Annotated in this window: 109 protein-coding genes, 2 tRNA genes, 1 pseudogene and 1 riboswitch (1 of these 113 cut by a window edge); of the genes and pseudogenes, 57 read left to right on the top strand and 55 right to left on the bottom strand. The window is 67.0% G+C overall.

Going from position 1 to position 113,155, the window contains the following annotated elements; genetic code table 11:
* Positions 1-546 (top strand): annotated as a pseudogene (locus sphst_RS20865) (HWE histidine kinase domain-containing protein); the annotation flags it as partial.
* A gap of 198 nt (positions 547-744) precedes the next feature.
* Here sphst_RS20865 and sphst_RS06250 read toward each other — a convergent pair.
* From sphst_RS06250 to sphst_RS06265, 3 genes are all read right to left on the bottom strand, one after another.
* Positions 745-3,633, bottom strand: coding sequence for a PAS domain S-box protein (locus sphst_RS06250; RefSeq protein ID WP_043156642.1), 2,889 nt, complete (start codon positions 3,631-3,633; stop codon positions 745-747).
* 497 nt (positions 3,634-4,130) lie between these two features.
* Complete coding sequence (locus sphst_RS20415) at positions 4,131-4,424, bottom strand: hypothetical protein (protein ID WP_031393608.1); 294 nt, start codon at positions 4,422-4,424, stop codon at positions 4,131-4,133.
* A gap of 22 nt (positions 4,425-4,446) precedes the next feature.
* Positions 4,447-5,421 (bottom strand): glutathione S-transferase family protein, encoded by a 975-nt coding sequence (locus sphst_RS06265; protein ID WP_031393607.1) that lies wholly within the window; start codon positions 5,419-5,421, stop codon positions 4,447-4,449.
* 226 nt (positions 5,422-5,647) lie between these two features.
* On the opposite strand from sphst_RS06265, the gene sphst_RS06270 reads away from it, so the two are divergent.
* Together sphst_RS06270 and sphst_RS06275 are read left to right on the top strand one after the other, a co-directional pair.
* Complete coding sequence (locus sphst_RS06270) at positions 5,648-6,766, top strand: SGNH/GDSL hydrolase family protein (protein ID WP_234387496.1); 1,119 nt, start codon at positions 5,648-5,650, stop codon at positions 6,764-6,766.
* A 72-nt stretch (positions 6,767-6,838) separates the two neighbouring features.
* The gene (locus sphst_RS06275) at positions 6,839-7,879 is read left to right on the top strand and encodes a cupin-like domain-containing protein (RefSeq protein ID WP_107045315.1); all 1,041 of its coding nucleotides are present in this window, start codon (positions 6,839-6,841) and stop codon (positions 7,877-7,879) included.
* 3 nt (positions 7,880-7,882) lie between these two features.
* Here the strand turns inward: sphst_RS06275 and sphst_RS06280 are convergent, their stop codons facing one another.
* From sphst_RS06280 to sphst_RS06300, 5 genes are read right to left on the bottom strand one after another with little or no spacing between them, the layout of a single operon-like run.
* Entirely contained in the window at positions 7,883-9,634 is a 1,752-nt protein-coding gene (locus tag sphst_RS06280) for a glycoside hydrolase family 9 protein (RefSeq protein WP_107045316.1), read from the bottom strand.
* Positions 9,634-11,136, bottom strand: a complete 1,503-nt coding sequence (locus sphst_RS06285; RefSeq protein WP_107045403.1) for a tryptophan halogenase family protein — start codon at positions 11,134-11,136, stop codon at positions 9,634-9,636. The genes sphst_RS06280 and sphst_RS06285 overlap by 1 nt, the downstream gene beginning before the upstream one ends.
* A complete protein-coding gene (locus sphst_RS06290; RefSeq protein WP_031393029.1) occupies positions 11,133-12,650 on the bottom strand; it encodes a tryptophan halogenase family protein in 1,518 nt (505 codons plus the stop codon). Before sphst_RS06290 ends, sphst_RS06285 begins: the two co-directional genes overlap by 4 nt.
* Positions 12,647-14,050: a tryptophan 7-halogenase gene (locus tag sphst_RS06295; protein ID WP_159043541.1), complete on the bottom strand. Its 1,404-nt coding sequence runs from the start codon at positions 14,048-14,050 to the stop codon at positions 12,647-12,649. The genes sphst_RS06290 and sphst_RS06295 overlap by 4 nt, the downstream gene beginning before the upstream one ends.
* A complete protein-coding gene (locus sphst_RS06300) occupies positions 14,047-15,567 on the bottom strand; it encodes a tryptophan halogenase family protein (RefSeq protein WP_031393586.1) in 1,521 nt (506 codons plus the stop codon). Before sphst_RS06300 ends, sphst_RS06295 begins: the two co-directional genes overlap by 4 nt.
* A gap of 163 nt (positions 15,568-15,730) precedes the next feature.
* Between sphst_RS06300 and sphst_RS06305 the strand changes: the two genes are divergently transcribed.
* Positions 15,731-19,120 (top strand): TonB-dependent receptor, encoded by a 3,390-nt coding sequence (locus sphst_RS06305; protein WP_051916298.1) that lies wholly within the window; start codon positions 15,731-15,733, stop codon positions 19,118-19,120.
* A 101-nt stretch (positions 19,121-19,221) separates the two neighbouring features.
* Here sphst_RS06305 and sphst_RS06310 read toward each other — a convergent pair whose 3' ends face one another.
* The 5 genes from sphst_RS06310 to sphst_RS06330 all read right to left on the bottom strand — a co-directional run bounded on the left by sphst_RS06310 (position 19,222) and on the right by sphst_RS06330 (position 24,508).
* A complete protein-coding gene (locus sphst_RS06310) occupies positions 19,222-20,364 on the bottom strand; it encodes an endo-1,4-beta-xylanase (RefSeq protein ID WP_031393584.1) in 1,143 nt (380 codons plus the stop codon).
* Between the two features lie 137 nt (positions 20,365-20,501).
* Positions 20,502-21,977, bottom strand: coding sequence for a DUF2779 domain-containing protein (locus sphst_RS20870; protein WP_234387497.1), 1,476 nt, complete (start codon positions 21,975-21,977; stop codon positions 20,502-20,504).
* Positions 21,967-22,338 carry a hypothetical protein gene (locus tag sphst_RS06320; RefSeq protein WP_051916297.1) on the bottom strand — a complete coding sequence of 124 codons (372 nt, stop codon included), beginning with the start codon at positions 22,336-22,338 and terminating at the stop codon, positions 21,967-21,969. The genes sphst_RS20870 and sphst_RS06320 overlap by 11 nt, the downstream gene beginning before the upstream one ends.
* A gap of 23 nt (positions 22,339-22,361) precedes the next feature.
* Positions 22,362-22,958, bottom strand: a complete 597-nt coding sequence (locus sphst_RS06325; protein ID WP_031393582.1) for a response regulator transcription factor — start codon at positions 22,956-22,958, stop codon at positions 22,362-22,364.
* Positions 22,955-24,508 (bottom strand): ATP-binding protein, encoded by a 1,554-nt coding sequence (locus tag sphst_RS06330; RefSeq protein ID WP_166746192.1) that lies wholly within the window; start codon positions 24,506-24,508, stop codon positions 22,955-22,957. The genes sphst_RS06325 and sphst_RS06330 overlap by 4 nt, the downstream gene beginning before the upstream one ends.
* 230 nt (positions 24,509-24,738) lie before the next feature.
* Here sphst_RS06330 and sphst_RS06335 point away from each other — a divergent pair, with 230 nt between their 5' ends.
* Positions 24,739-25,023, top strand: coding sequence for a hypothetical protein (locus sphst_RS06335; protein WP_031395767.1), 285 nt, complete (start codon positions 24,739-24,741; stop codon positions 25,021-25,023).
* 113 nt (positions 25,024-25,136) lie between these two features.
* Here the strand turns inward: sphst_RS06335 and sphst_RS06340 are convergent, their stop codons facing one another.
* Together sphst_RS06340 and sphst_RS06345 are read right to left on the bottom strand one after the other, a co-directional pair.
* Positions 25,137-26,270 (bottom strand): hypothetical protein, encoded by a 1,134-nt coding sequence (locus sphst_RS06340; protein WP_107045319.1) that lies wholly within the window; start codon positions 26,268-26,270, stop codon positions 25,137-25,139.
* A gap of 127 nt (positions 26,271-26,397) precedes the next feature.
* Positions 26,398-28,569, bottom strand: coding sequence for a TonB-dependent receptor (locus tag sphst_RS06345; RefSeq protein ID WP_043156331.1), 2,172 nt, complete (start codon positions 28,567-28,569; stop codon positions 26,398-26,400).
* A gap of 168 nt (positions 28,570-28,737) precedes the next feature.
* Positions 28,738-28,976: riboswitch (cobalamin riboswitch) on the bottom strand.
* Positions 28,977-29,196: 220 nt separating this feature from the next.
* Between sphst_RS06345 and sphst_RS06350 the strand changes: the two genes are divergently transcribed.
* The 9 genes from sphst_RS06350 to sphst_RS06385 all read left to right on the top strand — a co-directional run bounded on the left by sphst_RS06350 (position 29,197) and on the right by sphst_RS06385 (position 38,613).
* Positions 29,197-30,897, top strand: a complete 1,701-nt coding sequence (locus tag sphst_RS06350) for a catalase (protein ID WP_043157617.1) — start codon at positions 29,197-29,199, stop codon at positions 30,895-30,897.
* 70 nt (positions 30,898-30,967) lie between these two features.
* The gene (locus sphst_RS06355; RefSeq protein WP_031395270.1) at positions 30,968-31,540 is read left to right on the top strand and encodes an ankyrin repeat domain-containing protein; all 573 of its coding nucleotides are present in this window, start codon (positions 30,968-30,970) and stop codon (positions 31,538-31,540) included.
* A gap of 93 nt (positions 31,541-31,633) precedes the next feature.
* A complete protein-coding gene (locus sphst_RS06360) occupies positions 31,634-31,843 on the top strand; it encodes a hypothetical protein (RefSeq protein WP_037527415.1) in 210 nt (69 codons plus the stop codon).
* A gap of 141 nt (positions 31,844-31,984) precedes the next feature.
* Positions 31,985-34,297 carry a glycoside hydrolase family 127 protein gene (locus tag sphst_RS06365; protein WP_031395269.1) on the top strand — a complete coding sequence of 771 codons (2,313 nt, stop codon included), beginning with the start codon at positions 31,985-31,987 and terminating at the stop codon, positions 34,295-34,297.
* 109 nt (positions 34,298-34,406) lie between these two features.
* Positions 34,407-35,339: an NAD(P)/FAD-dependent oxidoreductase gene (locus sphst_RS06370; RefSeq protein ID WP_031395268.1), complete on the top strand. Its 933-nt coding sequence runs from the start codon at positions 34,407-34,409 to the stop codon at positions 35,337-35,339.
* Positions 35,340-35,464: 125 nt separating this feature from the next.
* A complete protein-coding gene (leuC, locus tag sphst_RS06375) occupies positions 35,465-36,904 on the top strand; it encodes a 3-isopropylmalate dehydratase large subunit (protein ID WP_107045320.1) in 1,440 nt (479 codons plus the stop codon).
* A complete protein-coding gene (locus tag sphst_RS21480) occupies positions 36,901-37,026 on the top strand; it encodes a hypothetical protein (protein WP_260171550.1) in 126 nt (41 codons plus the stop codon). Before leuC ends, sphst_RS21480 begins: the two co-directional genes overlap by 4 nt.
* Complete coding sequence (leuD, locus tag sphst_RS06380; RefSeq protein ID WP_031395265.1) at positions 37,023-37,652, top strand: 3-isopropylmalate dehydratase small subunit; 630 nt, start codon at positions 37,023-37,025, stop codon at positions 37,650-37,652. Before sphst_RS21480 ends, leuD begins: the two co-directional genes overlap by 4 nt.
* Complete coding sequence (locus tag sphst_RS06385) at positions 37,615-38,613, top strand: NADPH:quinone oxidoreductase family protein (protein WP_031395264.1); 999 nt, start codon at positions 37,615-37,617, stop codon at positions 38,611-38,613. The genes leuD and sphst_RS06385 overlap by 38 nt, the downstream gene beginning before the upstream one ends.
* 24 nt (positions 38,614-38,637) lie before the next feature.
* Here the strand turns inward: sphst_RS06385 and sphst_RS06390 are convergent, their stop codons facing one another.
* Positions 38,638-38,835, bottom strand: a complete 198-nt coding sequence (locus sphst_RS06390; RefSeq protein ID WP_031395263.1) for a hypothetical protein — start codon at positions 38,833-38,835, stop codon at positions 38,638-38,640.
* 150 nt (positions 38,836-38,985) lie between these two features.
* On the opposite strand from sphst_RS06390, the gene sphst_RS06395 reads away from it, so the two are divergent.
* The 11 genes from sphst_RS06395 to sphst_RS06445 all read left to right on the top strand — a co-directional run bounded on the left by sphst_RS06395 (position 38,986) and on the right by sphst_RS06445 (position 47,020).
* Positions 38,986-39,309 carry a DUF1476 domain-containing protein gene (locus sphst_RS06395; RefSeq protein WP_031395262.1) on the top strand — a complete coding sequence of 108 codons (324 nt, stop codon included), beginning with the start codon at positions 38,986-38,988 and terminating at the stop codon, positions 39,307-39,309.
* A 4-nt stretch (positions 39,310-39,313) separates the two neighbouring features.
* Positions 39,314-39,544 (top strand): BolA family protein, encoded by a 231-nt coding sequence (locus tag sphst_RS06400; protein WP_031395261.1) that lies wholly within the window; start codon positions 39,314-39,316, stop codon positions 39,542-39,544.
* 10 nt (positions 39,545-39,554) lie between these two features.
* The gene (gene grxD, locus sphst_RS06405; protein WP_031395260.1) at positions 39,555-39,881 is read left to right on the top strand and encodes a Grx4 family monothiol glutaredoxin; all 327 of its coding nucleotides are present in this window, start codon (positions 39,555-39,557) and stop codon (positions 39,879-39,881) included.
* Positions 39,882-40,232: 351 nt separating this feature from the next.
* Positions 40,233-40,601, top strand: a complete 369-nt coding sequence (locus sphst_RS06410) for a BlaI/MecI/CopY family transcriptional regulator (protein ID WP_031395259.1) — start codon at positions 40,233-40,235, stop codon at positions 40,599-40,601.
* Entirely contained in the window at positions 40,598-42,220 is a 1,623-nt protein-coding gene (locus sphst_RS21485; protein WP_107045321.1) for a M56 family metallopeptidase, read from the top strand. The genes sphst_RS06410 and sphst_RS21485 overlap by 4 nt, the downstream gene beginning before the upstream one ends.
* A gap of 148 nt (positions 42,221-42,368) precedes the next feature.
* Positions 42,369-43,220 carry an MBL fold metallo-hydrolase gene (locus sphst_RS06420; RefSeq protein ID WP_031395957.1) on the top strand — a complete coding sequence of 284 codons (852 nt, stop codon included), beginning with the start codon at positions 42,369-42,371 and terminating at the stop codon, positions 43,218-43,220.
* A complete protein-coding gene (locus sphst_RS06425) occupies positions 43,205-43,945 on the top strand; it encodes a DUF4230 domain-containing protein (RefSeq protein ID WP_056406027.1) in 741 nt (246 codons plus the stop codon). Before sphst_RS06420 ends, sphst_RS06425 begins: the two co-directional genes overlap by 16 nt.
* A 14-nt stretch (positions 43,946-43,959) precedes the next feature.
* Entirely contained in the window at positions 43,960-44,964 is a 1,005-nt protein-coding gene (gene nadA, locus sphst_RS06430) for a quinolinate synthase NadA (protein ID WP_031395954.1), read from the top strand.
* On the top strand, positions 44,961-45,806 hold the full coding sequence (nadC, locus tag sphst_RS06435; RefSeq protein ID WP_031395953.1) for a carboxylating nicotinate-nucleotide diphosphorylase: 846 nt from the start codon (positions 44,961-44,963) through the stop codon (positions 45,804-45,806). The genes nadA and nadC overlap by 4 nt, the downstream gene beginning before the upstream one ends.
* Positions 45,807-45,872: 66 nt before the next feature.
* Positions 45,873-46,295: a hypothetical protein gene (locus tag sphst_RS06440; RefSeq protein ID WP_031395952.1), complete on the top strand. Its 423-nt coding sequence runs from the start codon at positions 45,873-45,875 to the stop codon at positions 46,293-46,295.
* Between the two features lie 5 nt (positions 46,296-46,300).
* Positions 46,301-47,020, top strand: a complete 720-nt coding sequence (locus tag sphst_RS06445; protein WP_031395951.1) for a ribonuclease T2 family protein — start codon at positions 46,301-46,303, stop codon at positions 47,018-47,020.
* Between the two features lie 7 nt (positions 47,021-47,027).
* Here sphst_RS06445 and sphst_RS06450 read toward each other — a convergent pair whose 3' ends face one another.
* The 5 genes from sphst_RS06450 to rpsA form a co-directional block, all read right to left on the bottom strand.
* Complete coding sequence (locus sphst_RS06450) at positions 47,028-47,453, bottom strand: DUF4112 domain-containing protein (RefSeq protein WP_031395950.1); 426 nt, start codon at positions 47,451-47,453, stop codon at positions 47,028-47,030.
* Between the two features lie 5 nt (positions 47,454-47,458).
* Positions 47,459-48,817 carry an ABC transporter substrate-binding protein gene (locus sphst_RS06455; RefSeq protein WP_234387498.1) on the bottom strand — a complete coding sequence of 453 codons (1,359 nt, stop codon included), beginning with the start codon at positions 48,815-48,817 and terminating at the stop codon, positions 47,459-47,461.
* 95 nt (positions 48,818-48,912) lie between these two features.
* Positions 48,913-48,996: transfer RNA gene (locus tag sphst_RS06460), tRNA-Leu, on the bottom strand.
* Between the two features lie 64 nt (positions 48,997-49,060).
* A complete protein-coding gene (locus tag sphst_RS06465; RefSeq protein WP_031393082.1) occupies positions 49,061-49,342 on the bottom strand; it encodes an integration host factor subunit beta in 282 nt (93 codons plus the stop codon).
* 128 nt (positions 49,343-49,470) lie between these two features.
* On the bottom strand, positions 49,471-51,189 hold the full coding sequence (rpsA, locus tag sphst_RS06470) for a 30S ribosomal protein S1 (protein ID WP_031393081.1): 1,719 nt from the start codon (positions 51,187-51,189) through the stop codon (positions 49,471-49,473).
* Positions 51,190-51,464: 275 nt separating this feature from the next.
* Here rpsA and sphst_RS06475 point away from each other — a divergent pair, with 275 nt between their 5' ends.
* A complete protein-coding gene (locus sphst_RS06475) occupies positions 51,465-51,722 on the top strand; it encodes a SemiSWEET family transporter (protein WP_031393080.1) in 258 nt (85 codons plus the stop codon).
* Between the two features lie 242 nt (positions 51,723-51,964).
* Here sphst_RS06475 and cmk read toward each other — a convergent pair whose 3' ends face one another.
* Positions 51,965-52,597, bottom strand: coding sequence for a (d)CMP kinase (gene cmk / locus sphst_RS06480; RefSeq protein ID WP_056406029.1), 633 nt, complete (start codon positions 52,595-52,597; stop codon positions 51,965-51,967).
* 1 nt (position 52,598) lies between these two features.
* Positions 52,599-53,945: a 3-phosphoshikimate 1-carboxyvinyltransferase gene (gene aroA / locus sphst_RS06485; protein WP_107045323.1), complete on the bottom strand. Its 1,347-nt coding sequence runs from the start codon at positions 53,943-53,945 to the stop codon at positions 52,599-52,601.
* 98 nt (positions 53,946-54,043) lie between these two features.
* On the opposite strand from aroA, the gene sphst_RS06490 reads away from it, so the two are divergent.
* Together sphst_RS06490 and sphst_RS06495 are read left to right on the top strand one after the other, a co-directional pair.
* Complete coding sequence (locus sphst_RS06490) at positions 54,044-54,370, top strand: TIGR02300 family protein (protein WP_031395784.1); 327 nt, start codon at positions 54,044-54,046, stop codon at positions 54,368-54,370.
* An 82-nt stretch (positions 54,371-54,452) separates the two neighbouring features.
* Positions 54,453-54,528: transfer RNA gene (locus sphst_RS06495), tRNA-Ala, on the top strand.
* An 88-nt stretch (positions 54,529-54,616) separates the two neighbouring features.
* Here sphst_RS06495 and sphst_RS21550 read toward each other — a convergent pair.
* Together sphst_RS21550 and sphst_RS06505 are read right to left on the bottom strand one after the other, a co-directional pair.
* Positions 54,617-55,831, bottom strand: a complete 1,215-nt coding sequence (locus sphst_RS21550) for a methyl-accepting chemotaxis protein (RefSeq protein ID WP_107045324.1) — start codon at positions 55,829-55,831, stop codon at positions 54,617-54,619.
* Positions 55,832-55,969: 138 nt separating this feature from the next.
* Entirely contained in the window at positions 55,970-56,653 is a 684-nt protein-coding gene (locus sphst_RS06505; RefSeq protein ID WP_107045325.1) for a peptidylprolyl isomerase, read from the bottom strand.
* 96 nt (positions 56,654-56,749) lie between these two features.
* On the opposite strand from sphst_RS06505, the gene sphst_RS20875 reads away from it, so the two are divergent.
* Positions 56,750-56,917, top strand: coding sequence for a hypothetical protein (locus sphst_RS20875; RefSeq protein WP_199848931.1), 168 nt, complete (start codon positions 56,750-56,752; stop codon positions 56,915-56,917).
* Here the strand turns inward: sphst_RS20875 and sphst_RS06510 are convergent.
* Positions 56,907-58,238 (bottom strand): MFS transporter, encoded by a 1,332-nt coding sequence (locus tag sphst_RS06510; RefSeq protein WP_052148897.1) that lies wholly within the window; start codon positions 58,236-58,238, stop codon positions 56,907-56,909. The genes sphst_RS20875 and sphst_RS06510 overlap by 11 nt on opposite strands.
* Before the next feature lie 223 nt (positions 58,239-58,461).
* Between sphst_RS06510 and pgsA the strand changes: the two genes are divergently transcribed.
* The 3 genes from pgsA to sphst_RS06525 are packed head-to-tail and all read left to right on the top strand — an operon-like array spanning position 58,462 to position 59,721.
* A complete protein-coding gene (gene pgsA / locus sphst_RS06515; RefSeq protein WP_031395843.1) occupies positions 58,462-59,013 on the top strand; it encodes a CDP-diacylglycerol--glycerol-3-phosphate 3-phosphatidyltransferase in 552 nt (183 codons plus the stop codon).
* Positions 59,014-59,017: 4 nt separating this feature from the next.
* Entirely contained in the window at positions 59,018-59,275 is a 258-nt protein-coding gene (gene moaD, locus sphst_RS06520) for a molybdopterin converting factor subunit 1 (RefSeq protein ID WP_031395844.1), read from the top strand.
* The gene (locus sphst_RS06525) at positions 59,272-59,721 is read left to right on the top strand and encodes a molybdenum cofactor biosynthesis protein MoaE (RefSeq protein WP_031395845.1); all 450 of its coding nucleotides are present in this window, start codon (positions 59,272-59,274) and stop codon (positions 59,719-59,721) included. Before moaD ends, sphst_RS06525 begins: the two co-directional genes overlap by 4 nt.
* A gap of 6 nt (positions 59,722-59,727) precedes the next feature.
* Here sphst_RS06525 and sphst_RS06530 read toward each other — a convergent pair whose 3' ends face one another.
* The 3 genes from sphst_RS06530 to sphst_RS06540 all read right to left on the bottom strand — a co-directional run bounded on the left by sphst_RS06530 (position 59,728) and on the right by sphst_RS06540 (position 62,194).
* Positions 59,728-60,396 carry a fasciclin domain-containing protein gene (locus sphst_RS06530; protein ID WP_031395846.1) on the bottom strand — a complete coding sequence of 223 codons (669 nt, stop codon included), beginning with the start codon at positions 60,394-60,396 and terminating at the stop codon, positions 59,728-59,730.
* A gap of 146 nt (positions 60,397-60,542) precedes the next feature.
* Positions 60,543-61,190, bottom strand: coding sequence for a fasciclin domain-containing protein (locus sphst_RS06535; RefSeq protein ID WP_031395847.1), 648 nt, complete (start codon positions 61,188-61,190; stop codon positions 60,543-60,545).
* Positions 61,191-61,276: 86 nt separating this feature from the next.
* Positions 61,277-62,194, bottom strand: a complete 918-nt coding sequence (locus tag sphst_RS06540; protein WP_031395848.1) for a LysR substrate-binding domain-containing protein — start codon at positions 62,192-62,194, stop codon at positions 61,277-61,279.
* Between the two features lie 151 nt (positions 62,195-62,345).
* Here sphst_RS06540 and epsC point away from each other — a divergent pair, with 151 nt between their 5' ends.
* Positions 62,346-63,077: a serine O-acetyltransferase EpsC gene (gene epsC, locus sphst_RS06545; protein WP_043158123.1), complete on the top strand. Its 732-nt coding sequence runs from the start codon at positions 62,346-62,348 to the stop codon at positions 63,075-63,077.
* A 9-nt stretch (positions 63,078-63,086) separates the two neighbouring features.
* The gene (locus sphst_RS06550) at positions 63,087-63,431 is read left to right on the top strand and encodes a DUF2794 domain-containing protein (protein WP_031395850.1); all 345 of its coding nucleotides are present in this window, start codon (positions 63,087-63,089) and stop codon (positions 63,429-63,431) included.
* A gap of 17 nt (positions 63,432-63,448) precedes the next feature.
* Here sphst_RS06550 and sphst_RS06555 read toward each other — a convergent pair whose 3' ends face one another.
* From sphst_RS06555 to sphst_RS06595, 9 genes are all read right to left on the bottom strand, one after another.
* Positions 63,449-64,363: an SDR family NAD(P)-dependent oxidoreductase gene (locus sphst_RS06555; RefSeq protein WP_031395851.1), complete on the bottom strand. Its 915-nt coding sequence runs from the start codon at positions 64,361-64,363 to the stop codon at positions 63,449-63,451.
* A gap of 102 nt (positions 64,364-64,465) precedes the next feature.
* Positions 64,466-64,834, bottom strand: a complete 369-nt coding sequence (locus sphst_RS06560; protein ID WP_031395852.1) for a hypothetical protein — start codon at positions 64,832-64,834, stop codon at positions 64,466-64,468.
* A gap of 156 nt (positions 64,835-64,990) precedes the next feature.
* Entirely contained in the window at positions 64,991-65,683 is a 693-nt protein-coding gene (gene phoB / locus sphst_RS06565) for a phosphate regulon transcriptional regulator PhoB (protein WP_031395853.1), read from the bottom strand.
* Between the two features lie 5 nt (positions 65,684-65,688).
* The gene (gene phoU, locus sphst_RS06570) at positions 65,689-66,372 is read right to left on the bottom strand and encodes a phosphate signaling complex protein PhoU (protein WP_031395854.1); all 684 of its coding nucleotides are present in this window, start codon (positions 66,370-66,372) and stop codon (positions 65,689-65,691) included.
* Positions 66,373-66,386: 14 nt separating this feature from the next.
* A complete protein-coding gene (pstB, locus tag sphst_RS06575) occupies positions 66,387-67,148 on the bottom strand; it encodes a phosphate ABC transporter ATP-binding protein PstB (protein WP_031395855.1) in 762 nt (253 codons plus the stop codon).
* Positions 67,148-68,362 (bottom strand): phosphate ABC transporter permease PstA, encoded by a 1,215-nt coding sequence (gene pstA, locus sphst_RS06580; RefSeq protein ID WP_031395856.1) that lies wholly within the window; start codon positions 68,360-68,362, stop codon positions 67,148-67,150. The genes pstB and pstA overlap by 1 nt, the downstream gene beginning before the upstream one ends.
* Before the next feature lie 88 nt (positions 68,363-68,450).
* Positions 68,451-69,827 carry a phosphate ABC transporter permease subunit PstC gene (pstC, locus tag sphst_RS06585; protein WP_031395857.1) on the bottom strand — a complete coding sequence of 459 codons (1,377 nt, stop codon included), beginning with the start codon at positions 69,825-69,827 and terminating at the stop codon, positions 68,451-68,453.
* Positions 69,828-69,876: 49 nt separating this feature from the next.
* The gene (locus sphst_RS06590) at positions 69,877-70,944 is read right to left on the bottom strand and encodes a substrate-binding domain-containing protein (RefSeq protein ID WP_031395858.1); all 1,068 of its coding nucleotides are present in this window, start codon (positions 70,942-70,944) and stop codon (positions 69,877-69,879) included.
* A 61-nt stretch (positions 70,945-71,005) separates the two neighbouring features.
* The gene (locus sphst_RS06595) at positions 71,006-72,238 is read right to left on the bottom strand and encodes an ATP-binding protein (RefSeq protein ID WP_056406039.1); all 1,233 of its coding nucleotides are present in this window, start codon (positions 72,236-72,238) and stop codon (positions 71,006-71,008) included.
* 142 nt (positions 72,239-72,380) lie between these two features.
* Here sphst_RS06595 and sphst_RS06600 point away from each other — a divergent pair, with 142 nt between their 5' ends.
* From sphst_RS06600 to sphst_RS06615, 4 genes are all read left to right on the top strand, one after another.
* Positions 72,381-72,791, top strand: coding sequence for a hypothetical protein (locus tag sphst_RS06600; protein WP_031395580.1), 411 nt, complete (start codon positions 72,381-72,383; stop codon positions 72,789-72,791).
* A 4-nt stretch (positions 72,792-72,795) separates the two neighbouring features.
* On the top strand, positions 72,796-73,083 hold the full coding sequence (locus sphst_RS06605; protein ID WP_043157915.1) for an HPr-rel-A system PqqD family peptide chaperone: 288 nt from the start codon (positions 72,796-72,798) through the stop codon (positions 73,081-73,083).
* Positions 73,080-73,940: an HprK-related kinase A gene (locus tag sphst_RS06610; RefSeq protein ID WP_031395578.1), complete on the top strand. Its 861-nt coding sequence runs from the start codon at positions 73,080-73,082 to the stop codon at positions 73,938-73,940. The genes sphst_RS06605 and sphst_RS06610 overlap by 4 nt, the downstream gene beginning before the upstream one ends.
* Before the next feature lie 71 nt (positions 73,941-74,011).
* Positions 74,012-74,938 carry a nucleotidyltransferase domain-containing protein gene (locus tag sphst_RS06615; RefSeq protein ID WP_234387520.1) on the top strand — a complete coding sequence of 309 codons (927 nt, stop codon included), beginning with the start codon at positions 74,012-74,014 and terminating at the stop codon, positions 74,936-74,938.
* 16 nt (positions 74,939-74,954) lie between these two features.
* Here sphst_RS06615 and sphst_RS06620 read toward each other — a convergent pair whose 3' ends face one another.
* Together sphst_RS06620 and sphst_RS06625 are read right to left on the bottom strand one after the other, a co-directional pair.
* Positions 74,955-75,338, bottom strand: coding sequence for a hypothetical protein (locus sphst_RS06620; RefSeq protein ID WP_051916633.1), 384 nt, complete (start codon positions 75,336-75,338; stop codon positions 74,955-74,957).
* Positions 75,335-76,054: an HAD hydrolase-like protein gene (locus sphst_RS06625; RefSeq protein ID WP_031396148.1), complete on the bottom strand. Its 720-nt coding sequence runs from the start codon at positions 76,052-76,054 to the stop codon at positions 75,335-75,337. The genes sphst_RS06620 and sphst_RS06625 overlap by 4 nt, the downstream gene beginning before the upstream one ends.
* Positions 76,055-76,128: 74 nt before the next feature.
* Between sphst_RS06625 and glmU the strand changes: the two genes are divergently transcribed.
* Both glmU and glmS read left to right on the top strand, forming a co-directional pair.
* Complete coding sequence (gene glmU, locus sphst_RS06630) at positions 76,129-77,487, top strand: bifunctional UDP-N-acetylglucosamine diphosphorylase/glucosamine-1-phosphate N-acetyltransferase GlmU (RefSeq protein WP_107045404.1); 1,359 nt, start codon at positions 76,129-76,131, stop codon at positions 77,485-77,487.
* A gap of 96 nt (positions 77,488-77,583) precedes the next feature.
* Positions 77,584-79,407 carry a glutamine--fructose-6-phosphate transaminase (isomerizing) gene (gene glmS, locus sphst_RS06635; RefSeq protein WP_031395776.1) on the top strand — a complete coding sequence of 608 codons (1,824 nt, stop codon included), beginning with the start codon at positions 77,584-77,586 and terminating at the stop codon, positions 79,405-79,407.
* 12 nt (positions 79,408-79,419) lie between these two features.
* Here glmS and sphst_RS06640 read toward each other — a convergent pair whose 3' ends face one another.
* Entirely contained in the window at positions 79,420-81,213 is a 1,794-nt protein-coding gene (locus sphst_RS06640; protein WP_051916594.1) for a putative bifunctional diguanylate cyclase/phosphodiesterase, read from the bottom strand.
* Between the two features lie 147 nt (positions 81,214-81,360).
* Here sphst_RS06640 and sphst_RS06645 point away from each other — a divergent pair, with 147 nt between their 5' ends.
* Positions 81,361-82,287, top strand: coding sequence for an ROK family protein (locus sphst_RS06645; protein ID WP_107045328.1), 927 nt, complete (start codon positions 81,361-81,363; stop codon positions 82,285-82,287).
* Between the two features lie 88 nt (positions 82,288-82,375).
* A complete protein-coding gene (locus sphst_RS06650) occupies positions 82,376-84,211 on the top strand; it encodes a putative bifunctional diguanylate cyclase/phosphodiesterase (protein WP_107045329.1) in 1,836 nt (611 codons plus the stop codon).
* Between the two features lie 27 nt (positions 84,212-84,238).
* Here sphst_RS06650 and dinB read toward each other — a convergent pair whose 3' ends face one another.
* The gene (gene dinB, locus sphst_RS06655; protein ID WP_031395771.1) at positions 84,239-85,327 is read right to left on the bottom strand and encodes a DNA polymerase IV; all 1,089 of its coding nucleotides are present in this window, start codon (positions 85,325-85,327) and stop codon (positions 84,239-84,241) included.
* A gap of 147 nt (positions 85,328-85,474) precedes the next feature.
* Here dinB and sphst_RS06660 point away from each other — a divergent pair, with 147 nt between their 5' ends.
* The gene (locus sphst_RS06660; RefSeq protein ID WP_107045405.1) at positions 85,475-86,869 is read left to right on the top strand and encodes a phospholipase D-like domain-containing protein; all 1,395 of its coding nucleotides are present in this window, start codon (positions 85,475-85,477) and stop codon (positions 86,867-86,869) included.
* A 36-nt stretch (positions 86,870-86,905) separates the two neighbouring features.
* On the opposite strand, the gene sphst_RS06665 is transcribed toward sphst_RS06660, so the two are convergent.
* Both sphst_RS06665 and sphst_RS06670 read right to left on the bottom strand, forming a co-directional pair.
* Positions 86,906-88,585 (bottom strand): formate--tetrahydrofolate ligase, encoded by a 1,680-nt coding sequence (locus sphst_RS06665; RefSeq protein WP_031395770.1) that lies wholly within the window; start codon positions 88,583-88,585, stop codon positions 86,906-86,908.
* 4 nt (positions 88,586-88,589) lie between these two features.
* Positions 88,590-89,444: an ABC transporter permease gene (locus tag sphst_RS06670; protein ID WP_031395769.1), complete on the bottom strand. Its 855-nt coding sequence runs from the start codon at positions 89,442-89,444 to the stop codon at positions 88,590-88,592.
* Between the two features lie 86 nt (positions 89,445-89,530).
* On the opposite strand from sphst_RS06670, the gene sphst_RS06675 reads away from it, so the two are divergent.
* Positions 89,531-90,313, top strand: a complete 783-nt coding sequence (locus sphst_RS06675; protein WP_056406053.1) for a GcrA family cell cycle regulator — start codon at positions 89,531-89,533, stop codon at positions 90,311-90,313.
* A gap of 339 nt (positions 90,314-90,652) precedes the next feature.
* Here sphst_RS06675 and sphst_RS06680 read toward each other — a convergent pair whose 3' ends face one another.
* A complete protein-coding gene (locus sphst_RS06680) occupies positions 90,653-91,504 on the bottom strand; it encodes an outer membrane protein (protein ID WP_031394659.1) in 852 nt (283 codons plus the stop codon).
* Between the two features lie 162 nt (positions 91,505-91,666).
* Here sphst_RS06680 and parE point away from each other — a divergent pair, with 162 nt between their 5' ends.
* A complete protein-coding gene (parE, locus tag sphst_RS06685) occupies positions 91,667-93,670 on the top strand; it encodes a DNA topoisomerase IV subunit B (RefSeq protein WP_043157211.1) in 2,004 nt (667 codons plus the stop codon).
* A gap of 52 nt (positions 93,671-93,722) precedes the next feature.
* Here the strand turns inward: parE and sphst_RS06690 are convergent, their stop codons facing one another.
* The gene (locus tag sphst_RS06690) at positions 93,723-94,520 is read right to left on the bottom strand and encodes a hypothetical protein (RefSeq protein WP_056406055.1); all 798 of its coding nucleotides are present in this window, start codon (positions 94,518-94,520) and stop codon (positions 93,723-93,725) included.
* Between the two features lie 247 nt (positions 94,521-94,767).
* Here sphst_RS06690 and sphst_RS06695 point away from each other — a divergent pair, with 247 nt between their 5' ends.
* The 5 genes from sphst_RS06695 to queE all read left to right on the top strand — a co-directional run bounded on the left by sphst_RS06695 (position 94,768) and on the right by queE (position 99,655).
* Positions 94,768-95,958 carry an aspartate aminotransferase family protein gene (locus tag sphst_RS06695; RefSeq protein ID WP_031396001.1) on the top strand — a complete coding sequence of 397 codons (1,191 nt, stop codon included), beginning with the start codon at positions 94,768-94,770 and terminating at the stop codon, positions 95,956-95,958.
* 168 nt (positions 95,959-96,126) lie between these two features.
* A complete protein-coding gene (argF, locus tag sphst_RS06700) occupies positions 96,127-97,050 on the top strand; it encodes an ornithine carbamoyltransferase (protein WP_031396002.1) in 924 nt (307 codons plus the stop codon).
* A 164-nt stretch (positions 97,051-97,214) separates the two neighbouring features.
* Positions 97,215-98,120 carry an Hsp33 family molecular chaperone HslO gene (hslO, locus tag sphst_RS06705; protein ID WP_031396003.1) on the top strand — a complete coding sequence of 302 codons (906 nt, stop codon included), beginning with the start codon at positions 97,215-97,217 and terminating at the stop codon, positions 98,118-98,120.
* A 196-nt stretch (positions 98,121-98,316) separates the two neighbouring features.
* Positions 98,317-99,021, top strand: a complete 705-nt coding sequence (gene queC, locus sphst_RS06710) for a 7-cyano-7-deazaguanine synthase QueC (protein ID WP_056406059.1) — start codon at positions 98,317-98,319, stop codon at positions 99,019-99,021.
* Between the two features lies 1 nt (position 99,022).
* Entirely contained in the window at positions 99,023-99,655 is a 633-nt protein-coding gene (queE, locus tag sphst_RS06715) for a 7-carboxy-7-deazaguanine synthase (protein WP_107045330.1), read from the top strand.
* A gap of 55 nt (positions 99,656-99,710) precedes the next feature.
* On the opposite strand, the gene sphst_RS06720 is transcribed toward queE, so the two are convergent.
* The 3 genes from sphst_RS06720 to lipB all read right to left on the bottom strand — a co-directional run bounded on the left by sphst_RS06720 (position 99,711) and on the right by lipB (position 101,709).
* Positions 99,711-100,418 carry a hypothetical protein gene (locus sphst_RS06720; RefSeq protein ID WP_107045331.1) on the bottom strand — a complete coding sequence of 236 codons (708 nt, stop codon included), beginning with the start codon at positions 100,416-100,418 and terminating at the stop codon, positions 99,711-99,713.
* Positions 100,419-100,697: 279 nt separating this feature from the next.
* Positions 100,698-100,946: a hypothetical protein gene (locus sphst_RS06725; RefSeq protein WP_031396007.1), complete on the bottom strand. Its 249-nt coding sequence runs from the start codon at positions 100,944-100,946 to the stop codon at positions 100,698-100,700.
* 91 nt (positions 100,947-101,037) lie between these two features.
* On the bottom strand, positions 101,038-101,709 hold the full coding sequence (lipB, locus tag sphst_RS06730; protein ID WP_031396008.1) for a lipoyl(octanoyl) transferase LipB: 672 nt from the start codon (positions 101,707-101,709) through the stop codon (positions 101,038-101,040).
* Between the two features lie 220 nt (positions 101,710-101,929).
* Between lipB and sphst_RS06735 the strand changes: the two genes are divergently transcribed.
* The gene (locus sphst_RS06735; protein WP_107045332.1) at positions 101,930-102,763 is read left to right on the top strand and encodes a hypothetical protein; all 834 of its coding nucleotides are present in this window, start codon (positions 101,930-101,932) and stop codon (positions 102,761-102,763) included.
* On the top strand, positions 102,760-103,500 hold the full coding sequence (locus tag sphst_RS06740) for a hypothetical protein (protein WP_056406063.1): 741 nt from the start codon (positions 102,760-102,762) through the stop codon (positions 103,498-103,500). The genes sphst_RS06735 and sphst_RS06740 overlap by 4 nt, the downstream gene beginning before the upstream one ends.
* Before the next feature lie 33 nt (positions 103,501-103,533).
* On the opposite strand, the gene sphst_RS06745 is transcribed toward sphst_RS06740, so the two are convergent.
* The 3 genes from sphst_RS06745 to sphst_RS06755 form a co-directional block, all read right to left on the bottom strand.
* On the bottom strand, positions 103,534-104,127 hold the full coding sequence (locus sphst_RS06745) for a GNAT family N-acetyltransferase (RefSeq protein ID WP_031393569.1): 594 nt from the start codon (positions 104,125-104,127) through the stop codon (positions 103,534-103,536).
* Between the two features lie 10 nt (positions 104,128-104,137).
* Complete coding sequence (gene hemF / locus sphst_RS06750) at positions 104,138-104,980, bottom strand: oxygen-dependent coproporphyrinogen oxidase (protein ID WP_056406064.1); 843 nt, start codon at positions 104,978-104,980, stop codon at positions 104,138-104,140.
* A gap of 68 nt (positions 104,981-105,048) precedes the next feature.
* Positions 105,049-105,498, bottom strand: coding sequence for a tRNA (cytidine(34)-2'-O)-methyltransferase (locus sphst_RS06755; RefSeq protein WP_031393567.1), 450 nt, complete (start codon positions 105,496-105,498; stop codon positions 105,049-105,051).
* 195 nt (positions 105,499-105,693) lie between these two features.
* On the opposite strand from sphst_RS06755, the gene petA reads away from it, so the two are divergent.
* The 4 genes from petA to sphst_RS06775 all read left to right on the top strand — a co-directional run bounded on the left by petA (position 105,694) and on the right by sphst_RS06775 (position 109,331).
* Positions 105,694-106,260: a ubiquinol-cytochrome c reductase iron-sulfur subunit gene (gene petA / locus sphst_RS06760; RefSeq protein ID WP_051916295.1), complete on the top strand. Its 567-nt coding sequence runs from the start codon at positions 105,694-105,696 to the stop codon at positions 106,258-106,260.
* Positions 106,261-106,270: 10 nt separating this feature from the next.
* Positions 106,271-107,569, top strand: coding sequence for a cytochrome b (locus sphst_RS06765; RefSeq protein ID WP_031393565.1), 1,299 nt, complete (start codon positions 106,271-106,273; stop codon positions 107,567-107,569).
* 21 nt (positions 107,570-107,590) lie between these two features.
* Positions 107,591-108,433 carry a cytochrome c1 gene (locus sphst_RS06770; protein ID WP_031393564.1) on the top strand — a complete coding sequence of 281 codons (843 nt, stop codon included), beginning with the start codon at positions 107,591-107,593 and terminating at the stop codon, positions 108,431-108,433.
* A gap of 250 nt (positions 108,434-108,683) precedes the next feature.
* Positions 108,684-109,331 carry a hypothetical protein gene (locus tag sphst_RS06775; RefSeq protein ID WP_107045333.1) on the top strand — a complete coding sequence of 216 codons (648 nt, stop codon included), beginning with the start codon at positions 108,684-108,686 and terminating at the stop codon, positions 109,329-109,331.
* A 4-nt stretch (positions 109,332-109,335) separates the two neighbouring features.
* Here sphst_RS06775 and sphst_RS06780 read toward each other — a convergent pair whose 3' ends face one another.
* The 3 genes from sphst_RS06780 to ychF form a co-directional block, all read right to left on the bottom strand.
* Positions 109,336-109,797, bottom strand: coding sequence for a MaoC family dehydratase (locus sphst_RS06780; protein ID WP_107045334.1), 462 nt, complete (start codon positions 109,795-109,797; stop codon positions 109,336-109,338).
* A gap of 14 nt (positions 109,798-109,811) precedes the next feature.
* Positions 109,812-111,122, bottom strand: coding sequence for an alkaline phosphatase family protein (locus sphst_RS06785; RefSeq protein ID WP_031393699.1), 1,311 nt, complete (start codon positions 111,120-111,122; stop codon positions 109,812-109,814).
* Positions 111,123-111,194: 72 nt separating this feature from the next.
* Entirely contained in the window at positions 111,195-112,292 is a 1,098-nt protein-coding gene (gene ychF / locus sphst_RS06790) for a redox-regulated ATPase YchF (RefSeq protein ID WP_031393698.1), read from the bottom strand.
* A 339-nt stretch (positions 112,293-112,631) separates the two neighbouring features.
* On the opposite strand from ychF, the gene sphst_RS06795 reads away from it, so the two are divergent.
* Positions 112,632-113,155, top strand: the 5' end (the start) of a protein-coding gene (locus tag sphst_RS06795; protein ID WP_031393697.1) for an NAD(P)-dependent alcohol dehydrogenase. The gene runs 541 nt beyond the window's last position; the window shows 524 of its 1,065 coding nt (coding positions 1-524); it begins with the start codon at positions 112,632-112,634; its stop codon lies beyond the right edge, outside the window.

Consider the following 113,155-nt stretch of genomic DNA (forward strand, 5'->3'; position numbering starts at 1 on the left):
TTCGGATCGACCTTGATCGAGCGGGCCTTGGCGCTGGAAACGAGCGGATCTTCGACCCTGACGTTCGACCCAGGCGGGGTGGCGTGCGCGATCGTCATGCCCGCGTCGGTGGCGCAGTCTGGCGGCACCGCCTCCCACGCCTCTATCGCCCATGATGCCCCTGCGAAAGTCACAGACATTCCTACCGACAATCCGCCGCGGATCCTGATCGTTGAAGATTCAGCCATGGTGCTGATGCTCATCGAGGATGTGGTCATCGATCTGGGCTGGGACATTGTCGGTCCGGCGATGCGGTTGCCGGAAGCTTTCAAGCTTGCGTGCGAGGCGGCGATCGATGCCGCTCTCGTCGACGTCAATCTCGATGGCGAAATGTCATGGGATGCTGCTGCCATCCTCCAAGATCGCAAGATCCCGTTCGTTTTCACCACCGGCTACGACAGCGCCACCGTCCTGCCGGAGCGGTTCGCCGGCCATCCCGTGCTCAACAAGCCGTTCTCGGCCGAAGACGTTGGACGCACGTTGCAAACCTTGTTGAGCCGGCACTAAGCGTGCCGCGGGTGAATGCCGGGCAGCATAGACTGATCGACCATGCCTGGCCGCGACCGGTTGCGGACGTTCGTTCATGCTTGGCGACACCGTTAAAAAATGGCTGGCATCCAACGATGATCAACTGCGGTTCCTGCGATTGCTCTCTTTGCAGCAAGCGTAATGTCACAACCGTCCGGTTGCGACACCGCTTACGCTTCATCGACGGCGTGACACCTTCTTGAGGGCTCGCGACAATGTGTCGATCGAATAGGGCTTATGCACCAGTTCGAACCCGTGCGTACCGCTCTGCGCCAGAACCTCGCTGTACCCGCTGGTCAACACGACCGGCAGCTTAGGATACAGCCGGCCGATCTCCTGACCTAGCTCGATACCGGACATGCCGGGCATCATCACGTCGGAGAAGACGATGTCGAACCTGCCTGCATCTGTCGCCAGTTCGGCGAGTGCCTTGGAGGCGTCCATCGCCAAGACCGTATGATAGCCCAACTCTCCCAACGCCTCGGTCGCGAACATGCCAACCTCGGCATTGTCCTCGACGACCAGCACACAGGCGCCTTCGCCGAGCGGCAGGGAGTTGTCGCCTTCTTCGGCCGCTCCGCCGTCCAGCCCGTCAACCCGGGGCAGGAACATGGTGAACGTTGCGCCTTCGCCTTCGTCGCTTGTGACGACGACGCCCCCGCCGGACTGCTTCGTGAAACCGAAGACTTGGCTGAGGCCAAGGCCTGTCCCTTCGCCTACCCCCTTGGTGGTGAAGAACGGTTCGAAGATCCGTTCAATGTTGTCGGCTGGAATACCAGGGCCGCTGTCGGTCAAGGAGACCGTCACGAACTCGCCCGGCGTGGCCGGATGGGACCGTATGGCGGGCATGCCGGATGCTGCCGCAACCACGATGGACAGCTCGCCCGCGCCGTTCATGGCATCGCGCGCATTGACCGCCATGTTGACGATCGCGGTGTCGAACTGGCTGCGGTCCGCGTCGATGTAGCAAGGCTCCGTCGGCAACCGATGCGATACCTTTATGCGTGCGCCCGTCAGCGTCCGCACCATGTCGCTGACCGTCCGCACGCTTTCCGAGACATCGAAGACTTCGGGCTTGAGCGACTGGCGGCGCGCGAATGCGAGCAGCTGGTTGGTCAGTTTGGTCGCGCGTTCGGCTGTGTCGGAGATCGCGTCGATATAGCGCTGCCGGCGTTCGTCGGAGAGACCGGGCCGGCGCAATAGGTCGATAGAACCCCGGATGACCGTCAGCAGATTGTTGAAGTCGTGCGCCACCCCACCGGTGAGTTGCCCGATCGCCTCCACCTTCTGCGATTGGCGCAACGCGTCCTCGGCTTGGCCAAGGTCGGCGGTTCGCTCGGCGACGCGCTGCTCCAGCGTCTCAGCGAGCGCGCGGAGATCGGCGACAGCACGGTCGCGCTCCGCTGCGATGCTCCGCCGTTCCTCGACGTCGATCAGTACCCCGGGAAAGCTCAGCGGCGTTCCGTCGGGTGCATGGTCAACCCGACCGTTCGCTTCGATCCAGTAATATCGACCGTCAGCGCGGCGGACCCGGTATTGATGCGCATAGGATCCACTGCGGGCAATTACCGCGTTGATGGCCTCAGTCAGCCCTGCCTGATCGTCGGGATGCACCGTTGCTGTAATCTGCGCGAGCGGAATGCCGGATCGGCCGAGCGCCGGATCAAGGCCGAAGGCACGCGCGAATGCTTCGTCTACGGTGAACTGATCGCTCGGCAGGTCCCAGTGCCAGGTGCCGATGATGGCGCCGGCTTCCAGCGCGAGTTTCACCCGCTCGACGTTCTGACGTGCGACGGCTTCACTGACACGCAGGCGTTCCTCCGCTTCTCGGCGGGCGGTCACGTCGTTGAAAATAATTGCGATCTGTCGATCTGCGGGATCGCCAACCCTTACTGCGCGTACGTCGAACCAGCGCTGGAATGCCTCGGCATAATTCTCGAAATTGGTTGCTTCACCGGTCTTGGCAACATGCCCGTAGGTCTCGAACCAGAACTGCTCGAGGTCAGGTGCGAATTCCGTGACCCACTTGCCGCGCAAGTTGACGCCGGACTGGCGTTCAAAAGCGGGGTTGGCTTCGACAAACCGGTAATCGACGGCTTTGTCATCCTCGTCGAACTTGACCTCGACGATGGCGAAAGCCGCATCGACCGTGTCGAAGATTGTCTGGAAGCGCTGCTGCGCTTTCCGGAGCGCTTCGCCGGCAAGATGCTCTTCGGTACGATCACGAAGAACCTTGACGTAACCGGTATGGCGGCCGGCCGAATCCCGGAGCAGGGATAACTCACCGCTGGCCCAAAAAGGCTCGTCCCCCTTGCGCACGTGCCACCGCTCATCAGTGGCCCGCCCCGTCTCACGGGCGCAGGCCATCTCCTGTACCGGCACCCCGGCCGCGCGGTCTTCATCCGTGAAGAACAGGAAGACGCTTCGACCGATCACCTCGTCTTCCGACCAGCCCAGCACCCGTTCCGCGCCATAGCTCCATTCGATGATACGGCCTTCGAGATCGCAGGCTACGATGGCGAAGTCCTGTGCGCTATCGACGATCGCCCGCTGGCGCGCTTCGGCTGCAATCAGGCGTCCCGTTGCAACACGCTGCTCAAACTGCACCATGACCTGTCGCGCCATGACGCGGATCGTCTGCTTCTGAACCTCGGTCAGGTCGCGGGGGCGATAGTCCAGAACGCAGAGCGTGCCGATCGGAAAGCCATCAGGGGACTTCAACAGGGCGCCAGCATAGAAGCGCAGGTGCGGCTCACCCGTGACCAGGGGATTGCAGTCGAACCGTGGGTCGTCTGTCGCATCGGGGACGAGCAGGAATTCATCCTCGAGGATTGCACGCCCGCAGAAAGACGTCTCCAACGGCGTCTCACGAACGCCAAGCCCGACTTCCGCCTTGAAGAACTGGCGGCCGTCCCCGATCAGATTCACGATCGCGATTGGCGCCTCGCAGATCGCCGCCACCAGTTCGGCGATTTCGTCGAACGCCGCCTCGCGGGGAGTGTCCATCAGGTCATATTCTGCGAGTGCAGCCAATCTTTGCTTCTCGCGCGCGGGCAGATCGGTCATCGGACTCCAAAGGTTTAGCGGGTCACAGAGCTGTAGCATCGTCACCGCCAAGCTCAACGTTGGTCGTTCTTAAACTGTCGAAACTGGCCGGTTGTGATCCCCGCAGCGGCGCATGCTCTTTCCCGTTCCTCGGCGATGGCTCCATGATCTGAAATTCCTGCATCGCGACCGCTGTGATCACGGAAAGATCCGATGACAGGGAACCTCGGCATGCCTCTCACGTATGTTGGTTAACGAATATATTGTGGGATTGGGACGAGGGGTCGATGACTGAGACTGGAAGAGTTGCCTATCATCGCGACCGGGCTGAGCAAGAACGAAGGCGCGCGAGCGAAGCAATCGATGACCGCAGCAAGAATGTTCATATCGAACTGGCCCTGGCCCATGGAAAAGCGGTCGTTCTTGGCGGGCATCGTCTTCGCGCAGCGCATGATCGGTGATGCGGGCCGAAGAGGCTTGACGGTATTACTCTCGGGCGCTTGCGCAAAGAGCGCTGATCATGCGGCGACTGAGGGTAGGAACGGGATGCCGGTGTCTGTCCAGGTTCCACCGTCCGACCAAAAGCGATTGTAACACGAGATCAGGTAGTGAATGCTGTCCAGCCCATCGCATCGGAATAGATGTCGATCCGACGCGGCATGAACGATCGGCGACGCTGCAGCCGCGACAATGGATTCGAAGCTGGACAAGATGGCGATGTTCGCCAGAACGTTGTCGGGCAAGGTCGCCGTGTTTATCGGCCCGGTCGCCATCTTCGTCGCCGCGGGCTTCGAGCATTCCATCGCCAACATGTCCCTGCTGCCAATCGGCTGGTCAGGTGAGCGTCTGATCGCCTCCCGCGGTGAGGTGAGCCCAAGGGAGGGCAGGACCGACGGGCACGATTCCGCAAGGGTTGAGGTCGCGGTGGCTGGCGTAGTAATGCGCCTTGATGTGATCGAGATGCACCGTCGCGGCGATGCGCGGATCTGCCAGCATCCGTGCGACGTAAGCGTCCAACGCCGGATAGTCGGAGATGCGGCGCACGTTGCACTTGAAATGGAAGTGATAGACCGCATCGAAGCGGACCAGCGTGGTGAAGAGCCGGATATCGGCCTCCGTCATCGCCTCGCCCACCAGCCAGTCGCTGCCGGACAGCCTCTCTTCCAGCCAGTCGAGCGATTCGAACAGCGGGCGCACTGCCGCCTCGTACGCGTCCTGCGTCGTGGCGAAGCCGGCCTTGTACACGCCGTTGTTCACCGTGTCGTAGACGCGGGCATTGACCTCATCGATCTGCTGGCGCTGGGCCTGAGGATAGAGGTCCGGTCCGGATCCGGCGAACGCCGCGAGCATCCGGATGATGTCCGCCGATTCGTTCGACACGATCGTGTCGGTCTCGCGATCCCACAGGACGGGTACGGTGACCTTGCCGGAATAGTCCGGCCTGGCGCGGGCGTACAACTGCCACAGGAACTCGGCGTCGTGCAGCGGGTCGCCACTACCGCCGCGGCTCGTGCCGAAGGTCCAGCCATTGTCCAGCATGACAGGATCGACCACCGAGACGCCGATCGCATCCTCCAGTCCGTGCAGCGCGCGCACGATCAGCGTCCGGTGTGCCCAGGGGCAGGCATAGCTGACATAGAGGTGATACCGACCGGGCGTCGCCGGATGGCCGGGCTGTCCGTCTTGGCCGGGGCTCCCCACCGGGGTCAGCCAGTCGCGAAAGCCCGCATCCTGCCGTTCGAACGCGCCGCCCTTGCTGTCTTCCGTCACCTTGCCCGCGTGCCACGCGCCGTCGATCATTCTACCCATGTCATCCCTCCGTCGAAAACGGACCTCAAGCAAGATCCGCCACCGTTTCCCCTCACGAACGACCAACGGCTCTTTTCGTCCCATGCGATGGCTTTGGCGCCGGGTTCGGGATCGGTCGCCCCGATCAAGCAAACAGCGGCCGCAGGCGGACGGTCGCGTCCACCACGCCGGTCGCCGGGTCGTCGCGAAAGGGATAGGAGGTGCAGGAGCGGTAGGAGGTTTTCGAATGGCAAAGCATGGTCGGATGGTAGGGATGGCGGCTGGGTTGATGATCCTCGCGGCGACGGTCGAGGCTGCCGCACAGCCTCGCGTCGAGCGCCTGACAGAGAGGCCTGTCGCGCTGACGCTGTTGCCGGCCGCGATGCACGGCCGTTTCGAGCGCAAAGGCGCGGGCTTTGTCCGCCAATGGCCGGGCAGTTATGCCGAGACGGCGTTTCGGGGCTCGGCGGTATCGTTCGACGTGGGGCCGGGCGAGGTGGCACTTCACGTGCTCGTCGATGGACGCAGGATCACGACGCTCGTCAAGCCCGTCCCCGGCCTGTACCGCGTCGCCGGGATGCCCGCCGGCCGCCACGTGTTGCGCATCGAGGTCGCTTCGGAAAGCCAGTCCGGTCCGACCGGCATCGGGCCGTTCTTCGCCGAGCGGGGGACTGTCGGAGCGAGGTTGAAGCAGCGCGCGCGGCAGATCGAGTTCGTCGGCGACTCGCATAGCGTCGGCTATGGTGTGACGTCGTCCAAACGCGAATGTACCCAGGACGAGGTCTGGGCGACGACAGATACGTCGCGCGGCTTTGGCGCGCTGCTCGCCCGCCGCTACGGCGCGGATTACGCGGTCAATGCGATCTCCGGGCGCGGGGTTGTGCGCAACTATAGCGGGTTCGCGGCAGACACGCTGCCGGAAGCCTATCCCTTCACCCTGTTCGATCATCGATCCCGTGCCAACGCGCCCGGCTGGCATCCGCAGGTGATTATCGTCTCGCTGGGCACCAACGATTTCACCACACCGCTTCACGCCGGCGAAACATGGGCGAGCCGCGACGTGCTCCACGACGATTACGAACGACGCTATGTGCGCTTCGTGCAGGAGCTCCACGCACGCGATCCACGCGCACAGATCGTGCTGTGGGCCACGGACATGGCCAATGGCGAGATCCAGGCGGAGGTGGCCAAGGTTGCTGCGACCTTGCGCAAATCCGGCGCGCCGTGGCTCACCTATGTCCCGGTCAACGGCCTTTCCTTCAGCGGGTGCCACTCGCACCCCTCGCTCGCGGATCAAACCGTGATTGCCGACCGGATCGCGGCGGTGATCGACGCGCGCGTTGTGGGATGGGCGCGGCGACCCTGATCGACGGACGGCCGGTTCGTCGGGCCGGCAAACGCAATATGGCGCGGCGCATTATCCTGCTATCGCAGGAGGATGACGATATCGCATCCTGCCCCCACCGATGCCCGTGTCGAGGAACATGCCGCGGTCGACGCCGCCACCTTTGCCGCCGAGATCGCCCTGCGGGACGCGCCGATCGTGTTGCGCGGTCAGGTCGCGCACTGGGCCAGCGTCCGGGCTGCGGCGGGTGGCGATCGCGCGACGGCGGCGTATCTGACCGGGCTCGGCGATGGCGGCAAGCCGATGGAGGTGCTGATCGGCGGCCCGGCGTTCGGCGGCAAGTTCTTCTATCGCGGCGATAATCTGGAAGGGTTCAACTTTCACCGCGAAAAGGCGCCGCTCGGCGTGTTGCTGAGCGAATTGCTGCGCCTGTCGGACGTTCCCGAAGCCGAACGGCACATCCTCTATGCGAACGCAGCGACCGCGCCCGAGCATCTGCCGGGATGGGCGGCGGCGAACCCGCTCGACCTGCCGATGGGCGGGGCGACGCCGCGGTTGTGGATCGGCAACGGATCGCAGACCGCCACGCATTATGACGGGTCGACGAATCTCGCCTGCGTGGTCGCGGGCGAGCGGCGGTTCACGCTGTTTCCCCCCGATCAGGTCGGCAATCTCTATCTGGGGCCGCTCGACCGGACGCTGGCGGGGCCGCCTTCGAGCATGGTCGATCCGCTCGCGCCCGATCTGGAGCGGTATCCGCGCTATGCCGAGGCGCTCGGTCACGCGGTGGTGGCCGATCTGGGGCCGGGCGATGCGATCTTCATCCCGGCGATCTGGTGGCATCACGTCCAGGCGTTCGGGACGCTCAACGTGCTGTGCAACTATTGGCGCGCCTATGATTCGAGCGTGTCCGCGTTCCATGCGGTGGTGCACGCGATGATGGCGGTGCGCGACCTGCCCGCGGCGGAGAAGGCGGGGTGGCGCGCGTGGTTCGAGCATTATGTGTTCGCCGACGAGGCGGCGGCGGCGGGCGATCATCTGCCCGCGCCCGCGCGCGGCGTGCTCGGGCCGGCCAGCCAGGACCGGACCGAGCGGATGCGCGGCTATCTGCTCAAATCGCTCCAGCGCCGCTGAGCGTCAGTCGCTATCGAGATAGGCGGCGACCCAGACGAGCGGCGCGTTCCAGTTGATCGCCACCTCGTTCAGCGCATAGGCGTTGATGTCGTCCGTCCAGCAGCGTTGCGGCGCGCACCGGCCTTTCAGTTTCACGGCGACCGGATCGACCATCGCGCTGTTGTTGGGGCCGCCCGACACCACCCCCGGCGGCGGCGGTGGCGAAGATGCCGACAGCTGATGCGCCCAGAACCGGTGATGCGGGTTGGTCAGCGGCTTCCAGCCGGTCCCCGAGACATAGGATTGGCCCAGCGGATTGCGGCCGAGGATATAATCGGCCGCATCGACGACGCCGGCGCGGTAGCGCGCATCGCCGGTGAAACGCTGTGCGAGGCCGAGCAGCATCGCGCGGTTGAGGATGCTGGAATTCGACCCCCAATTATAGGTCTGCGACGCGTAGGGGATGCGGTAGCCGGTGCGCGTGGTTTCGGCGAGGAAGCCGTCGGCGGCCGCGACGATCGCTGCACGCGCTCCATCGCGGATCGTCGCGGGCACGCCGCTTGCGGTCGCAAGCGTGATCATGCCGAGTGGTGCGACGCTGGCCCAGCCGGGTTCGCCGGTCGCGCCGGTCGCGCCGGTCGGCAGCGCTTCGCGGTAGGCGGCATCGCCGGTCGTCGCGAACAGTTCGGCCGCAGCCCAGGCGCGTTCGTCGTCGAGCGTCTCGTCGCCATAGCCGCCACTGCCGGTGAAGCCCTGCGCCGCGAAGATCGCGGGGTTGCGCTGCGCGGCGGTCCAGGCGGCGCGCGCGGCGGCAAGGCACCGCGCTGCGAAGGCGGGATCGATCGGCTGCCACAGCCGCGCGGCCTGGGCTGCAACCGCGGCAAGATTCAGCGTTGCCGCGGTCGAGGGCGGGTAGAGGAGCCGCGGTTCCTTGTCGTCGGCGGGTGCAGTCGGCAATGTCGTCCAGCGCGCGTCGGCAACCTTGTGATGCGCCATGCCGCCCGCGTCGACCGGCGTCAGCGCAAGCCTGCCCGAGCGATCATGCGGCCCGATGGGGAGTGCGACGCGGGTGCCTGTGGGGACCTGCATCCGCAGCATCCACTCGATTTCCCACCGCGCTTCGTCGAGCAGGTCGTCGCGGCGGTTGCCGGCTTCCGGCAGCCGCGCCTGACCATCGGCGAACACACGACGCGCAAGCCCGGTCTCGTAGAGATTCTGCAGCGTCCATACCGCGATGCCGCCGTTGACGACATATTTGCCGTGGTCGCCCGCGTCGTACCAGCCGCCGGTGACGTCGAGGGTGTAGGGGCAGCCGGACCAGACATTGCTCTTCTCGTCCGCGCCCGAAAAACAGGCGGCGACCTCGCGCGGGTGTCCGGCCGCGCGCGCCCAGCGCTTGCCCGCCCAGCGCGCCTCGATCGGCGTGCCGGCGCGCTGCTGGTAGAAGAAGTTGAGCGCGTCCAGCGCGAGCGGGGCGTAGACGTCCTGGCCGACGCGGAAGCGGCCGCTTTCGGTCCCGTCGACGCGCAGCCGGTAGTTGCCCGGGCGGGTGAGCGCGGTGAAGCGCGCGACATGGACATGATCGCCCGACGCCGCGTCGTCACCGCCGACGCTGGTGCGTCCCGTCAGCACGGTCTTGCCAGCGTCGTCGACCACGACCCAGTCGAGCGGCCGCGTCGCGTGATCGGCGACGATCGCAAGCTTGGGGTCTTCGGGACGGAAGCCGAGCTGGTTGATGTTGATGACGGCGGCGGCGAGCAAGAGGGCGATGGGCATCAGATTGTCCTGTCCTGGCCCAACCGTGCCAGCGCGTCGGCATGGGGGGGCATGTGCGTCAGCGAGGTGGCGACGACGCGCTCGATCTGGGCGAGCCGCTTTGCCGCGTTGGCGAGCGGCAACGCGTCGCAGATGGGATCGTGGCCCGCCACGGGTGCGTCCTGTCCGGTCAGCAGCGCGAGCCAGCTGACCTCGTTGAACAATTCGTCCGCTTCGCGGAAGATGCGTCCGCCGGCGCGGAACAGCGCGAGCTTTTCGGTGAGGCCATCCGGGATCGGCGCCGCCGCGCGCTCGCGCCAGAAGGGTTCGGTACGGGCATTGAGGTGGTAATGCGCGACGAGGAAGTCGCGGATCCGGACGAACTCGCCGGTCATAGTGCGGTTGTACCGGTCGACGATCGCCGGGGCAGGGGGAACGCCTGTCGGAAGCATCCGCAACAGATGCTGAAGCCCGCTCTGCACCAGATGAATGCTGGTCGATTCCAGTGGCTCCATGAACCCCGCCGCCAGGCCGAGCGCGATGCAGTTTCCGCTCCAGAACCGGGTGCGGTGCCCGGTGGCGAAGCGGATCACGCGCGGGTCGGCCAGTGCCTCACCGTCCAGCCCGGCGAGCAGCGTCGCGGTCGCTTCGTCCTCGCTGGTGTGGCGGCTGGAGAAGACATGCCCGTTGCCGGTGCGATGCTGCAGCGGGATACGCCAGCGCCAGCCGGCGGGTTCCGCGATCGCCCGCGTGAGCACGAGCGGCGCGGCGTCGGCGGCCGAAGGGACCGCGACCGCGCGGTCGCACGGCAACCACTGCGACCAATCGGTCCAGCCGGCCCGCAGCGCGCCCTCGATCAGCAGCGCGCGAAACCCGGTGCAGTCGAGGAACAGGTCGCCCTCGATACGGCTGCCATCGGCGAGATGGATTGCGGCAATTCCGGCGGGGCCACGCTCGACGCGGTCGACTTGGCCCTCGCGCCGGACGACGCCGTGTGCCTCGGCCTGCGCGCGCAGGAACGCGGCGTAGCGGCCTGCGTCGAAATGATAGGCATAGCCGATCCGCGACAGCGGTGAATCGCCGTTCGCGATCGGGCGCGAGAAGCGGCCGGCTTCGGCGGCGCGGGCCTCGAGCGAATAGGCGCCGAGCGCTTCGGCGGCCCCCGCCTGGCGGGCGCGCAGCCACTGCGCGGCGAACGGCACGCCGGCGATGTCGGTCCCGATCTGGCCGAACGGATGGACGTAGGAGTCACCCGGGCGCGTCCAGCCCTCGAAGCGGATCCCGAGCTTGTAGCTGCCGCCGGTCGCGCGGAGGAAGGCGTCCTCGTCGATCCCGAGCATCGCGTGAAAGGTGCGGATCGGCGGGATCGTCGCCTCGCCGACGCCGATCGTGGCGATGTCGTCCGATTCCACGAGCGTCACGCGCGTCCCGGCCGCGCCCAGCAGGCGGCCGAACGCGACCGCAGCCATCCAGCCCGCGGTACCACCGCCAACGATCACGACCGATCCGAGTGTGCCGGTCATGCGCGCACCCGCGTCGGGCAAATGCGGGCGAGATAGTCCTCGTGCCGGGGCATTCGCGATGCGGCATCGGCGAACATCGCGCGCAGCCGGTCGAACCGTGCATCGACCTCGCGCGTGTCGACCGCGTCGGCCAGCCGGTCCCAGCCGTCGGGAACGATGCCCTGGCCCAGCAGCACCGCGACCCAGCTCGCCTCCGCGAACAGATCGTCCTCCCACCGGAACAGCCGTCCGCGGCGACGCCACAAGGCGAGTTTCTCGCTCAGGCTGTCGGGGATCGCCCGCGCACGCGTCTCGCGCCAGAATGGCGAATCCTCGCGGCGCGTCGCATGGTAATGGAGGATGAGGAAGTCGCGGACCTGGTCGAACTGAGTCGCTGCCAGCCGATTATAGGTGTCGATCTCGACCGGCGAGAAGCCCTGGTCGGGAAACAGGGCGAGCAGTTTTGAGATGCCGGTCTGGACCATGTGGATGCTGGTCGATTCGAGCGGTTCGGTAAAACCGGAGGCAAGGCCCAACGCGACGACGTTGCCGATCCACTGCTTGCGCCGCCGTCCCGCGGTGAAGCGCAGCAGGCGTGGTTCGGCGAGCGGGGTGCCGTCGACCCCGGCGCGCAGCGTCGCCGCGGCCTCATCGTCCGAACAATGCGCGCTGCTATAGACATAGCCGTTGCCGGTGCGGTGCTGCAGCGGGATGCGCCATTGCCAGCCGGCCGCGCGCGCGGTCGAACGGGTATAGGGGGTGATCGCCGCGCCGGCGTTCGCGGCCGGCATCGCGACGGCCCGGTCGCAGGGCAGCCAGTGCGTCCAGTCCTCATAGCCCGCGCCCAGCGTCTGCTCGATCAGCAGGCCGCGGAACCCCGAACAGTCGAGGAACAGGTCCCCTTCGATGACGCGGTCGCCGGCCAGCGTGACGTGGCGGACATGGCCGGTCTCGCCGTCGAGCGCGACATCGACGACATCGCCTTCGACGCGCACGACACCGTCGCGCTCGGCGCGGCCGCGCAGGAAGCGTGCATAAAGGCCCGCGTCGAAATGATAGGCGTGCGCCATCTGCGACAGCACCGACGCCGGGTCGGGCGAGGGGGGCATGAACCGTCCCGCGCGCGCGGCGACCGCGCACAGTGAATAGGCCTCGATATCCTCGACGATCCCGGCCGCGCGGCGGCGACGCCAATATTGGTGGAAGCGCACACCCTCGATATCAAAACCGAACCCGCCAAAGGGATGCAGATAGCGTTCGCCGAGCGCACCCCAGTCGACGAATTCGATCCCGAGCTTGAAGCTCCCCGCGGTCGCGGCGAGGAATTCGGCCTCGTCGATTCCCAGCATCGCGTTGAAGCCGCGGATCGGCGGGATCGTCGCTTCGCCGACGCCGACGGTGCCGATCGCGTCGGATTCGATCAGGGTGATGCTTGCTCCGGTCGGGATCAGCCGGGCAAGCGCGGCCGCCGCCATCCAGCCGGCCGTACCGCCGCCGACGATGACGATGCGGCGGACGGGGGCGCCGATCGTCATGCCCGCGTCCGCAACGCGGCCATCGCCTGCGCATAAGGGGGGAGCGCGCGGACCTGCGCGATGACCCGCGCGCGCTGCTCGGCCAGATGCCGCTCGATCGCCGCCAGCGGCACTATGTCCGCGCGCGCATCGTAACGGCGCGGCATGAGGCCCATCGCGTCGAACATCACCGCCCAATCCTCTTCCTCGAACACTTCGTCGTCATACATCGGCAACCGCCCGCGCGCCGCAAACAGATCGTATTTGGCGGCGAGTGGTCCGGGTAGCGATGCCGCGCGGCGGTCGTCCCACAGCGCGCCGGCGCGACCGGCCACGGCATAATGCGCGATCAGGAAGTCGCGCGCGCCCTGCAGCGCCCCGGCCACGGTGCGGTTGAAGGCGGCGGCTTCGACGGGTGCCTCCGGTCCGGCGGGCCAGAGCTGGATCAACTGCGCGAGCGACCGCAGCAGTAGCGTCAGTGCGGTCGGGTGCAGCGGTTCGAGCAGGCCCGCGGCGGCGCCCAGTGCGACGCAATTGCCGCGCCATGCCTCGACACGCCGCGCCGCGCGGAATGGCTTGCCGGTGCCGCCCATGCTGCACGTCAGCCGCACATCCGCGCCGTCGAGCGGCCAGGTCGCCGTCCAGCCCGCGTCCTGCGCATCGACCTGCGTATAGGGCGGGGGGGCGCCCTGCGCGGGCACTGTCTCGGCATGCGTGCGGTTGCAGGGCAACCAGCGGGACCAGTCCTCGGATGCGGGGCTGGTACGGCTGGCGATGCGCGCGTCGGTTCCCGAACAGTCGAGGACGAGCCAGGGTTCGATCCCGGTGCCGTCCGCGAGGGTCAGCCTCTCGACGATGCCGTTCGCTGCGATCTCGGCATCGACGAAGTCCGCGGAGGCGCGTTCCGCCCCCGCCCGCAGCGCCGCCCCGCGCAACAGCGCTTCATAGGGCGCGACGGGCAGATGCAGCGCATGCGCGATCGGCGCCCCGGGTGCGAACCGGCCCGCCTGCGCGGCGACCGCGGACAGCGCATGATCGGCCAGCCGGACCGGGTGCCCCGCCGCGCGCAGCCGTCCGGCGAGCTGGTGAAACGCGATGCCCTCGAGCGGCGCACCGGTCTCGCCATAGGACAGGAACGCCGCCGCGCCGTCGGCCCGCCAGCCGCCGAACGCGACGCCCAGCGCATGACCACCGCCCGTCATCCGGACCAGCGTCGCCGCATCAAGACCGAGATCGGCATGGAAGCTCGCGAGTGCCGGCGGCACCGCGATCACCGGCGCGAAATCGCCCAGGCCATCGCCGCCGGTGCCGTCGTCGATCACCACCACGCGGTAGGACGTGCGTGGCAAGCGCTGCGCCAGCGCCGCCGCGGCGATCCAGCCGCACAGGTTCGCCCCCAGCACCGCGACCGTAGCCGTCACGCGGCAGCCCCGATCCGCGCAAGATAGTCCGCATGCGTCGGCATCCCCTCGGCGGTGCGGCGGCAGGCGTCGGCGACCGCCGCGACACGCGCGCGCGACTCCGCGACGGGCAGTGCGGCGACGAGGGGGTGGATGCGTTCGGGCATGATTCGCTGGCCATAATAGACCGCGAGCCAGCTCGCCGGCAGGAACATGCCCTCGCGATATTGTTCGACGATGCCGCGATCGCGAAAGGCGGCGATCTTCCCGGCCAGCGAGGGGGGCAGGTCCATCGTCCGCATGTGGCGCCAGAACGGCGTGTCGTCGCGCTCGGTCGCGCAATAATGAAGAACCAGGAAGTCGCGGACGCGGTCATATTCCAGCGCCATCGCGCGGTTGAATTCCGCGGCATCCGCAGGGTCGAGCACGGCGTCGTTCGGGAACAGCTCGATCAGCTTGCCGATGGCCAGCTGGATCAGGTGGATGCTGGTCGATTCGAGCGGCTCGAGGAACCCGGCGGAAAGGCCGATCGCCACGCAATTGTCGATCCATTGGCGGTGCCGACGCCCGGTACGGAATCGCAGCATCCGCGGCTCGGCCAGCACCTCGCCCTCGAGAGTGTCGAGCAGCACCGCGCGCGCGCGGTCCGGATCGGTGAAGCGGGTCGAGAAGACATGACCGTTCCCGGTGCGATGCTGCAGCGGGATCCGCCATTGCCAGCCGGCGTCGCGTGCGGTGGCGCGGGTATAGGGGACGAGGGGGCCGGCGTTCGTCGTCGGGACCGCCCAGGCCGCGTCGCAGGGCAGCCAGTGCGCCCAATCCTCGTGTCCCGCCTTCAGGGCGCCTTCGATCAGCAAGGCGCGGAACCCCGAACAGTCGACGAACAGATCGCCCTCGATCCGCTGCCCGTCCGCCAGGCGAAGGGCCGCGATACCGCTCGGGCCCCGTTCGACGTGCTCGACGCGACCCTCGATCCGCGTCACGCCGCGGGCTTCGGCATAGTCGCGCAGATACGCGGCATAGAGCCCGGCATCGAACTGATACGCATAGGAATAGGTCGACCCGACCGATCGCGGATCGTCGAGCGGCGGCGTGAACCGCCCGGCACGCGCGGCGACGATCGGGAGCGAGCAGGCGGCGAGCGCGGGCGTCTCATCCGGCTTGCCCCGGGTCGCGTGGAGCCAATGCTGATGGAATGGCAGTCCGTCGATGTCATGGCCGAAATCGCCGAACGGATGGATGTAGCTGTCGCCGATCCGACCCCAATCGCAGAACTCGATGCCCAGCTTGAACGTCGCCTTGGTACGCCGGACGAAATCGGCTTCGTCGATACCCAGTCTTTGATTGAAGAACCGGATGTGTGGCACCGTGGCCTCACCGACACCGACGGTGCCGATCTCCTCGGACTCGACCAGCGTGATATCGGCCAGCCGTGCCGCGGACGGCGTACCGGTCGTGAGACCGAGCGTCGCCGCGGTCATCCAGCCTGCGGTACCGCCACCAACGATAACGATGCGTAGCCGAGCACGTTCGTCCAATTCCACCCCCCGACTATGTTGCAATCATGCAACAAGCCTAGCAATTCACTAAAAAACCGTCCGATTCAGTCTAGGCCGAACTCATCCCTCTCGCTACCAAACATTGTAAGAAAAAAGCGCTTACAAATGATAGCGCTAACACAATGAGGGGGTGCCGGGAGTCATGGCCAAGTTCGAGATCACACGCGCCGCGCGTCGCGGGAACCTCCTCAAAGGTGGTGCCTCCTTGCTTGCGCTGTGCCTGGCCACCGCGCCAAACGGCGCTCTGGCTCAGCAAGCCGATGCCGCCGCCGGCCAGACCACGCTGACGCCGAACGCGGCCGGGCGTACCGCATCTTCTGATCGCACTGCGGCGACGGTGGCCGGGGCGCCCCAGGCGGGCGCGGCACAGCCCTCCGCCAACGGGCAGGTGCCCTCGGGCGGTGCCGAGGTGACGCAGGCCGAGCAGTCGACCGCAACGCCGCAGGACGAAGCCGCCGATCAGGACATCGTCGTCACCGGCATCCGCCAGAGCCTGAAGAGTGCGCAGGCGATCAAGCGCAATTCCGAAGTCGTGGGCGATTCGATCTCGTCCGAAGACATCGGCGCGCTGCCCGATCGTTCGGTCACCGAAGCGCTGCAGCGCGTGCCTGGCGTGTCGATCAGCCGCTTCTCGGCCGGTGCCGATCCCGATCACTTCGCGACCGAAGGGTCGGGCGTCACCGTCCGCGGCCTCAGCTACACGCGCTCCGAGATCAACGGCCGCGATTCGTTCAGCGCGAACAACGGCCGCGGCCTGTCCTTCGCCGACGTGCCCGCCGAACTGCTTGGCGGCGTCGACGTGTTCAAGAGCCCGTCCGCCGACATGATCGAAGGCGGCATCGGCGGCTCGGTCAATCTGCGCACGCGCCTGCCGTTCGATTCCACCGGACTGGTGCTGGGTGGGACGCTCGAGAACAACTACGGCGATTTCGTCAAGAAGTCGGCACCGACGGTCTCGGTGCTCGGCAGCAACCGCTGGGAAACCGGCATCGGCGACTTCGGGGTCCTCGCCAGCTTCGTGCGCTCGCAGGTCCGCAGCCGCGCCGACAGCGTCCAGATCTCGAACTGGGGCGAGCGCGTGATCGGCGCCGACGGGTCGCTGTTGCAGCCGGTCGACGCGACCACCGGCGTGGTCAACACCGGCCGCACCGTCTACGTGCCCCGCGGCGCGGCGATCCGCAGCCAGGAATTCAACCGCACGCGCTACGGCTATTCGGCCGCCGGCCAGTGGCGCAGCCCCGACAAGTCGATGACCGCGACCGCGCAGTTCCTGCGGACCGACTCGCGCGAGGCGTGGACCGAGAATTCGATCGAGGTCGCGACCGACAACGTGCTGGCGGCAGGCGACACGCAGCCCTTCCCCGGCACCAGCTTTGCCTATGACGACGATAACGTCTTCACCAGCGGGATCATCACCGGCCCGAACGGCTATCGCGCCGATCAGGATCCGGCGAACGGCGGCGACCAGCGCACGCCGAGCAACGGCCTGCAGAGCAACAACATCTCGCGCGGCAACCAGTCGCGCTTCCGCACCAACGACGCCAGCTTCAACCTGAAGTGGCAGGCGACGAACCGGCTCGGCATCAACCTGGACTACCAGCATGTCTGGTCGCAGGTGAAGGTCACCGACCTGACGGTCTGGGGCACGACCTTCCAGAATGCCGATATCCGGCTCGACGGGACCAACCCGGCCTATGTGAACTTCATCCCCGTGACGAACACGCCGAACAATTACCAGAACGCCGCGCACCCGAGCTATCTCGACGCCTATAACAACTTCTACCGTTCGGCGATGGACCATATCGAGGACAGCGAAGGCAACGAGGATGCTGCGCGCATCGACCTCGATTATTCCTTCCCGGAGGATAGCTGGCTGACCTCGGTCCGCGTCGGCTATCGCTTCGCCGATCGCCAGAATGAAGCGCGTTCGACCGGCTATAACTGGGGCGTGCTCAGCGAGATCTGGGGCGGCGGCAACAACCAGGACAATGCAGCGGCGCCGACCGGCCCAGGTGGCCCGGTCTGGTTCGATCGCCCGATCGATGGCAATCCCGTCACGCGTAATACGGGCAATCTCGGCCCGCAGCAGGCCTTCCTCTACGACAACTTCTTCCGCGGCAAGGCGAACGATTCGTCGAACGGCGGGCGCGTGTTCGTGCCAGGGTCGTTCCTCCAGGATTATGGCGCGGCGACGCAGGCGATCAGCCAGATCGCGCAGGAATGGCGCAACTTCACGAGCAACCTGTCGGGTGCCAATGGCTGGGTGCCGCTGGCAAGCCGTGCCGGTGTCGTCGCCGGGACGCCGTTCCTGCCCGGTGAGATCAACCCGGTCAGCGAGCGCAACAACGCGGTCTATGCGATGGCGCGATTTGGCAACGACCTGTCGAACGGCTGGAACCTGAGCGGCAATATCGGTGTGCGGTACACCAAGACGGATCGCGTCTCGTCGGGCTTCTTCGCCTTCCCGCAACAGTCGTTCAGCTGCGTCGCGCCGACCAACGGGCAGCCGGTCTCGCGGTTCTGCGCGTTGCCGCAAGCCGTACGCGACGCCGCGGCGGCGTTCCAGAACGGCAGCACGACGCCCAACGACGCCAAGCTGAGCTACGACTATTTCCTGCCGAGCTTCAACGTGAAGCTGGCGATGGGCGGCGGTCTTCAATTCCGCGCGGCGTTCACCAAGAGCGTCGCTCCGCCGGATTTCGGGCTGACCCGGTCCTATTACAACATCAATCTGAACACGAGCGACCAGACGATCCTGTTCAATGGTGCGCCGGTCGCGACCTTCCAGGTCGGCAACCCGTTTCTGAAGCCGGTCCGTGCGGACAATTACGATGTGACCGCGGAATGGTATTTCTCGAATGTCGGCCAGCTCACGCTGTCGCTGTTCAAGAAGGACCTGTACGGCGTGCAGACCAACAGCCTGCAGCGTCAGAGCTTCACCAACAACGGCGCGACATTCGACGGGATCATCACGACCCCGCTGAACTCGACCGAGACGGGTCGCGTAAAGGGGTTCGAGGTCGGCTATCAGCAGACCTATGATTTCCTGCCGGGGTTCCTGAGCGGGTTCGGTCTCGCGGCCAATTTCACCTACGTGAAATCGTCGGGCGTGTCGCAGCAGAATCTCGACTCCGACGATCCCAACGTCACAGCGGGGATCATCTCCAACGTCGACACCAGCGGGCTGCCGTTGCAGGGGCTGTCGAAATACCAGTTCAACTTCGCGCCCTTCTATCAGCGTAACGGGCTGGAGGTACGCGCCGCGTATAACTGGCGGTCCAAGAACCTGCTGACGATCCGCGACGTGATCGTGCCGAACTCGCCGGTCTACGCGGAGAAATACGGGCAGCTCGACGCCTCGATCTTCTACGCGGTGACGCCAGCGATCAAGATGGGGTTCCAGGGCGTCAACCTGACCAACTCGATCACGCGCACGTCATATGTGATCAACGATGATCTGCTGACGCGGCCGCGCAACTGGTTCATCGCGGATCGCCGCTTCACCTTCTCGATCCGCGCATCGTTCAGATAAGCGCGAAAGGGTCGGGCGGTTCGGCCGACGCTCCCGATTTTCTTCCCGTTCTCCCCCCTGGGCGCCGCGCGACAATCGCGGCGCCCTTTTTTGTCTGGGCGTCAGGTGCGGGGCGGGGCGGCAGCAAGCGCGGCGGCGATCGCTGTGTACATCGGTTTGGGCTTGAACGCGGCGTCATAGGGGCAGGGGCGGCGGCGGGCCTTGTCCTTGCGCGGCTCGAACCCCTCGATCCAGCTATAGCGGTCGGTCATTCCCCACAGCAGCACGTCGCGAAGCTGCGGATAGGCGAGCATCACGTCGAGATAGCCGCGCGTGAAATCGGCCACCGCCTGGTCGCGGACCGTGAAGTCGGCAGGGAGTGCGTTGTCGCGGACGTCGAGCTCGGTGATCACCAGGCCATAGCCCATCGCGGTGACCGCATCGAGGAAGCGACGCCACTCGCCCTCGAGCCCTGCGATCGTCGCGCGCGCGTCGATCCCCTGGGTGACGAGGTGAGACTGTACGCCCAGCGCATCGACCGGCACGCCGCGCGCCTTGAACCCTTCGAGCAGCTTGAGCACGCCGGCGCGGTGCGTGGCGTTGCCGTGTTCCCAGCTCATATAGTCGTTATAGACCAGCTGCGCGTGCGGCGCGACGCGGCGCGCGGTGTGGAAGGCGAGGTCCAGCGTTGCCTCGGGGCTGCCCAGCGCGCGCGACAAAGCGGTCTGGTACAGGCTCGCATCCTTGGGATCGACCGCCTCGTTGACCACGTCATAGCTGCGGATCCGCGTGCCATAGCGGCGGCATACCGTGGTGATATGATCGACCAGCAGATGTTCGGCGGCGCGCGCGGGGGTCGCGCCGAAATCATGCGCTTCTTCCCAGCGCGGCATCCATTTGGGCTGATGCCACAGCAGATTATGCCCGCGCACCGGCAGTGCGTTGGCGTCCGCCCATGCCATCATCGCATCGAAGCGGGCAAAGTCGAAGGCGGTCGCGCTCGGCCGCAACGCCTGCCACTTCATCTCGTTTTCGGCCACGAGCAGACCACAGTCGCGCTTGAGCAGGTTGGCGTAGGCTGGGTTCGCGAACGAGCCGCGATCGGCACCCGGGGCACCCCATGCGAAACTCGATCCCACCCGCATCCCCTTGGCCGCGGCGATGCCGTGCAGGCCGGTCGGCGCGGGTGCGGCCGTCCCACGGGCGCCGGCCGATACGGCAAGACCCGTCAGCATCGCCAGCCCGGTGCGTCGCGTAATTTCCACAGCACATCCTCTCTTTTATGATAGCGCTAACGCTGGCGGTTTCTCCGCAACAGGTCAATCCCGAAGCCTCTGGTTTGATACGCAAACTGGATGGCCGAAGACGCAACGGTTCGGTGGCAAGCGGGCCCTGGACGTGTCTATGCAACGGGGGAAGGCGGGCCCGGTTCAATCAGCCGTTCTGCAACGACCCGCATCGCCTCAACATCCCGGCCGCAATAGAGGCGCAGGGCGGCATCGAGTTCGGCGCGGCGCTCTGGCGTAGATGCGACGTCGACCGCTTCGCGATACGCCGCGACCGCGTCGCCGCCGTCCCGTACGGCCAGCGTGGCATAATCAAGATGCGGTGCGATCGTCGGCAGGACCGCCTTGATCGACCAGCTTCCGCGCTGGTCCCGGTGGTACCAATGGTCGCGGGTGACGGGCAGCAGGTCGACGATGCGCGCGGCGAGATTGTCGAGCACGGCGGCGAGATCGGGGTAGGCACGCGCGAGGCGCAGCACGACGTCGCGTTCGAAACGGGCGTGCCAGGCAATGACCGCGCCGGTCCATGGCAGTGCGGCAAGCGCCTCGGCACAGGCGCGACGCGGATCATCGCCGCTCAGATCGAGAAACTCGCGCCGTACGATGCCGTGGTCAGCGGCTTCGACATCCGCGACGAATTGAAACGGCCTTTGCTCATAGGGCGAGCAGCCGGGCCAGACCGGCACCGCGTCGCTGACGGTTTCGAAGTCCAGCCAGATGCGCGGATACGACCAGCCGGCCATCGCCTGCGCAGCGCCCGCGGGATCATGCTCGACCTGCCCAGTCATCGTGGCGCGGTGGACGCGGCGGTCGGTGTCGGAGCGCAGATCCTCGACTGGGACGAGCGTCAGGTCGTCGATGCCGCGGCGCAGGAACGCTTTGCCTGCGCCGCGCGGCAGGATCGTCACGGGCCAGTACGGACCTGCGGGCAAGTTTTCATGGCAGTGGTCGACGAAGGCGCAAGCGTACGGCGCGTGGCAGTGATCGCCGACGATCGCCGCAGGTTCGCTTTGTGTAAGCAAGGCCTTGGCCGCACCGATGCGCGCGCCTTGTGTCGCCACGATCGGCGCAACCACCGCGGTCACGTCGGTATCGACGAACAGCCCGCCGCGGTCCCCCGAGCGGTCCAGTGTGAAGTCCCGATCGAGGTGGCGGACGTGAACCGATGTGATGCGGAGGCCGTTGGCGGCGGCGACCCAGGCCTGAGTCGCGAGTGCGGCGAGATGGTCCGGCTTTGCCTTGGTCGAACCGCGAACGGCAATGATGCGCCAGCCGTCGCCATCCGGTTCGAGGATATCGACGATCGCCTGAACGCCGTCGTGCAGGAACTGCGCGCCCGCGATGGTCTGGCGCGTCGCAATCGCTGCGCCCGTCGCTGCTGACGCTGCCGATCGACCGGAGGCGGGGTCGATCATGACCATGTCAGGCATTTGCCGCCGCGCCTCGGCAGCAATCACATGCGCGGTCGCCCGACGATCGGCGGCATCGTCCGCCAGGCCTGCGCTGTCGGGCCGAAACGTCATTAGCCACAATTGCCGCGGGCACCGCTCGAACGCGGCGAGGCGCGATGGCGAGAGCGTGTCAGGCGGCAAAATCACACCCCTCCATCGACCATCCGTCCCAGCGCATCACGAGGTCCCGCGCGTCGCGCGACGTTGCGGGATCGACCGCGACCGCGTCGATCCGTTCGGCCTGGCGTTCGATCAGGCCGAGCCATTTGGCGCGGACCGGCTCGACGTCCGCCGGGAGCATGTAGCGATGCCATAATCGCGCGACGCGTCGTTCGATGAAAAGGCGCTCGAGCACGTCGCGCGTGCGGTCCAACGGCAGTCCCGCATGGCTGCGCCGCAATTCGCCGACGATATGCGACGGATAGATCTCGCGGCGGGTCTTGAGCAAATCGAGAATGGCCCGTTCGATCATCGTCTCGTCGATCGCCGTGGTGGTCGGCATGAAACCTCCGTCAAAGGGTGCGGTCACCGCGCGAGCGCGATCAATTGGGCAAGACCGTTGGTGCCGGTCTTGGCGACGATGGCGGCGCGGTGATCTTCGACCGTCTTGGGGCTGAGCCCGAGGATGTCGGCAACGGCCTTGTTGCTATGTCCCTGCACGAGCAGGTCGAACACCTGACGTTCGCGCGCCGACAGGGCTGCGGTTCGTGCGCGGATGCTGCGTTGGCGCCGGGACCATGCGACCCCCTCGTCGACCGCGCTGAGGAGGCGTGTCTCGTCGAGCGGCTTTTCCAGATAATCGAGGCCGCCATAGCGCCGCACCGAATCCACGGCATTCGCGGTTGTCGGCCACGCGGTCATGAAGACGATCGCAACCGCGGGGTCGATCATCCGCACGCGGTCGGCAAAGCCGAAGCCGTCGAGGTCGCCCATCATGATGTCGGTGACGATGCACAGCGCCGGTGCTTCAGCGTAGACCGACAGCAGCATGACCGGGTCGAGAAAGGGTTCGGCGGCATGACCGTGACGGCAGAGCAGTCGTGCGACGGCCGCGCCGAGGTCATGGTCGTCATCGACGACATAGACGGCGGCACGATCCGGCTGATTGGCGGGGAGTGTCATGGCTCGGCTCCGGGGCGCGGGAGGGATAGCGTCGCGCAGATGGTGCCGTCGGCGTGCGTGACACGCTCCACCGTGCCGCCATGGGCTTCGACGATCGCCCGCGCCACGAGCGCCCCGACGCCCATGCCGGGGCGTGCTTCCCGCCGATCGGGGCAGCGGTTCACGACCATGACCACGACCCGGTCATCGTTCTGATGGGCGGAGAGTGCGACACGACCGTCGCACGCCTGCACCGCATTGCGGACCAGATTGACCACCGCCTGCGCGAGCTCGATCTCCTGGCCGAAGACGACCAGGTCGGGATCGATCGGCGACACCTCCACCACGACCCGCGCCGCCCTGGCTTCGGCACGGGTCAATGCCGTGACGGTCTCGACCAGCGCGGACAGGGGCAGGGCGCTCGGTTCGTCGACCGATCGACCGCCGAAACGACGCAGCCGGCGGACCAGCGTGGACAGCGCCGCCGCCTTGCGGTCGATCAGCGCGGCGGTCTGGGCGATGTCCGGATCGGCGGCGACGGTGATCTCGTGCAGGTGCTTGGCCTCGATCGCCAGCGTCGAAAGCGGCTGGCTGATCTCGTGGATCACCGCCACCGACATCGCGCGCAGCGTCTTCAGCCGTTCCGCCTGGAACAGCATGCGGTCGCGGCGCGACAGGTCGCTCTGCGCCCGCGCCTGCGCATCGGCAAAGCTGCCCGCGAGGTAGCCTACGACGACGATCGATGCGAGGCTCATGTGCAAGGCGAGCCGTTCCGCGACGGGCAGGTCGGTCGCGGTAAAGGGAAGGACGATCGCCGCCACGATCACGATCGCGCACCAGCCTGCGGTGCGGCCGAAACGCAAACCGATCCAGGCGACCGCGAGCAGCGCCGGGGCGGCGGGGACGCCCAGCCCGATCTCGGCCAGCAGCGTGCTCGCGGCGATCGCTGCGCCGAGGACGAGGGCCGCTTCGGCCAGTCCGGCAAGCTGGCGGAGCGTCGGGCGGTGCAGTGCCCGGGGCCGGTCCTGCCCCGCATGGACCACCCAGAGCAAGGGCGGGGCGATCAGCAACACGCCGAGCAGGTCGCCGACGACAAAGCCCGTCAGCGATGCCACCGTCTGACGAAGGCCCGAGACGCCCGTTAATTCGGGACTGAACAAGGTCCAGGGCAGCGCCGCCATGGTCGCCGCGACCGGCGCGGTGACTGCGGCGAGGCCGAGCGGCATCGGCGCGACGCCGAGGCTCGATTGCGACCGCGCCGCGACGTGGCGGACCAGCCAGACGACGATGCCATAGGTCAGCGCGGGCCGGGCGACGCCGTTTGCCGCGGTCAGCCAGCCGGCCTGGCCCGGAACGATGATGCCGGCGATCGTCTGCACGATCAGTTCCGTCGCCATCACCGCTAGCGTCAGCCGCGGGCCACGGCTCCACAGCAGCGCCAGCCTGACGCCAGCGGCGGGATAGAGCAGCGAGTAGAAGCCCTGACCGCCCCATCCTGCCGCGGCCTGGTGCGCGGCCGCAAACGCTGCTGCATAGCCGATGAGCCAGGGAAGGTCGGCCAATCGTGGCACTGTTTTGCCGGCTACGGCACCGATCGAGAGGCGGGGCGGAGAGGGAGGCAGCGGCATTGAGGGCTGCCTAGCCGCATCCGGCGCCGATAGGCCATCGGGGAAATTCCCGGGTTTTCGGCGCGGCGGCGATGGCCATGATGATCGTGAGCCAGCCCCGGGAATGTATCGATGCCAGCCCATAGTGTCTCGCGATCGCGGAATCGTCACCGCGTAACGGGCGCAGCCGTACGATGACGGAAGGACCTGATCCGATTCACGAGGTGCGCGAGCTCTGGTACCAGGAGGATGGCAGCGTCATCGTCTACAGCCATCAGGTCGTGCCGCGGCGGTGGTGGAACCGCCTGACGCGGCCGATCGGCGTGCTGCTGATCGTGCTCGCCGTCGCGTGGCCCGCATTGCTGCTATCTCATGGATGGACATGGCTGGGTCTGGCGTTTGCCATTGGCGACGTGTGCGTCGTGCTCGTCGGCCGCGATCTGATCCTGTGGGGGGCCAGGCGCTGGAGCGATCCGTAGGCAACCGCGCTTAGACGCGGAATCGGAAGGTCTGCGCAGCAGGGCGGGTGCCCTGACGGGCTTGTCGCTCGCCAGGGCACATCATGGAATGGCCGGCTCTGCCGACCAGCGGGTCAGTCGCCGGGGAGGGCGGCACCGGCGACTGCGAACAGATCCGCCGCGGAGTGGCGGGACAGGTCGATCGGAAACGCCGCGCTCATCGACACGCCCGCCGGCGCGTCGTTCGCATCGAAGCCGAGCGCGCGGCAGGCCGCCACGCTTGCCTTGGTCCGGCAGGCGAGCCCACCGCCATGTGCAAAGACGTTCAGCAGCACCCGGCGTGCGTGCGAGCGCGGCCGGATGCGCAGATCGGGAACGTCGGTATAATAGATCTCCAGCGCGCCGGGGCAGAGCCGGGCGAGATCGTCGAGCAGCGCCTCGCGCTCGTTCGGTGCGGCGGTCGGTTCGGTGCGCAGCGCCTCCTCGTCACCGTCGGTTTCATCGTCGGCCTCGCTCTCTCCGGCCAGATCTTCGACGGCGGGTGCGGGCCGGTCGGCGAGCAGCCGGGCGAGCCGCTCCTCGAACGCGACCGGATCGACCGCTGGCGCGTCGCCGGGTTCGGTGCCGTCGTTGCAGGGCGGCATGAACGCGGCAATGAGGTCCCGTTCGATCGGCGCCAGCCAATGCTTCTTCACCCATGCGCTCGGCCGCTGCCCGGGCTCGGGGAGAACGGTCGCGGCCAGGTCGCGCGGCAATTGGAGATAGGAGAAGCCGAGGTGATCGAGCATCGTGGCCTCGTTCCCCGGCCCGAACACATCCCAGTGTGCGGCTGCGAGCTGCGCCTTGGCGAAGGTGCAGCTGCCACCCTTGCGCTGGAGAAGCGGGCTTTCATCGCCGTTCAGTGCCAGCATCGCGACGATCGTCTCGATCGGTCCGTTGGGCTCTGCGGCGGCGAGCGCACGCAGATGCTTGAGATGTCGACGGGCGAAGGTGACATAGGGCGAGCGCAGCGTCTGATAGGTGACGTGCTTCTCCCAGCGCTCGAGGACCGATCCGCCGAAGGGCCGCTCGGCCTTGCCGGCATATAGGCCGACATAGACGAGCCGGTCGTCATGGAACATGCCGTAGATGCCGGGCCCGCGCAGTGCCTCCGGCTCCCCCGCCCAGGGTGCCCGCGGCACGGCGCGCAGGTTCATCCATGCCGGCTTGCCGAGCGTGGGCGGCACGGGACGCAGGGTAAACAGCTCGGAAGCCCGGTAAAACGGCATGCGCAATGTCTCCTCATGGGGTGGCCATGCGGCTTAGGCGGGCGCGCGCGCGAACGGCTATCCGGGGTTTTCCCGGGGGGCGACATCGCCGGCGGCCCGTCCCAAGGGCTGCCGGCCGCGGGGCGCGCTAGAAGCCGACGCGAAGCGAGAAGTCGACCGCGCGGGGACGGCCGAGGACCCATTGCTGGTTGTTGTACGTGCTGATCGCTGAGTCCCGGTCGAACAAATTGTAGCCGTGGATATCGACCGCCAGGCGCGGCGTTACCGCGTACGATAGCGTGGCATCGACCATGGTGTAGCTGGGGACGCGGAAGCTGTTCGCATTGTCTGAATAGCGTCGTCCAACGTAGCGCAGCCCGGCGCGTGCTTGGAGCGCACGCGTCGCGTTCCAGCGCAGCCAGAGATTGGCGAGCCTCTCGGGCACGTCCGGCGGGGTATTGCCGTCAAAGCGCGTGCCGCCGGAGACGAAGTCGTCGAACGTCGCGTCGAGCACGCTGCCGTTCGCATCGATGCCGACACCGTACGGCAGATCGAGCGATACCGCGGCCTCGATACCCTTGGCCGATCGCTGGCCGACCTGCTCGACCGGGCTCGTCGGGGTCAGCTGTGCCAGCAAGCGCTTCTTGACGATGCGGTAGGCGGCGAGGGTGGCGGTGCCGCGACCGTCGAGGAACACGGCCTTCGCGCCGACCTCGACCTGGTCGCCAACCGCGTTGCTGAACTGCACCTGCCCGGTCGAATAGGTCGTCAGCGTCCCCAGCGGGTCCACGCCGGTGGCATATTGCGCATAGAGCGACACCGTCGGGATAGGCTGATAGACGCTTCCGACCCGCCAGGTCAGATTGTGCAGCCGCTTGTCGAGCACGAACGTCTCGGTGCCGGCGCCGCCCGGATAGTCGATCGACCAGCGGCGTATCGTGTCGCGCTCGTAGCGCACGCCACCGACGATCGAGACGTGCGTGCCGAGCTTCAGCCGGTCCTCGGCAAAGACCGCATATTCGGTGGTCCGCGTCCGATAGCGCGGTGCGATCCCCTGGGTGTCGACGATCAGACTGGGATCGAACGCGAAGGGATCGACCTCCGAAACCTGCGGGTCAGACCCGAAATTGTGGGAGTAGGTCAGTTTGATGAGGTTGACGTCGAAGCCCATGACAAGGTCATTGCCGACGCCATCGGCAATCTGTGTTCGGAGCGTCACGCTGCCCTGATCGCCCCATTGCGTCTGATCGTGGACGATGCCGGTCATGTCGGTGCGCAGGATGCCGCCCGGCGTGCCGGTGTTGCCGCTGCCGTTGGCGCAGACGCCGTCCGCGGCGATCCAGCAATAGGTTTCGAGATTGAGCCAGGAGCGTTTGGAGGTGAGGCGATAGGCCTGGTTGCTGACGGTGACCGCATCGCTCGGCGTCCAGTCAACCTGCAGGCTGGTGCGGTTGTCGCGGTATCGGATAGAGCCGTCGCGTGTGTTGTAGTTGCGTTCCCGGATGCGGTCGTCGAGCCGACCGTCGATCAGCGGTGTGCCGAAATAGCGCATCGGCTTCTGGTCGCCATAATCGTCCCGCACGGTGACGACGAGCGTGTCGGTCGGCGCCCAGCGCAGCGTGCCCGACACGGCATGGCTGCGCGACTGGCCGCGATCGACATAGCCGTCCGATCGGCGATAGCTGCCGTCGATGCGGTAAGAGAGGCGCTCGGTGATCGGCCCCCCTGCGCCTGCCGCGAGATGGAAGCTGTCCTGCGAGCCATAGCCGATCTCGCCCTCCACGTGCGTCTGCTGCGTATCGGGTTTGCGCATCACGACATTCACCGCGCCGCCCAGTGCGCCCTGGCCGTAGAGCACCGAGGCCGGGCCGCTCAGGATGTCGATCCGCTCGACCATCCACGGATCGGTCGGAAAGGTGATCGTGCCGGCCGCCGGGAACAGCCTGATGCCGTCGATGAGCTGGAGCACGGATCCCTGACCGCTGAAGCCCCGCGCGGCGAGCGCGGTACCGCCATTGCCGGGATTGCCCGCATTGCTGATGCCCGGTGCGCGGCTCGTCGCGTCGATCACCGACAGGTCGCCGCGCGCGCGGATCGTGGCGCCGTCGATGACCGAGATCGTCGCGGGAGTCTCGAGCGGCGTGAGGCCTAGGCGGCTGCCGGTCCCATTCGGCGTGGTGAGCGTGTCCTGGGCATGTTGTCCGACGATCAGGATGTCCTTGGTATCGGGATCCGGAACGGACTGGGCGTGGACTTGTGCTGCGAAGACAGGCGACAGAATAGCCCCCGCGAGCGCGAGGCGAGACAATAGGAACGGCATTACGGTAATCCCCCGGGCGTCTGGCGAACCCGGCAGGGACCTCCCGCGAACGGCCGACATCCGCGCCAGCCGGACGCGATTGCGACCGGCACGCATGCCCGTGCGGTCCCCACCGCACACGTCGTCGCTCGACGGAGTACCGTGCCGCGGCCACCCCCTGGGCCAGGCAAGAGCGACCAGACGCCGGCAGGTCTCCTGGCTCACGGGTCCTCGCACGATGCACGGCCTTCCCAGGCCCTCATGACGAAACGTCTGGCCCAGTGGCTGCCCCTTCCTTTGCAGGAAGAAGCGAAATGCATCTCGCTCGCCGCTTACAGTTGCAGGGACAGCCTCGGCTTCAGGTGGCGAACCACCCTCACCGCGTTCCCTATTAAGCCCCTTTCGGGGCACCGACGCGATCATGCCGCCCTGCTCGGATCGAACAGGTCAGCGGCGCCGGTCTATCCCGGTCAGGATCGTTCGGCAATCGTCCGGCGAGCGGCGCGATGGCGGCTCGATCGTCCCGCTCGATTGCTGTGATCCAGAAGCTCCGTTTGGCGCGATGCGCGTCCTCGATCAGGAGGCGGCGGTGCCGCACGCTCTGTGCGGAAATGCCACGCTGATGGCATGCAGGATTAAGGGATCGAGATGAAGAACGTGAAGAGCCGTCAGGCCGTGACGGCGATGCTGCTGGCTGCGACATCGGCTGGTGCCATGATTCAGCCGGTCGCCGCGCAGACGGTGGCGCCGGCCGAGACGCAGGCGGAAACCCGCATGACGACCGCGGCGGCACCGTCCAGCGCCGGCAAGCCCGCGCTGGCGCAGGCCGGGGTTGCCGGCACCGTCGAAGCCAAGGGTGATTCAGCCAGTGTCGCCGCGCCGCAGATGACCCGCGACAATGGTGCGCCGATCGGCGAGAACCGCCACTCGAAGGCGGCGGGCGACCTTGGCCCCGTCCTGCTCGAGGACACGACGCTGATCGAGAAGCTCGCACGCTTCGACCGTGAGCGCGTGCCCGAGCGCGTCGTCCATGCCCGCGGAACCGGTGCCCACGGCGTGTTCACCGCGACCGCGGACATTTCGAGCATCACCGGTGCATCCTTGTTCATGCCCGGCAAGCAGACGCCGGTGTTCGTCCGCTTCTCGACCGTGATCCACCCCTCGGGCAGCCCCGAGGGCATGCGGGATCCGCGCGGCTTTGCGACCAAATTCTATACCGATCAGGGCAATTGGGATCTGGTCGGCAACAACCTGCCGATCTTCTTCATCCGCGACGCGATCCAGTTTCCGGACATGATCCACGCGCTCAAGCCCTCGCCGGTGACGAACAAGCAGGACCCCAATCGCTTCTTCGACTTCTTCTCGGCCACGCCCGAGGCGACCAACATGCTCGCGCATGTCTATTCGAACCTCGGTACGCCGGCATCCTACCGGACAATGGACGGCAACGGCGTCCATGCCTTCAAGCTGGTGAATGCCAAGGGTGAAACGGTGTTCGCCAAGTTCCGCTGGATCAGCCGCCAGGGCGTGCGCAACCTGAACGGCGCGCAGGTGGCGACCGCGACATGGAACTACCTGACCGATGATCTCTATGGCGAGATCGGCAAGGGCAACTTCCCCGTCTGGGACCTGATGGTGCAGACGATGTCGGCGTCGGCGTTCGCCAAGCTCGACTATAATCCGTTCGACGATACCAAGGAATGGCTGGGCGTGCCGTTCCGCAAGATCGGCGAGATGACGCTCAACAAGGTGCCGACCAACTTCTTCGACTATACCGAGCAGTCGGCGTTCGCACCGGCCAACCTCGTGCCGGGGATCGAGGCGTCGCCGGACCGGATGCTGCAGGGGCGGCTGTTTTCCTATTCGGACACGCAGCGCTATCGCATCGGCGCCAATGCGATGCAGTTGCCGGTCAATCGTCCGCTCGCGAGCGTCGTCAACAATTACCAGGACGGCCAGCTCGACCACGCCAACCGCGCGTCCGACGTGAATTATTTCCCGGCGGCGACCGCGGCAAAGTCGACCGATGCCCGCTTCCGCGCCGCGCCCTATGGCATCGACGCGACCGTCGATGCGAAGCCGATCGCCAAGACCAACAACTTCGCCCAGGCGGGCGAATTCTACCGGGCGCTGAAGCCGCAGGACAAGGCGGATCTGGTGACCAACCTGGCGGGTGATCTCAATGTCGTGACGTCGGCGCGGACGAAGACGATCATGGTCAGCTACTTCTACCAGGCGGACAAGGACTTCGGCACGCGCCTGGCAACCGCGGTGAACGTGCCGATCGCCGACGTGTCGCGCGCGGTGGCGGACTATCGCGCCGCCAACCCGGGCCAGGGCGCCCGCTGATCCCGGGGCAGGGGGTGCGCGACGGCGCGCGCTTCCTGCCATGGCAGACTTCAAGGAATCGAGACCGACGATGCTGACTTATCTTGCCGCGCTGCTCGCCGCAGCCGGTCCACAGGCCGCTGCGACCGAGCGACGCACGCCCCCTGCGGTCGCGGCCTTGCCATCACCCGAGCGTCGCCAGCAGCTGCTGTTCGAGGCGGCCCGGCTCGGCCGCACGGACATGATCGATCCGCTGCTCAAGGCCGGCGCCGACATCAATGCCTATGACGAGCGCGGTTTCACGCCCCTGATCCTGGCGGCGTATAACGGACAGCTTGCCACCGTGGACGCGCTGATCGGCAAGGGCGCCGACGCCTGCCGTCCGGATCGCGACCAGGGCAACAGCGCGCAGATGGGTGTCGCGTTCAAGGGCGAGGATGCGATCGCGGCACGGCTGCTGAAGGCAGGGTGCGACGTGAACGCGCGCAATCATGCCGGGCAGACCGCGCTGATGATGGCGTCGCTGTTCAATCGGCGGGCGCAGGTCGAGCTGTTGCTGGCGGCGGGTGCGGACCGGACGATCCAGGATGCGGCGGGACGATCGGCAGGTTCGGTCGCGGCCGGGCAGGGCAACGCCGCGATGGCGGAACGCGTGAAGCGCTGACGCAAGTCTTCGGGCGTCCCGGGTGCCGCAGCGGGCCGTGTCGCTGCCGTTCCGCATTGACGCGGCGCGGCATCCGGGGCCATCGCGTTGGCCATGACCAAGAGCAAGGGACGCACCGGCGCACACGCGCGCGCCAATATCCAGCCTGCGCCGACAGCCGCCGAGCTCGACGCAGCCAAGCACGAGGCCGTCCAGATCGAGGGGCGGCTCGCCGGCCTCGCGGCCGGGCATCCGTCGGTCAAGATATGGAAGGCCCGCCTCCGAGCCGCGCAGGCGGTGATCGCTCGCGCGCCGCGCGACTGAGACGCTCACGCTAGTGCGGCCGGGTCTGGATCACGGCGCACCGATGTTCACGATCACACCGTCAGCAGATGTCAGTCGCGGGATTTACTCCGACAAGTGAAGCCGATAGCCTGTGTCTAAAGACGTGGCTGGGAGAGTGACATGGGTTGGACGCGTCGCGGTGCGCTAGGCGCGGGGATCGCACTGGGGGCGGTGCCGCCATTCGCCCTGGCGGCGGCGGATGCAACCTCGGCAGCGACCCCCTTTCCGCTGTCGCAGGTGCGGTTGCGGCCGTCGATCTTCCTGACGTCGGTGCAGGCGAACCAGCGCTATCTGCTGTCGCTCGATGCGAACCGTCTGCTGCACAATTTCCATGCCGGGGCAGGGTTGCCGACCAAGGGCGAAGTCTATGGCGGATGGGAGTCGCGCGGGATCGCCGGGCATTCGCTCGGCCATTATCTCAGCGCGCTGTCGCTGGTCTATGCGCAGACGGGGGACCAGCAATTCCGTGACCGCGCGGCCTATATCGTCGCCGAACTCAAGGCGATCCAGCGGAAGCAGGGGGATGGCTATGCAGGCGGGACGACCGTCGAGCGCGACGGCAAGACCGTCGATGGCAAGGTCGTGTACGAGGAGCTGCGCAAGCGGGAGATCCGGTCGACCGGGTTCAGCCTGAATGAAGGGTGGGTGCCGCTGTACACCTATCACAAGGTCATGGCGGGCGTGCTCGACGCGCACCGGCATGCCGGGCTTGCCGATGGTTTGGCCGTCGCAATCGGGCTCGGGACCTATCTCGGCACGATCCTGGAAGGACTGAGCGACGTCCAGGTGCAGGACATCCTGCGGACCGAGCATGGCGGGCTGACCGAATCCTATGCCGAGCTGTACACGCGAACCGGCAATCGCCGCTGGCTGACGCTTGCCGAACGGTTGCGGCATCACGCGATCGTCGACCCGCTCAGGGACGCGCAAGACGACCTCGCGGGTCACCACGCCAACACCCAGATCCCGAAGATCGTGGGGGAGGCGCGGCTGCATGAGCTGACCGGCGATACCGACCATGCCAGGGCCGCCCGGTCGTTCTGGACGATCGTGACGCGCGACCACAGCTATGTCATCGGCGGCAATTCGGACCACGAGCATTTCGGCGAGCCGCGCAAGCTTGCCCAGCGGCTCGACCAGCAGACGTGCGAGGCGTGCAACAGCTACAACATGCTGCGCCTGACCCGGCATCTCTATGGCTGGACCGGCGATGCGCGCTATTTCGACTTTTACGAGCGCGCGCATCTCAACCACATCATGAGTCAGCAGCACCCCGACACGGGGATGTTCACCTATTTCACTGCGCTGGCGCCGGGCATGGGGCGCGTGCATTCGAGCCCGACCGAGGATTTCTGGTGCTGCGTCGGGTCGGGCATGGAAAGCCATTCGAAGCATGGCGAGAGCATCTACTGGAAGCGCGGCGATGCGGTTGCGATCAACCTCTATTATGCTTCCACGCTGGATGCCCCCGAGGCGAAACTCGACATCGATACGCAATTCCCGCTCGGCGACACGGTGCGGATCGCGGTCAGGACGGCACCACGGATGCTGGCGCTCCGCGTGCCCGGCTGGTGCGCCGCGCCGCTGTTGCAGGTGAACGGCAGAACGGCCGGCGTGCGCGACGGCGGCTATCTGCTGCTGACCGGGCTCAAGGCGGGCGACTGGATCGCCTTGTCGCTGCCCATGCCGTTGCGCGTCGAAGCGATGCCCGACGATCCCAGGCTGATCGCGTTCCTCAGCGGCCCGCTGGTCCTGGCCGCCGATATGGGCGCGAAGGACGGTCGGTCCGACGGGCCGGACCCCGCGCTCGTCACCGACCGGACGGAACCCGTGCTGGCGGCGGCAGGCGGGTTGCACCGGTATCGACTGGGCGGGCAGGGCAAGCCAGGTGATCTGATGCTGCGGCCATTTTTCGCGCAGCACGACAACCGCACCGCCGTCTATTTCCGCCGGTTCGGCACCGCCGAGTGGCCGACTGCGCAGCTCGCCTGGGCGCGTGCGTCGCAGGAGCGGGCGGCGCTGGCCGCGCGGACGGTCGATGTGATCCGGCTGGGCGAGCAGCAGCCCGAGGTCGATCACGCGTTCGCCGACAGCGGCAACTCGGCGGCGGTGTCGCATGTCGCCGACCGTAGCCGCAACGTGAACGTCGGATATTTCGAATTCGACCTGGCGGTCGCGCCGGGGCCGCTGACGCTGCAGGTCGAATATGGCGGCGGGCAGCGCAACAAAGATTTTCGGATCTCGGTCGACGGTACGCCGTTGGCGCGCGAGCGGCTCACGGGTGACGTCACCGCCGCCCGCAACGTCCGGACCTATACGCTGCCGCCCGAGACCACGCGCGGCAAGTCGAAAATTCGCGTCCGCTTCGACTCCGACACATGGCAGGGGGTCGAGGTCTATACGGTGCGGACGATGCGATCCGAGACGATCTGACCGGTACGACGGAAATAGGTTTGGACGGTAAAGCCGGGGGATTTCCGGCTGGTCGGTTAGGTCTGGGGGCGTTATCGGGCCACCCCGCGGATCGTCGATCGGAGACGTCATGAAGGTTGCGATCATTGGTGCAGGAATTGCGGGCCTGAGCTGTGCGCTGCGACTCCAGCAGGACGGCTGCGAGGTGACACTGTTCGACAAGGGACGCGGGGCGGGTGGTCGGATGGCGACGCGGCGGATCGAGACGCCCGGCGGCATGATCGCGTTCGACCATGGCGCGCAATATCTGACGATGCGCGACCCAGATTTCGTGGCGGCGATGCAGGGCTGGGCGGCGGCGGGCGTCGTCGCGCGCTGGCCCGCGGCGGGGCCCGATGCCTGGGTCGGGATGCCGGGGATGAACGCGATCGTCGGGCATCTCGCAGCGCAGACGGACGTCCGCTGGAACACCCAGGTCACCGCGCTGCGCAAGACGGCGACGGGGTGGCAGCTCGATCCCGGCGAAGCGAAGCTGTTCGACAGCGTCGTCGTCGCGATCCCTGCGGAACAGGCGGCGGCGCTCCTCGCACCGCATGACGCGGCGATGGCGCGCGTCGCGACGGACAGCCGGTCGGCGCCGTGCTGGACGGCGATGTTCGCGTTCGAGACGCCGCTATCGATTCCCGACGACGTGCTGAAGGATCGCGGCATCATCGGCTGGGCCGCGCGCAACAGCGCGAAACCCGGCCGCGATGGTCCGGAGGCCTGGGTCGTCCAGGCGACGCCAGACTGGTCCCGCGATCATCTGGAAGACGCGGCGGAGACGGTGGTCGATCAGCTGCAGGCGGCGCTCGCCGCGGAGTGTCCCGACGCGCTGCCCGTGCCGATCGTCCGTGTCGGTCATCGCTGGCGCTATGCCCGCGCCGCGGCGGGCGAGTCCGGCTGCCTTTGGAATGCGGGCGAGGGGATCGGGGCGGCGGGCGACTGGCTGCTGGCGCCGCGGATCGAGAGCGGCTGGCTATCCGGCCGACGCCTTGCCGAGCAGATGCTGGCAGACGCGTAACGACGGATCCCAGCGCCGCGCGGTTCGTCACGCGGACCACGCATCGACGCGATCCGGTCATGGTCCGGCGCATGAAAATTGCCGCGAACCTTTGCGCGGCAGGCATTATCAGTTAACGGGGCCGCATGGCCACCCGTCCGCAGACCCTCTACGAAAAGATCTGGGCATCGCACGTCGTCGAACGGCGCGACGATGGCACCTGCTTGATCTATATCGATCGCCACCTCGTTCACGAGGTGACCAGCCCACAGGCTTTCGAAGGCCTGCGCGTCGCCGGACGGCGGGTGCGGCGGCCCGATCTTACGCTGGCGGTGCCCGACCACAATCTGCCGACGACCGCACGCGTCGACGCCGCGGGTGTGCCGCTGCCGATCGCCGATCCCGAAAGCGCGCAGCAGCTCGACGCGCTGCGTCGCAACACGACCGAGTTCGGGATCGACTATATCGACGCGACCGCGGTGCAGCAGGGGATCGTGCATGTGGTGGGGCCCGAGCTCGGCTTCACCCTGCCCGGATCGACGCTGGTCTGCGGCGACAGCCACACGTCGGCGCATGGTGCGCTCGGCGCGCTCGCCTTCGGGATCGGCACCAGCGAGGTCGAGCATGTGCTCGCCACGCAGACGCTGTTGCTGAGCCAGTCGAAGACGATGGAGGTCCGCGTCGACGGCACGCTGGGCTTCGGCGTCAGCCCAAAGGACGTGATTCTGGCGATCGTCGGGCGGCTCGGCGCCGCGGGCGGGACCGGTCACGTGATCGAATATACCGGCGACGTGATCCGCGCGATGTCGATCGAGGGGCGGCTGACGGTCGCGAACATGTCGATCGAGGCGGGGGCGCGGGCCGGCCTCGTCGCGCCGGACGAGACGACCTTCGCCTATATCAAGGGCCGGCCGATGGCGCCGAGCGGCGAGGCGTGGGAGCGCGCGCTGGCCTGGTGGCGGACGCTGCCGAGCGATGCGGCGGCGACCTATGACAAGACAGTCGTGCTGCAGGCGAGCGATATCGCGCCGGGCCTGACCTGGGGCACCAGCCCCGAGGACGTCGTGCCGATCACCGGCCATGTCCCCGACCCGATGAGCTTTGCCGACCCCGCCAAGCAGGCGGCGGCGCGCAAGTCGCTCGACTATATGGGGCTGACGCCGGGTACCGCGATGCAGGACGTCGCGATCCAGCATGTCTTCATCGGCAGCTGCACGAACAGCCGGATCGAGGATCTGCGCGCGGCTGCGGCGATCGCGAACGGCCGACGGGTTGCCGATGGTGTCCGCGCGCTGGTGGTCCCCGGATCCGGCCTCGTGAAGCGTCAGGCCGAGGCCGAGGGGCTCGACCGGATCTTCACCGGCGCGGGCTTCGAATGGCGCGAGCCTGGCTGCTCGATGTGTCTGGCGATGAATCCCGACAAGGTGCCGCCGGGCGAGCGTTGCGCCTCGACGAGCAACCGCAATTTCGTCGGACGGCAGGGGCCGGGTGCGCGCACGCATCTCGTCTCGCCCGCGATGGCGGCCGCGGCCGCGGTCACGGGCCGGCTGAGCGACGTGCGCGACCTGATGGGACATGAGTTATGAAGCGTGTGATGATGCTGTTGATGGCCGGCGCGGTGATGAGTGGTGTTGCGGCCTATATGGCGGCGGCGCGGACGCTGCCGGGTACCGGTCGTGTCGCCCCGACCGAGACCGGCCCGCGATGAAGCCGGTTTCGACGGTTTCGGGGCGCGCCTATCCCTGGGGGGCGAAGAACGTCGATACCGATGTGATCATCCCCGCGCACTGGCTGAAGACGATCACGCGGACGGGGCTTGGGCGCGGCGCGTTCGAGACGGTCCGCGCGCAGCCGGACAATCTGTTCGACGATCCGCGCTATGCCGGCGCGCCAATCCTGATCGCGGGCGACAATTTCGGCTGCGGGTCGAGCCGAGAGCACGCCGCCTGGGCGCTCGCCGACATGGGCATCGCCGCGGTGATCGCGCCGAGCTTCTCGGACATCTTCTCGGGCAACGCGTTCAAGAACGGCATCATCGCCGCCGTCCTGCCGCAGGATGCGATCGACCGGCTGATCGAGGTTGCACGGACCGACAGCGTGACGATCGACCTCGAATCGATGACCGTCACCACGCCGTTCCAGGACCGCTTCGTCTTCGATCTCGACGCGTTTCGCCGGCAATGCCTGATCGAGGGGCTGGACGAGGTCGGGCTGACACTGGCAAGAGATACCGCGATTTCAAAATTCGAGGAGGCGGTGGCCGAACATCGCCCCTTTCTGGAGAGGGAAAGCGGTTATGCGGGCATTGCTGTCGAAGGCGTCGGGCGGACCTGAAACTCTGATATTGTCGGAACTGCCTGATCCGGTCGCCGCGCCGGGCCAGGTCGTGATCGCCGTCAAGGCCTGCGCGATCAACTTTCCCGACGTGCTGATCATCGAGGACAAATATCAGTTCAAGCCCGAACGCCCCTTTGCACCCGGCGGCGAAATCGCGGGTATCGTCGCCGAGGTCGGTGACGGGGTCGAGGGCTGGGCGGTCGGCGACCGGGCGATCGCGATGCTCGGTCATGGCGGACTGTCCGAAAAGGTCGTTGCCGACCCGGCCAAGCTCTACCGCCTGCCCGAGGGGCGCGACTTTGCGGAGGGCGCTTCGCTGATCCTCACCTATGGCACGACGATCCATGCCTTGCTCGACCGTGGGCATTTGAAAGCGGGGCAGACGTTGCTCGTGCTGGGCGCGGCGGGCGGCGTCGGGCTGGCGGCGATCGAGCTTGGCAAGGCGTTCGGTGCGCGGGTCGTCGCTGCTGTCTCGTCCGAGGAGAAGGCGGCCGCCGCGCGTGCGGCGGGTGCCGACGAGACGATCGTCTATGCACGCGCGCCGTTCGACAAGGACCAGTCCAAGGCGCTGGCCGAGCAGTTCAAGGCAGCCGTCGGCAAGGCGGGTGCCGATGTGATCTATGATCCGGTCGGTGGCGACTATGCCGAGCCCGCGCTGCGCTCGATCGCCTGGGAGGGGCGGTATCTGGTCGTCGGCTTCCCCGCCGGTATCCCGCGGCTGCCGCTCAACCTGACTTTGCTCAAGAGCTGCGACGTGTGCGGCGTATTCTGGGGTGCGTTCGCTGCCCGTGACCCGAAGGCCAACCAGGCGCATATCGAAACGCTCTTCGAGCTGTGGCGCGACGGCAAGATCGCGCCGCGGGTGACCGAGCTGTTCGCGCTGGAGGACGGTGGCAAGGCGATCGCGAAGATGGCCGCACGCGCCGCGATCGGGAAGCTGGTCGTCGAATTCGGCTGATGATGTCTCTCGCGCCGTGCCGGTTCAGAGCAGGCGCGAGATCGTCATGACGATCGCCATCCACAGGATCGCGGATGCGGCCGCACCGAGTGCCATGCCATGCGCGATCGAAGGGAATCGACCGCGACCATGACCACTGGCACCGATCGGCGGCGCTGCGGGGTGACGCGATACGGCGGTGTCGGACGGCGGCGAAATGCTCCTTGGATGGTGGCCAGTCATTCTACTCTCCATGCCCGTGCCCTGTGTCACGTGACTGTCTTATAGATGATGGATGTGCCGGCATTGTTCCAGAGCCGCACCAAATTATTGCGGAGCCGCGGACCGCTACCTATCTGCTAAGCTCGACACGCTGGAGGGAACACGTGCGCCATGACGACTTTTGACGATCGCGAGCGATCTTTCGAGGCAAAATTTGCCCGCGACGATGAACTCGCATTCCGTGTCACGGCGCGGCGCAATCGGTTGCTGGGGCAATGGGCCGCGGCCGAGATGCGGCTGACCCGCGAGGAGGGCGACGCCTATGCGACGGCCTTGGTTCACGCCGATCTCGAAGGCGGGGGCGACGACGATGTCGTACGCAAGCTGGTCGGCGACATGACTGCCGCGGGTCTCGACCATGACGAGGCGACGGTGCGCCGTGCGCTGGCGACGCAGATGATCGAGGCGCGTCGCCAATTGATGGAGGCCCAGTAATCCAATGCCGATGACCGCCGACGATATCCGCACGATGATTCGCGACGCCATTCCCGATGCCGAGGTCGAGATCACCGATCTGGCCGGGGACGGCGATCATTATGCTGCGCGCGTGACCAGCGCGAGTTTTGCCGGGCTGAGCCGGGTGAAGCAGCACAAGAGCGTTTACGACGCGCTGGGGGGCCGCATGGGCGGCGTCCTTCATGCGCTGCAACTGACCACCGTGATTGCATAAGGACGACGACATGACTGACGACACGCACGCGCGCATCGACGCGCTGGTGAAGGCCAACCCCGTGGTACTCTTCATGAAGGGCAGCCCGCTGTTCCCGCAATGCGGGTTTTCGAGCCGCGCGATCGCGATCCTCAACCATCTCGAGGTCGAGTTCGAGAGCGTCGACGTGCTGCAGGACCAGGGCATCCGCCAGGGCATCAAGGCCTATTCGGACTGGCCGACGATCCCGCAGCTCTATGTCGACGGCGAATTCCTCGGCGGATCGGACATCATGATGGAGATGTACGAGAGCGGCGAACTGAAGCAGGTCCTGGACGCGCAGAAGGCGGCAGGCTGAGTATTTGACGAGGCTCTGGATCGCGCGGGGGTATCTGGCCGCCGTGCGGTCGGGGCTTGCAGGGTGCCGGGTGAGGGTGGACCGGTGCGAGACCTGAATGACAGCGACCCGTCCACCCTGCATAAGCGCTGAACGCTCGGTAACGCATCGGACGGTGCAGATGATGTGCCAGTTCGCCCGAGTTGCCGACTTTCGCCGGTCTCGGTGGTTAATTGGCCGCAGCGCCGGCCGCTGATCGTAAAGAAGCCCGACAAAGACGGTCATCGGCGTCGATCGCTAGACCGTAAGAAACTGACATTGACTACGACCGTAAACGAGCTGATTACAAGCGTAGTCAGTAAGGAGTGAGTCGTGGCCGAACGGATCAGTGATGCCGAGCACAGCGTCATGGAGGTGCTGTGGGACGAATCCCCGCTGAGCGCGCAGGATGTCGCCGAACGCGTCGACCCGGCGCGCGGCTGGAGTGCCAACACGGTCAAGACCCTGCTCGGGCGGCTGATCGCGAAATCGGCGATCACGCATGAGGAGGATGGCCGGCGCTATCTTTATCGTCCCACCGTCGCGCGTGGCGATTATGTGGCAGGCGAATCGCGGCGGCTGATGAACCGGCTGTTCGGCGGCAGGCTGACGCCGCTGGTCGCGCATCTTGCCGAACGCGACGAACTGACCGCGCAGGACATTGCCGAGATCGAGGCGTTGCTGAAGGATCTCAAGGCATGAGCGCGGGGCCCATCCTTTCCGGGGGGATCGGAGACGGCCCTGCCGCCGCCCTCCAATCGATCGATACGGCCGCGCTCGCGGGCTGGGCGAGCGACGCGCTGATTGCATCGACGCTGCTGATGCTCGTCGTGCTGCTGGTCCGCGCGCCGGTGCGCCGCGCCTTCGGGGCGCAGGTCGCCTATGCGCTCTGGGCGCTGCCCGTGTTGCGGCTCGTGCTGCCGTCGATGCCAGAGTCGTGGCACGCGGCGGCGACGCCCATTACGCGCGCTGGCGAGACGATCAGCGTCTATATGATCGCACCCGCTGCAACGGTCGCCACGACGGGGACAATGACGGCTGCGGCGGCACCCGATGTGATGGAGCCGTCGTTCGGCGCGGTCCTTGCGGGACTGTTCGGCGGCGGGCTCGGCAGCGCGCTGGGGGCCGCATGGGCGGTCGGGGCGCTCGGGCTGCTCGTCTGGCATCTGCTTCAGCATCGACGGTTCTGCCGGCGGATGCTCGACAGCGCGGACCGGCTCGACGACCGCGACGGGGTGCGCGTGATCGCCACCGCGGCGGCGCCGGGTCCGCTCGCCTTCGGTCTCGTCCGCCGCTACGTCGCGTTTCCGCGTGATTTCGCGGATCGCTATGACGCGGACGAGTGCGAATTGGCGCTGGCACACGAGATTGGCCATCACCAGCGTGGCGACCTGTTCGCCAACTGGGTGGCGTTGATCGTGCTCGCGCTCCACTGGTTCAACCCGGTCGCCTGGCATGCGTTTCGCCGGTTCCGCGCGGACCAGGAGCTTGCCAACGACGCACGCGTGCTCGCCGGCCGGTCCGCGGTCGACCGCCACATCTATGCCTGCGCGATCGTCAAGGCGGCGCATGGCGGCGCGGTGTCGGCCGCGTGTCACCTCCACACCATCACCGATCTGAAAGGGAGATTGCGCATGTTGACGACTTCTCGGATTTCACGCGGCCGGATCGCGACGGGGGCGGCCTCGGTCGGCCTGCTGGTCGCGACGGGGCTCGCGCTGACCGCTTCGGGCACCAAGGCCGCCACGGCGATCCGTGCCGGTGTCGAGGACCGCGTGGCGCCGGTCGCCCCGGCGGCGCCCCTGCCACCTCTGCCACCTATGCCAGTCTTGACCCCGGTCGCACCCGTAGCGCCTGTCGCGCCCGCTGCGCCGCTTACCGAACGCCCCGCCGACGCGCGTCAGGTCACGACGATCGTCACGCGCGACGGCAAGACCGTCAGCACGCGGGTCATCCGTGCGAAGCCGGGCAGCACGATCGTCGCGTCGGGGATGGTACCCGAGGTGACCGAACGCACCTGCGTCGATGGCAAGGACGGGCCGGGCAAGCACCATGTGATCGACCGGACCGAAGGCGGCGTGCGCAAGATGGTCATCTGCACCAATCGCATCGAACAGGCCGCCGCCGACGCCGCGACCGCCGCGATCAACAGCCGCGAGATCGAGGCGAGCGCCTACGCCTCCGCACTCGCCAGTCTGAAAATCGCGCGGGCGTCGATCGAGAAGAACACCGACATGACCGCTGCGCAACGCCGCGAGGCGCTGGCCGGTATCGACGAGGGTATGGCCGAGGTCCAGGCCGACATGGCCAAGCGGGATTGACCGGCATTCTGGGGTAGGGGGCGGTGCCTGCGGCCCTGGACTCTGACTTTCGTCCGGATGACGGGATCGGGGTGGTATCACAGGGTCGGGCGGCGGGGTCTCGGGTTCGGGTCTTGCCATGCGCGCCGCCAGCCGCCATTTCGGGGGCATGGCTGAGCATCCGACCGGCATCCCGATCCAGCTCGAGCCGCTCGTCGTCCGCGTGCTCGCGCCGAACGCGTCGCCCTATACCTTCACCGGCACGCAGACGCATATCGTCGGGACGACCGCGCTGGCGGTGATCGATCCCGGGCCTGACGATCCCGCGCATCTCGATGCCTTGCTGCGCGTGATCGATGGCCGTCCCGTCGCCGCGATCGTCGTCACGCATCATCACCGCGACCATAGTCCGGCGACGCGCCCGTTGCAGGCCGCGACCGGCGCGCCGATCGTCGGTGCCGCCGCGTTCGTGCCCGGTGCCGCGGCCAATAGTTCGTTCGACGCGCTCTATGCACCCGATCGCGTGCTGGCCGACGGTGAGACGGTCGGCGCGGCGGGCTGGACGCTCGAGGCGATCGCGACGCCGGGGCATACGTCGAACCATCTCGCCTTCGCCCTGCGCGAGAGCGGGGCGCTGTTCTCGGGCGATCACGTCATGGGCTGGTCGACCAGCGTGGTCGTGCCGCCCGATGGCGACATGACCGATTATATGGCGAGCCTCGAGCGGCTGCTGGGACGCGACGACCGTGTCTATTATCCAGGGCATGGCGAGGCGATCGAGCGGCCGCAGCGGCTGGTGCGCGGGATGCTCGGCCACCGCAAGCAGCGCGAGGGGCAGATCCTCCGTTTGCTGCGCGAGACGCCGCGCGGTGTCGCGGCGCTGGTCGAGCGCATGTATGTCGGGCTCGATCCGCGGCTAGTGCCGGGGGCGGAGGGATCTGTGCTCGCGCATCTGTACGACCTGCGCGGTCGCGGGCTGGTCGGCGAGACGGAAGGGGATGGTGCATGGCGGATGGCGTGAACGAGGACAGCCGCAGCACGGACACTGCGCGGCGTAGCGGGGTCGGGTCGTTCCTGGCCAAGGGGGCGGGGGTGCTGGTGCTGCTCGCATTGGCCGCACTGATCGCTCTGTGGGGCGTGCAGCGGTACGTGCAGAGCCGCCTGACCCCCGACCCGACGACGATCGCTAGCGCGAGCCTGGAGGGGCTGCGCGAACAGAATCGGCTGTCGACCTTTGCCGCGCGGTTCGTCGCGGTGGTGACGTCGCGCCAGTCGCAACTGGGCTTCACCACCGAGAAGACGCTGATCATGCCGGGGATGGTCCGCTACGAGGTCGATCTCGGCAAGCTGTCGCAGCGCGACGTCGCCTGGGATGCCGCGACGCGGACGCTCGCGGTGCGATTGCCGCCGGTCGAGGTGGAGGGGCCGCAGATCGACCTCAATGCGCTGCGCGAATATGGTTCGGGCGGCGTGCTGGCGACGCTGACCGATGCGGAGAAGCGGCTCGACACCGCCAACCGGCGCGCGGGCCAGATCGAGCTGGTCCGCCAGGCGCGCGAGCCCGCAATGATCCGGCTGGCGCGCGACGCGACGCGGCGTGCGGTCGAGCGGAGCTTCGCGATGCCGCTGCGCGCCGCAGGGGTGGATGCGACCGTCAGCGTGCGCTTCGCCGACGAGGCGCAGGCGTCGACCGAGCGATGGGACACGTCGCGTTCGCTGCAGGACGTGCTAGGGAACCGCAACTAAACCGGGATACGACAATGGAACTCCACCAAAATTTTGCGGGCATCGACATTCGCGGCGAGATCGAGCGGCTCCGCAAGGAGAAGAACGCGATCATCCTCGCGCATTATTACCAGAAGCCCGAATTGCAGGACATTGCCGATTTCGTCGGCGACAGCCTCGACCTGTCGCGCAAGGCGGCGGCGACCGAGTCGGATGTCATCGCCTTCTGCGGCGTGCGGTTCATGGCGGAGACCGCCAAGATCCTGTCGCCCGACAAGATCGTCGTGCTGCCCGACATGGATGCCGGCTGCAGCCTCGAGGACAGCTGTCCCCCCGAACAGTTCGCGGCGTTTCGCGCCAAGCATCCCGATCACATCGCGCTGACGTACATCAACTGCTCGACCGAGGTGAAGGCGCTGTCCGACATCATCGTGACGTCCTCGTCGGCGGAGAAGATCCTGTCGCAGCTGCCCGCCGACCAGAAGATCATCTTCGGGCCGGACCGCAATCTCGGCGGCTATCTGGTGCGCAAGACCGGGCGCGAGATGCTGTTGTGGCCGGGCGTGTGCATCGTCCACGAGGCGTTCAGCGAAAGCGAGCTGCTCAAGCTCAAGGCCGCCAATCCGGGCGCGCCGATCGTCGCGCATCCCGAATGCCCGCCGATCATCCTCGACCATGCCGATTATATCGGGTCGACGCGCGGCATCCTCGATTATGCGATGGCGATGCCGGGCGACACGCTGATCGTCGCGACCGAGCCGCATATCATCCACCAGATGGAAAAGGCGTTGCCGAACAAGCGGTTCATCGGTGCGCCCGGCGCGGACGGCAACTGCAACTGCAACATCTGCCCGTACATGGCGCTCAACACGATGGAGAAGCTGTACGTCGCGCTGCGCGACCTGTCGCCGCGGATCGAGATCGAGGAGGGGCTGCGGCTCCAGGCGAAGAAGAGCCTCGATGCGATGTTGGCGATGGCCTCGGGCACCGTCGGGATGGGCGATCTCGGCCCGGCGCAGACGAGCGGGCTGCGTTCGTGAGTGCAGCGCTGGCGGGCTTCGACATCGATAGGTTCGTCGCTGCGACGCTTGCCGAGGATCTGGGCACGATCGGCGACATCACCTCTGCGGCGGTGATCCCCGCCGAGGCGCGCTTTGCGGGGGTGATGGACAGCCGCGATGCGATCACCGTCGCCGGTCTCGCCCTCGCCGATGCGTTCTTCCGCGCGCTCGATCCCGAGGTGCGGATCGAGCATCTCGTGGAGGACGGGCAGGCGGTCGCTGCGGGGACCGAACTTATGCGGATCGAGGGCCACGCGCGCGCGATGCTGACAGCCGAGCGGTCTGCGCTGAACACCGTCCAGCACCTGTCGGGTGTGGCGACGATGACGCGGGCTTATGTCGATCGGATGCAGGGCACCGGCGCCATCCTGCTCGACACGCGCAAGACCATCCCGGGCCTGCGCGTGCTGGAGAAATATGCGACGCGCATGGGCGGTGCGAAGAACCACCGCATGGGGCTGTGGGATGCGGCGATGATCAAGGACAATCATGTCGCGGTCGCCGGCGACGTCGGCGAGGCGGTGCGCCGGGCGAGGGATGCGGGCATCGCGCAGATCATCGTCGAGGTCGACCGTGTCGACCAGATCGAGCCCGCGCTGGCGGCGGGGGCGACGCATCTGCTGCTCGACAATATGCCACCCGAGATCCTCCGCAATGCGGTCGCGCTGGTCGATGGCCGCGTGCCGACAGAAGCATCGGGCGGCGTGTCGCTCGACACGATCCGCGCGATCGCCGAGAGCGGGGTCACCTATGTCTCGGTCGGACGGCTGACCCAGTCCGCGCCCGCCGCCGATATCGGGCTCGATTTCGCGACGCTTTAACTGGCGCGCGGGCAGAGACGCGGTATCGTGCCGCCACGACATGATCGCGAAGTGAACAGGGTGAAAATGCGTCCCAAATCCGTTGTATTGGCCGAATGGCTGTATCTCGCCTCGATCGGTCTGCTGATCGCGGTCAGCGTGCTGACCTGGGATGCCGCGGTTGCGCAGGGCGGCTTCGCACTGGCGGCAGGGGTAACGGCGTTCGGTGTCGGACTGTCGCTGCTGCTGCTGATCCTGACGACGCGCAGGGGTAGCCGGGTTGCCCTGTGGCTGCTCGTCGCGCTGACGGTGCTCGGCGCGGCTGGGGTGATGCTGCAGGTCGCGACGGGGGTGCTCGCGACGGGGCTGATCGGGATGCTGACGATCGCGCAGCTCGTGCTGACGATCCTGCCGATCGTCCTGCTGTTCCGGCCCCGAGCGCGCGCCTGGTTCGACGAGGTCGCGGACCGTGGCATCGACGACGATGCCGAGGAGGAGATCGAGGCATGACACGGATGAACCGGCTCGCGGGCATGATCATCGTCGCCGGGCTGTCGGCGCCGGGCATTGCCGCGGCGCAGGCCTATAGCTGTTCGGCGCCCATCGGCGGCACCGACCGCGTCCGCCCCGACCTGCCGTCCGCGCGCGAACCCGCGCGGATCCTGCCGATCGCTAGCTATACGCTCGCCATCACCTGGGCCCCGCAATATTGCCGCGAGAAGGGCGACCAGCCGAGCGCGCGGTTCCAGTGCGGGGCGGGCAACCGGTTCGGCTTCACGCTCCACGGCCTGTGGCCCGACGGCGCGGGCAAGACCTGGCCGCAATATTGCCGCGCGACCGCGATCGTCCCGCAGGCAGTGATCAAGCGCCAGCTCTGCACGACGCCGTCGGCGCAGCTGATCCAGCATGAATGGGCCAAGCACGGGACCTGCATGCCGGGCTATCAGCCCGCACGCTATTTCCGCCAGTCGAGCCGCCTCTACGCCAAGCTGCGCTATCCCGACATGGACACCCTGTCGCGAAGCCCGCTGACCGCCGGGCAGTTCGCCAGGGCGATGGCGAAGGCCAATCCCGGCCTTAACGCGGCAATGATGCGGGTTACGACGACCAAGCAGGGCTGGCTCGACGAGCTATGGATCTGTCTCGACACCGCCTTCCGTTACAAGCGCTGCCCCGCGCACGCAGGCGGGGTCGCGCAGGGCACGCCGATCAGGATCTGGCGCGGCGAGACCTGACCCGCACTCAGCCCGCGAGCGTTACGGTCGATGGGTGGTGCTTGTCGAGGTGACGCTTGATGATCCGCAGGTTGCGCGTGTTCGACCGGAACATGAAATCCGCGGCGTCGCCGACGAACGGCACCAGCCCGAGCGCTGCGTCGAACCCGACATTGCCCATCATCCGGGCGAGCTGGAACTTCGACATGCCGAGGTTGCGCGCCTCCCATACGAGCCAGCTTCCCATCAGCGCACCGATCAGGTCACCGACGACGGGGATCAGCCCGACGATCGCATCGAGCCCGATCGGGCGGTTGATCCCGGGGACCATGAACGCGCGTTCGAGAATGCGCTCCAGCGCCTCGACCCGGGCGCGGACCGAGGCCGGATCCTGACCGATCGCGAAGCTGCTGGCCAGCGTGGCGGGATCGATGCGAGTGGCATTGTTGGTCATGCGACTCACTTGGTGTCGGGACGAAGCCTGTTCAACGGGTGCCATGCGCGGCTGTTCGGCTGCCATTGTTGCAGCCGCGTCGCTACCAGCGACCAGCGGAGCGGCCGTGCGAGCGGAATGAAGGGCACGTCCTCGTTCAGCGCGGCATCGGCCGCCGCAATCCGCTGGCTGCGTTCGGCGAGCGTCGGTGCCGCACGCGCCGCGTCGAGTGCCGCCTGCGCGGGGGCGCTGCAGACGATGCACGCGTTCGCCAGATACCAGCGCGCGCTGTCATAGGGCGCCACCAGGTCGATCAGCCGCAGATCGGCGGGGGCGTCGATCGCGACGCGCTCGGGCAGGATACCGATCCGGAGCAGGGCGGCGGCGACATGCGCGTAGAGGATGGTCGCGCCGGATCCGGCGGGCAGCGCGATCCGCATCGCGATCGGCCCGCTCTGCGCCTGCTCGCGCCACGTCGCGACGCGTAACCGGGCACCTGCGCGGCGCTCGTCCTGGTTCAACAGCGTCCATGACGGCACCTGCGGAAGCCCGGCGGAGTCGAGCGGCTCGGCGAGGATGCGGTCCGCCGCCTCCCAATTCGGGGCGATCGCGGCGGTCAGCGCGGTGCGATCGATCGCCTGCGAGATCGCCGCGCGGTTCGCCGCCTCGGCAAGGAAGCCCGTCCGCGAAACGATCGCGAGCCCGAACAACCCGACCGTCGGGTCGACCCGGATCGCGGCGGGGGCGATATCGGCCGTCGCGAGAAGCGGCCAGTCAGCGAAGCTGCCGCCGCTCACCAGATCCGAGTCGCGATGCGCAAACCGCGCGATCGCCCGTGCCGCACGCTCGCCGATCAGGCGGACGTCACGTTCCGGCTGCATCTCGAGCTGGTCTTCGGGGTCGGCGCGGTTGAGGTCATAGACCGGGCGCAGCAGCGGCGCGGCGCCAGGCTGGGCGATGCGGAACGGGCCGCTGCCGCCGGTCGGCCGCAGACGTAGCAACGCGAGTTCGGGCTGTGCGAACAGCTTGAGCAGGTCGGGACGCGGCCGCGACAACCGGACCTCGATCACCTGCGGCGTCATCACGACGATCTCGTCGACCGCGCTGAGAAAAGGGGCGAGCGGATTGCGCGATGCCGGCACGATCTGGCGTTTGAGCATCGCGACGATCTGGTCCGCGGTGATGCGGCTACCGTCGCTCCACGTGGCTTCGCGCAGGCGGAAAATATAGCTCATGCCATCATCGATGACGATCCAGCGTTCGGCGAGGCCAGGCTCGATCTGGCCGGCAGCATCGAACCGGACCAACCCCTGCGCCGTCGAATCGATCAACAGGCGCGAGGGGAGGTCGATCGGGCCCCGGCGGGCATCCGCGGCAGCAGGCACCCCGCCGATCGCGCTGACGACGACCGCGCCCGAGTCGCGGCGCCGGTTGCAGGCCGCCGGTGCGAAGAGCAGCGCGGCGGCACAGGCAAGCGTGATGGTGCGGACGGCGGGACTCGAACCCGCACTCCAGGGGAGGGAGATTTTAAGTCTCCTGCGTCTACCGGTTTCGCCACGTCCGCACACGGGAGTCAGAAAGACGAGGTCGAGCGCAGGGTCAACCCATGTTGGACCCGCAGGTGCCGCTCAATCGACGTTAAGACGCGAGCGCATTTCCTTGCCGGGCTTGAAATAGGGGACGCGCTTGGCGTCGACGGCGACGACTTCGCCGGTCCGGGGATTGCGTCCGGTCCGCGCATCGCGCGCGCGCGTGGAAAATGCGCCGAAGCCGCGCAGTTCGACCCGGCCGTCGGCGGCCAGCCGCTTCGATATCTCGTCGAAAAAACACGAGACGATCAATTCGACCTCGCGCGGCTCCAGGTCCGGATGCGCATCGGTCAATTTTTGAACAAGCTCAGATCTGATCATGGTAACGAGCCCCCGCCCATATGTGATAATACTGATTTAGGTCAGTAATTGGGGCGATAGCACCAAATGAGTTTCAAGCCAAAAGCAAAAGGGACCGAAATGCATCGAGCATCCCGGTCCCAATTCGCTTACTTCTTTTCGGCTTCCGTGCGGGCCTTGAGAGCCTCGCCCAGGATGTTGCCGAGGGTCGCGCCGGAGTCCGACGAACCATACTGAGCGACAGCCTGCTTCTCTTCGGAGATCTGCATAGCCTTGATCGAGAAGGTCGGCTTCTTCGAACGATCGAAGCCCGTCACCATCGCGTCGAACTTCTGGCCGACCTGGAAACGCTCCGGACGCTGCTCGTCGCGATCGCGACCCAGATCCGTGCGCTTGATGAAGCCGGTCGCGCCATCGTCGCCCTGCTGAACTTCGAGACCCGCGTCGCGGACTTCGAGAACGGTGACCGTGACGATCGCGTTCTTGTTCAGCTTGTCGCCTGCTGCTGCGATGCCGCCGGCCGAAGGCCCGCCGCGCTCGAGCTGCTTCATGCCAAGCGAGATACGCTCCTTCTCTGCGTCGATGTCGAGCACGACGGCCTCGACGGTCTCACCCTTGCGATGCAGGTTGAGCGCGTCCTCGCCCGAAACGCCCCAGGCGATGTCGGACATGTGGACCATGCCGTCGACGTCGTTGTCGAGGCCGATGAACAGACCGAATTCGGTCGCGTTCTTGACTTCGCCCTCAACGGTCGAGCCGATCGGATGCGCGGCGGCGAAGGCCTCCCAAGGATTGGCCTGAGCCTGCTTGAGGCCGAGCGAGATGCGACGCTTCTCGGAATCGACTTCGAGGACCATGACGTCGACTTCCTGCGAGGTCGACACGATCTTGCCCGGATGGACGTTCTTCTTGGTCCAGGACATTTCCGACACGTGGACAAGGCCTTCGATGCCCGCTTCCAGCTCGACGAACGCACCATATTCGGTGATGTTCGTGACGCGGCCGGTGAGCTTTGCGCCGACCGGGTACTTGACCATCGCGCCATCCCAGGGATCGCTCTCCAGTTGCTTCATGCCGAGGCTGATGCGCTGGGTGTCCTTGTTGATGCGGATGATCTGCACCTTGACGGTGTCGCCGATGTTCAGGACTTCGCTCGGGTGACCGACGCGCTTGTAGCTGAGATCGGTGACGTGCAGCAGGCCATCGATGCCGCCGAGGTCAACGAACGCACCGTAATCGGTGATGTTCTTGACGACGCCGTCAATGATCTGGCCCTCAGCGAGGCTGAGGATCAGGCCCGAACGCTGCTCTGCACGCGTCTCTTCGAGAACCGCGCGACGCGACACGACGATGTTGCCGCGCTTGCGGTCCATCTTCAGGATCTGGAAGGGCTGGGGGATGTCCATCAGCGGGGTGACGTCGCGCACGGGGCGGATGTCGACCTGCGAGCCCGGCAGGAACGCGACGGCGCCGTTCAGGTCGACGGTGAAGCCACCCTTCACGCGGCCGAAGATCACGCCCTCGACGCGGGTCGTCTTCGAGAATTCGGTTTCCAGCTTGTCCCATGCGGCTTCGCGGCGCGCACGGTCGCGGCTGAGCATCGCTTCGCCATGGACGTTCTCGACGCGGTCGACATAGACTTCGACTTCGTCGCCGACCTTCAGGTCAGCCTTCTGGCCCGGCGCTGCGAATTCGCGAAGCGGCACGCGGCCTTCCGACTTCAGACCGACGTCGATGACGGCCATGTCGTTCTCGATACCGGTCACGGTGCCATGCACCACGCGGCCCTCGAAGCTGTCGGCGTCGCCGAGCGTCTCGTTCAGCATCGCGGCGAAATCGTCGCGCGACGGCATTACCTGGGTTGCCATAGAATTCAGTAATCCTAGTCTGTTTCCGGCCAAGCGGTTGGATCCGCTGGTCTTGGCCTTCGTTGCCGCGACGACCGAACGCCGGCACGGCATCCGGACGGCACGAGGCGCAGAGGATGTAGACGCTGGATGCGAAAACGGCGCGTGAGACTCAAAGGTCTCCGCGCCTTCCTCCACGAGCATCGCTCGCCGGACGCTCCTGTGTAGCGGAAACCCCGTCTCGGAGCAAGTTCGCCGCTGCAGCGTTAGGGGCGGCTTACAACAGGAGCGAAGATTTGAGCGAACGCGGCATTCTCGTGCTGGGCTGGATCGCCACGGCGACGGCGATCGTGATGTACCTGTCGTATATCGACCAGATCATGCTGAACCTGGCCGGGCAGAAGGGATCGGTGGTCCAGCCGTTCGCGACGATGGTCAATTGCGGGCTGTGGGTCGCGTATGGCGCGCTGAAGCCGAAGCGCGACTGGCCGATCGCGGTGGCGAACTTCCCGGGGGTGGTGCTGGGGGCGATCACGCTGGCGACGGCGTTGTAAGGGAGGGAGTTTCCGCGCGTCCTTGTTCTCCCGCGGAGGCGCGAGTCCAGTCTGGGTCCCCGCCTTCGCGGGGAAACAGCGTTCTTTTACGGTACACTAGCCCAACCAAAAGCCACCCCGGCGAAGGCCGGGGCCCAGTTGGGGGACATCGCTGACTGAGTGCAGCGCTCCGTTTCTGCGACCTTTCCAACTGGGCCCCGGCCTCCGCCGGGGTGGTTTTCCCCTCTTGGTGAGCGAAAGGTCTAACCCGCCTTCTTCGCCCGCTGCGCCTCGACCAGCGCCACCGCGCGCTGCACCGAGGCCTCGATCGACAGGAAGCTCGTATCGAGCAGCGCCGCGTCCGGCGCCATCACCAGCGGGGCGGTCGAACGGCCGGTGTCGCGGGCATCGCGCGCGCGAATGTCCGCTAGCACGCGGTCCTTGCTCGCCGTCCCGCCACGCGCCTGCAGCTCGGCATGGCGTCGCTGCGCGCGGATATTGGGGGTCGCCTTCACGAACAGCTTGGCGTCCGCATCCGGTGCGATGACCGTGCCGATATCGCGCCCGTCGAGAATCGCGCCGCCCGCCTGCGCGGCAAACCGCTTCTGTCGCTGCATTAACGCTGCACGGACCAGCGGGTGTGCGGACACGATCGAGGCCATCGCCCCGACATCGTCGTCGCGCAGCGCCGGGTCCGTCATCACCGCATCGTCGAAATCGGACGCGGCGACCGCATCGGCTTCCTGTTCGGGATCCAGCCCCATCCGCGCCACGTTCAGCGCGACCGCGCGGTAGAGCAGGCCGGTATCGAGATAGGGGAGGCCGTAATGCTTCGCCAAGGCGCGCGCGATCGTGCCCTTGCCCGATGCCGCCGGACCGTCGACTGCGATGATCATCTTAATTCCCCTGGCCGGTCGCCCGACCCGTTAATTCGTCGAGCGACCGGAAGAACACGGGATAGCTCGTCGCCACCGGCGATATGTCGTCGATCGTGATGGGCTCGGCGCTGCCAAGTCCAGCCACCACCATGCTCATTGCGATGCGATGATCGAGTTTCGAGGCGACCCGAGCGCCACCGCGAATCGCCGTCCCGCCCGAACCGGTGATCGCCATGCCGTCTTCGAATTCCTCGCACACCACGCCGCACGCCTCGAGCGCGATCCGCATCGTCGTGATGCGGTCCGATTCCTTCACCCGCAGCTCGTGCGCGCCCCTGGCGACGGTCGTGCCGGACGCAAACGCCGCGGCGACGAACAGCACCGGATATTCGTCGATCATGCTCGGCGCGAGATCGGCGGGCACCTCGATCGCGGTCAGCGCGGCATGGCGGACGCGCAGATCGGCGACGGGCTCGCCGCCGACGGTCCGCGGATCGAGCTCGGTGATGTCCGCGCCCATCATGCGCAGCGCCGTGACGATGCCGATCCGTGTCGGGTTCAGCCCGACATTGCGCACGACGATGTCCGACCCCGGCACGATCGACGCCGCGACCAGCCAGAAGGCTGAGGACGACGGATCGCCCGGCACGACGATATCCTGCGGGGTCAGCTCCGCCTCGCCGGTGATCGAGATCACGCGGCCCTGGTCCGTTTCCTCGACGGTCAGGTGCGCGCCGAACCCGGTCAGCATCCGCTCGCTGTGATCGCGCGTCGCGACCGGCTCGATCACCGTGGTGATGCCGGGCGTGTTGAGCCCCGCCAGCAGGATCGCCGACTTCACCTGTGCCGACGCGACCGGCAGCGTGTAGGTGATCGGCACCGCGGGGCAGATTCCGCGCACCATCAGCGGCAGCTTGCCGCCGGGCGACGCGGTGATGTCCGCGCCCATCTGCGACAGCGGCTCGATCACGCGGCCCATCGGCCGTCCCGACAGCGAGGCGTCGCCGGTGAAGGTGCAGGTGATCGGGTGGCTCGACACCAGCCCCATCAGCAATCGCGTCGAGGTGCCCGAATTGCCCATCTCCAGCGCGGTCTCGGGCTGGAGCAGCCCGCCGACGCCGACGCCGTCGACGACCCAGATGCCGTCGTCCTGCCGCTCGATCGTCGCGCCCATCGCGCGCATCGCCGCCGCGGTGGCGAGCACGTCCTCGCCCTCCAGCAGGCCGGTGATCCGGCTGGTTCCGACCGCGAGGCTCGCGAACATCAGCGCACGGTGGCTGATCGACTTGTCGCCGGGAACCGCGATCGAACCGGTCAGCGGACCGCGCGCGACGACGTCCAGCGGTTGGGGGAGGGGGTGTGTCATGGGGCCGGGCTTTTGACAGTGGCCTTGCGCTATGGCAAGGCGCGCCCACTTTGCGGGGGCATCCCCCACAATCTATCCATTCGAAAGGTTCTATCGGCATGATCAAGCCGGAATGGGGCACGAAGCGTTCGTGTCCGAAATGCGCGACGCGTTTCTACGACCTCGAAAAGGCCGACCCCGTCACCTGCATCGAATGCGGGTATGCGTGGGAGCCCGAGCCGATCCTGAAGTCGAAGCAGCCGCTGCCGTTCGAGGTCGCCAAGCCCGACACCAAGAAGCCCGACGCGGATCTCGAGGGTGACGAGGAAGAAGATATCGCCTCGATCACCGGCGAGGATGAAGAGCCGTCCGCGGACGACGAAGTCGATCTGGGCGGCGACGACGACCTCGGCGTCGAGACGCCGCAGGACGAGCACGAGCGTTGAGATAAAGAAATTTGGCAGGCGGCGTTTACGCCGCTTGCCAACCCGGGCGGCTCCGGTTAGTGAGCCGCCTCCCAACGGGAATGGGGCCGTAGCTCAGCTGGGAGAGCGTTCGCATGGCATGCGAAAGGTCAGGGGTTCGATCCCCCTCGGCTCCACCATTCTCGTTGATACGCGACGCGGTCGCGGTCCCTTATTTATGATGGATACCCCGCAGCGGGTCGTACTGCTGCCAACCCGGCACGAGCCTCAATAGGTCGCCTGGAAGGTCTCGGTGGCGACGCTGAGACCATGGGTCAGTGCGTGTACGGATTCGAGCTGCTGGCCGATCCGCCGGGCCAAGCTGATGAAGCGCTGGTTTCGGACTTCGAGATGTTCGACGCTGTCGGTCATCGCGCGCGCGGTGAGCGCGGTTTCGTCGATCGCGGCGGTGATCGCGAGGATCCGCTCGTTCTGACTGTGTGCGGTGTCGGTCACGATGACCGCGCGGGCCTGGATATCGGCGATGTCGTGCACGATCGCACGATTCGCCGCGACGACGTCGCGCGTCGCGATCTGCATCGCCGAGATCTGCGGCTCGATCCGTGCAACCGCATCGGACGTCTGCGTGGCAAGCGTCTTCACCTCGGCTGCGACCACCGCGAAGCCGCGCCCGGCCTCTCCGCTGCGCGCCGCCTCGATCGCGGCGTTGAGCGCGACGAGGCTAGTCTGCCGGGCGACCGCGCGGATGACGTCGAGGATCGAGCCGATCGATCCGGCACGGTCCGACAGCCCTTGCGACAGGGCGACCGTCTCGTGCGCATGCGCCATCGCACCGCTGGCGGCGCTGCTGGTGTGGCGGACCTGGTCGACGACCGTGTCGATCATGCCCGCCATCATCGCCGAGGTCTGTGCGGCATCCTGCATCGCGGCGGTGGATTGCTGCGCGGCGACGACGACGTCGCCCAAATCGCGGACGATCAGTTCGAGTTCGGCTTCGCCCGCGCGGCCCATCGCTTGGCCTTCCGCCGCCGCGGCATCGGTTTCGGTGACGACGGTCGCGATCTCCTCGCGGAACCGTTCCGCCTGCGCGGCTTGCGCCGCGACGACGTCGGTCAGCCGTCGCTCGACCGTGACGTCGCGGTAGGTGATTACCGCGCAGTGCCCGGACAGCGGGGCGAAGTTGATATGCAGGATCGTCCCGTCGTCGAAATGATGATCGATATCGACGCTGTCCTGCCGGGCCTGCCAGCGACGGTGATTGTCGACCACCGTCGCGATCCGTGCCGCGGACCAGCCGACGGCGGTGCCAACGACGCTGAGAAAGCTCGCCATGTCCATGCCGACCATGACGCGGTCCGGGTCGAAGCGGAACAGCGCCGCCACGCGCGGATTGACCAGCGCGATCCGCTCCGCCGCGTCGAAGACCACGACGCCGTCGGCGACCGCGGTCATCGCGATCGCCAGCAAGACGTTGGGGGGCATCGATCCGGTGCCTGGCGGCTTCCACCGCTGGCAAGGGGCGGGGGATTACGGCATGTCGCGTCTGCATCACCGCGGACTAGCCCAAAATGGTTTTAAGTCCGTTACTTAACCCCGATCCGTTACCCTTTACGACGGGCGTCACCGTGTCGCGGGCGACGTCCGCCGGGCGGTCAGGATGCGGATCGGCGCGGCGATCATCTGGCCCTTCATCACGCCTTCGCCCTTGGTCGGCGAGGTAGGCGCGGCAAGGATGCCGCGGACGATGTCCATGCCCTGGACGACGTGCCCGAACGCGGCAAAGCCGGTATTGTCGCCCGGCTTCTCGGGATGTGCGTCGAGGAAGGGGATCGCGCCGACGGTGATGAAGACGTCGGCGCGCCCGGTCCCCGGCGCCAGCCGTGCGAGCGAAATCGTGCCGTCGGTGTGGAGCAGGCCGGTCTTGCTGGTCGGCTCGTGCGCGATCGGCGGGAAGGCCCGCTTGGGATCGCCCTCGATCCCGCCCTGGATCAGTCCCGTATCCGGCCCCAGCCGCAGCGCGCGATAGAAGGTCGTGCCGTCGAGCTTGCGCGCGTCGACATAGCGCAGGAAATTTGCGGTGGTGATCGGTGCGCGCTCTTTCTCGAGCTCGAGCACGATCGGGCCGAGGCTGGTGGTCAGCGTCACGCCGATGATCGCGGAGCGGGGCGTCGCCGCGGGCACCGGTGGCGACGCATCTGCGGGCCCGGGGGCGGGCGCGGTGGCAGGCGCTGGCACTGATGGCACCTCTTGCGCGGCAAGCGGGGCGCTTCCCAGCAGGGTGGCGAGGACGGCGTATCGCAGCATGTCGAAACTCCTGAATTCTGTCCCATTCGCGGACGGGTTAAAACGGGACGATTTTGTCGCTGGTCGAAAAGGTAAACACCGCGTTAACCTGTCGCCATGACCCGACGCCTAGTCCTGACCAACGAAGCCGCGTGCCACCCGTTGCGACGGACGCTGCCCCCGCCCGTGATCGCAGCGTCGGGCGGGTGCGACGATCAGGACGTCAAGCTGTTCGTGCTGAGCTTCGCGGCCTTCTTCACCTGCTTCTACAGCTTCATTTTCTGATCACGGGCAGGCAGGTTTCGGCATCGTCGTCGCAGGCGCGGTGCAGCTTCTGCGCGATCCAGGCGGATACCAGGCACATGCCGGCGACCAGGAAGAGCAGGTCTTCGGGCGTCACGCCCGCCATCGTGATGCCGATGACCGCGATCGACCCGATCGTCATCGCGCCCGAATTGACGACGTTGTTCGCCGCCACCGTCCTCGCGGTCTGATCCTTTTCGACCGTCGTCGTTAGAAAAGCGTAGAGCGGGACGACGAACATGCCGCCGGTGATCGCAATCATCATCAGCGTGCCTAGCACCGGCCAAGCGCGCGGCTGTGCGAGGAACCCGGCCCAGTCGTAGAAATGGCCCGGCGCCGCCGGCGTCCAGGTCCGTACCAGGACCGAGAAGATAAGGACGAACACGCCCATCGCGATCACCGAGGCGGGTGCGTAGCGCGCCGAGATCCGGCCCTTGAGCATCGTGTTGATCACCACCGAACCGATCGCGACGCCGATCGAGAACACCGCGATCACGAAGCTCGCGACCCGCTCGTCCGCGGTCAGCACGTTCTTGACCAGCGGCGGGAAGATCACGATCAGCACCGCCCCGATCGTCCAGAAAAAGCTGATCGCGCAGATCGCCAGGAACAGCCGCGGGATATGCATCGTCGCGCTGATCAGCCGCCACGACGCGGTGAACGGGTTGTAGTTCAGCACCAGCGGCGGGCCCTCGCGCGGTGCCGGCGGCACCTGGCGACCCGCGAACCAGCCGATCACCGCGATCGCCAGCACCGCGATCGCCGCGCGCTCGATATGATCGGTCATGAACCCGGCGGTGATCGTCCCCATGAGAATCGCCAGATAGGTACCGGCCTCGACCAGCCCGGTGCCGCCGAGCACGTCGCATGGCGGCAGATGCTGCGGCAGGATCGCGTATTTGATCGGCCCGAAGAACGTCGAATGCACGCCCAGGCACAGCACCGCCCCGAGCATCAGCCCGAGGCCGATCGTCGAATGGCCGCTGCGCGCCACCATCAGCCCCGCCGCGCCGAGCGCCATGATGCCGATCTCCGCGCTCTTCACGAGCCGGATGATCCGCGCCTTGTCATGGCTGTCCGCAAGCTGCCCGGCGAGTGCCGAGAGCAGGAAGAAGGGGATGATCGCAATTCCGGTGGCGAGTGCGTTGAAATTCGCCTCCATCCGCGGATCGTTGAAGATCGCATAGGTCGCGAACAACACCATCGACGTCTTGAACAGATTGTCGTTGAAGGCGCCCAGAAACTGTGTCGTGAACAGGGGCAGGAAGCGTCGTTGCTTCAGCAACCCGAGTGCGTTGCGCATGCGAGAAAAGGCCCTGATCGTGGCAATAAGACTGCCGCGGCCTTAGCCCAGCGGGGGCGGTAGGCCAATGGTTTAGCGCCGCCCGCGTCGGCCGGGTGTCCGCGTACGGGATCCGAACGAGGCCCCGCGACGCGGTCCGGTGTCCGCGCTTGCCGCACATTAGTCGGCACCGATCGGTAAAACCCGGTTTCGCCAAGGGCATGACCGGAGTAGGGAAGGCGGGGTGTGGACCCTGCCCAACCTTCTGACGCTGTCGCGCATTGTCGCGGTACCCCTTCTCGTCGGCTTTCTGTGGTGGCCCGGCTGGGCGGCCGGCTACGGCATCGCCTTCGCGCTCTACTGCCTGATGGGCATCACCGATTATTTCGACGGCTATCTCGCGCGGTCGAACGGTGCGGTGTCGCGCCTCGGGATCTTCCTCGATCCGATCGCGGACAAGATCATGGTCGCGGCGGTCATCCTGATCCTGGTCGGCACGCGCGACATTGCGGGCGTCCATGTGATCGCCGCGCTCGTCATCCTGCTCCGCGAGATCGCGGTGTCGGGCCTGCGCGAATTCCTGGCGCAGGTGCAGGTGTCCGTGCCCGTCTCGCAGCTCGCGAAATGGAAGACGACGCTGCAGCTGGTCGCGCTGGGGGGACTGATCCTCGCCGGTGCGCTGCCCGACATGCCGTGGGTGCACGGCGTCGGGCTCGCCGCGCTCTGGGGGGCTGCGGTCCTGACGCTGGTGACGGGCTGGGATTACCTGCGCGTCGGCCTGAAGCATATGGATTGAGCGCATGACGGTGACGATGGTGTATTTTGCGTGGGTCCGCGAACGGATCGGGACGGGCGAGGAACGCGTCGATCCGCCCGCATCGGTGACCACGATCGCTGAACTGGTCGACTGGCTGGCGCTGTCCAGCCCGGGCCATGCCGCCGCCTTTGCCGATCCCGCCCGGCTGCGCGCCGCCCTTGATCAGGCGTTCGTGCCGATCGATACCCCGATCGCCGGCGCGCGCGAGATCGCACTCTTCCCTCCGGTGACGGGCGGATGATCCGGATCATCGTCCAGACCGCGCCGATCGATGTGCTGGCGGAGATCACTCAGGCCGAAACTGCCGGCGAACGCGGCGCGGGCGCGGTGGCGACGTTCACTGGTCTCGTGCGCGCAGATGACGGCGTCGAGACGCTCGAACTGGAACATTATCCCGGTGCGACCGAGGCCGCGCTCACCAAGGTGGCGACGGGTGCCGTCGAGCGCTGGGGGCTGAGTGCGGTGACGATCGTCCACCGGGTCGGGCCGATGCATCCGGGTGAACGGATCGTCTTCGTGGCGGCGGCGTCCGCACACCGTGCGGCGTCGCTCGAGGCCTGTGCCTATCTGATCGATCGGTTGAAGACCGATGCGCCGTTCTGGAAACGCGAGACCCGCGGCACACAGGCCAGCTGGGTCGAAGCGCGCGACGCCGACAAGGACGCCGCCGCGCGCTGGATCTCCTAGACGGCGTTAGCCGATCTTGGGAACGCTCATGCCATTGGTGAGATGGACGACACCGTTGGTCGCCTTGACGTCTGCCGTGTCGACATAGGCCTTGCTGCCGGCAACGTCCGTCAGTTCGATATTGCCGTTCGGACCCACCGATGCCGTCAGCGGTTGGCCGGCCAGCGTCGTGAGAACGGCCTTGCCGCCACCCGACGTGATCTGCGCCTTCAGCTGATCCGACGTCACGGCGCCTGCGACGACGTGATACTTCAGGATCGTCGCCAGCGTGGGCTTCGCCTCTGGCTTCATCAGCGTGTCGAGCGCGCCGGCGGGAAGCCGCGTGAATGCCTCATCGCTCGGTGCGAAAACGGTGAAAGGGCCGGGGCCCGCAAGCGTCGTGCCGAGGCCGGCGGCAGTCACCAGCTTGGCGAGCGTCGCGCGGTTTGGAAGAGTCGGCAGTGCTGCCGCGATCGTCGCGGTCGCTGCAGGCTGTGCTGCGGCGGGTGCTGCTGGAGCGCCGGCCAGCGGTGCGGCGGTACCAGCCTGTGCAGGGGCCTGCATTGGGGTCTGTGCGGGCGCCGTGCCAGTTGGCGCGGTCTGTGCGGGCGTCGTGCCGCTCGGCGCGGTCTGTGCGATTGCCGGTGCAGCCGCGAAAAGCGTTGCGGCAAGGACGAGAGGGGTCTTGGTGATCATGGATTTCTCCTGGCTGAAACAATCGTGAAATAAATTCTGCGATAGAACGTATGGAGTCACGCGGCGGTTTGCCAAGTTACGGACGCGCCAACAGGACCAAGTGCGCCGTTGACGCGACGAGGTGTTGGCAAGCTACCACACCTCGCTCAAGACAAGCGGGGTACGATTACCCCGTTGACGACATGAACTATGCCGTTCGACTGACGCACATCGGCGGTCTCGATATAACTTTTGTTACCGTTGACGTCGGTGAGTGCAATGATATCTCCGACGAGGGTCACCGTGATTGCATCACCTTCGACAGTCGTCAGTGCGGCAGTGCCGCCACCCGCCGCGACACGCGCCTTCAGGTCGGCAGCGGTGATGTCGCCGGGCACGACGTGATAGGTCAGCACTTTCGCCAGCGAAGCCTTGTTCTCGGGCTTGAGCAAGGTCTGGACCATGCCGGGCGCGAGCCGGCCGAACGCGGCGTCGGTCGGTGCGAAAACGGTGAACGGCCCGGTCCCGGACAGCGTCGCGGTCAGGTCCGCAGCCTTCAGCGCGGTGACCAGCGTCGCGAGATTGGGTGCGGCGGAGGCATTGTCGACGATCGTCCGCGTCGCGATCATCGGCACGCCGCCGACGGTCGGGTTGGCAACTGCGATCGGCCCGTTGGGCGTCGACAGTGCGGGGTTGGCGGGGGGCGGCGCGGTCGGCGTGCCGAGGTCGCTGTTACCGCTGCTGCAGGCGGCGAGCGCGAGCGCGACAAGACCCGTGGTGCCCAGACCAATATACAGGGGGCGCATGTTCGACATCGAAATCTATCTCCTCAAACGAGCGCTTGCGAACCGCAACTACGGTTGAGCCCGGAAATTGTTGCAGTGCGAGCCAGCGCGACCGGTCAGCGGGCCTCGGCAAGCGCCTTGGCGAGCAACTGGAAATCCTTCTCGCGCGGCGAGGCCTTGCGCCATACCAGCGCGATCCGGCGAAACGCGTTCTCGGCGTCGAGCGGCAGCGCGGTGATCCCGGTATTTTCGAGGATCCCGGCGTTCAGCGCCATCTCAGGCAGCATCGTGATGCCCAGGCCGTTGTCGACCATCTGCACGATCGTGTGCAGCGACGTGCCCATCATCGTCGCCTCGGCACGGATCTCCGGCCGGTTGCACGCGGCGAGCGCATGATCCTTCAGGCAATGCCCGTCCTCGAGCAGCAACAGCCGAGTCTCGTCGATCGCCGAGGCGGGAATGGCGGAGGCGGGGATCGAGGTCCGGTCCGCGGGCACGTCCTCGGTCGGGAAGGCGACGAACAGCCGGTCGTCGAACAGGGGCTCGAACGCGACTTCGCCGCAGGCATAGGGCAGGGCGAGCAATACACAGTCGGTGCGGCCGTTGTGCAGCCCCTCGCACGCCGCGCCGCTCGGCTCCTCGCGCAGGAACAGCTTGAGGTCGGGATAGTCGCGTCGCAGCCGCGGCAGGATGCGCGGGAGCATGAACGGCGCGATCGTCGGGATCACGCTCATCCGCATGTCGCCCGACAGCGGCCGGCCGGCGGCGCGCGCCATGTCGCCAAGTTCCTCCGCCTCGCGCAGCACGCGGCGCGCCTTGTCCGCGATCCGATCCCCCAACGGGGTGAAGCGGACGACGCGGCGCGTGCGTTCGACGAGTACTACCCCGATCAGCGTCTCGAGCTCGCGCAGCCCCGCCGACAGCGTCGACTGGGTCACGAAACAGGCCTCGGCAGCACGACCGAAATGGCCATGGTCCTTCAGCGCGACGAGATATTGCAGTTGCTTGAGCGTGGGGAGATAGGTTGCAGCCATTGATCGCCCATATCGATCGTGCACCCCCTTTTGTCCATGCCGGGTCGATAATGAGGCCGTCAGCGCAGGGCGTCCGCCGCGGCGTTGCCCCCGCCCGCTGGAAATCGCCCCTGTGAACGCCTAAATGAGCGGACCGCCAAGGGGAATGCGCATGTTCAGCCGGTTAGGGGCTTATCTCGACTCGATCCGGGCGCGTGACCCGGCGCCGCATTCTCGCGCGGAGATCATGCTCTACCCCGGCGTCTGGGCGCTGGGGATGCACCGCATCGCACACCGGCTGTATAGTAGGCAGAATTTCTTCCTCGCGCGGTGCGTCAATCATTTGTCGCGGTTCCTGACCGCGATCGACATCCATCCCGGCGCGACGATCGGTCGCAACTTCTTCATCGACCACGGCTTCGTCGTGATCGGCGAAACCTCGCTGATCGGCGACGACGTGACGATCTATCAATGCGTGACGCTGGGCGGGACGAGCCCAGACAATGGGGTTGCCGGCAAGCGCCATCCGACTATCTCGGACGGCGCGATCATCGGATCGGGCGCGCAGGTGCTCGGGCCGATCACGCTCGGCCGGCGCTCACGAGTCGGCGCGAATGCGGTTGTGACGCGCGACGTCCCCGAGGGCACGACCGTCGTCGGCATCCCGGCGCGCGCGACGACGGTAGAGGGCGGCGCCGCCCCCGAGGCACCTCGCTTCGTGCCCTATGGCACGCCGTGCACCGAGGCCTTCGACCCGGCGACGCAGAAGATGGAGATCATGCGCTGCGAGCTGGAGATGATGCGCAAGCGTCTGGATTCGCTGCTCGCCGATCAGGACCTGTCGACCGATCGCGACGGGCTCCGTCGCGGCCCGGTCGAACAGGATCTGCGCGATCGGGCCTGATCCGTCCTGATGAACAACGTCACGCCCTTCCCGACCCGCAATACCGCCCCCACCCAGATCGGCTTCGATCGGCTCGAACTGATGCGGATCCTCGACCTCTACGGACGCATGGTCGCGGCGGGGCATTGGCGGGACTATGCGATCGATCTCGGCCGCGAGGCGGCGGTGTTCGCCTGTTTCCGCCGCGCGGCCGAACGGCCCGAATTCCGGATCGAGAAACGCCCCGCGCTTCGCAACCGCCAGGGCATGTGGGCCCTGGTCGGCGAAGGCGGGGCGGTGATCAAGCGGGGTCATGACCTCGGCCCGATCCTCGCCCCGGTCGAGCGACGGCTGATGAAGCTCGTCGAAAGCTGAGCCCGCCGGCGCGGTGGTCAGCCGCGCTGGAGCTTCGCCAAGATCGTCATCGCCTGGTCGGCGCCCGATTGCGGGACGATCTCGCCGTTGCGGTCGGTAATCGCCGCCCAGTGGGCCGCCACCCCTTCGACCGACAGGTTCTCGCCCGACAGCAATGCGCCCGGCGTCAGCGTGACATAGGCGGCCTGGAACACGCCCGCGCCGGCGCCGAGGATCATGTTGGTCGGGGCATCCTCCGACACCAGGAAGACCGCGCCCGGCGCGACCTTGTCGGGGGAGAAGGCCTTGAACGCCTCTTCGGGAAAGATGTCCTGCGTCATCCGCGTGCCCGCGGTCGGGGCGATCATGTTGACGCGGATGTTGTTCTTCGCCCCCTCGATCGCGAGCGTCTTCGTCAGACCGGCAAGGCCGAGCTTGGCGGCGCCGTAATTGGCCTGGCCGAAATTGCCGTACAGCCCGGTCGACGACGCGGTCATCAGGATGCGGCCGTAATTCTGCGCGCGCATCCCGTCCCAGACCGCCTTGGTCGCGTTGGCCGAGCCGTTCAGATGGACGTCGACGACGAAATTGAAGTCGGCGGGCTCCATCTTGGCGAAGCTCTTGTCGCGCAGCACGCCGGCATTGTTGATGAGGATATGGACGCCGCCCCATTTTTCGGACGCACGTGCCACCATCTCGACCATCTGGTCATAGTCGGTGACGCTGCCGCCATTGGCGATCGCCTCGCCGCCTGCGGCCTCGATCTCCTCGACGACCTTCAGCGCTGCGTCAGACTGCCCCGTACCGTCGCGCGAGGCGCCCAGATCGTTGACGACAACCTTTGCACCGCGCCGGGCGAGCTCGAGCGCATATTCGCGGCCGAGCCCGCCGCCTGCGCCGGTGACGATCGCAACGCGGCCAGCAAAACCGAAGGATCCAAAGCTGTCGGACATGGAAAAAGGCGCCCCTCTCTTATCGTGGAGCGCCTTTCCTAGAACGTAAAGCAGTCGGCGCAAGCCGCGGCGTCAGCCACGGCCCGCACCGCTGCGGATCGCTTACTTACCGCCGCGGTTCTTGCAGCCGTCCTTGACGGTGCGCGAGCAGGTTGGATATTCGGCAGGCGCCGGGGTCGGCGGCGTCACCGTCGGCTGACCGAAGACGATGTTCGCACCACCGGGTGCAGCCATCGGGGCCTGGGGCGCTGCGGGCGGCGGCGGTGCCATCGCTGGATCGGCAGGGGCTGCAGGATCGGCTGCCATCGCCGGATCGGCGGGAGCGGCGGGATCTGCGGCTGGCGGTGCCATTGCCGGATCGGCGGGCGCGGTCTGGGCGGCCGGGTCTGCTGGCGGCATCGTCTGCGGCGCGGTCTGCGCGAGCACGGGCGAGGCGAGCAACGCTGCAGCGGCGAGAAGAATGGACTTCATGCGAATCTCCTGAATACTTGGAGCGCAAATTCGTTAGCGCCACGGTTGAACGCACTAAAACCCGCTTGGGTCCTTCGTTTCGCGTCCGATTCTAACCGGCTTGTCTTGGTCCTGCACTAATGACGCGGTCGGCGACCGCTTGCAGCACCCCGAATTTCACCCGCCAGTATCAAGCGAATAGCCAGCCGAGCGCACCGTGCGGATGATATCGGGACGTTCGCCGGTGTTGATCGCTTTCCGCAGCCGCCGGATATGCACGTCGACGGTGCGCGATTCGATGTCCGAATCATGCCCCCACACCGCATCGAGCAGCCGTTCGCGCGAGAAAACCCAGCCGGGATGTTCGAGGAAATGCTTGAGCAGCCGGAACTCGGTTGGCCCGAGTGCGACGACCTCGCCCGAGCGACGGACCTTGTGGCCGACGGTGTCCATCTCGATGTCGGCATAACTCAGTGCCTCGCCGGCAAGCGCGGGGCGGACGCGGCGCAGCACCGCGCCGACGCGCGCGACCAGCTCGCGCGGCGAGAAGGGCTTGGTGACGTAATCATCGGCGCCGGTCTCGAGCCCGCGGACACGGTCTTCCTCTTCCCCACGCGCGGTCAGCATGATGATCGGCACGTTCTGGGTCTCGGGCGCGCGACGCAGGCGGCGACACACCTCGATCCCCGACAGGCCTTCGACCATCCAGTCGAGCAGGACGATATCGGGCACCTTCTCACGCGCGAGCAGCAGCGCCTCCTCGCCATCGGGGGTGTGCGCGATCTCGAAATCCTCGCGCTTGAAATGCCAGACCAGCAGTTCGGCGAGCGCCGCGTCGTCCTCGACCAGCAGCATCCTTGCACGGGCCATGTCGATTACTCCTGTATGCCGCCGCGGTCGCGGTCGGCCATCTGGGTGCCGGTCGCGGCAAAATAGACCATCTCGGCGACGTTGGTCGCGTGGTCGCCGATCCGTTCGAGATTCTTCGCGACGAACAGCAGGTGCGCGACCTGGCTGATCGTCTTTGGATTTTCGACCATATAGGTCACCAGCGTGCGAAAGATGCTGTCGTAGAAATCGTCGAGCGCGGCGTCGCTTTCGACGACGAGCATCGCCGCCTCGAAATCACGCGCGGCAAAGGCGTCGAGCACGTCATGCACCATCTCGCTCGCCATCCGGCCCATGGCGGGCAGGATCGAGATCGGATCGATCCGGTGCTCGCTTTCGATCATCGGCACGCGCTTGGCGATGTTCTTGGCATAATCGCCGATCCGCTCGACGACGCCCGCGATCTTTAGCGCGGCGACGACCTCGCGCAGGTCGATCGCCATCGGTGCGCGAAGTGCGATGATCTGCACCGCCAGCCGCTCGACCTCCGCCTCGATCGCGTCGATCTGCTTGTCCGCCGCGCGGACCTCGCGTGCGAGCGCGACGTCGTTGCGCTGGAGCGCCTTCATCGCATTGGCGATCGCGTCCTCGGCGAGGCCACCCATCTGCGAGATGAGGCCCCGGAGGCGTCCGATCTCGTCGTCGAAGACCTTTACGGTATGCGTGTTCATCGATCCCGTCCCCATCAGCCGTAGCGGCCGGTGATGTAATCCTTGGTGCGTTCCTCGCGCGGATTGGTGAAGATGGCGGAGGTGTCGCCATATTCGACCAGCGTGCCGAGGTGGAAAAAGGCGGTGCGCTGGCTGACGCGCGCCGCCTGTTGCATGTTGTGCGTGACAATCACGATCGCATAGCGGCCGCGCAGCTCGTGGATCAGCTCCTCGATCTTGGCAGTCGCGATCGGGTCGAGCGCGCTGCACGGCTCGTCCATCAGGATCACCTCGGGATCGACCGCGATCGCGCGCGCGATGCACAGCCGCTGCTGCTGCCCGCCCGACAAGGCGGTACCGCTGTCGGTCAGGCGATCCTTCACCTCGTCCCAGAGACCCGCACGCCGCAGCGACTTCTCGACGATCTGGTCGAGGTCGCTCTTGGCGCCCGCGAGCCCGTGGATGCGCGGGCCGTAAGCGACGTTCTCGTAGATCGACTTGGGGAAGGGGTTCGGCTTCTGGAATACCATGCCGACGCGGGCGCGCAGCTGGACGACGTCCATGTCGGGCGAATAGATATCGTGCCCGTCGAGCTCGATCTTCCCCTCGACCCGCGCGCTGGCGACTGTGTCGTTCATGCGGTTGAGCGTGCGCAGGAAGGTCGACTTGCCGCAGCCCGATGGGCCGATGAACGCAGTGACATTGTCCATGTCGACGTCGATCGACACATTGTCGATCGCGCGTTTCTGCCCGTAATAGACGCTGACGTCGCGCGCGGTCATCTTGTGGTTGGTCATCACCAGCGGGTCTCGAATTTGTTGCGGAGGTAGATCGCGACGCCGTTCATCGCGAGCAGGAAGACGAGCAGGACGATGATCGCGGCCGAGGTCTTCTCGATGAAGCCACGGCTGACCTGGTCGGACCACAGGAAGATCTGCACGGGCAGCACGGTCGCAGGGTCGCGCAGCCCCGAGGGCGGCGCGGCGATGAACGCGCGCATGCCGATCATCAGCAGCGGTGCTGTCTCGCCCAGTGCGCGCGCCATGCCGATGATCGTGCCGGTCAGGATGCCGGGCAGCGCGAGCGGCAGGACATGGTGGAACACGACCTGCACCGGCGACGCACCGATTCCGAGCGCGGCGTCGCGGATCGATGGCGGCACCGCCTTGATCGCGTTGCGCCCGGCGATCACGATCACCGGCATCGTCATCAGCGCGAGTGTCAGCCCGCCGACCAGCGGCGCCGATCGCGGCATGCCGAAGGTGCCGAGGAACACCGCGAGCCCGAGCAGCCCGAAGATGATCGAGGGCACCGCGGCAAGGTTGTTGATCGACACCTCGATCAGGTCGGTCCAGCGGTTCTTCGGGGCATATTCCTCGAGATACAGCGCGGACAGGACACCGATCGGGAAGGCGAGCAGCAGCGTGACGATCATCGTCAGCAGCGAACCCTTGAACGCCCCCCAGATGCCGACCCGCGTCGCATCGGTCGAATCGGCGGTCGTCAGGAACGTCATGCTCAGCCCGCGCGTCAGCACGCCGCGCGCCTTGAGCCGGGCGACGACCGCCTCCGCCTCGGGCGGGCCATCGCCCTTCGCAGCCATGTCGACCGGGCTTGCGACGGGCACCGCGATCACCGTCTTGCGCGACAGCAGACCGGGATCCGCCTTGAGCGCATCGCGCACGGTCACCCAGGCGCCGTCCGACAACAGGCCTTCGCCATCCTTGCCGAACGCGCGCGTCGCCGCGCTGTCGACCGCACCCTCGAGACCGGCGCTGGCGAGCGCGAGATCGGCGCCGCGGCTTGTCAGCCGCGCGGGTTCGATCGGCAGTGCGGCGGCGGCGAAATCGATCGGCAGCGCGACGCGGGTCTCGACGAACCCGCTCGCGCCCTGCCACAGCATCGACGACAGCAGGAAGGCGAGGAAGCCCGCGGAGAGCCAGACCGCGGCCAGCCCGGCGAGGCGGAACCGGCGCTCCGCGGCATAGCGGCGGCGGATGCGGCTCTGCATCGCCTTGGTGGCCCAGTCGGTCGGCACGCGCGCCGTGGCGGGCTTCGCCGAGGCCGTAGCGTCTGGCGTACCGATGAAGGGGGTGACGCTATTCATAGGCTTCGCGGTACCGTTTCACGACCGTCAGCGCGACGATGTTGAGGAGCAGGGTGACGACGAACAGGGTCAGCCCCAGCGCGAAGGCGGCGAGCGTCTTGGCGCTGTCGAACTCGGCCTCGCCGGTCAGCAGGTCGACGATCTGCTTGGTCACGGTCGTCGTGCTGGCGAACGGGTTGAGCGTCAGCGTCGCGACGCCGCTCGCGGCCATCACCACGATCATCGTCTCGCCGATCGCGCGGCTGACCGCGAGGAGGACGCCGCCGACCACGCCGGGCAGCGCGGCGGGGAGCAGTACGCGGCGGATCGTCTCGGACGAGGTCGCGCCCATCGCGAGACTGCCGTCGCGCATCGACGAGGGAACCGCGGCGATCGAATCATCGGCCATCGACGACACGAACGGGATGATCATGATCCCCATCACGAGCCCGGCGGCGAGCGCGCTCTCCGACGAGGCCCAGCTGATCCCGATCCACACCGCGAAATCGCGCACCGCCGGCGCCACCGTCAGAGCGGCGAAATAGCCATAGACGACGGTCGGCACGCCCGCGAGCACCTCGAGGATCGGCTTCATCCACTTGCGCGTGGTCGGGGCGGCATATTGCGTGAGGTAGATCGCGCTCATCAGCCCGAACGGGATCGCGACGATCATCGCGATCACCGCGCCGATGAAGAACGTCCCCCAGAACAGCGGCACCGCGCCGAGCGACGCGCCCGGATCGCGCGCGTCGACGACCTGCGGGCTCCAGTGCGTACCGAACAGGAAGTCGGTGATCGGCACGATCGAGAAGAAGCGCGCGGATTCGTAGAGCAGCGAGGCGACGATGCCGACCGTGGTCAGGATCGCGATCAGCGACGCACCGAGCAGCAGGATCATGACGATCCGCTCGACCCGCGTGCGCGCGCCGAACCCCGGCCGCACGCGCAGGAATGCGAACGCGCCGCCGGCAAAGGTGAGCAACAGCGCGAGCGCGGTCGCGATCCAGTCGTAGCGCGACTGCGCGGCGGCATAGACTGGCGACAGGACGCGCGCGAGCTCGTGGAACGCGCCGAAGCTTCGTCCCTCCGCCAGGCTGCGCGCCTCGGACAGGATCGAGGCACGGTCGAAGCCGGGCGGGGGCAGCTGCACCGCGGCTGGGCTGGCCAGCACGGTATCGGTGACGAGCGCGGGCGCGACCATCGACCAGCCGACCAGGAACAGCAGCGGCGGGATCGCGGTCCACAGCGCGACATACCAGCCGTGATGCGCAGGCAGCGAGCTGAACCGCGCGGTGTTGCCGACCCGGAACCGTGCGGCACGCATCCGTGCGCTCAACCACGCGATCAGGCCGAGCCCGAGAACGAGGAAGAAGAGGGCGAGTGCCGACATCAGGCCGTCTCCGCCGGTTTCAGGGCGGGGATCGTGTTCCAGTCGTGCATCACGACAGCACCGCCGGGTCGAGAATCGTCTCGTTGGCGATGATCGCCGCCGAGCGGGCCTGGATAGCAGGTGGTGCGGCGATCAGGCCGCGCTTCACCAGCGGTCCGGTCGCGCCCCAGTTGGCAGCATAGAGTTTCAGGAACGTCCGCAGCCCCGGGATCGCGCTCAGATGCGCCTTCTTGACATAGATGTAGAGCGGGCGTGAACCCGGATACCGCGTGTCCGCAATCGTCGCATAGGTCGGCTCGACACCGGAGATCGCGACACCGTTCACGTCGTTCTTGTTCTCTTCGAGATAGCTGTAGCCGAACACGCCGATCGCATTGGGGTTGGACTGGAGCTTCTGGACGATCAGATTGTCGTTCTCGCCCGCATCGACATACATCCCGTCCTCGCGGACGCGGGTGCAGAGCGCCTTGTGCGCATCGGGATCGGACTTGGCGAGCGGCTTGGCGCTGGGGTCGCTGGCCTCGCAGCCCTTGGTCAGGATCAGCTCGGCGAGCGCGTCGCGCGTGCCGCTGGTCGCGGGCGGGCCATAGACCTGGATCGGCACCGGCGGCAGCGCGGGGTTCACGTCGCGCCAAACGCGCGCGGTGTTGGGCCGGCCGCCGGGGCTGGCGGCGAGCGCCTTGTACAGGTCGGTCGGGGTGAGCTGCATCTTCGGGCCGTTCTTCGCCTCGGCAAAGGCGATGCCGTCGATCCCGACCTGGATTTCGAGGATCTGGCCGGCCCCGTTGGCGGCGCAGTCCTTATACTCGCTCGCCTTCATCCGCCGCGACGCATCCTCGATATCGGGATGGCCGGCGCCGATGCCTGCGCAAAACAGCTTCATCCCAGCGCCGGTGCCGGTCGATTCGATCACCGGTGCCTTGGCATCGGGATCGTTGGCGACGAGCTGTTCGGCGATCATCGTCGTGAAGGGGTAGACCGTCGACGATCCGACCGCGGTGATCTGATCGCGCGAACCCGCGCCGCCGCCATTTGCCTGATCGACGCATCCGCCGATCAGCGTCGCGCCCGCCAGTGCCGTGACCGCCAGTCCTGAAATCGCCCCGAAACGCTGCACGTCAATTCCCGTCATGCCTGCCCGATAGCGCGGCTAGACCGGATCCTGTGTGACAGTCGCGTTACCGTTTGATGACACGCGACGAATTGGCGGGGCCGGCACCGGCCGGCGGCAGGATTACCGCGACCGTCGTGCCGACCCCGACCTGGCTCGCGATGTCGAGGCGTCCGCGATGTCGCTCGACGATATGCTTGACGATCGCCAGCCCCAGTCCGGTACCGCCGAGCGACCGGCTGCGCCCGGCATCGGCTCGGTAGAATCGCTCGGTCAGTCGCGGGATGTGCACCGCGGCGATGCCGTCGCCCTCGTCGCGCACCGCCAGCCTGACCATGCCGGTCACGTCGCGTGCCAGGGTGATCGTCACCGGCGTCCCCGCACGGCCATATTTCATGGCGTTGCCGACCAGATTGTGGAGCATCTGCGACAGCTGCACGCGGTCGCCCGACACCGGGGGGACGGCGGGCTCGATCGTCGCGACCAGATCAAGGCCGCGGTTGCCCGCGCCGTCGGCCAGTTCGGCCCGCACGTCGCCGACCAGAATGGCCAGGTCGATCGGCGTGTCGGGGACGCGGTATTTCTCTGCCTCGATCCGGCTGAGCGAGATCAGATCTTCGATCAGCCGCAGCATCCGCTTGGCCTCGTCGTCCATCACCTTGAGGAAGCGCGCGCGGATCGCCGGATCCTCGCCCGCTTCCTCGCTCAGCGTCTCGATGAAGCCGAGGATCGAGGCGAGCGGCGTGCGCAGTTCGTGGCTCGCATTGGCGACGAAATCGACGCGCATCCGTTCGGCGGCGTAATTGCCGGTCTGGTCGATCAGATGGACGATGCGCTGGCCGTCGGACAATTCGCCGACGCGCATTTCCCAGCGCTGGTCGCGGGTGCCAAGGCCGACCAGCTCGATCGGCGGGGTCTCGCCCAGCGCGGCGGGGGACGACAGCGCTTCGGCCGCGGCGGGGTGGCGGATCGCCACGCGCGCATCGTCACCGATGATGTGTTCGCCCAGCAGCGCGCGCGCGGCGCGGTTGGCGAGTACGACGCGGCCGTCGCGGACCAGCAGCACGGGCTCGACGATCAGGTCGAGCGTCTCGTCGAGGATCGCCGGATTGACGGGCGCGGGATCCGCGGCGGCGGGCGGCTCGTCCCCGGTCCCGGCTGCGACCAGCGCGGCGGCGATCCCGCCGACTAGCGCGACCAGCCCCGCCTGGATCGACGTGCCGATCGCGAATACCGCGATTGCGGCGCCGCCGGCCACGATGATCGCCCAAAAGGTGCGCAGTCCAAATCCGGTCAACATGCGCGCGTGTCTAGGCCATTCGCTGCCCCGCGCGCCAGCCCGTCCCGCAGCGGCACAGCGCCGGCCCCATCGCCCCCTCCAAAGCCCGGTTGCTTGCGCGAGGTTCATGATTGTGAAAGGGCATGATGCTAGCGGAGACCCGATGAGCGACGACACGCGCCCCGACACCGATCCGATCGAGACGACGCCGTCGCGCCGCCGCGTCCTGACGCTCGGCGCGGTCGGTGCCGCTGCGGTCGTGTCGATCCGTCCAGCGCTGGCGCAGACCGCGGGATCGGTGCTCAATTGCGACATTCCGGTGCCCGATGCGGGTCGTGCGGGCAGCTTCATCGATGCGCAGGGCAAAAGCGTGCCATCGGGTACCAAGGGCGCGTTTGCGGGCGCCAGCCGGCCGTTCAAGGGTGAGGAGGTCCGGCGCGTGCTCAACAGCGGCGGCCAGCTCCCCGGCACCGATTCCGAACGCAGCCGCGCCTATGTGAATTACATCCGCCGGTTGCAGCGCGGCCAGGGCGGCTTCACCTGCTTCGCCTCGTTGCAGATGCCGCGCGGCTGAGGCCGTGGACAACGCCGCACCGGGGCCAATCTACCGCGCCGACCAGCCGGGCGGGCTGGTGCTCGCGCCGCTCGACGCGTTCACCGTGGTCTATCACCGGCGATCGGGCATGACGCACTTGCTGACCGAGCCCGCGCCGCAGATCCTGGCGATCCTCGGCGACGCCGGGCTGTCGCTGGACGCGCTGCTCTACCGACTGGCGGGTGACTTTGATCTCGCCGACGCCACCCGGCCGGCGCTGGCTGCGCGGCTCGACGAGCTGGTCGCCGCCGGGCTTGTCGCAACGTCGTGAGACACGCCCTCGCGCTGCGGATCGGTCCGATCGGATTTCGGATCGGATCGGACTGGCGCGCGCCGATCGACCAGCTGCGCAGCCTCTATCGCGACTATCCCGCGCCGCAGGACGGGGTGGCGGATTACACCGTCCGTCTCTTTGCACGTCGACCCTGGCGGCGGTGGCTCCGCCCGTCGGTCGAAATTGGCGGTGATTACATGCTGCCAGAGGCCGCGCCGCTGCCGCTGCGGCACGGGCTGCTCGCCGCCGAAATGGCGATGAACCTCCAGATGGCGCTCGGCGCACGCCGCCACCTGCTGCTCCATGCCTCTGCGGTCGAACGCGATGGCCGCGCGGTGCTGATGACCGGGGTATCGGGTGCGGGCAAATCGACGCTGGCGACGCTGCTTGCGGCGCGGGGCTGGCGGTTCATGGGCGACGAGTTCGCGCTGCTCGATTCCGCGACCGGGCTGCTTCACGCGTTTCCGCGGCTGATCAGCCTGAAGAATGCGGCGATCCCGGCGGCCGAGGCGGCCTGGCCAGACGCGCGGATGGGGCCGCTGATGGCGGCGACCCCGAAGGGCGATATCCGCCACATGGTCCCTGATGTAAGTGCGATCGCCGCGATGGATCAGCCGGCGACCCCCGCCTTGCTGCTGTTTCCCCGCTACGGCGATGCGGCGGCGGTCCGGCCGGTGCCGCCTGCCGAGGCGTTCGTGCGCATGACGCAGGCCTCGACCAATTATGTCGCGCTCGGCGAGCCGGGGTTCACCGCGATGACCCGCCTGATCGCGGATGTCCCCGCGGTTGCGATCGATTATCCCGACGGCGCCAGCGGGGTCGCGCAGGTCGAGGCGTTATGCGCGGCGCTGTGACAGACCTCCCGCATACCGTGGCGGCGGACGCACGCCTGCTCGCCCGCGCGCTCGCCGATCCGGGACGCGTCATGGCGCTCGGCGCGGAAGGCTGGACCAGCCTGCTGACGATCGCCCGGGCCGAACAGCTGATCGGGACGCTGGCGCTGTGCCTTGATGGCCTGCCGCTGCCGCGCGCCGTCGAGGCGATCCTCGGCGATGCACGCGCCGCCGCGGAACAGGGCCGCCGCGCGGCGCTGTGGGAGGCGGAGATGGCGCGGCGCGCGCTCGCACCGCTCGGCTGCCCGGTCGTGCTCCTCAAGGGGACGGCCTATGCCGCGGCGGGGCTGCTCGCAGGGCAGGGCCGGTCGATCGGCGATCTCGACATCCTCGTGCCGCGGGCGGCGCTCGACCGGGTCGAGGCGGCGGTGCTCGGCGCGGGGTGGGAATGGGTGAAGCCCGACCCGTATGACGACGCTTATTACCGGCGCTGGATGCACGAGCTGCCGCCGCTGATCCACCGCGAGCGCGACCGGATGATCGACATCCACCACACGATCCTGCCGCTCACCGCGCGGGTCACGCCCGATCCCGCGCGGCTGATCGCGGACAGCGTGCCGCTCGGCAACGGACTGCGCACGCTGTCGCCCAACGGCATGATCGTCCATGCCGCCGCGCATCTGTTCGCGGACGGGGACCTGGCGGGCGGCCTGCGCAATTTGTGGGACATTCGCTGTCTGGTCGAGGAGTTCGGCACCGAGGGGCTTGCAGAGGAGGCGGCGTGGCATGGTCTGCGCCTGCCCGTCGCGCGCGCGTTGCGCCTCGTCGACGGCCTGTTTGCCGGGGGGCGGACGTCGAGCAGCGACCGCCTCTATGTACGGCGGCTGACCGCGCGCGACGGCTGGGGGCGGCAAACCCGCCCGGTCACGCGGCTGGCCTTCTACGTCCGGTCGCACGCGCTGAGGATGCCGCCGGCGATGCTCGCGCGCCATTTGTGGACCAAGTGGCGCAAGGCCTGAGCGCCCGCGCGGGGGATCAGTGCAGCGTGCGCAGCCGGGGCGGCCGTGTCCGCCGCACCATCGCGATGATCGCGACGACGACGGCGATCGCGATCGTGTCGGCGATCCAGTCGCGAATGTCGCAGTCGCGGTGCAGCGACGGGATCGACTGCGCCACCTCGACCATCGCGCCGAGGAAGGACAGGCGTTCGAGCACCTTGCGTCCGCGCGCAGCGGGATAGGCGAACGACGCCAGCGCGGCGAGCGTCGCGAAGGCCAGCATGTGCTTAAACGTGTCGCCGAACTGGTCGATCGGCAGGTGCGGCGGCTTGGGGAGCAGTGCCATCGTCACGGCGAAGACGATCGCCAGCGCCAGCGCGATCTTGAAGAACCCGGTCAGGTCGCGGTCGCGGCCGTTCACGCTGCGGTGCGCCGGGCGAGGTCGTCGAGCGCAGGGATCAGCGCATCGAATCCGTCGATCACTGCCTCTGCCCCAAGCTCGTCGACCGGCTGCATCAGAAAGCCGAAGCTGCACGCGATCGTCGGCAACCCTGCCGCCTGTCCCGCCTGGATATCGAAGATCGAATCGCCGACGAACGCCGCGCGGGGGGCGGCACCTTGCGCCCCGGCGCGCTTCGCGTCCGCCACCACGGCGCACTGGCGCACCATTTCGAGGATCGGCATCGGCGACGGCTTGCCCTCCGCCATCGTGTCGCCGCCGAGGATGCAGGCGAACCGGTCGGTCAGGCCGAGTTCGTCGAGCACGGTGCGCGCGAATCGTTCGATCTTGTTGGTGACGATCCCGATCGTGACACCGCGCGCCGCCAGCGCGTCGAGCGCCTCGATCACCCCGGGATAGGGCCGTGTCAGCACACAGATATGCGCCTCGTAATAGGCGAGCAGCGCGGCGTGCAGCCGGTCGAGCATCGCCTCGTCATAGCCGCCGGTCGCGGTCAGCCCTTGTTTCAGCATGTGCCGCGCGCCGCCGCCGATCATCGGCTTGACCTGTTCGACGCTCAGCGCCGGCCGGTCCGCAAGCGCGAGTGCATGATTGACCGCCGCGGTCAGGTCGCCGCTGGTGTCGAGCAGGGTGCCGTCGAGATCGAACCCGACGATATCGAATGAAAAATGCGTCATCGCCGTGATGCCTGCCAGCGCGGCTATGGAATTGGCAAGGCTTTCGTGGCAGCGGTCCTTCCATGACGACGCATATGCACGACCAGTCCATCGCGGTGATCATCCTGGCGGCCGGCAAGGGCACCCGGATGAAGTCCGACCTGCACAAGGTGCTGCACCCGATCGCGGGGCGGCCGATGCTGCACCATCTCGTCGCGAGCGCGGCGACGCTGCACCCGGCGCGCACCGTCGTGGTGACGGGTGCCGGGCGCGAGCAGGTCGAGCGTGCGGTCGCCCCGCTCGGGATCGCGACGGCGCTTCAGGCCGAACAGCTCGGCACCGGCCATGCCGTGGCGCAGGCGCGCGCCGCGCTGGCCGGGTTCGAGGGCGATGTGCTCATCCTCTATGGCGACGTGCCGCTCGTGACCGCCGCGACGATGCAGCGGATGATCGACCGGTTGCACGGCGACGACGCGCCCGCAGCGGTGGTGCTCGGTTTCCGTCCCGCCGATCCCGGTGCCTATGGTCGCGTCATCGCCGATGCCGCCGGGCGGATCGACCGGATGGTCGAATATAAGGACGCCTCCGACGCCGAACGCGCCGAGACATTGTGCAATTCGGGGCTGATGGCGGTCCATTCGCGCGACCTGTTCGCGTTGCTCGCGCGCGTCGGCAACGACAATGCGGCGGGCGAATATTATTTGCCCGACATCGTCATGCTCGCCGCCGCCGACGGCCGGGCCTCGGCGGTGATCGAGACGGGCGAAGGCGAAGTGGCGGGCGTCAACAGCCGCGGCGAGCTCGCCGCGGTCGAGGCGGCCTGGCAGGCGACGCGCCGTGCCGCCGCGATGGCGGACGGCGCGACGCTGATCGCGCCCGACATGGTCTGGTTCGCGCACGACACGCTGCTCGGACGCGACGTGACGATCGAGCCGAACGTCGTCTTCGGCCCCGGCGTTCGCGTCGCGGATGGTGCGGTCATCCATGCCTTCAGCCATGTCGAGGGTGCGGTGATCGGCGAAAAGGCGGACGTCGGCCCGTTCGCGCGCCTGCGGCCCGGTGCGGATCTCGGTGCCGGATCACGCGTCGGCAATTTCGTCGAAGTAAAGAAGGCGACGATTGGCGTCGGCGCGAAGGTCAATCATCTGAGCTATATCGGCGATGCCGAGATCGGCGCGCGCGCGAACATCGGCGCGGGCACGATCACCTGCAATTACGACGGCTATTTCAAATATCGTACCGTCGTCGGCGAGGACGCGTTCATCGGCTCGAACTCCGCGCTGGTCGCGCCCGTGACCGTCGGCCGCGGCGCGATCGTCGCGGCGGGGTCGGTGCTCACGCGCGACGTCGACGCCGACGCACTTGCGCTCGTCCGTCCGCCCCAGGTCGACAAGCCCGGATGGGCGGCGCGGTTCCGCGAAATGATGGTGGCCCGGAAAGCCGCCAGACGGTGACGCCCCGCGCGACCGATCGCGCGCGGCTCCCGACTGGACCAGGATCATGCGGAGCGTGTCGCACGCCTCGCTCGACAAGACGAATGGATAGATAGCATGTGTGGCATCGTGGGAATCCTGAGCAATGACGCGGTTGCCGAGCGGTTGCTCGACGGTCTCAAGCGGCTCGAATATCGCGGCTATGATTCGGCCGGCATCGCGACCGATCATGACGGCGCGATCGAGCGCCGGCGCGCATCGGGCAAGCTGGTCAACCTGGCGAACGAGCTCGCCGCGCATCCGCTGCCCGGCAGGACCGGGATCGCGCACACGCGCTGGGCGACGCATGGCGGGCCTACCACCAACAACGCGCATCCACACGCGACCGGCGAGGTCGCGGTCGTCCACAACGGCATCATCGAGAATTTCAAACCGTTGCGCGACGAGCTGATCGCGCGTGGGCGGACCTTCACCAGCGAGACCGACACCGAAGTCGTCGCGCATCTGATCAGCGAGAAGGTCGAGGCCGGCAGCGATCCGATCTCGGCGGTGCGCGAGATCTTGCCGCGTCTGCACGGCGCGTTCGCGCTCGCCATCCTGTTCCGCCAGCATCCCGACCTGCTAATCGGCGCGCGGCTCGGCTCGCCTTTGGTCGTGGGCCACGGCGACGGCGAGATGTTCCTCGGGTCGGACGCGCTCGCGCTCGCGCCGCTGACTCAGCGTATCGCCTATCTCGACGAAGGCGACTGGGTCGTGCTGACGCGCGACGGCGCGCAGGTCTATGACCGCGACAACGCGCCCGTCGAGCGCGCGATCACGCTGTCGGGGATCACCGGCGAGGTGATCTCGAAGGGCAACCACAAGCATTACATGCTCAAGGAGATCTACGAGCAGCCGATCGTCGTCGCGCAGACGCTGCGTTCGTATCTGAAGCGGATGGAGGGCGAGGTCTCGCTGCCGATCCCCGAATTCGACCTGTCGACCATCAAGCGCGTCACGATCGTCGCCTGCGGCACGAGCTTTTACGCCGGCATGGTCGCCAAATACTGGTTCGAGCAGTTCGCGCGCGTCCCCGTCGACCTCGATGTCGCGTCCGAGTTCCGCTACCGCGCGCCGGTGATGGAAGAGGGTGGCCTCGCGCTGTTCATCTCGCAGTCGGGCGAGACCGCGGACACGCTAGCCGCGCTGCGCCATGCCAAGGCCGAAGGGCAGAAGATCGCGGTCGTCGTCAACGTGCCGACCAGCAGCATGGCGCGCGAGGCGGACCTGTTGCTGCCGACGCATGCCGGCCCCGAGATCGGGGTTGCCTCAACCAAGGCGTTCACCTGCCAGCTTGCGGTGCTTGCGGCGCTCGCGGCCAATCTGGCGCGCGCGAAGGGCCTGCTGACCCGTGAGCAGGAGCGCGAGATCGTCCGCCACCTCGCCGAGGCGCCCGCCGCGCTCAACGGTGCGCTGGCCTATGACGAGGCGATCGAGGCGATGGCGCACACCGTCGCCGGCGCGCGCGACGTGCTGTATCTCGGCCGGGGCACGGATTATCCGCTCGCGCTCGAGGGGGCGCTGAAGCTGAAGGAAATCAGCTATATCCATGCGGAGGGCTATGCCGCCGGCGAGATGAAGCACGGCCCGATCGCGCTGATCGACGAACATGTGCCGGTCATCGTCATCGCACCGTCGGGGCCGTTGTTCGACAAGACCGTCAGCAACATGCAGGAAGTGATGGCGCGCGGCGGCAAGGTCGTGCTGATCAGCGACTATGACGGCATCCAGGCGGCGGGCGAGGGCTGCATGGCGACGATCACCATGCCCAAGGTTCACCCGCTGATCGCGCCTCTGGTCTATGCGGTGCCGGTCCAGCTGCTCGCCTACCACGTCGCGGTGCTCAAGGGGACCGACGTCGATCAGCCGCGCAACCTGGCGAAATCTGTCACCGTCGAATAAGGGCGCCGCGGCTCAGGCCGCCTCGCGGTGGGGCAATGGCGGCATCCGGTCGTCGCCGTTGAACCGCGCGATCCATGGCAGGACGTCCTGCGCTTCGAGCGGGCGGGCGAAAACATAGCCCTGTGCCTCGTCGCACGCCATCCGCGTCAGCGTGTCGACGGCGCCGACGGACTCCACGCCCTCGGCCACCACGCGGAAGCCGAGCTTTTTCGACAGTGAGATCATCGTCGCGATCACCGTCCGGCTGCGGGCGTCGTCGGTGTCGAGCGGGTCGACGAACGACTTGTCGATCTTGACCACGCTCGCGGGCAGCGTCTGGAGATAGGCCAGGCTGCTGTGGCCGGTCCCGAAATCGTCGATTGCGACGCGGACCCCGGTCGCCGCCAGTGCCTCGAGCCTGGCGAGCGACTGCGCCGAATTCTCCATCATCGCGCTTTCGGTCACCTCGACCTCGAGCATGTCGGGCGCGACATTGTGCGCGTCGAGCGCCGCGGCGATTGCCGCGACGAGTCCGTCCTCGTCGAGATTGGTCGCCGAGATGTTGATCGACAGAGGCAGCGAGACGCCACACGCCTGCCACGCCGCCAGCTGACGCAGGGCGGTGTCGAGGACGAATGCGGTGGTCGGCTTGGCCAGCGTGGTCCGTTCGACGATCGGGATGAACTCCGCGGGCGATACGTCGCCCAGCGTCGGGTCGTTCCAGCGCAGCAACGCTTCCGCCCCGACGCAGCGACGTGATCCGAGGTCGATCCGCGGCTGATAGACCAGGCGGAGCGACGCGCCGTCCTCCAGCGCGGTGCCGAACGCGCTGAGCAACACGATATTGCGCCGGTATTCGGAATCGTTTGACGTCGCATAGACGCTGATCAGGCTGTCCTTGGCCTGCGCATCCTGTGCGGCGCTGTGGGCAGCGCGCAGGATTTCCTGTGACCGGATCGCGCCCAGCGTCACGGGGACGATCCCTGCCGCCATCGTCGTCACGAACCGCGCGATCGAGCCCGCAGTACTGACCGCGAGCCCGGCGCTCACCACGTCAAGATAGCCGGGCATCGTTGCGCCGGGTAACGACAGGAACGCAAACTGGGTCGCGGCAACGTGATAGAGCGTGCGCGCAGACCCCAGTTGCTCGCGCAAGGTACGCGCTGATTCCTTGACCAGCGTTTCGATATAGCCGGCGCCCATCACCCGGATCAGCGCATTCAGCTGGTCGGCGCGCGCGAGGTCGAGCAGCACGACGAAGCGCTGCTCGCCGGGCGTGTCACGCGCGAGATCGTCGAGATCTTCCAGAAACCGGAAGCGGTTGGGTAGCGCGCTGACCGGATCGACCCGCCCGACCGCATGCTGGAGGTCGATCTGTGCCATGACCATCGCCGCAAGGTCGGTCAGCGCGGCAAGCTCCTCGGGCGAGGCGGTTCGGGGTTCGGCGCCCAGCACGCAGAGCGACCCGAGCCCATGGCCCTCCCGCGTGATCAGCGGCGCACCCGCATAGAAACGGATGCCGGACTGCGCGAGCGGGCTGTTGGCATAGAAGCCGTCGGCGGCGAGGTCGGGTATCACCAGACCCTGCGTCGTCTCGGCGACCTCCGCGCACGGGGCCTTGGCCCGCGCGATGTGGTCGTGCGTGATCCCGACGCGCGATTTGAACCATTGCCGGTCAGTATCGGTCAGCGAGATTGCGGCGATCGGCAGCCCAAAGATTTGGCCCGCCATCCGGGTGATGCGATCGAAGCTTTCGCTGGCGCTGGTGTCAAGCAGGCGCAATTGGCGCAATGCATCAAGCCGTGCCGCCTCTTCATACGCCCGCATTTGTCTGCTCCAGTCGCCAGCATTATGCGCAACGAGTCGACTTGCGCGATAGACTTATGTTGTTAACATGGAGTAAATTACAGCAACTTGACGGATCTGCCCCGCCGGACGAATTGCTGCAGCCAAAGCATTGGTTTGGGGACAGGGATGAGCGAAATACCATTGGTGGCCGGGATCGAACTTGGCGGAACCAAGTGCATCTGTATCCTGGCGCGAGGGCCCGATGCGATCGAGGAAATCGTACGAATTCCGACAACTCGCCCCGATGAGACGCTTGCCGCGATCGAAGCCGTGCTCGACCGCTGGACCGGTTTCGTCGCCATCGGGATCGCAAGCTTCGGCCCCGTCGGGATCGACCGGCGCGGTGGTGACTACGGCCATATCACCTCGACGCCCAAGCCCGGTTGGGCGGGGACCGACGTCGCCGGGCGCCTGCAGCGTCGCTATGCGGTACCGACCGGCTTCCATACCGACGTCGTCGGCGCGGCGCTGGCCGAGGCGCGCTGGGGTGCGGCGCAGGGCCTGGCGGATATCGCCTATGTGACAGTCGGCACCGGGGTCGGCGCAGGGCTGATCGCGGGGCATCGACCGGTCGACGGCCTGATGCATTCGGAACTCGGGCATATCCGGCCGGTCCGAACGCCGGGCGACGACTGGATCGGCACTTGCCCGTTTCACGGCGCCTGCCTCGAGGGGCTTGTATCGGGGCCGGCGATCGCCGCGCGGCTCGGCCATCCCGCCGATGAGGCCCCCGCCGATCATCCGGTCTGGACGGGCGTTGCGGAGGCGCTTGGCCAGTTGTGCCACACGCTCGTGCTCACCGGCATTCCGCGCAGGATCGTCATCGGTGGCGGCGTGATGGGCGCCGGTCACCTGTTTCCGCGGGTCCGTGCCGCGCTGACGCGCAGTCTCGGGGGGTATATCGCATTGCCCGAGCCGACGCTGGTCGATACGTTCGTCGTACCGCCGGCACTCGGCGGCAATGCCGGCCCGCTCGGCGCGATTATCCTTGGTGGCCAAGCGCTTGGTGACTCGGTCGGAGGGTCGGGAAGCTCGGCCTTCATGTCATATTAATTACAGATGCCTACCCACCGGGCCGCGCGATAGGGCCTGGAAAACCGCTTATACGGGCGGGGTCAGGTATCGCGAGGAACGGTGTCCGATGCGTATTCTGATTGTCGACGACGAACCCGGAGTTCATGACGACTACGCCCGTGCGATACTCGGGACGGAACCGGCGGCGGCTGACCCGCAGGCCGACGCGTTTTCGATAACCTCCGTCGGGACCGGCGTCGACGCGATCGACGCGGTCGAATCCGCCATCGCCGAGACCGCGCCGTTCGCGGTCGCCTTCCTCGATCTGCAGATGGCGTCGGGGCTCGACGTCTGCGAGACCGCGCGCCGGATCCGTGAACTGGACCCCGACATCAATTTCGTGATCGTCACCGCACTCGACGGTGCCTCGCTCGCCGGGATCGCCAAGGTGGCCGGGCCGGTCGACAAGGTCTTCCATATCGCCAAGCCGTTCGCCGGCGCCGAGCTGCGCCAGACCGCGCTGGCACTGACGCAGCGCTGGCAGTTCGACCATGACTGCAACGCGGTGCGTGCAGCGCTCGTGCGGCAGGTGGCGCAGCTCGAGGTCCGGGCGGCCGAGCTGGCGGCCAATGAAAGCCGTGCGATCCATCTGGCGACGCACGACTCGCTGACCGACGCGCCCAACCGGCTGGCGTTCCTCCGCGCACTTGCCGAACGCACCCGCGCGGACGGATGGTTCGCGACGGTGATGATCGATCTCGACCGGTTCAAGCTGGTCAACGACACGCTGGGGCATCTTGCCGGCGACGCGCTGATCCGCGAGATCTGCGCGATCCTCGGCCGGTCCTCGCCCGACGGCGCGCTGGTCGCGCGGCTCGGCGGCGACGAATTCGGCGTGTTGTTCAGCACTGCGGACGAGACCAGCGCCTTGCTCGCCTGCGAACGGATGATCGCGGCCTGTTCGGTCAGCCTCCAGGTCTTCGGAAGCTCCGTTCAGGGCGGCGCCTCGGCCGGGCTGGTCGTGACGCATGGCGGGCAGGGCAGCGACCCGGTCGACGTCATGCGGCGGGCCGACCTCGCGCTCAACGACGCCAAACGGAGCGGCCGGCGCATGGCGCGCGTGTTCGACGAGAGCATGGACGAGGATATCCGCTTTCGCCGGCGGGTCGAAAGCGGGCTTGGCGAAGCGATCGCGAACAACGAACTCAGCCTGGTGTTCCAGCCGATCGTGTCGCGCGAATCGATCGAGGTGGTCGGGTTCGAGGCGTTGCTGCGCTGGAACACGATGGCTTACGGCCCGATCAGCCCGGGCCTGTTCATGCCGATCGCGGAGGAATCGAACCTCATCCACGATCTGGGCGACTGGGTGCTGCGCAATGCGCTCGCGGTCCTGACGCAGTGGCCGGGTCAGTATGTCTCGGTCAATTTCAGCCCGCGACAGTTCCGGCGCCACCATTTCGTCGACTATGTCGGCGAGAGCGTCCGCCGTGCCGGGGTCGATCCCAGCCGGTTGCAGATCGAGATCACCGAGACCGCGATCTTCGACGATGCCGAGCGCGCGGCGGAGACGCTGGGCGCACTGCGCCGCATGGGGTTCCGCATCGCGCTCGACGATTTCGGGACGGGCTATTCGAGCCTGCACAACATCCGCACCTTCGCGCTCGACTGCCTGAAGATCGACCGCAGCTTCATCGAGGGGATGGGCCGCGAGCGCGAAAGCGCGGCGATCGTCCATTCGATCATCAGTCTGGGCCGCGCACTCGGCATCGGGGTCATCGCCGAGGGCGTCGAGACCGAGGCGCAGGTCCAGGCCTTGCGCCTGGCGGGGGCCAGCCATCTCCAGGGCTTCTTCTTCTCGCACCCGGTGCCTGCTGCGATCGCCCGGACCATGGCGGAAGCACGCGGTCTCGGCGGGGATCCCGCCGCTGCGCCCCGCGTCATGGCACCCCCGCAGGGCGTCTGATCCCACACCCGCGAAGCGAGCGGTGGGTCAGAGCAGGACGGGCTGTGCGTCGTCCGGCTCGTCACCGACCAGCCCCGACAGCGTCAGGCCGAGCAGCCGGACGCCCTGCGGGACCGGAAGCTGTGCCATCAGCAGGTCCAGTCCGGCGGCGACGAACGCAGCCTTGTCGACCACCGCGGCGCTCGACGAGCGGGCACGCGTGATCGTCCGGAAATCGGCATGGCGCAATTTCAGCGTCACCGTCCGCCCGCGCGTGTCGTGCCGTTCGATCCGCACCCACGCCGCATCGGCGACGCGGTGCAACGCCTCGCGCAGCGCTGCCGGATCGCTCAGATTGGTCTCGAACGTCCGCTCCGCACCGACCGACTTGGCGGCACGGTTGACGCGCACCGGGCGGTGATCGATCCCGCGTGCTGCCCCGTAAAGATAGTCCGCATAGCTGCCGAAATGCGCCTGGAGGAACGCCAGCGGGCGTTCGAGCAGATCCGCGCCGGTCAGGATGCCGAGCTGTTCCATGCGCTTGGCGGTGACCGGGCCGACGCCGTGGAACCGCTTGACCGGCAATGACGCGACGAACGCGGCCCCCCGTTTCGGCGTGATGACGCAGATCCCGTCGGGCTTGTTCTGGTCCGACGCCAGCTTGGCGATGAACTTGTTGTAGCTGACCCCGGCAGAGGCTGTCAGCCCGGTATCGGCCTTGATCCGCGCACGGATCTCCTCGGCGATCGCCTGCGCCGATCCGACCCCGCGGATATCGGCGGTGACGTCCAGATACGCCTCGTCGAGCGACAGCGGTTCGACGAGCGGGGTGAAATGCGCAAAAATCGCGCGGATCTGATCGGACACCGCACGGTACACGTCGAAGCGCGGCGGCACGAAGACGAGGTCGGGGCAGCGCCTGAGCGCGGTGACCGATGGCATCGCGCTGTGCACCCCGAAGGTCCGCGCCTCATAGCTGGCGGCGGCGACCACCCCGCGCGCACGTGAACCACCCACCGCGACCGGCCGGCCCTTCAACGTGGGGTCGTCGCGCTGTTCGACCGAGGCATAGAAGGCGTCCATGTCGACATGGATGATCTTGCGCTGCACCGGCGGCGGGGTAGGAGAAGCGGCCATCTGCACCGCAGATAGGTTCTGACGATGCGCGGAAACAGAGCGTCGTTACGGCGTTGAACGAATTCGGCCGGGCGCAAGCGGCGACGACAAGGGGACCTGGACGTGCGGATCGGAACCGAATGCTGGCGTATCGAACGCGCGGACCAGATGTCCGTGATCGTCGATGCGGAGGAATATTTCCGTCAGGCGCGCGTCGCCATGCTCAATGCCAAGCGGCGGATCATGCTGATCGGCTGGGATTTCGATGCGCGGATCCAGCTCGAACCCGGGGTCGATCGCCCCGGCGAACCGCCGACGCTCGGTGCGTTCATCCTGTGGCTGGTCGAACGCCAGCCCGAACTCGAGATCTTCCTGCTCCGCTGGGATACTGGTGCGATCAAGTCGCTTTTCCGCGGCTCGACGCTATTCACGATGATGAAGTGGATGCGGCATCCGCGCATCCATACCAAGCTCGATGGTCATCATCCGACCGCGGGGTCGCATCATCAGAAGATCGTCATCATCGACGACTGCCTCGCCTTTTGCGGCGGGATCGACATGACTGGCGACCGCTGGGACACGCGCGAGCATCGCCATGACGATGCGCGACGGCGGCGCCCTTCGGGCCGTCCCTACAAGCCGTGGCACGACGCGATCAGCGCGGTCGCAGGCCCCGTCGCGACCGCACTGGGCCAGCTGTTCCGCGACCGCTGGGTGCTGGCAGGCGGCGTGCCGATCGCCGAGGCGAACCCGGGCGCGGCGTGCTGGCCCGAGGAGCTCGGCGTGCATTTCCGCGATGTCGACGTCGCGATCGCGCGGACCGAGCCCGAGATGGACGACCAGGTCCCGGTGCATGAGAGCGAGGCGTTGTTCCTCGCGCAGATCGCGGGTGCCAAGCGGCATCTCTATATCGAGAGCCAGTATTTCGCGTCGCGCAAGATCGCCGAGGCGGTCGCGCGGCGGCTCGACGAGGCGGACGGGCCCGAGATCGTGATCATCAACCCGGTGACTGCGCAAGGGTGGCTCGAGCCGATCGCGATGGACACCGCGCGCGCGCGCCTCATGACCGCGCTGGCGCACCGCGACGTCCACAAGCGGCTGCGCATGTATCATCCCTACACCAGCGGCGGGGAGGCGATCTATTGCCATGCCAAGATCCTGATCGCGGACGACCAGATCTTCCGGCTCGGGTCGTCGAACATGAACAACCGTTCGCTGCGGCTCGACACCGAATGCGACCTCGCGATCCGCGCGCATGACGAGGCGACGAGCACGGGGATCACCGCGATCCGCAACGACCTGATCGCCGAGCATCTGGCGGTCGATGTCGAGGTGGTGACCACGATGATCGCCGAGACCGGGTCGCTGATCGAGACGATCGAGCGGCTGCGCGGGCAGGGCAAGTCACTGCGCGCCTATGAGGCGCCCGATCTGACCGCGGTCGAGGAATGGCTGGCGGACAATGAGGTGCTCGATCCCGAGGGGCCCGAGGAGATGTTCGAGAGCTTCGCGAAGCGCGGCCTGTTCCGCCGCCTCCGCCACCGCCGCCCGAAGAAGAAGTGAGCGATCCTCCCCCGCTAGGGGGAGGATCAGATTAGATTAGAACAGCCCTTCGATCAGCCCATCCGCATCGAGCCGGATCGCTTCGGCTGCGGGAACGCGCGGGAGGCCAGGCATCGTCATGATCTCGCCGCAGATCGCGACGACGAAGCCCGCGCCCGCCGCCAGCCGAACCTCGCGCACCGGCACGATATGCCCGGTCGGCGCGCCGAGCAGCGCGGGGTCGCTCGAGAAGCTGTACTGCGTCTTGGCAAGGCAGACGGGCAGGTGGCCATAGCCGGCATCCTCCCAGCGCTTGAGCTGCGCCAGCACGCTGGGCTCAGCGACCGCATGTTCGGCGCGGTAGATGCGCCGGGCAACCGTGTCGATCTTGTCGAACAGCGACAGCTCGTCGCCATAAAGCGGCGCGAAATTCGCGGCATGCGTGTCGCACAGCTCGGCCACCGCGTCGGCGAGCTTGGTTGCCCCCGCGCCGCCCTCGGCCCAGTGGCGGCACAGGATCGCGCGGGCGCCGTGCGCGCTCGCCGCCTCGTGCACGACCGCGATCTCGGCCTCGCTGTCGGTGTAAAAATGGTTGATCGCGACGACCGCGGGAACGCCGAACTGGCGGATATTCTCGATATGGCGGACGAGATTGACCGCGCCGCGGCGGACCGCCTCGACGTCCTCCGCGCCGAGATCGGCCTTGGCGACCCCACCGTTCATCTTGAGCGCGCGGACCGTCGCGACGATCACCACCGCATCGGGGGACAGCCCCGCCTGGCGGCATTTGATGTCGAAGAACTTCTCCGCGCCCAGATCCGCGCCGAAGCCCGCCTCGGTCACGACATAGTCGCCCAGCGCCAGCGCCGCGCGCGTCGCGATCACCGAGTTGCAGCCATGCGCGATATTGGCGAACGGCCCGCCGTGCAGGAAGGCGGGGTTGCCCTCGAGCGTCTGGACGAGGTTCGGCTTGATCGCCTCCGCCAGCAGGACCGCCATCGCGCCGTCCGCCTTCAGGTCGCGCGCGGTGACGGGGGTGCGGTCGCGCGTATAGGCGACGACGATGTCACCCAGCCGCCGCTCCATGTCCGCGAGATTCTCGCTGAGGCACAGGATCGCCATGACCTCGGACGCGACGGTGATGTCGAACCCCGATTCGCGCGGATAGCCATTGGCGACCCCGCCGATCGACTGGACGATGTCGCGCAGCGCACGGTCGTTCATGTCGAGCACGCGGCGCCACACCACGCGCCGCACGTCGATCTGCAGCGCGTTGCCCCAATGGATATGATTGTCGATCATTGCCGCGAGCAAATTGTGCGCCGCGGTGATCGCGTGGAAATCGCCGGTGAAGTGGAGGTTGATGTCCTCCATCGGCGCGACCTGTGCCCGCCCGCCGCCGGTCGCGCCGCCTTTGGTGCCGAAGCACGGCCCGAGCGACGGTTCGCGCAGCGCCAGCACCGTCTTGCGCCCCGTCAGGTTCAGCGCATCGGCCAGCCCGACCGAGGTCGTCGTCTTGCCCTCGCCCGCGGGCGTCGGATTGATCGCGGTGACGAGCACCAGCCGGCCACGCCGCGCCCCCTCGCGGCGGCCATGCGCCTCGAGCCAGTCGAGTGCGACCTTGGCCTTGAACCGGCCGTAGGGCTCGACCGCGTCGTCGGGAATGCCGAGCGCGTCGGCGACCCGCGCGATGGGGCGCAGCGCGACGCTGCGGGCGATGGCAATGTCGGTTGTCATGGGGCTAGTTCTTCAGTTTCCAGCCGCTCTTCAGCAGCATGTAGCACAGGGTGGCGAGCGCGACGTCGATCGCCAGGATGACGAGGCCGCCGACGATCACCGGCGAATCGGCGACGCCCAGAAAGCCGTAGCGAAAGCCCGAGATGATGTAGAAGAACGGATTGACGTGGCTGAACGCACGGAACGCGGGCGCCAGCGTGTCGACCGAATAGAAGGTGCCCGACAGCAGCGACAGCGGCGCGACGACGAAGTTGGTGACCGCGGCGGCATGGTCGAACTTGTCCGCCCAGATCGACGTCAGCACGCCGAGCAGCGCGAGGAAGGTCGCGCCGAGCAGCCCGAACCACAGGATTGCGAGCGGCACATGCGGCGTGACGTGCACGCCCGGATACAGCGCCATCGCCGCCCAGACGACGCAGCCGACCAGCACCGCGCGCGTCACCGCACCGCCAACCAGCGCGGCGAGCAGCTCGGCGGTCGACAGTGGTGGCTGAAGATAGTCGACGATCGTGCCCTGCATCTTGCCGACCAGCAGCGAGAAGCTCGCATTGGCGAAGGCGGGGCCCATCATGCCCTGGCTGATGATCAGCCCGGGGGCGATGAAATCGGCGAACATCACGGTCTCGCCGCCGACCAGCACGGGGCGTTTGGCGCCCGTCGCGATGGTGAAAACGATCAGGAACAGCAATGTCGTCATCGCCGGCGCCCACACCGTCTGCAGCTGGACCTTGAAGAACCGGCGCACCTCCTTGATATAGAGGGTACGAAGTCCCTCCCAGTTCACGTTGCGAATGACGGGAACGCCGGGGGCGGATTGCACCGCCGACTGGATTTCACCGATTGGGGGCTGGCTGCTCATGGGGGTTGCGGGTAATCGCTGCCGCTGTCGCCCGCAACCCGGTTGACGAAGACTATACCGGCCGACCCGAAGACTGAGGAACGAACATGTCCTGGACCGACGAGCGTATCGAGACGCTCAAGACGATGTGGGAAGCCGGCCAGACCGCCAGCCAGATCGCCGAAGCGCTGGGTGGCGTCAGCCGCAACGCCGTGATCGGCAAGGCGCACCGCCTCGAGCTTCAGGCGCGCCCGTCGCCGGTGAAGCCCAACGATCCCGACGCGAAGAACGCAGAAGCGAAGGTCGCGGAGGCGAAGGCGGCGGAGGCCAGGCCGGCCGAGTCGCCCGTTGTCGACACGCCGCCCGTGGTCGCCGCCGAACCCGTCGCCGCAGCGCCGGCTCCCGCGCCTGAACCCGCACCCGTTGCCGCTGCACCCGAGCCCGCACCGCGTGCGGCGCCCGTCGCCGCCGATGCGGATGAAGACGCCGACGAGGACGAGGATGAGGACGACGACGCGGTCGAACCCGCCGCCGCACCGGTCCGCGCACCACAGCCGATCCTGCGCTCGATCGGACCCGGCGGCTTTCTCCGCCAGGCGCCCGGCGAGCAGCAGCCGCCGAGCACGCCCGCCCCGCCGCGGCGTCTCGTCCCCGCCAAGCCTTCGCCTGAAATGGCGGGCAAGACGAGCCTGCTCGAGCTCAACGACCGCATCTGCAAGTGGCCGCTCGGCCATCCCGGCGAGCCTGATTTTCACTTTTGTGGTGACAAGGTGAACCCGGGCTTCCCGTACTGCGTCGCGCATTGCGGTCACGCCTATCAGGCACAGCTGCCCCGCCGCGACCGCCGCCCGACGCCGCCACTCCCCTTCGGCGGCCCGCGCGCACGCTGAGATGGGGGGGGGCGTTTTCGCTATCCGTGCTTCGGATGCATGCCTGTCGCGGAGCCAATCCCCAAGGCACCACCCCGGCGGAGGCCGGGGCCCAGTTGGGAAGGCCGTGGTAACGGCAGGCAACGCGTAATTGCCTCGGTCGCCCAACTGGGCCCCGGCCTTCGCCGGGGTGGTGTTTTGCGGAGACCATATTCACGAAAAAAGGGCCGCCTCCCTTATCGGGGAGCGACCCTTTATCCTCACCCGCGCCGCGGCGAAGCCGCGTCGTCGGACGTCGCTAGTGCGGCGCCGGCCGAGCTTGGGTGGTGTGACGCCGTTTGGCGTCACACCACCCTGCGCTTAGAACCGGAATGCCGCCGTCGCGCGCAGGCTGTGCCAGCGGAACTTGTCGTCGCTGCGACGGAAGTCCGTGCCGGTCGTGTTCGGCGCCAGCACGAACGGGTTCGTCGCCGGCTGGGTGCCCTGCGTCACGCGGACGCGGAAGTCGTCGTCCTGATACTGGTGGAACATATATTCCATGCCGACAGAGATGTTCGGCGTGACCTTTTGCTCGATGCCGCCGCCGCCGAGGATGCCGAACTGCTGGCGCTTGCCGCTCTGCTGATAGGCGTTGCCGGTGTTGGTGCTGTAGAAATCCCGGTCGATCTTGGCATAGCCCGCACCGAACGTGCCGTAGAACAGCGTGGTGTTGACCGCATAGCCTGCACGGCCGCGGATCGAGGCTTCCCAGTCGACGCTGCGCGTCATCACATAGCTGGCGGGCGTCGTCGAGAAAGCGGTGACGCTGTCGGTGATCTCGCTCTTGCCGAATTCGCCGACCACGCCGACGACGATGTTGCCGCGCTGCGCGTCCATGCCGACGCGGCCATAATATGCGGCGCCGTCCTTATCCTTGCGGCAGCCGCGGCCACCGGTCAGCGTCGTGGCGGTCGTCGCGCCGTTGCAGAACCCGCTGCTGAACGCGTTGGCGCCGGCTGCCGTCGTCACCGCATCCCCGAACCGTCCGTCGAGATTGCGGTCGAACAGGATCGACGATCCCGCGTCGTTCGGCTGCACGTCATAACCGCCCGCTGCGCCGACATAGAGACCGTTGAACGGTGCGTCCTCGGTGGTCTCCTGCGCAAATGCCGGCGATGCCGTGAGACCGAGAATGACCGCGCCAGCGAGGCCGGCATAGAGGGATGTGCGCATGTAAGCTCCGGATATGATTGATCTAAGACGACCAAGAAACGGAGCGTCCCGCCGATATATCCGCGATCATGACGTAAACATGACAGAAAGTTCATGTTGTGGCTTTTCCGCAACAGCGGTTGCGCGCTTGCACGGATCGCTGGCTAAGCCATATACCACGTCATGCCAGAAGACCTGCCTGAAGGCCTGTTCACGACCCCGTCAAAGACCGCCCCGACCTATGACGCGTCCTCGATCGAGGTGCTCGAGGGGCTCGAACCCGTCCGCCGCCGCCCGGGCATGTATGTCGGCGGCACCGACGAGCGCGCGCTGCACCATCTCGCCGCCGAAGTGCTCGACAACGCGATGGACGAGGCGGTCGCGGGTCACGCGACGCGGATCGAGGTCACGCTCGAGCCCGGCAACCGCCTGACGATCGTCGACAATGGCCGCGGCATCCCGGTCGATCCGCATCCCAAATTCCCGGACAAGTCCGCGCTCGAGGTGATTCTCTCAACGCTGCATTCGGGCGGCAAGTTCGCGGGCAAGGCCTATGCGACCTCGGGCGGTCTGCACGGCGTCGGCATCAGCGTCGTCAACGCGCTGTCGTCCGACACTGTCGTCGAGGTCGCGCGCGACCGCCAGCTATACCGCCAGCGCTTCGCCAAGGGGCAGACGCTCGGCCCGATCGAGCGGCTCGGCACCACCCCCAACCGCCGCGGCACCAGCGTCGCCTTCACCCCCGATACCGAGATCTTCGGCAACGAGCTGCATTTCAAGCCGCAGCGGCTGCACAAGCTCGTCCGGTCCAAGGCCTATCTGTTCGCGGGCGTCGAGATTCGCTGGCACTGCGCGCCCGAACTGATCAGCGACGATACGCCCGCGCAGGCGGTGTTCCAGTTTCCCGGGGGGCTCGCCGACCATTTGCGCGATCAGGTCGCGGGCCGCGAATGCGCGACCGCCGACTTCTTCTCGGGCTCGCAGGATTTCCCGAGCGCGCACGGCGAGACGCAGGGGCGCGTCGAATGGGCGATCGCCTGGCCGCTGTGGAGCGACGGCTCGTACAGTTGGTATTGCAACACCATCCCGACCCCCGATGGCGGCACGCACGAACAGGGCCTGCGCCAGGCGCTGGTGCGCGGCCTCCGCGCGTTCGGCGATCTGGTCGGCAACAAGAAGACCAAGGATATCAGTGCGGACGACGTGATGATCGGCAGCGAGCTGATGCTGTCGGTGTTCATCCGCGAACCGCAATTCCAGAGCCAGACCAAGGATCGCCTGACCAGCCCCGAGGCCGCGGGCCTCGTCGAGAAGGCGGTCCGCGACCATTTCGACCATTTCCTCAGCCACAATATGGACCGCGGCAAGGCGCTGCTGAACTATGTGCTCGAGCGGATGGACGAGCGCCTGCGCCGCAAGCAGGAACGCGACGTCAAGCGCAAGACCGCGACGTCCGCCCGCAAATTGCGGCTGCCCGGCAAGCTGACCGACTGTTCCGCCAACTCGCCCGAGGGCACCGAGCTGTTCATCGTCGAGGGCGATTCCGCTGGCGGCTCGGCCAAGCAGGCGCGCGATCGCAAGACGCAGGCGATCCTGCCGATCCGCGGCAAGATCCTGAACGTCGCGTCCGCGACCAGTGCGAAGATCTTCGCGAACCAGGAAATCGCCGATCTGACGCTGGCGCTCGGCTGCGGAACGCGGAAGGACTGCGTGGCGGACAACCTGCGCTACGAGCGCGTAGTCATCATGACCGACGCCGACGTCGACGGCGCGCATATCGCGACGCTGCTGATGACGTTCTTCTTCCAGGAGATGCCCGACATCGTCCGGCGCGGGCACCTCTATCTCGCGCAGCCGCCGCTCTACCGTCTGACCGTCGGCACCAAGAGCGTCTATGCGCGCGACGACGCGCACCGCGCCGAACTCGAACGCACGGTGTTCAAGGGCAAGAAGGTCGATGTCGGCCGCTTCAAGGGGCTTGGCGAGATGAACCCAGGCCAGCTCCGCGAGACGACGATGGACCCCGCCACCCGCGGCATGCTGCGCATCACCCTGCCGCAGGAATATGAGGAGCGGGCAGGCGTGAAGGACCTGGTCGACCGCCTGATGGGCAACAACCCCGCGCACCGCTTTGCCTTTATCCAAGAAAATGCCGGCCGGCTGGACGAGGAAGCGATCGACGCGTGACCATTGGGGCAAGCGGGGGCCGTTCGATAGCCGCCCCCGCTTGCCTCCGGGATCACTGCCTGTGTGCGACCATCGTCGAGGTCTTCCCGTGTTTCAGGTCGTTGACCGCGGTGGTCATCGTCGTGCCGTCGGGCGAGAGCGACATGCTATACGTACCGATCGGCGTATCGCCCTCGTAATCGGTTTCGAACAGAGTCGTCGGTCCGGTCTGTTTCAGAGCGACCTTCGTCCAGCCCGGATCCCCGGTCACCGTTGCCGGCGGACCGTCGATCGTCGCGGCATAGGATATGCCGGTCGGCGTCGAGAAGGCCATGGTCTTACCGTCCTGTGCGAAGGTGAAGACGAGGCCCGTGTCGGATACCTGCGTATCCGTGGTTTCGCGCCACGCACCCGATAACGCATGGGCACCCGCCGGGGCGGGTGCGACGCGCGCATTGACCGTCGTTCCCGTCACCTCCACGCCGCTCGGTGCGGTCCGGTCGACAAAGGCGGAGGACGAACTCTGCCCGTCCGCGGCCAGCGTCACCGTCGCCTCGGCGACTGTCTTTCCGCTCTTCCGGAACGCGCGCTTGACCGTCGTCGCATCCACCACCGCGACCGATGCCTCGTCATAATAGGGATTGCCGACGATCGGGTGAAACGCGCCATCGGCGGGGAATTTCAGCGCGGGCTTGCACGTCGTGCAGCTGAAGGTGCCCGCCTGCAGGAGGATGATCGAGGGATTCTCCGCGGGTTGGCTCGCCTTCACATCTCCCTTCCAGGTGCCGTCGAACACGCCCTTGGCAAGCGCGGGGGTGGTGGCAAGAGCCATGGCCAGCATCACTGCCAGGCCGGTCGCATAGCGTTTCATACGTCAACCTCCTCTCGATGGGGACGCGACTGGGCTTGCGCCGGCGCGTTTGCGACGTCGGATGGAGCCGAGGGGAAGATTGCGCGTGCTGCCGGGGCGCCGCAAGCGGAGTCCGCGCCTTGGTACGGATCAGACAGGGCTGCGTCGGACGTCCGCGGTGTTGACGCCCATCCCCCGTCACCGGTATTAGGCGCCTCCGGGGCGGTCCATCACGGGCCGCCCTTCTCGTTTCGAAGAGGAAGCGCCTGTGACCATCACCCCGCTCATGCCCGTCTACCCGCGGTGTGGCGTGCGTCCGGTCCGAGGCGAGGGCGCCTATCTGTTCGGTGAGGACGGCCAGCAATATCTCGACTTCGCCAGCGGTATCGCGGTCAACGCGCTTGGCCATGGCCACCCCCATCTGACCAAGGCGATCGCCGATCAGGCCGCGACGCTGATGCACGTGTCGAACCTGTACGGGTCACCACAGGGCGAGCATCTCGCGCAGCGGCTCGTCGACAATACGTTCGCCGACACCGTGTTCTTCACCAATTCGGGTGCAGAAGCGGTCGAGTGCGCGATCAAGACCGCGCGCCGCTATCATTTCGCGAACGGCAATCCCGAGCGTCACACGCTGATCACGTTCGACACCGCGTTCCACGGCCGCACGCTCGGGACGATCTCGGCGACCAATCAGGCCAAGATGCGCGACGGGTTTGAGCCGCTGTTGCCCGGATTCGCCTATGCCAAGTTCAACGATCTCGAGGGTGCGCTCGCGCTGATCGACGACAACACCGCAGGGTTCCTGGTCGAGCCGATCCAGGGCGAGGGCGGTATCCGCCAGGCGAGCCCCGAATTCCTCCAGGGCCTGCGCAAGGCGTGCGACGAGCACGGCCTGCTGCTGGTGCTCGACGAGGTCCAGTGCGGCTATGGCCGGACCGGCAAGCTGTTCGCGCACGAGCTTTACGGCATCACCCCCGACATCATGTCGGTCGCCAAGGGGATCGGCGGCGGCTTCCCGCTCGGCGCGTGCCTTGCGACCGAGGAGGCGGCCAAGGGCATGGTCGCGGGCACGCACGGCTCGACCTATGGCGGCAACCCGCTCGGGATGGCGGCGGGCGAGGCGGTGCTCGACGTAATCCTCGAGGACGGGTTCCTCGAGCATGTCGCCACGATGGGCGATCGGTTGCGGCAGGGCCTCGAACAGATGATCCCCAACCATGATCACCTGTTCGACAGCGTGCGTGGCACCGGGCTGATGCTCGGGCTGAAGCTGAAAAGCGACAGCCGTGCGTTCGTCGCGTTCGCGCGCGATCATCACAACCTGCTGCTGGTGGCCGCGGGGGAGAACGTCATCCGCATCCTGCCGCCGCTGGTGATCGACGAGAGCCATATCGCCGAATGCATCGACAAGCTGTCGACCGCCGCGCGCGTTTATGTGCCGGCCGCCGACGATTGAGCGCCTTTGCGCGGTCACTAAACCCCGTTCGTCCTGAGTAGCCACTGAGCGAAGTCGAAGTGGCGTATCGAAGGACTGGCCCGCTTGGGGCACTGTCCTTCGATATGGGTCTTCGGCTTCGCTCAGCCCCTACTCAGGACGAACGGAACTTCTTACGGGGTCGTTACCATGAACAACCGCCATTTCCTGAATCTCACCGACGCCGGCCCCGACGGCGTCGCCGCGATGCTTGCCGACGCGCTCGATCGCAAGGCCGCGCGCGCCGGCTTCCCCAAGGGCCGCACGGATGCTGACGCCCCGCTTGCCGGCCACACGCTGGCGATGGTGTTCGAAAAAAACTCGACGCGTACACGGTTCAGCTTCGACATGGCGATCCGCCAGCTCGGCGGGACATCGATCGTCGCCGATGCCGGCAGCATGCAGCTCGGGCGCGGCGAATCGATCGCCGACACCGCGCGCGTGCTGTCGGGCTATGTCGACGCGATCATGATCCGCACCGACGATCATGCCAAGGTCGAGGAGATGGCGCATCATGCCAGCGTCCCCGTCATCAACGGGCTGACCGACGCGTCGCATCCGTGCCAGATCATGGCCGACCTGCTGACGATCATCGAGAGCGGCAAGGCGCTGCCCGGGCTCAAGGTCGCGTGGCTGGGCGATGGCAACAACGTGCTCGCCTCGATCGTCGAGGCCGCCGGGCTGATGCAGTTCGACGTCGTCGCCGCCTGCCCGCAGGGGTTCCAGCCCGAGGAGGAGGCGATCGTCCGCGCCTCTGGCCGCGCGCGCGTCGTCGCCGATCCGCGCGAGGCGGTCGACGGTGCGGACATCATCGTCACCGACACCTGGATCTCGATGGGGCAGGCCAATGCCGAGAGCAAGCTGAAGGCCCTTGCCCCCTATCAGGTCGACGCCGCGCTGATGGCGCTCGCGCGGCCCGATGCGAAGTTCCTCCACTGCCTCCCCGCGCATCGCGGCGAGGAGGTCACGCCCGAGGTGATCGACGGTCAGCAGTCGCTGATCTGGCAGGAGGCCGAAAACCGCCTCCACGCGCAGAAATCGGTGCTGCGCTGGTGCTTCGGGCAGATCGGCTGAAGCGCCCGATTGGTTGATCGGGCGCAGGTCAGCCCCCATTTCCGTCATTCCCGCGGAGGCGGGAATCCATAAACTCCGAGCTGGTGATGAGACCACCAGCGTATGTCGCTTTGGATCCCTGCCTGTGCGGGGATGACGCCGCGACGGGGGATGCCGAAGGAACGATGGTGAACGACCCCAACATGACCGATCTCGACCGCGCGCTGGCGTTTGCTATCCCCGCGCGCAGCGCCCGTGGCCGGATCGTCCGGCTCGGTACCGCGCTCGACGAGGTGCTCGCCGCGCACGCCTATCCGCCTGCGATCGAGAAGCTGCTCGCCGAGGCGCTGACGCTCGCCGCGCTGATCGGCTCGACGCTGAAGGACGCGAGCGGCCAGCTGACGATGCAGACGCGGACCGACAATGGCGTCGTCCAGCTGCTGGTCTGCGATTACCGCGGCGGCGAGGTGCGCGGCTATATCGAATATGACGCGGACAAGCTTGCCCAGGCGCCCGCCGAGCCGACCCTGTTCGCCTTGTTCGGCCAGGGCTATCTCGCGATCACCTTCGACATGGCGAGCAGCAACGAGCGGTATCAGGGTATCGTCCCGCTCGATGGCGATACGCTGTCTGAGGCCGCGCAGAGCTATTTCACCCAGTCCGAGCAGATCCCGACAATGGTCCGTACCGGCATGGCGAAGGGCCCCGACGGGCGCTGCGTCGCGGGCGGCCTGTTCCTCCAGCATCTGCCTGAGGGCGAGGACGGCCGCGAGCGGCTGCATACCAAGCTCGACCATCCCGAATGGGAGCATGTCGCGACGCTCGGCAACACGATGGGCGCGGACGAGCTGACCGATGCGGCGCTGCCGCTCGAGACGCTGGTGTGGCGGTTGTTCAACGAGGACAGCGACGTCCGCATCCTTGCCGATATTCCGATCACGCGCGGCTGCCGGTGCGATCCCGATTATATCCGGGGCGTAATTGCGAAATTCCCGATCGACGAACGCCGCGACATGGCGGACGAGAGTGGCTTCATCCAGGTCGACTGCGCATTCTGTGCAAAGAAATTTCCGGTTCCGGTCGAGGAATGACGCGTTTCTCATTCACGTGACGGTGGGAAATTGCGCGGCGTTAATGCGCTGTTTACCGCGCCGGGCTATACCTCCCTCGTGCTTTAGAGATTTCAGCACGTTTCTCCCTTGAGGCTGCTATTAGCGCCAACCTTTCAGGGCCGCCTTCGGGCGGCCCTTTCTTTTTGCCGCGGTCTGGCCTAGCGCGTCGCGCATCATGACATCATCAGCTCCCTTAGCGGTCGCCCTCGTCTCGGGCGGCCTCGACTCGATGGTTTCCGCCGCCATGCTGCGGGAATCCGGCCGGCGCCTGCTCGCGCTGTCGTTCGATTATAACCAGCGCCACCGCGTCGAGCTCGACGCCGCGCGCCGCGTCGCCACCGCGCTTGGCGCCGAACGTCATATCGTCCTGCCGATGGACCTGTCCGCGTTCGGCGGCTCGGCGCTCACCGCGGATATCGACGTGCCCAAGGACGGCGTCGGCACCGACGATGCGGGTGGCATCCCCGTCACCTATGTTCCCGCCCGCAACACGATCTTCCTCAGCCTTGCGCTCGGCTGGGCCGAGGCGGCGGGCGCGCGCGATATCTATATCGGCGTCAACGCGCTCGATTATTCGGGCTATCCGGATTGCCGTCCCGAATTCATCGCCGCATTCGAGGGGCTGGCCGAACTCGCGACCAAGGCGGGGGTCGAGGGCGATCCGTTCCGCATCCAGGCGCCGCTCCAGCACATGACCAAGGCGGATATCGTCCGTGAGGGCACGCGGCTCGGGCTCGACCTCGGGCTCAGCTGGTCGTGCTACGATCCGACGCCCGACGGCAAGCATTGCGGCGAGTGTGACAGCTGCCGTCTCCGCTCGCGCGGCTTCGACGAGGCGGGGATCGCGGATCCCACCGTCTATGCGGTCAAGCCGGTCTGACATGAGTTACGCGGTCAAGGAAATGTTCCTGACACTGCAGGGGGAGGGCGTGAATGCCGGCCGCCGGGCGGTGTTCGTGCGCTTTGCCGGGTGCAATCTGTGGTCGGGACGCGAACAGGACCGCGCGACCGCGGTCTGCCGGTTCTGCGACACCGATTTCGTCGGCACCGACGGGCTGGGCGGCGGCAAGTTCGCCGATGCGCGTGCGCTGGCGGACGCGGTTGCGGGGTTCTGGGGCACGGGCACACAAGATCGGTTCGTCGTGCTCACCGGGGGCGAACCGATGCTCCAGACCGACGATGCGATCGTCGATGCGCTTCACGCTGCGGGCTTCCGGATCGCGATCGAGAGCAACGGCACCCTGCCGGTCCATCCCGGCATCGACTGGGTATGTATCAGCCCCAAGGCGGGTAGCGTCGTCGTCCAGCGTCATGGCGACGAGCTGAAGCTGGTCTGGCCGCAGCCCGGTACCGACATCGTCGATATCGAGACATGGGATTTCGCGAACCTGCTGCTCCAGCCGCTCGACAACCCGCAGGCGGATGCCAATCGCGATGCCTGCGTCGCGCTGGTGATGGAGCGTCCGCAGTGGCGCCTGTCGCTCCAGACGCACAAGATGCTGGGGCTGCGCTAGGCCGCCTTCCGCTCCGGCAGGGAAGGCCCCCGGCTCATGGGCCGGGGGGTGATCGTCAGCGGTTGGCGATGCCGACGCCCGCCGCGGGGGGCCAGTCGAGCGCGCCGCACTTCTTGGCGACCCATTCGGCCTTCTTGTTCCAGCAGATCGGGTCGAGCCGCGGCATCTTCACCCGGTCGCGGCCGATATAGCGTGGGAAACGCTGTTCGCCCCAGGGGATCAGGCTGTTGCGCAGCTCGCGCGTGCGCTGCAGCGTCAGGTCGCCGAACTTGCCGCGCGGCGTGAACAGCGCGTCACGGCCGATCGATGCGGTCGTCTGGCAAAAGCCATATTGCGCGGCGACGGTCGCGAAGTTCGAATAGGTGCGCGTGCCGAACTGGTCGAGCGCGGCCTGGCCGGCCTTGACGCCCTTGGCCTTGTTGACGCGGAGGAAGTATTTGCCGAGCGTGTCGAAGGCGCCCTGCAGTTCGGTGCCGTGATCGGCGAGGATCGCATTGTAGTTCGACACCGTCAGCAGCGTCGGTTCGAACTGGCACTGGAGGGCCGCGACGTTCAGCGCCGCGCGCATGTGCCAGACCATCGCCGCGCGCTTCTCCGCGCTGGTGGCGTCGGGCATCGCCTGGCCGAGATCGGCCTCGTCCCCGGTCACCGCCGGCGCGGAGAAATCGCGCGATTGCAGAAAAAACTGAGCCGAGGCGGGCTGAGCCAACGCCATCGAGCCGCTCGCCGCGCAGAGCGCCAGCGCAGTACGCACCATCTTCATTCCCAACTCCCCGGGCATTCCATCCCGAGATTTCTAAAGCGTTTCTTGCCAACTCCCAACTGTTTTGAGGGGCCCGGCAGCCGATCGCGGCTTCGGGTACGGTCCGGGCCGCAGATTTCCGTCGCAGCCGAAACGAGATCGCGCATCGCGGGCGGTCGACCGGGTTCGAGGTGGCATCGCACATCCCGCCGCCGCGCGGTCAACTTGGCCCCAACGACAAGGGGCCGCCCGGTTTCCCGGACGGCCCCTCGCATCACGTAATCTTCCGAAACCGGAAAATTACATCATGTTGTTGGTCATCATGGTGTCGTTCGACATCATCGTGTCGTTCGCCATCATGCCGTCGTTCATCGCGCCGTCAACGGCGGTCATGTTGTCGGTCATCGTGTCCATGCCTTCGGTGGCATTCATGTCGGTGACCATCGTGTTGTCGGTCGTGGTCTCGGTCTTCGGACCGCATGCCGAAACGGCAAGCGCTGCGCTGGCGATCAGCGAACCGGTCAGAACCTTGGAGATGAGTGAACGCATTTGGAAGCTCCCTAGATAGAGGATTTGGTAGGCCTGGAGGCCAGGTATATACCCAAATCGTAGTGGACATTAATCTGTAAAGGCCTGGCCCTCAAGCCTCGTTTTCTTGAGCCAAAGAAAGTGTTTCAAGGAACACGCCGCTCGTCAACGTCAGGGCAGCGTCAAAAGTTGCCATGTCGACCTTCGTGCCCAGCGATTTCAGACTGGTAACGGGGTATTCCGCAAGCCCGCACGGCACGATTCCGCCGAAATGCGTCAGGTCAGGATCAATATTGACCGCAAAACCGTGCAGCGTCACCCAGCGCTTCACGCGCACGCCGATCGCACCGATCTTCGCCTCGCGGCCGCCGAGATTGGGATCGCGCGTCCAGATGCCGACACGGCCCTCGACCGAAAACGCGGCGACGCCAACCTCGCCGAGCGCCGCGATCACCCAGTCCTCGACCGCATGGACGAAGCGCCGGACGTCGCGCCCGCGTCGTCCGAGGTCGAGCACCAGATAGCCGATCCGCTGCCCCGGCCCGTGATAGGTGTATTTGCCGCCCCGTCCGGTATCGAACACGGGAAAGCGCGGATCGACCAGGTCGACCGGATCCGCGCTGGTCCCCGCGGTATAGACCGGCGGGTGCTCGAGCAGCCAGATCAGCTCGCGTGCATCGCCCGTGGTCACCGCGGCGGCGCGCGCCTCCATCTCGGCGAGCGCGGCGGCATAGGGGGTCAGGCCGGTATCGGTCCGCCATTCGAGCCCGTCGGTTCGCGACAGTGGATCGGCGGGCGCGAGGCGGCCGGAGGTCGGGAAGGGGGAAGCGGTCACGCGACCCATCTGCGCACTCGCCGCCGGTGATGCAAGCGGGCAGGGGCCTGCCACGCCGGCTGGTCCAACCGTCGCGGGAGTGGTCAAGGCCTGGGGCTTGGGCTACGTCGCGGCGGTATCGGGCATGCGTGCCAGGCGGCGAACGGGGAACAGGCGGATGGGAAGAGGCGTGAAAATCGGCACGGTCTGGGATCGTACCACCGAGGTGCTGTCGGGGCGTAGCGGCCAGATCGCGGCGGTTGCGTTGCCGACCCTGGTCCTCCCGCCGGTCGTCAACAACGCGCTCGTCCTGCTCGTCCCGCCGCAGCCGGCGGTGCAGCTCGTCGCCGGCATCGTCGCCGGCATCGTCGCCGTGGCGTCCGCGTTGCTCGCGATCCTGGGGTCGCTCGCGATTCTCGCGCTGGCGACGCAACCCTCGACCGGCCGCACCGACGCCTATCGTCAGGCGTGGGCGCGGCTGCTGCCCGCGCTCGGCGTGTCGCTCGTCGTCGGACTGATCGCGCTGGTTCTGATGGCGCCGGTGTTCATCGCGCTGATCGCGTCGCATTTCGACTTCGCCGCCGCGTCCGCTGCCGCCAGCGCGCCCGCGCGAATGCCGCAGCTGCCGCGTGCGACGGCGATGTTCGTCGTCCTCTACAGCCTTGCGCTGATCCTGCTCGCCATCTGGGCCAGTGCGCGGCTGATGCTGCTGACCGCGGTCGTGCTCAACGAACGGCTCGGGCTCGGCGCGATCCGCCGCTCGATCGCGCTGACCCGCGGGCTCACCTGGAAGCTGATCGGCGTGCTTCTGCTGTTCGCGATCGTGTTCGCGATCGCCACCTTCGCCGCTCAGGCCGTTGTCGGGCTCGTCTTTCGCCTGATCCTCGGCGGGGACCAGATCCCGACCGCGATGTTCCTTGCCGGGATCGCCGGCGCGCTTGCCAGTGCGGCGCTGATGGCGCTCGCCTATGTCTTCACGGCACAGCTCTATGTCGCCACCCGAGAGAAACCGATCACCGAATGAAAATCGACTTTACGGGCGTGTTGAAAGACGCCTGGGCCCTGTTCAAGCGCGACCGCGATCTGCTGCTCCGGATCGCCGGGCCCTTCCTGTTCCTGCCTGCCTTCGCGCTCGCGCTCGTCGTGCCCGACCCGCCGCTGCCCGATGCGGCGACGCGCGGCGACGAGGCGCAGGCGCTGGTCTGGGCGCAGGCGGTGACCGACTGGGCGGGGGCGAATGGCGGCTGGTACTGCCTGGCCTATGCGCTCAGCTTCTTCGGCATGGCGGCGGTCTATACGCTGTATCTCGACCGTGACCGGGTCGATATCGGCACAGCGCTCAGGCGTTCTGCCACGCTCCTGCCGCGCTATCTGCTCGCGATGATCCTGGTGTCGCTGCCAGCGGGGGCGGGGCTGCTTCTCTATGCGATTCCCGGCCTCTACATTCTTGGCCGGACGATGATGACCGGGCCGGTGCTTGTCGCCGAGGGACCGATCGGCGCGTTCGCCGCGATCCGGCGCAGCCTGTCGCTGACGCGCGGCGCCGGCCTGCCGCTCATGTCGCTCGCCGCGTTCGGCTATATGAGCGGTTGGCTGCTCGGCATGCCGTTCATGGCGCTCGATGGCGCGATGCGCGATGGTGGACAGGGCAATCCGGTGGCGATCGCGCTCGTCGATGCCGGCGCGGCGGCGGCTGCCACCGCCTCGGGGGTCGCGATGGCGCTGATCGCGGTGTCGGTCTATCGGCGGCTGGGGCGCTAGGCGGTCGCGGACCGTCGTGATCCGCCCGCGGGTCTAGCGGCGTCCGCCCAGAAACGGGATCTGCGGCGCGACGTCGGCGGGCAGCATCCCGGTCGCGCGCGGATCGGGAAAGGTCTCGATCGTCCGCCGCGTCGCGACGAAGCCCTGCGCGCGGTAGAAGCCGAGCGCGTTTGGATGGTCGAGCGTACAGGTGTGCAGCCAGACCCGCTCGACACCCCTGGTCCAGGCCCGCGCAAGCGTCTCCGCCATCAACCACCGACCATGTCCCTGGCCGGCGAGTTCGGGGATCAGCCCAAAATAGGAGATCTCGCAAGCGCCCGCCCGGCGCAGGTCGAGTTCGAGCATCCCCACCTCGATCCCCGCCGGGTCGACCACCGCATGCACCGCAATGCCCGGATCGCCAAGGATCGCAGCAAGCGCGGCATCGTCCATCGCCAGCCGCGAGAACCACAGCCAGCGCGATCCGACCCGGGCGAACAGCGCACGATAGCCCTCCAGCGTCGGCCGCTCCCAGCGCAGCAGCCGCAGTCGCGACGTCGGCATCGGCCTGAGCGGCGGCTTGCGCGGCATTTCGAGCGTGGTCACGATCGTGGCGAGCACGTCGTCCGCGACGGGGATCAGCGCCACCGGCCCCCGCTCACGACCATGTGGCGCGGGGCGGCAGGCTCATCAGGATCGCCTCGATATTGCCCCCGGTCTTCAGCCCGAACAGCGTGCCGCGGTCATAGACGAGGTTGAACTCGGCATAACGACCGCGCCATTCGAGCATCGCGGCCTCGTCCTGCGGTGTGAACGGCGTGTCCATCCGCCGCCGGACGATCCGCGGATAGGCGTCGAGAAACGCTTCGCCGACGTCGCGCGTGAACGCGAAATTGGCGTCGAAATTGCCGTCGAGATGATCGAAGAAGATCCCGCCGACGCCGCGGTTCACCTTGCGGTGGGGGATCTGAAAATAGGTCTCCGCCCAGTCCCGGAAGCGCGGGTAGTAAGCCGGGTCGTGCGCGTCGCAGGCGGCCTTCATCGTCGCATGGAAATCGGCGGTGTCCTCGGCGATCGGCAGCGGCGGGTTGAGATCGCCGCCACCGCCGAACCAGCGCTTGGTCGTGTTGAGGAAGCGGCAGTTCATGTGCACCGCTGGGACGTGCGGGTTGGCCATGTGCGCGACCAGGCTGATCCCGGTCGCGAAGAACCGCGGATCCTCGCCCGCTCCGTGGATCGACTTGGCGAACTCGCCCTCGAAGGTGCCGCCGACGGTCGAGACGTTGACGCCGACCTTTTCGAACACCTTGCCCTTCATGACGCCGCGCACGCCGCCACCGCCGGGTTCACCCGACGGATCGATCCGATCCCAGGGGGTATAGTCGAACACGGCATCCGACCCGGCCTCGCGCTCGATCGTCTCGAACTCCGCGCAGATCCGGTCGCGCAGCGATTCGAACCAAATGCGGGCGGCGGCTTGCTGGGGGTCGAGCTCGGTCATGGCACTGTCCTACAAATCCTGGTCGGGGCGGGGAAGGGGCGCGTTCGCCCGACACTCCCCCCGGTAGGTCAGGCGGGCCAGCCGTCCGTCTGCCGCAACGCCTCTGCCGCGACGATCGCGGTCGCGACCGAGATGTTCATCGATCGCAGGCCGGGCCGCATCGGGATCAGCACGCGCAGATCGGCGCGGGCATGGACGTCGTCGGGGACGCCCGCGCCCTCGCTGCCCATCAGCAGCACGTCGTCGGACTGGAACGTCGCCGCGTCGAGCCGGACCGCGCCCTTCGTCGTCAGCAGGACGATGCGCCCGCGGACCTGGTCGCGAAACGCCGCCCAGTCGACATGCCGGACGATCTCGACCGCGCCGACATAGTCCATCCCGGAGCGTGCGACCGCCTTTTCGTTCCAGGTGAACCCCATCGGCTCGATCAGATCGACCGCGAGTCCGAGACAGGCGGCGGTCCGCAAAATGGCGCCGACATTGCCGGCGATATCAGGTTGGTAGAGGGCGATACGCATACCGCTGCCTCTAATCCGGAACGCGCTGCAGTCAAAATGCTGTTGGCAAAGCGGGCTTGCGCCGTCTATCACCTATGGGCCTCCGTGGGGACGGTCGGGCAGGATGGGCGTGCGGTGCGGCGAACCGGCATGCGCATCGGGCCACGAGAATAAAGATAAACTGCAAGGGCGAGATGAATGGCGATAGTCGACGACATGGTTCCACCCGGCGAGTCGCCTGAACCGTTTCACGAAGAGGCGCACGATCCGCGCCGCCGCGATTTCATCAATATCGCCGCCGTATCCTTCGCCGGGGTCGGCGCCGTCGCGATCGTCCTGCCGCTGATCAACCAGATGAACCCTTCGGCCGACGTGCTGGCGCAGTCGACCACCGAGATCGACCTGTCGAAGATCCTGCCTGGCCAGGCGATCAAGACGAGCTTCCGCAAGCAGCCGCTGTTCGTGCGCAACCTGACGCCGAAGGAAATCAGCGAGGCCGACGCGGTCGACGTATCGACGCTGCGCGACCCGCAGACGCTCGAGGAGCGGACCAAGGCGGGCAAGAAGAATTGGCTGATCACGCTGGGCGTCTGCACGCATCTCGGTTGCGTCCCGCTCGGCGCGGGCGAGGGTGAGAACAAGGGCCCGTTCGGCGGCTATTTCTGCCCGTGCCACGGTTCGGCCTACGACACCGCCGCGCGCATCCGCAAGGGCCCCGCACCGACCAACCTTCAGGTGCCGGACTATGCCTTCAACTCCGACACCGTCGTCACGGTAGGCTGAGGAAACAACCATGAGCTTTCCCTGGGCCAAGCAATACGAACCGAAGCTGCCGCTGACGCGGTGGCTGGATGAACGGCTTCCCGTTCCTCGGCTCGTCTACAACGCGGTCGGCGCCGGTTACCCGGTCCCGCGCAACCTCAATTATTTCTGGAACTTCGGCGTCCTTGCCGGTGCCGCGCTGGCGATCCAGATCATCACCGGCATCACGCTGGCGATGCATTACGCCGCCAACGGCGCGGTCGCGTTCGACTCGGTCGAACACATCATGCGCGACGTCAATGCGGGCTGGTTCCTGCGTTATGCGCACGCCAATGGCGCGTCGATGTTCTTCATCGTCGTCTACACGCACATCTTCCGCGGGCTCTATTACGGCTCGTACAAGGCGCCGCGCGAGATGGTCTGGCTGCTCGGCGTGACGATCTTCCTGCTGATGATGGCGACCGCGTTCATGGGCTATGTCCTCCCCTGGGGGCAGATGAGCTTCTGGGGCGCGCAGGTCATCACCGGCTTCTTCTCGGCGATCCCGCTGGTCGGCGACACCATCCGCATCTGGCTGCTCGGCGGATTTGCGCCAGACAACGCCGCGCTCAACCGCTTCTTCTCGCTGCACTATCTGCTGCCGTTCGTGATTGCGGGCGTCATCATCCTGCACATTTGGGCGCTGCACATCCCGGGGTCGAACAACCCGACCGGCGTCGACGTGAAGGGCAAGCAGGATACCGTGCCGTTCCACCCCTATTACACCGCGAAGGATGGCTTCGGGCTCGGCATCTTCCTGCTGGTGTTCGCCGGCCTGCTGTTCTTTTTCCCGAACTATCTCGGTCATCCGGACAATTACATCCCGGCGAACCCGCTCTCGACGCCCGCGCATATCGTCCCCGAATGGTATTTCTGGCCGTTCTACGCGATCCTGCGCGCCTTTACCGCGGACTTCATCCTGCCCGCCAAGCTCTGGGGCGTGCTGGCGATGTTCGGCTCGATCCTGCTGCTGTTCTTTCTGCCGTGGCTCGATAATTCGCCGGTGCGCTCGATGAACTACCGTCCCAAGGCGCGGATCGCGTTCTGGGTGCTGGTCGCCGACATCCTGATCCTGGGCTATTGCGGCGGTGCACCGGCGACGGCGACCTATGTGATCCTCAGCCAGATCTGCGCTGCCTATTATTTTGCGCATTTCCTGATCATCCTGCCGCTGATCTCGCGGTCCGAACGGCCCCGGCCGCTGCCCAATTCGATCACCGAGGCGGTGCTGGCCAAGCGTGGCGGGACGAGCCCGGCGCACACCGCGCTCTCCCCCAAGCCCGCGCACTGATACGGACTAGAGGATACATATATGGTTCGTCTCATCGCATCCCTGGTCGGCGCCGCCTTCGTGCTGGTGCTCGGCATCGCGCTCTTCGGCAGCGTGTCGGGCGTCATCACCGACCCCGTCGCGCCGTCCGCCGAGAGCGTCGCGCACAAGCATCCCAAGGAGCTCGAGCTCGCCTCGAACGGGGTCTTCGGCAAGTTCGACCGCCGTCAGCTCCAGCGCGGATTCCAGGTCTATAAGGAAGTCTGCTCGGCCTGCCACTCGCTGCGGCTGGTGTCCTTCCGCGATCTCCAGAAGATCGGCTATTCGGAGCCCGAGGTTAAGGCAATCGCCAACCAGTGGGTGATCGAACAGCCGACGATCAACCCCGAAACCGGCGAAGCCGCGACACGAAAGAACATCCCGTCGGATCGCTTCCCGTCGCCGTTCGCCAACGAGGTCGCCGCCCGCGCCGCCAACAACAACGCGCTGCCACCCGATCTCTCGCTGATCACCAAGGCGCGCGAGGAGGGCACCGCCTATGTCCACTCGCTGCTGACGGGCTACACCAATCAGCCCGCCGCGCTGATCAAGCAGTTCCCCGACATCAAAACGCCCGAGGGTCTCTACTACAATCCGTATTTCGCGAACCTCAACATCGCGATGCCGCCGCCGATCACGGCGGACGATCAGGTGGCCTATGCGGACGGGACCAAGGCGACGAAGGAACAGATGTCGGCAGACGTCTCGGCCTTCCTGACCTGGACGGCAGAGCCGAACCTGGAGTCGCGCCACGCCGTCGGCGTCGCGTCGATCCTCTTCATCCTCGTCTTCTGCGGCCTTGCCTGGGGCGCCTATCAGAACGTCTGGCGCGACGTGAAGCATTGATCCCGCGCCGCGGCTACCGCGGCATCAGGGTGTGAACGACGGCGGATCGGGGCAACCCGGTCCGCCGTTTCGCGTTTGGCGACCCGCTGGCTGCCCGTGTCCGTGCCTGTGTCCCGGCGCCGCGCGCCCATGGCCCACCTACGGTCCCGGCGCGCGTCAGCCGTCGTTCATGGAACCTGCGGTAGGTCGGTATTGTTGTGCGACCAATGGCGGCGCGTTGGGTCCGCTCTCCAGGTACGGGAGATTTTCGATGTTTTTCAAGCGACTAGGACTGGTCAGTCTCGCCATTGGTGTCGGCCTCGGCGTGGCCGGTTGCACCGATGGGTATGGCTATGGCGGCGGCGGGATCGGCTATGCGAGCGATCCCTATTATGGCGGCGGCTACGGCAACGGCTATTATGACGGCTATGGCGGCGGATACGGGGCCGGTTATGCTGGCGTCGGCCTCGGCTCCTATTATGGCTGGTATGGCGACTATTATTATCCGGGTACCGGCGGATACGTCTATGATCGCAACCGTCGTCCGCACCGCTGGAACGGCGCGCAGCAGCGCTACTGGCAGGGGCGTCGCGGCAATTATCGCGGTGCCGGCAACTGGGGCAATTTCGCCCGCGGCAACAGCCCCGCCGCGCGCGACTATCGCCAGGACCGGCGTGGCGCGAACCGTGACTTCCGTCAGGGTCGGCGCGAGGACCGTAACCAGCTGCGCGACGGTCAGATCACGCGCGAGCAATATCGCGGCGAACGACGTGAAGCGCGGCAGAGCTATCGTGGCGAGGCACGTCAGGACCGGCGTGAATATCGTCAGCAGCGCGGCAATGGCGGCGGGTTCCGCGGTCGTGGCGGCGGCGGCGGCGGCCGGGGCGGCGCCTATATGAACGTCCCCGTCCCGAAGTGACGGATCAGGATGCAGGCGCGCCCGTCGGGCGCGTCTGCATCAGCGCGTTCGACACGAACGTCATCACCATGACATCGTCCTGATTGAACACCTGCATCCGGCTTTTCACGATCCCCATTTCGGGGCGGCTGGCGGAAACCCGTTTGTCGAGCACCTCGGTCACGCAGCGCAGCGTGTCCCCCGGATAGACGGGCTTCAGCCACTTCAGTTCATCGATCCCGGGCGATCCGAGACTCGCCTGGCGATGCTCGCCGATATGCTCGACCAGCATCGCCATCGTCATCGCGCAGCTATGCCAGCCGCTTGCGGACAGCCGGCCGAAGTGCGTCTTCGCCGCGGCTTCGTCGGACAGATGAAAGGGCTGCGGGTCGTATTTCTCGGCAAAGGCGATCACCTCGTCGCGCGTCACCGGATAGTGGCCGAACGCCGCGGTCGCCCCGACTGCGATATTTTCGAAATACTGCACGCCCGCTGCTCCTCCTATCGTCGCAGCACCTTTTGGAAGGGCGCGTCGTTGCCGTCCAGCCCCGGTTCCGCGGGCAGCCCGATCAGGTCGCGCAACAGCGGCTCGACCGCGACATTGTCGAAGCTCGCGATGGTCTTGCCACCGATGAACGCAGGACCGTTCGCGATGAACAGCGCGCGCATTTCCGGGGCGGCATTGTCATAGCCGTGCGAGCCGCCGGCCGAGATCTTGGTGGGCGTCGTCCGATCGACGCGCCAGCCGACGTCGGCGAGGCACAGATAGCTCGGGACGCGCGGATTGCGGCCATAATGGAAGCGCGCCGGGATCTCCGCCTTGCGCCAGCATTGCAGGTGGTCGTGCTTGCGCAGCAGTCTGGCCTCAAGCGCGGCCTCATGCCCGGGCACCGCGAACAATGTCGCATAGGCGCCCGTCTCGACGAGGCGATAGTCGGCCGGTGCCGCAATCCGGTCCATCGCGACGACGCGTGTGCTGCTGGTCGCCGCCATGCCGTGGTCCGACACGATGACCAGATTGGCCGGCTGGCCGAGCGTCGCGAGCCCGTCGACGAGGCTGCCGATGCTGCCATCTACCTCGGCGGCTGCCTGCGTCGTCAGGGGGGAGTCGGGGCCGTTGTCGTGCGCGGCCATGTCGACGGTATCGAAATACAGCGTCACCAGCTTTGGTCGGATCGCGGCGGGTCGCCGCATCCAGTCGAGGACGGCATTGACGCGCTGCGTGGCGCTGATCTGCTGGTTGAACTGCTGCCAGTCCTGCGGCCGGGTGCCGCCGTCGATCGCGCCGTGGCTGTTGGGTTTCGGCGTGCCGCCGACCGCGACATTGGCGCCCGGCCAGAACATCGTCGCGGTCCGGATCCCCGCCTTTTCGGCATCGACCCAGATCGGCGAGCTTTGGCTCCACCAGAAGGGATCGTCGCTCGCCATGGTGAATTTCTCACCGGGCCGCGCGGGATCCTCCATCGTGTTGCCGACGATGCCGCTGCGATCGGGTCTGAGCCCGGTCACCAGGGTCCAGTGATTGGGGAAGGTGACGCTCGGGAAGGACGGTCGCATCGCCGCAAAGACGCCGCCGGCGCGCAACCGGTTCAGGTTCGGCGTGACGCCCCGGTCGAGATAATCGGGGCGGAAGCCATCGATCGACACGAGGATCGTCACCGGTGCCCGGACCGCCAGCGGCTGCGCGCCCTGAGGAGCGGCCGTGGCGGTCGCGGGGGCAGCCTGAGTCACCGGCGCCAGGGCAGGGGGCGTGGCCGGATAGGCACAGCCACCGAGCGCGAGTGCCAGAGCTGAAAACGTCGCGTGTCTCATGCCGTCTGTTCTGCTCGCTACGCCCGCCCCCGGCGCGTGACTACACACGCAGGGGGCGTGACATTGTTGGGATCAGCTGTGCAGGAAGTGCATCACGTCGCCGTCATGGACGACATAGGCCTTGCCCTCGGCGCGCAGCTTGCCCGCCTCGCGCGCCTTCGATTCTCCGCCCAGCGCGATGAAGTCGTCGAACGCGATCGTCTCGGCGCGGATGAAGCCCTTCTCGAAATCGCCGTGGATCTCGCCCGCCGCCTGCGGCGCGGTCGCGCCCGCATGGACGGTCCAGGCGCGTGCCTCCTTCGGGCCGACCGTGAAGAAGGTCAGGAGGTGGAGCAGCTTGTAGCCTGCGGTGATGACGCGAGCGAGGCCGGTCTCTTCCAGCCCCAGCTCGCCCAGGAATTCGCCGCGATCTTCGGCGGGCATCGTCGCGATCTCGGCCTCGATCGCTGCCGACACGACGACCGCCTCGGCACCCTCGGCCGCGGCCTTCTCGAACACGCGCGCCGACAGCGCATTGCCGTTCGCGGCATCGCCCTCGTCGACGTTGCAGACGTACAGGACGGGCTTGGCGGTCAGCAGCTGCGCCTGTGCGAACACGCGCGCCTCGTCCTCGTCCTTGGGTACCGTCAGCCGAGCGGGCTTGCCCTCGCGGAGCAGCTCGAGCGCCTGGCCGAGCACGGCGGCGCCGATCTTGGCCTCCTTGTCGCCCTGCATGCCCTTCTTGGCGAGGTTGGGGACGCGCTTCTCGAGGCTTTCGAGATCGCTCAGCATGAGTTCCGTTTCGACGGTCTCGGCATCGGCGATCGGATCGACCTTGTTGTCGACATGCGTCACGTCGCCATTTTCGAAACAGCGCAGAACATGGACGATCGCGTCGACCTCACGGATGTTGCCGAGGAACTGGTTGCCGAGCCCTTCGCCCTTCGACGCGCCGCGCACGAGGCCGGCGATGTCGACGAAGCCGAGCTGGGTCTCGATGATCTTCTGCGAGCCGGCGATCTTCGCCAGCGCGTCGAGCCGCTTGTCGGGCACGCCGACATTGCCGACGTTCGGCTCGATGGTGCAGAACGGATAGTTCGCCGCCTGCGCCGCGGCCGTCTCGGTCAGCGCGTTGAAGAGGGTGGACTTGCCAACGTTCGGCAGCCCCACGATGCCGCAGCGAAAACCCATGATATGCCCTTGGTATAAGATTGTGCGGGCGCTTTAGGGCAGGGCGAGAAGGAACGCCAGCAAGGACGCCTACGCACATGACCGAGCGCGACTCCCCTTATCTCTCCCACCCCGGCGAAGGCCGGGGCCCAGTTGGGGGACGTCGCTTATTGAGGTCGGCACGCCGTTACTGCCACCTTTCCAACTGGGCCCCGGCCTTCGCCGGGGTGGTCGCTGATTTCAACGTTCTACTGATCGACCTAAACGATTGCCGCAAAGCAGCAAAATTATCGTACCGCTCGGTAGATATTGCGAGTCCCGTGCGTATATCGCGCTCTGCCAGTCAGAATTAGGAATAGCATGACCACCACCGCCAAGGGCTACGCCGCCCAGTCGCCCGAGACGCCGCTCGCACCGTTCAGCTTCGAACGCCGCGCGCCGGGCAAGACCGACGTCGCGATCGACATCGCATTCTGCGGCGTCTGCCATTCGGACCTCCACACCGCCAAGGGCGAGTGGGAAGGCACACTGTATCCGTGCGTTCCGGGCCATGAGATCGTCGGCCGCGTCACCGCGGTTGGTGACGATGTCACCAAGTTCAAGGTCGGCGACATCGCCGGCGTCGGCTGCATGGTCGACAGCTGCGGCCAGTGCCCGTCCTGCACCGATGGCGAGGAGCAATATTGCGAGACGACCGGGTTCGTCGGCACGTATAACGGCCCCGATCCCGTGCTCGGCGGTCACACCTTCGGCGGCTATTCGGACCATATCGTTGTCGATGAGGGCTTCGTGCTGAAGGTCTCGCATCCCGAGGCCGATCTCGCCGCGGTCGCGCCGCTGCTCTGCGCCGGGATCACGACCTATTCGCCGCTGAAGCACTGGAA

The sequence above is a fragment of the Sphingomonas sp. STIS6.2 genome (assembly GCF_000732685.2).
Classification (GTDB): domain Bacteria; phylum Pseudomonadota; class Alphaproteobacteria; order Sphingomonadales; family Sphingomonadaceae; genus Sphingomonas; species Sphingomonas aerolata.

Excerpts from the sequence above, each read along its gene's own strand:
- sphst_RS06250 (WP_043156642.1), bottom strand. The coding sequence starts at position 3,633 with ATGACCGATCTGCCCGCGCGCGAGAAGCAAAGATTGGCTGCACTCGCA.
- sphst_RS20415 (WP_031393608.1), bottom strand. The coding sequence starts at position 4,424 with ATGTTGGCGATGGAATGCTCGAAGCCCGCGGCGACGAAGATGGCGACC.
- sphst_RS06265 (WP_031393607.1), bottom strand. The coding sequence starts at position 5,421 with ATGGGTAGAATGATCGACGGCGCGTGGCACGCGGGCAAGGTGACGGAA.
- sphst_RS06270 (WP_234387496.1), top strand. The coding sequence starts at position 5,648 with ATGGCAAAGCATGGTCGGATGGTAGGGATGGCGGCTGGGTTGATGATC.
- sphst_RS06275 (WP_107045315.1), top strand. The coding sequence starts at position 6,839 with ATGACGATATCGCATCCTGCCCCCACCGATGCCCGTGTCGAGGAACAT.
- sphst_RS06280 (WP_107045316.1), bottom strand. The coding sequence starts at position 9,634 with ATGCCCATCGCCCTCTTGCTCGCCGCCGCCGTCATCAACATCAACCAG.
- sphst_RS06285 (WP_107045403.1), bottom strand. The coding sequence starts at position 11,136 with ATGACCGGCACACTCGGATCGGTCGTGATCGTTGGCGGTGGTACCGCG.
- sphst_RS06290 (WP_031393029.1), bottom strand. The coding sequence starts at position 12,650 with ATGACGATCGGCGCCCCCGTCCGCCGCATCGTCATCGTCGGCGGCGGT.
- sphst_RS06305 (WP_051916298.1), top strand. The coding sequence starts at position 15,731 with ATGGCCAAGTTCGAGATCACACGCGCCGCGCGTCGCGGGAACCTCCTC.
- sphst_RS06320 (WP_051916297.1), bottom strand. The coding sequence starts at position 22,338 with ATGCCGACCACCACGGCGATCGACGAGACGATGATCGAACGGGCCATT.
- sphst_RS06325 (WP_031393582.1), bottom strand. The coding sequence starts at position 22,958 with ATGACACTCCCCGCCAATCAGCCGGATCGTGCCGCCGTCTATGTCGTC.
- sphst_RS06335 (WP_031395767.1), top strand. The coding sequence starts at position 24,739 with ATGACGGAAGGACCTGATCCGATTCACGAGGTGCGCGAGCTCTGGTAC.
- sphst_RS06340 (WP_107045319.1), bottom strand. The coding sequence starts at position 26,270 with ATGCCGTTTTACCGGGCTTCCGAGCTGTTTACCCTGCGTCCCGTGCCG.
- sphst_RS06345 (WP_043156331.1), bottom strand. The coding sequence starts at position 28,569 with ATGCCGTTCCTATTGTCTCGCCTCGCGCTCGCGGGGGCTATTCTGTCG.
- sphst_RS06350 (WP_043157617.1), top strand. The coding sequence starts at position 29,197 with ATGAAGAACGTGAAGAGCCGTCAGGCCGTGACGGCGATGCTGCTGGCT.
- sphst_RS06355 (WP_031395270.1), top strand. The coding sequence starts at position 30,968 with ATGCTGACTTATCTTGCCGCGCTGCTCGCCGCAGCCGGTCCACAGGCC.
- sphst_RS06360 (WP_037527415.1), top strand. The coding sequence starts at position 31,634 with ATGACCAAGAGCAAGGGACGCACCGGCGCACACGCGCGCGCCAATATC.
- sphst_RS06365 (WP_031395269.1), top strand. The coding sequence starts at position 31,985 with ATGGGTTGGACGCGTCGCGGTGCGCTAGGCGCGGGGATCGCACTGGGG.
- sphst_RS06370 (WP_031395268.1), top strand. The coding sequence starts at position 34,407 with ATGAAGGTTGCGATCATTGGTGCAGGAATTGCGGGCCTGAGCTGTGCG.
- leuC (WP_107045320.1), top strand. The coding sequence starts at position 35,465 with ATGGCCACCCGTCCGCAGACCCTCTACGAAAAGATCTGGGCATCGCAC.
- sphst_RS21480 (WP_260171550.1), top strand. The coding sequence starts at position 36,901 with ATGAAGCGTGTGATGATGCTGTTGATGGCCGGCGCGGTGATGAGTGGT.
- leuD (WP_031395265.1), top strand. The coding sequence starts at position 37,023 with ATGAAGCCGGTTTCGACGGTTTCGGGGCGCGCCTATCCCTGGGGGGCG.
- sphst_RS06385 (WP_031395264.1), top strand. The coding sequence starts at position 37,615 with ATGCGGGCATTGCTGTCGAAGGCGTCGGGCGGACCTGAAACTCTGATA.
- sphst_RS06390 (WP_031395263.1), bottom strand. The coding sequence starts at position 38,835 with ATGACTGGCCACCATCCAAGGAGCATTTCGCCGCCGTCCGACACCGCC.
- sphst_RS06395 (WP_031395262.1), top strand. The coding sequence starts at position 38,986 with ATGACGACTTTTGACGATCGCGAGCGATCTTTCGAGGCAAAATTTGCC.
- sphst_RS06400 (WP_031395261.1), top strand. The coding sequence starts at position 39,314 with ATGCCGATGACCGCCGACGATATCCGCACGATGATTCGCGACGCCATT.
- grxD (WP_031395260.1), top strand. The coding sequence starts at position 39,555 with ATGACTGACGACACGCACGCGCGCATCGACGCGCTGGTGAAGGCCAAC.
- sphst_RS21485 (WP_107045321.1), top strand. The coding sequence starts at position 40,598 with ATGAGCGCGGGGCCCATCCTTTCCGGGGGGATCGGAGACGGCCCTGCC.
- sphst_RS06420 (WP_031395957.1), top strand. The coding sequence starts at position 42,369 with ATGGCTGAGCATCCGACCGGCATCCCGATCCAGCTCGAGCCGCTCGTC.
- sphst_RS06425 (WP_056406027.1), top strand. The coding sequence starts at position 43,205 with ATGGCGGATGGCGTGAACGAGGACAGCCGCAGCACGGACACTGCGCGG.
- nadA (WP_031395954.1), top strand. The coding sequence starts at position 43,960 with ATGGAACTCCACCAAAATTTTGCGGGCATCGACATTCGCGGCGAGATC.
- sphst_RS06440 (WP_031395952.1), top strand. The coding sequence starts at position 45,873 with ATGCGTCCCAAATCCGTTGTATTGGCCGAATGGCTGTATCTCGCCTCG.
- sphst_RS06445 (WP_031395951.1), top strand. The coding sequence starts at position 46,301 with ATGAACCGGCTCGCGGGCATGATCATCGTCGCCGGGCTGTCGGCGCCG.
- sphst_RS06450 (WP_031395950.1), bottom strand. The coding sequence starts at position 47,453 with ATGACCAACAATGCCACTCGCATCGATCCCGCCACGCTGGCCAGCAGC.
- sphst_RS06465 (WP_031393082.1), bottom strand. The coding sequence starts at position 49,342 with ATGATCAGATCTGAGCTTGTTCAAAAATTGACCGATGCGCATCCGGAC.
- rpsA (WP_031393081.1), bottom strand. The coding sequence starts at position 51,189 with ATGGCAACCCAGGTAATGCCGTCGCGCGACGATTTCGCCGCGATGCTG.
- cmk (WP_056406029.1), bottom strand. The coding sequence starts at position 52,597 with ATGATCATCGCAGTCGACGGTCCGGCGGCATCGGGCAAGGGCACGATC.
- aroA (WP_107045323.1), bottom strand. The coding sequence starts at position 53,945 with ATGACACACCCCCTCCCCCAACCGCTGGACGTCGTCGCGCGCGGTCCG.
- sphst_RS06490 (WP_031395784.1), top strand. The coding sequence starts at position 54,044 with ATGATCAAGCCGGAATGGGGCACGAAGCGTTCGTGTCCGAAATGCGCG.
- sphst_RS21550 (WP_107045324.1), bottom strand. The coding sequence starts at position 55,831 with ATGCCCCCCAACGTCTTGCTGGCGATCGCGATGACCGCGGTCGCCGAC.
- sphst_RS06505 (WP_107045325.1), bottom strand. The coding sequence starts at position 56,653 with ATGCTGCGATACGCCGTCCTCGCCACCCTGCTGGGAAGCGCCCCGCTT.
- sphst_RS20875 (WP_199848931.1), top strand. The coding sequence starts at position 56,750 with ATGACCCGACGCCTAGTCCTGACCAACGAAGCCGCGTGCCACCCGTTG.
- sphst_RS06510 (WP_052148897.1), bottom strand. The coding sequence starts at position 58,238 with ATGCGCAACGCACTCGGGTTGCTGAAGCAACGACGCTTCCTGCCCCTG.
- moaD (WP_031395844.1), top strand. The coding sequence starts at position 59,018 with ATGACGGTGACGATGGTGTATTTTGCGTGGGTCCGCGAACGGATCGGG.
- sphst_RS06525 (WP_031395845.1), top strand. The coding sequence starts at position 59,272 with ATGATCCGGATCATCGTCCAGACCGCGCCGATCGATGTGCTGGCGGAG.
- sphst_RS06530 (WP_031395846.1), bottom strand. The coding sequence starts at position 60,396 with ATGATCACCAAGACCCCTCTCGTCCTTGCCGCAACGCTTTTCGCGGCT.
- sphst_RS06535 (WP_031395847.1), bottom strand. The coding sequence starts at position 61,190 with ATGTCGAACATGCGCCCCCTGTATATTGGTCTGGGCACCACGGGTCTT.
- sphst_RS06540 (WP_031395848.1), bottom strand. The coding sequence starts at position 62,194 with ATGGCTGCAACCTATCTCCCCACGCTCAAGCAACTGCAATATCTCGTC.
- epsC (WP_043158123.1), top strand. The coding sequence starts at position 62,346 with ATGTTCAGCCGGTTAGGGGCTTATCTCGACTCGATCCGGGCGCGTGAC.
- sphst_RS06550 (WP_031395850.1), top strand. The coding sequence starts at position 63,087 with ATGAACAACGTCACGCCCTTCCCGACCCGCAATACCGCCCCCACCCAG.
- sphst_RS06555 (WP_031395851.1), bottom strand. The coding sequence starts at position 64,363 with ATGTCCGACAGCTTTGGATCCTTCGGTTTTGCTGGCCGCGTTGCGATC.
- sphst_RS06560 (WP_031395852.1), bottom strand. The coding sequence starts at position 64,834 with ATGAAGTCCATTCTTCTCGCCGCTGCAGCGTTGCTCGCCTCGCCCGTG.
- phoB (WP_031395853.1), bottom strand. The coding sequence starts at position 65,683 with ATGGCCCGTGCAAGGATGCTGCTGGTCGAGGACGACGCGGCGCTCGCC.
- phoU (WP_031395854.1), bottom strand. The coding sequence starts at position 66,372 with ATGAACACGCATACCGTAAAGGTCTTCGACGACGAGATCGGACGCCTC.
- pstB (WP_031395855.1), bottom strand. The coding sequence starts at position 67,148 with ATGACCAACCACAAGATGACCGCGCGCGACGTCAGCGTCTATTACGGG.
- pstA (WP_031395856.1), bottom strand. The coding sequence starts at position 68,362 with ATGCAGAGCCGCATCCGCCGCCGCTATGCCGCGGAGCGCCGGTTCCGC.
- pstC (WP_031395857.1), bottom strand. The coding sequence starts at position 69,827 with ATGTCGGCACTCGCCCTCTTCTTCCTCGTTCTCGGGCTCGGCCTGATC.
- sphst_RS06595 (WP_056406039.1), bottom strand. The coding sequence starts at position 72,238 with ATGTTGACCGGATTTGGACTGCGCACCTTTTGGGCGATCATCGTGGCC.
- sphst_RS06600 (WP_031395580.1), top strand. The coding sequence starts at position 72,381 with ATGAGCGACGACACGCGCCCCGACACCGATCCGATCGAGACGACGCCG.
- sphst_RS06615 (WP_234387520.1), top strand. The coding sequence starts at position 74,012 with ATGGCGCTCGGCGCGGAAGGCTGGACCAGCCTGCTGACGATCGCCCGG.
- sphst_RS06625 (WP_031396148.1), bottom strand. The coding sequence starts at position 76,054 with ATGACGCATTTTTCATTCGATATCGTCGGGTTCGATCTCGACGGCACC.
- glmU (WP_107045404.1), top strand. The coding sequence starts at position 76,129 with ATGCACGACCAGTCCATCGCGGTGATCATCCTGGCGGCCGGCAAGGGC.
- glmS (WP_031395776.1), top strand. The coding sequence starts at position 77,584 with ATGTGTGGCATCGTGGGAATCCTGAGCAATGACGCGGTTGCCGAGCGG.
- sphst_RS06640 (WP_051916594.1), bottom strand. The coding sequence starts at position 81,213 with ATGCGGGCGTATGAAGAGGCGGCACGGCTTGATGCATTGCGCCAATTG.
- sphst_RS06645 (WP_107045328.1), top strand. The coding sequence starts at position 81,361 with ATGAGCGAAATACCATTGGTGGCCGGGATCGAACTTGGCGGAACCAAG.
- sphst_RS06650 (WP_107045329.1), top strand. The coding sequence starts at position 82,376 with ATGCGTATTCTGATTGTCGACGACGAACCCGGAGTTCATGACGACTAC.
- dinB (WP_031395771.1), bottom strand. The coding sequence starts at position 85,327 with ATGGCCGCTTCTCCTACCCCGCCGCCGGTGCAGCGCAAGATCATCCAT.
- sphst_RS06660 (WP_107045405.1), top strand. The coding sequence starts at position 85,475 with ATGTCCGTGATCGTCGATGCGGAGGAATATTTCCGTCAGGCGCGCGTC.
- sphst_RS06665 (WP_031395770.1), bottom strand. The coding sequence starts at position 88,585 with ATGACAACCGACATTGCCATCGCCCGCAGCGTCGCGCTGCGCCCCATC.
- sphst_RS06670 (WP_031395769.1), bottom strand. The coding sequence starts at position 89,444 with ATGAGCAGCCAGCCCCCAATCGGTGAAATCCAGTCGGCGGTGCAATCC.
- sphst_RS06675 (WP_056406053.1), top strand. The coding sequence starts at position 89,531 with ATGTCCTGGACCGACGAGCGTATCGAGACGCTCAAGACGATGTGGGAA.
- sphst_RS06680 (WP_031394659.1), bottom strand. The coding sequence starts at position 91,504 with ATGCGCACATCCCTCTATGCCGGCCTCGCTGGCGCGGTCATTCTCGGT.
- parE (WP_043157211.1), top strand. The coding sequence starts at position 91,667 with ATGCCAGAAGACCTGCCTGAAGGCCTGTTCACGACCCCGTCAAAGACC.
- sphst_RS06690 (WP_056406055.1), bottom strand. The coding sequence starts at position 94,520 with ATGAAACGCTATGCGACCGGCCTGGCAGTGATGCTGGCCATGGCTCTT.
- argF (WP_031396002.1), top strand. The coding sequence starts at position 96,127 with ATGAACAACCGCCATTTCCTGAATCTCACCGACGCCGGCCCCGACGGC.
- hslO (WP_031396003.1), top strand. The coding sequence starts at position 97,215 with ATGGTGAACGACCCCAACATGACCGATCTCGACCGCGCGCTGGCGTTT.
- queC (WP_056406059.1), top strand. The coding sequence starts at position 98,317 with ATGACATCATCAGCTCCCTTAGCGGTCGCCCTCGTCTCGGGCGGCCTC.
- queE (WP_107045330.1), top strand. The coding sequence starts at position 99,023 with ATGAGTTACGCGGTCAAGGAAATGTTCCTGACACTGCAGGGGGAGGGC.
- sphst_RS06720 (WP_107045331.1), bottom strand. The coding sequence starts at position 100,418 with ATGAAGATGGTGCGTACTGCGCTGGCGCTCTGCGCGGCGAGCGGCTCG.
- sphst_RS06725 (WP_031396007.1), bottom strand. The coding sequence starts at position 100,946 with ATGCGTTCACTCATCTCCAAGGTTCTGACCGGTTCGCTGATCGCCAGC.
- sphst_RS06740 (WP_056406063.1), top strand. The coding sequence starts at position 102,760 with ATGAAAATCGACTTTACGGGCGTGTTGAAAGACGCCTGGGCCCTGTTC.
- hemF (WP_056406064.1), bottom strand. The coding sequence starts at position 104,980 with ATGACCGAGCTCGACCCCCAGCAAGCCGCCGCCCGCATTTGGTTCGAA.
- sphst_RS06755 (WP_031393567.1), bottom strand. The coding sequence starts at position 105,498 with ATGCGTATCGCCCTCTACCAACCTGATATCGCCGGCAATGTCGGCGCC.
- petA (WP_051916295.1), top strand. The coding sequence starts at position 105,694 with ATGGTTCCACCCGGCGAGTCGCCTGAACCGTTTCACGAAGAGGCGCAC.
- sphst_RS06765 (WP_031393565.1), top strand. The coding sequence starts at position 106,271 with ATGAGCTTTCCCTGGGCCAAGCAATACGAACCGAAGCTGCCGCTGACG.
- sphst_RS06770 (WP_031393564.1), top strand. The coding sequence starts at position 107,591 with ATGGTTCGTCTCATCGCATCCCTGGTCGGCGCCGCCTTCGTGCTGGTG.
- sphst_RS06775 (WP_107045333.1), top strand. The coding sequence starts at position 108,684 with ATGTTTTTCAAGCGACTAGGACTGGTCAGTCTCGCCATTGGTGTCGGC.
- sphst_RS06785 (WP_031393699.1), bottom strand. The coding sequence starts at position 111,122 with ATGAGACACGCGACGTTTTCAGCTCTGGCACTCGCGCTCGGTGGCTGT.
- ychF (WP_031393698.1), bottom strand. The coding sequence starts at position 112,292 with ATGGGTTTTCGCTGCGGCATCGTGGGGCTGCCGAACGTTGGCAAGTCC.